The organism is Rhodococcus sp. OK302 (assembly GCF_002245895.1).
GTDB lineage: Bacteria > Actinomycetota > Actinomycetes > Mycobacteriales > Mycobacteriaceae > Rhodococcus_F.
Genome location: NZ_NPJZ01000001.1, coordinates 457920 through 572179, shown reverse-complemented (window position 1 = coordinate 572179; position 114260 = coordinate 457920). Strand labels below are relative to the sequence as shown.

At 60.6% G+C, this 114260-nt stretch carries 111 protein-coding genes, 5 pseudogenes and 1 riboswitch (2 of these 117 cut by a window edge); of the genes and pseudogenes, 59 read left to right on the top strand and 57 right to left on the bottom strand.

The features are described from left to right. Together BDB13_RS02570 and BDB13_RS02565 are read right to left on the bottom strand one after the other, a co-directional pair. Positions 1-17 carry the 5' portion of a FadR/GntR family transcriptional regulator gene (locus tag BDB13_RS02570; RefSeq protein WP_094270272.1) on the bottom strand. Its footprint begins 694 nt before the window's first position, so 17 of the gene's 711 nt are visible here — the first part of the coding sequence; it begins with the start codon at positions 15-17; the stop codon falls past the left edge of the window. Positions 18-39: 22 nt separating this feature from the next. Then, entirely contained in the window at positions 40-1707 is a 1668-nt protein-coding gene (locus BDB13_RS02565; protein WP_094270271.1) for an L-lactate permease, read from the bottom strand. Positions 1708-1908: 201 nt separating this feature from the next. Here BDB13_RS02565 and BDB13_RS02560 point away from each other — a divergent pair, with 201 nt between their 5' ends. The 3 genes from BDB13_RS02560 to BDB13_RS02550 are packed head-to-tail and all read left to right on the top strand — an operon-like array spanning position 1909 to position 4813. Then, positions 1909-2658, top strand: coding sequence for a (Fe-S)-binding protein (locus tag BDB13_RS02560; protein ID WP_094270270.1), 750 nt, complete (start codon positions 1909-1911; stop codon positions 2656-2658). Beyond that, positions 2655-4193 carry a LutB/LldF family L-lactate oxidation iron-sulfur protein gene (locus tag BDB13_RS02555; RefSeq protein WP_094270269.1) on the top strand — a complete coding sequence of 513 codons (1539 nt, stop codon included), beginning with the start codon at positions 2655-2657 and terminating at the stop codon, positions 4191-4193. Before BDB13_RS02560 ends, BDB13_RS02555 begins: the two co-directional genes overlap by 4 nt. Then, complete coding sequence (locus BDB13_RS02550; RefSeq protein ID WP_094270268.1) at positions 4190-4813, top strand: LutC/YkgG family protein; 624 nt, start codon at positions 4190-4192, stop codon at positions 4811-4813. The genes BDB13_RS02555 and BDB13_RS02550 overlap by 4 nt, the downstream gene beginning before the upstream one ends. 1 nt (position 4814) lies before the next feature. On the opposite strand, the gene BDB13_RS02545 is transcribed toward BDB13_RS02550, so the two are convergent. The 3 genes from BDB13_RS02545 to BDB13_RS02535 form a co-directional block, all read right to left on the bottom strand. After that, the gene (locus BDB13_RS02545; RefSeq protein WP_094270267.1) at positions 4815-5048 is read right to left on the bottom strand and encodes a hypothetical protein; all 234 of its coding nucleotides are present in this window, start codon (positions 5046-5048) and stop codon (positions 4815-4817) included. Further along, complete coding sequence (locus BDB13_RS02540; protein WP_094274620.1) at positions 5045-6184, bottom strand: Rieske 2Fe-2S domain-containing protein; 1140 nt, start codon at positions 6182-6184, stop codon at positions 5045-5047. Before BDB13_RS02540 ends, BDB13_RS02545 begins: the two co-directional genes overlap by 4 nt. 100 nt (positions 6185-6284) lie before the next feature. Further along, complete coding sequence (locus BDB13_RS02535; protein WP_094270266.1) at positions 6285-7040, bottom strand: IclR family transcriptional regulator; 756 nt, start codon at positions 7038-7040, stop codon at positions 6285-6287. 201 nt (positions 7041-7241) lie between these two features. On the opposite strand from BDB13_RS02535, the gene BDB13_RS02530 reads away from it, so the two are divergent. Both BDB13_RS02530 and BDB13_RS02525 read left to right on the top strand, forming a co-directional pair. After that, positions 7242-8765: an FAD-binding protein gene (locus tag BDB13_RS02530; protein WP_094270265.1), complete on the top strand. Its 1524-nt coding sequence runs from the start codon at positions 7242-7244 to the stop codon at positions 8763-8765. A 59-nt stretch (positions 8766-8824) separates the two neighbouring features. After that, entirely contained in the window at positions 8825-9640 is an 816-nt protein-coding gene (locus tag BDB13_RS02525) for a mycofactocin-coupled SDR family oxidoreductase (protein ID WP_094274619.1), read from the top strand. A gap of 27 nt (positions 9641-9667) precedes the next feature. Here the strand turns inward: BDB13_RS02525 and BDB13_RS02520 are convergent, their stop codons facing one another. Together BDB13_RS02520 and BDB13_RS02515 are read right to left on the bottom strand one after the other, a co-directional pair. After that, complete coding sequence (locus BDB13_RS02520; RefSeq protein ID WP_094270264.1) at positions 9668-10306, bottom strand: LON peptidase substrate-binding domain-containing protein; 639 nt, start codon at positions 10304-10306, stop codon at positions 9668-9670. Further along, the gene (locus BDB13_RS02515) at positions 10306-10782 is read right to left on the bottom strand and encodes a DUF309 domain-containing protein (RefSeq protein WP_094274618.1); all 477 of its coding nucleotides are present in this window, start codon (positions 10780-10782) and stop codon (positions 10306-10308) included. The genes BDB13_RS02520 and BDB13_RS02515 overlap by 1 nt, the downstream gene beginning before the upstream one ends. 128 nt (positions 10783-10910) lie before the next feature. Here BDB13_RS02515 and BDB13_RS02510 point away from each other — a divergent pair, with 128 nt between their 5' ends. Both BDB13_RS02510 and BDB13_RS02505 read left to right on the top strand, forming a co-directional pair. Next, a complete protein-coding gene (locus BDB13_RS02510) occupies positions 10911-11255 on the top strand; it encodes a YciI family protein (protein WP_094270263.1) in 345 nt (114 codons plus the stop codon). A 6-nt stretch (positions 11256-11261) separates the two neighbouring features. Continuing rightward, positions 11262-12512 carry an RNA polymerase sigma factor gene (locus BDB13_RS02505; RefSeq protein ID WP_094270262.1) on the top strand — a complete coding sequence of 417 codons (1251 nt, stop codon included), beginning with the start codon at positions 11262-11264 and terminating at the stop codon, positions 12510-12512. A 9-nt stretch (positions 12513-12521) separates the two neighbouring features. Here BDB13_RS02505 and BDB13_RS02500 read toward each other — a convergent pair whose 3' ends face one another. The 3 genes from BDB13_RS02500 to BDB13_RS02490 all read right to left on the bottom strand — a co-directional run bounded on the left by BDB13_RS02500 (position 12522) and on the right by BDB13_RS02490 (position 17550). After that, the gene (locus tag BDB13_RS02500; protein WP_094270261.1) at positions 12522-13418 is read right to left on the bottom strand and encodes a hypothetical protein; all 897 of its coding nucleotides are present in this window, start codon (positions 13416-13418) and stop codon (positions 12522-12524) included. Positions 13419-13454: 36 nt separating this feature from the next. Then, positions 13455-13567, bottom strand: a riboswitch (SAM riboswitch). A 385-nt stretch (positions 13568-13952) separates the two neighbouring features. Further along, positions 13953-15755 (bottom strand): DUF3293 domain-containing protein, encoded by a 1803-nt coding sequence (locus BDB13_RS02495; protein ID WP_141210604.1) that lies wholly within the window; start codon positions 15753-15755, stop codon positions 13953-13955. Positions 15756-16365: 610 nt separating this feature from the next. Beyond that, positions 16366-17550 (bottom strand): hypothetical protein, encoded by a 1185-nt coding sequence (locus tag BDB13_RS02490; RefSeq protein ID WP_094270259.1) that lies wholly within the window; start codon positions 17548-17550, stop codon positions 16366-16368. A gap of 23 nt (positions 17551-17573) precedes the next feature. Here BDB13_RS02490 and BDB13_RS32760 point away from each other — a divergent pair, with 23 nt between their 5' ends. Further along, positions 17574-17702 carry a hypothetical protein gene (locus BDB13_RS32760; RefSeq protein ID WP_254922678.1) on the top strand — a complete coding sequence of 43 codons (129 nt, stop codon included), beginning with the start codon at positions 17574-17576 and terminating at the stop codon, positions 17700-17702. Between the two features lie 272 nt (positions 17703-17974). On the opposite strand, the gene BDB13_RS02485 is transcribed toward BDB13_RS32760, so the two are convergent. Then, positions 17975-18679, bottom strand: coding sequence for a heme peroxidase (locus BDB13_RS02485; RefSeq protein ID WP_094270258.1), 705 nt, complete (start codon positions 18677-18679; stop codon positions 17975-17977). 189 nt (positions 18680-18868) lie between these two features. Between BDB13_RS02485 and BDB13_RS31605 the strand changes: the two genes are divergently transcribed. Then, on the top strand, positions 18869-19021 hold the full coding sequence (locus tag BDB13_RS31605; RefSeq protein WP_254922677.1) for a hypothetical protein: 153 nt from the start codon (positions 18869-18871) through the stop codon (positions 19019-19021). Positions 19022-19046: 25 nt separating this feature from the next. Then, entirely contained in the window at positions 19047-20084 is a 1038-nt protein-coding gene (locus tag BDB13_RS02480; RefSeq protein WP_094270257.1) for a hypothetical protein, read from the top strand. Positions 20085-20190: 106 nt separating this feature from the next. Here BDB13_RS02480 and BDB13_RS02475 read toward each other — a convergent pair whose 3' ends face one another. The 3 genes from BDB13_RS02475 to BDB13_RS02465 all read right to left on the bottom strand — a co-directional run bounded on the left by BDB13_RS02475 (position 20191) and on the right by BDB13_RS02465 (position 21787). Continuing rightward, positions 20191-20694: a hypothetical protein gene (locus BDB13_RS02475; RefSeq protein ID WP_094270256.1), complete on the bottom strand. Its 504-nt coding sequence runs from the start codon at positions 20692-20694 to the stop codon at positions 20191-20193. Between the two features lie 97 nt (positions 20695-20791). Continuing rightward, a complete protein-coding gene (locus BDB13_RS02470) occupies positions 20792-21124 on the bottom strand; it encodes a hypothetical protein (protein WP_141210603.1) in 333 nt (110 codons plus the stop codon). 63 nt (positions 21125-21187) lie between these two features. Further along, positions 21188-21787 (bottom strand): TetR/AcrR family transcriptional regulator, encoded by a 600-nt coding sequence (locus BDB13_RS02465; RefSeq protein WP_094274617.1) that lies wholly within the window; start codon positions 21785-21787, stop codon positions 21188-21190. A 138-nt stretch (positions 21788-21925) separates the two neighbouring features. On the opposite strand from BDB13_RS02465, the gene BDB13_RS02460 reads away from it, so the two are divergent. The 3 genes from BDB13_RS02460 to BDB13_RS02450 all read left to right on the top strand — a co-directional run bounded on the left by BDB13_RS02460 (position 21926) and on the right by BDB13_RS02450 (position 24626). Further along, complete coding sequence (locus BDB13_RS02460) at positions 21926-23071, top strand: acyl-CoA dehydrogenase family protein (RefSeq protein ID WP_094270254.1); 1146 nt, start codon at positions 21926-21928, stop codon at positions 23069-23071. Between the two features lie 51 nt (positions 23072-23122). Beyond that, a complete protein-coding gene (locus BDB13_RS02455; RefSeq protein ID WP_094270253.1) occupies positions 23123-23884 on the top strand; it encodes an SDR family NAD(P)-dependent oxidoreductase in 762 nt (253 codons plus the stop codon). Positions 23885-23981: 97 nt separating this feature from the next. After that, positions 23982-24626 (top strand): TetR/AcrR family transcriptional regulator, encoded by a 645-nt coding sequence (locus BDB13_RS02450; RefSeq protein WP_094274616.1) that lies wholly within the window; start codon positions 23982-23984, stop codon positions 24624-24626. Between the two features lie 4 nt (positions 24627-24630). Here the strand turns inward: BDB13_RS02450 and BDB13_RS02445 are convergent, their stop codons facing one another. Next, complete coding sequence (locus tag BDB13_RS02445) at positions 24631-25092, bottom strand: SRPBCC family protein (protein ID WP_094270252.1); 462 nt, start codon at positions 25090-25092, stop codon at positions 24631-24633. A gap of 88 nt (positions 25093-25180) precedes the next feature. Between BDB13_RS02445 and BDB13_RS02440 the strand changes: the two genes are divergently transcribed. The 4 genes from BDB13_RS02440 to BDB13_RS02425 all read left to right on the top strand — a co-directional run bounded on the left by BDB13_RS02440 (position 25181) and on the right by BDB13_RS02425 (position 28878). Then, complete coding sequence (locus BDB13_RS02440) at positions 25181-25807, top strand: TetR/AcrR family transcriptional regulator (RefSeq protein ID WP_094270251.1); 627 nt, start codon at positions 25181-25183, stop codon at positions 25805-25807. A 103-nt stretch (positions 25808-25910) separates the two neighbouring features. Next, complete coding sequence (locus BDB13_RS02435; RefSeq protein ID WP_094274615.1) at positions 25911-27122, top strand: acyl-CoA dehydrogenase family protein; 1212 nt, start codon at positions 25911-25913, stop codon at positions 27120-27122. Further along, a complete protein-coding gene (locus BDB13_RS02430; protein ID WP_094270250.1) occupies positions 27119-28144 on the top strand; it encodes a phosphotransferase family protein in 1026 nt (341 codons plus the stop codon). The genes BDB13_RS02435 and BDB13_RS02430 overlap by 4 nt, the downstream gene beginning before the upstream one ends. Continuing rightward, on the top strand, positions 28141-28878 hold the full coding sequence (locus BDB13_RS02425) for an SDR family NAD(P)-dependent oxidoreductase (RefSeq protein WP_094270249.1): 738 nt from the start codon (positions 28141-28143) through the stop codon (positions 28876-28878). The genes BDB13_RS02430 and BDB13_RS02425 overlap by 4 nt, the downstream gene beginning before the upstream one ends. 4 nt (positions 28879-28882) lie before the next feature. Here the strand turns inward: BDB13_RS02425 and BDB13_RS02420 are convergent, their stop codons facing one another. Further along, positions 28883-30181, bottom strand: coding sequence for a cutinase family protein (locus tag BDB13_RS02420; protein WP_254922676.1), 1299 nt, complete (start codon positions 30179-30181; stop codon positions 28883-28885). A 262-nt stretch (positions 30182-30443) separates the two neighbouring features. Beyond that, entirely contained in the window at positions 30444-30998 is a 555-nt protein-coding gene (locus BDB13_RS02415) for a ribulose 1,5-bisphosphate carboxylase large subunit (RefSeq protein WP_094270248.1), read from the bottom strand. A gap of 144 nt (positions 30999-31142) precedes the next feature. On the opposite strand from BDB13_RS02415, the gene BDB13_RS02410 reads away from it, so the two are divergent. Genes BDB13_RS02410 through BDB13_RS02395 form a run of 4 tightly spaced genes read left to right on the top strand, consistent with a single transcriptional unit; the run spans position 31143 to position 33634 of the window. Further along, positions 31143-31643: a methylated-DNA--[protein]-cysteine S-methyltransferase gene (locus tag BDB13_RS02410; RefSeq protein WP_094270247.1), complete on the top strand. Its 501-nt coding sequence runs from the start codon at positions 31143-31145 to the stop codon at positions 31641-31643. A gap of 43 nt (positions 31644-31686) precedes the next feature. After that, a complete protein-coding gene (locus BDB13_RS02405) occupies positions 31687-32184 on the top strand; it encodes an RNA polymerase sigma factor (RefSeq protein ID WP_176459510.1) in 498 nt (165 codons plus the stop codon). A gap of 50 nt (positions 32185-32234) precedes the next feature. Further along, the gene (locus tag BDB13_RS02400; RefSeq protein ID WP_441347223.1) at positions 32235-32792 is read left to right on the top strand and encodes a methylated-DNA--[protein]-cysteine S-methyltransferase; all 558 of its coding nucleotides are present in this window, start codon (positions 32235-32237) and stop codon (positions 32790-32792) included. Beyond that, complete coding sequence (locus BDB13_RS02395; protein ID WP_094270244.1) at positions 32789-33634, top strand: DNA-3-methyladenine glycosylase family protein; 846 nt, start codon at positions 32789-32791, stop codon at positions 33632-33634. The genes BDB13_RS02400 and BDB13_RS02395 overlap by 4 nt, the downstream gene beginning before the upstream one ends. On the opposite strand, the gene BDB13_RS02390 is transcribed toward BDB13_RS02395, so the two are convergent. Both BDB13_RS02390 and BDB13_RS02385 read right to left on the bottom strand, forming a co-directional pair. Further along, positions 33631-35856 (bottom strand): MMPL family transporter, encoded by a 2226-nt coding sequence (locus tag BDB13_RS02390; protein WP_094270243.1) that lies wholly within the window; start codon positions 35854-35856, stop codon positions 33631-33633. The two genes, BDB13_RS02395 and BDB13_RS02390, sit on opposite strands and share 4 nt — an antisense overlap. Before the next feature lie 49 nt (positions 35857-35905). Next, positions 35906-37462 (bottom strand): bifunctional 3'-5' exonuclease/DNA polymerase, encoded by a 1557-nt coding sequence (locus BDB13_RS02385; protein WP_094270242.1) that lies wholly within the window; start codon positions 37460-37462, stop codon positions 35906-35908. Positions 37463-37534: 72 nt separating this feature from the next. Between BDB13_RS02385 and BDB13_RS02380 the strand changes: the two genes are divergently transcribed. Beyond that, positions 37535-38482 carry an SMI1/KNR4 family protein gene (locus BDB13_RS02380; RefSeq protein ID WP_094270241.1) on the top strand — a complete coding sequence of 316 codons (948 nt, stop codon included), beginning with the start codon at positions 37535-37537 and terminating at the stop codon, positions 38480-38482. Here the strand turns inward: BDB13_RS02380 and BDB13_RS02375 are convergent. Genes BDB13_RS02375 through BDB13_RS02355 form a run of 5 tightly spaced genes read right to left on the bottom strand, consistent with a single transcriptional unit; the run spans position 38479 to position 42834 of the window. After that, on the bottom strand, positions 38479-39342 hold the full coding sequence (locus tag BDB13_RS02375) for a biotin-dependent carboxyltransferase family protein (protein ID WP_094270240.1): 864 nt from the start codon (positions 39340-39342) through the stop codon (positions 38479-38481). The genes BDB13_RS02380 and BDB13_RS02375 overlap by 4 nt on opposite strands. Then, the gene (locus BDB13_RS02370) at positions 39339-39977 is read right to left on the bottom strand and encodes a 5-oxoprolinase subunit B family protein (RefSeq protein ID WP_094270239.1); all 639 of its coding nucleotides are present in this window, start codon (positions 39975-39977) and stop codon (positions 39339-39341) included. The genes BDB13_RS02375 and BDB13_RS02370 overlap by 4 nt, the downstream gene beginning before the upstream one ends. After that, positions 39974-40729, bottom strand: coding sequence for a LamB/YcsF family protein (locus tag BDB13_RS02365; RefSeq protein ID WP_094270238.1), 756 nt, complete (start codon positions 40727-40729; stop codon positions 39974-39976). Before BDB13_RS02365 ends, BDB13_RS02370 begins: the two co-directional genes overlap by 4 nt. Continuing rightward, the gene (locus tag BDB13_RS02360; RefSeq protein ID WP_094270237.1) at positions 40726-41532 is read right to left on the bottom strand and encodes a putative hydro-lyase; all 807 of its coding nucleotides are present in this window, start codon (positions 41530-41532) and stop codon (positions 40726-40728) included. The genes BDB13_RS02365 and BDB13_RS02360 overlap by 4 nt, the downstream gene beginning before the upstream one ends. 33 nt (positions 41533-41565) lie before the next feature. Next, positions 41566-42834: an MFS transporter gene (locus tag BDB13_RS02355; protein WP_094270236.1), complete on the bottom strand. Its 1269-nt coding sequence runs from the start codon at positions 42832-42834 to the stop codon at positions 41566-41568. A gap of 178 nt (positions 42835-43012) precedes the next feature. On the opposite strand from BDB13_RS02355, the gene BDB13_RS02350 reads away from it, so the two are divergent. The 9 genes from BDB13_RS02350 (at position 43013) to BDB13_RS02310 (ending at position 51976) form a co-directional block, all read left to right on the top strand. Then, positions 43013-43744 (top strand): GntR family transcriptional regulator, encoded by a 732-nt coding sequence (locus tag BDB13_RS02350; protein WP_094270235.1) that lies wholly within the window; start codon positions 43013-43015, stop codon positions 43742-43744. 66 nt (positions 43745-43810) lie between these two features. Continuing rightward, positions 43811-44401, top strand: a complete 591-nt coding sequence (locus tag BDB13_RS02345; protein WP_094270234.1) for a DUF4178 domain-containing protein — start codon at positions 43811-43813, stop codon at positions 44399-44401. Further along, on the top strand, positions 44398-44898 hold the full coding sequence (locus BDB13_RS02340) for a DUF2617 family protein (protein WP_094270233.1): 501 nt from the start codon (positions 44398-44400) through the stop codon (positions 44896-44898). The genes BDB13_RS02345 and BDB13_RS02340 overlap by 4 nt, the downstream gene beginning before the upstream one ends. A gap of 29 nt (positions 44899-44927) precedes the next feature. Continuing rightward, positions 44928-45296: a DUF4247 domain-containing protein gene (locus BDB13_RS02335; protein ID WP_094274613.1), complete on the top strand. Its 369-nt coding sequence runs from the start codon at positions 44928-44930 to the stop codon at positions 45294-45296. Positions 45297-45327: 31 nt separating this feature from the next. After that, a complete protein-coding gene (locus BDB13_RS02330; RefSeq protein ID WP_094270232.1) occupies positions 45328-45798 on the top strand; it encodes a DUF350 domain-containing protein in 471 nt (156 codons plus the stop codon). Beyond that, the gene (locus BDB13_RS02325; RefSeq protein ID WP_094270231.1) at positions 45798-47360 is read left to right on the top strand and encodes a polyamine aminopropyltransferase; all 1563 of its coding nucleotides are present in this window, start codon (positions 45798-45800) and stop codon (positions 47358-47360) included. Before BDB13_RS02330 ends, BDB13_RS02325 begins: the two co-directional genes overlap by 1 nt. 18 nt (positions 47361-47378) lie before the next feature. Next, positions 47379-48044 (top strand): GAP family protein, encoded by a 666-nt coding sequence (locus tag BDB13_RS02320; RefSeq protein ID WP_094270230.1) that lies wholly within the window; start codon positions 47379-47381, stop codon positions 48042-48044. Positions 48045-48088: 44 nt separating this feature from the next. Continuing rightward, the gene (locus BDB13_RS02315; RefSeq protein WP_254922675.1) at positions 48089-49960 is read left to right on the top strand and encodes an SEC-C domain-containing protein; all 1872 of its coding nucleotides are present in this window, start codon (positions 48089-48091) and stop codon (positions 49958-49960) included. A gap of 102 nt (positions 49961-50062) precedes the next feature. Beyond that, positions 50063-51976 (top strand): SEC-C metal-binding domain-containing protein, encoded by a 1914-nt coding sequence (locus BDB13_RS02310; RefSeq protein WP_094270229.1) that lies wholly within the window; start codon positions 50063-50065, stop codon positions 51974-51976. A gap of 198 nt (positions 51977-52174) precedes the next feature. On the opposite strand, the pseudogene BDB13_RS32755 reads toward BDB13_RS02310, so the two are convergent. Further along, a pseudogene (locus tag BDB13_RS32755) lies at positions 52175-52427 on the bottom strand (ribbon-helix-helix protein, CopG family). On the opposite strand from BDB13_RS32755, the gene BDB13_RS32750 reads away from it, so the two are divergent. Further along, positions 52427-52555, top strand: a complete 129-nt coding sequence (locus BDB13_RS32750) for a hypothetical protein (RefSeq protein ID WP_254922674.1) — start codon at positions 52427-52429, stop codon at positions 52553-52555. The pseudogene BDB13_RS32755 and the gene BDB13_RS32750 overlap by 1 nt on opposite strands. 67 nt (positions 52556-52622) lie before the next feature. Here BDB13_RS32750 and BDB13_RS02295 read toward each other — a convergent pair whose 3' ends face one another. The 4 genes and pseudogenes from BDB13_RS02295 to BDB13_RS02280 all read right to left on the bottom strand — a co-directional run bounded on the left by BDB13_RS02295 (position 52623) and on the right by BDB13_RS02280 (position 56693). Beyond that, positions 52623-53405 (bottom strand): SDR family oxidoreductase, encoded by a 783-nt coding sequence (locus BDB13_RS02295; RefSeq protein WP_094270227.1) that lies wholly within the window; start codon positions 53403-53405, stop codon positions 52623-52625. A gap of 108 nt (positions 53406-53513) precedes the next feature. After that, positions 53514-53669, bottom strand: a pseudogene (locus BDB13_RS02290) (helix-turn-helix domain-containing protein); the annotation flags it as partial. Positions 53670-54189: 520 nt separating this feature from the next. Beyond that, positions 54190-55209, bottom strand: a complete 1020-nt coding sequence (locus BDB13_RS02285; RefSeq protein WP_094270226.1) for an ABC transporter permease — start codon at positions 55207-55209, stop codon at positions 54190-54192. Then, entirely contained in the window at positions 55209-56693 is a 1485-nt protein-coding gene (locus BDB13_RS02280; protein ID WP_094270225.1) for a sugar ABC transporter ATP-binding protein, read from the bottom strand. The genes BDB13_RS02285 and BDB13_RS02280 overlap by 1 nt, the downstream gene beginning before the upstream one ends. 9 nt (positions 56694-56702) lie before the next feature. Here BDB13_RS02280 and BDB13_RS32035 point away from each other — a divergent pair, with 9 nt between their 5' ends. Beyond that, positions 56703-56879, top strand: a complete 177-nt coding sequence (locus BDB13_RS32035) for a hypothetical protein (RefSeq protein ID WP_169635547.1) — start codon at positions 56703-56705, stop codon at positions 56877-56879. A 442-nt stretch (positions 56880-57321) separates the two neighbouring features. Here the strand turns inward: BDB13_RS32035 and BDB13_RS02275 are convergent, their stop codons facing one another. The 10 genes from BDB13_RS02275 to BDB13_RS02230 all read right to left on the bottom strand — a co-directional run bounded on the left by BDB13_RS02275 (position 57322) and on the right by BDB13_RS02230 (position 69060). After that, positions 57322-58878, bottom strand: coding sequence for an ABC transporter substrate-binding protein (locus BDB13_RS02275; protein WP_094270224.1), 1557 nt, complete (start codon positions 58876-58878; stop codon positions 57322-57324). 551 nt (positions 58879-59429) lie between these two features. Further along, positions 59430-60350: an ATP-binding cassette domain-containing protein gene (locus tag BDB13_RS02270; RefSeq protein WP_094270223.1), complete on the bottom strand. Its 921-nt coding sequence runs from the start codon at positions 60348-60350 to the stop codon at positions 59430-59432. Next, entirely contained in the window at positions 60343-61365 is a 1023-nt protein-coding gene (locus BDB13_RS02265) for an ABC transporter ATP-binding protein (RefSeq protein WP_094270222.1), read from the bottom strand. The genes BDB13_RS02270 and BDB13_RS02265 overlap by 8 nt, the downstream gene beginning before the upstream one ends. Beyond that, a complete protein-coding gene (locus BDB13_RS02260) occupies positions 61362-62252 on the bottom strand; it encodes an ABC transporter permease (protein WP_094270221.1) in 891 nt (296 codons plus the stop codon). The genes BDB13_RS02265 and BDB13_RS02260 overlap by 4 nt, the downstream gene beginning before the upstream one ends. Then, positions 62249-63184 carry an ABC transporter permease gene (locus BDB13_RS02255; RefSeq protein ID WP_176459509.1) on the bottom strand — a complete coding sequence of 312 codons (936 nt, stop codon included), beginning with the start codon at positions 63182-63184 and terminating at the stop codon, positions 62249-62251. Before BDB13_RS02255 ends, BDB13_RS02260 begins: the two co-directional genes overlap by 4 nt. A gap of 208 nt (positions 63185-63392) precedes the next feature. Beyond that, positions 63393-63998: a TetR/AcrR family transcriptional regulator gene (locus BDB13_RS02250; protein ID WP_094270219.1), complete on the bottom strand. Its 606-nt coding sequence runs from the start codon at positions 63996-63998 to the stop codon at positions 63393-63395. A gap of 64 nt (positions 63999-64062) precedes the next feature. Next, on the bottom strand, positions 64063-66168 hold the full coding sequence (locus tag BDB13_RS02245) for an acetate--CoA ligase family protein (RefSeq protein ID WP_094270218.1): 2106 nt from the start codon (positions 66166-66168) through the stop codon (positions 64063-64065). A gap of 51 nt (positions 66169-66219) precedes the next feature. Beyond that, positions 66220-66999, bottom strand: coding sequence for an enoyl-CoA hydratase-related protein (locus tag BDB13_RS02240; RefSeq protein WP_094270217.1), 780 nt, complete (start codon positions 66997-66999; stop codon positions 66220-66222). Further along, entirely contained in the window at positions 66989-67909 is a 921-nt protein-coding gene (locus BDB13_RS02235; protein ID WP_094270216.1) for an acyl-CoA dehydrogenase family protein, read from the bottom strand. Before BDB13_RS02235 ends, BDB13_RS02240 begins: the two co-directional genes overlap by 11 nt. Then, a complete protein-coding gene (locus BDB13_RS02230; protein WP_094270215.1) occupies positions 67906-69060 on the bottom strand; it encodes an acyl-CoA dehydrogenase family protein in 1155 nt (384 codons plus the stop codon). The genes BDB13_RS02235 and BDB13_RS02230 overlap by 4 nt, the downstream gene beginning before the upstream one ends. 171 nt (positions 69061-69231) lie before the next feature. Here BDB13_RS02230 and BDB13_RS02225 point away from each other — a divergent pair, with 171 nt between their 5' ends. The 6 genes from BDB13_RS02225 (at position 69232) to BDB13_RS02200 (ending at position 76878) form a co-directional block, all read left to right on the top strand. Beyond that, positions 69232-70446, top strand: a complete 1215-nt coding sequence (locus BDB13_RS02225) for an acyl-CoA dehydrogenase family protein (RefSeq protein ID WP_094270214.1) — start codon at positions 69232-69234, stop codon at positions 70444-70446. A gap of 1 nt (position 70447) precedes the next feature. Next, a complete protein-coding gene (locus BDB13_RS02220) occupies positions 70448-71530 on the top strand; it encodes an acyl-CoA dehydrogenase family protein (RefSeq protein ID WP_094270213.1) in 1083 nt (360 codons plus the stop codon). 10 nt (positions 71531-71540) lie between these two features. After that, positions 71541-72518, top strand: coding sequence for an NAD(P)H-dependent flavin oxidoreductase (locus BDB13_RS02215; RefSeq protein WP_094270212.1), 978 nt, complete (start codon positions 71541-71543; stop codon positions 72516-72518). Positions 72519-72638: 120 nt separating this feature from the next. Then, complete coding sequence (locus BDB13_RS02210) at positions 72639-74270, top strand: flavin-containing monooxygenase (RefSeq protein ID WP_206042511.1); 1632 nt, start codon at positions 72639-72641, stop codon at positions 74268-74270. A gap of 58 nt (positions 74271-74328) precedes the next feature. Continuing rightward, entirely contained in the window at positions 74329-75474 is a 1146-nt protein-coding gene (locus BDB13_RS02205; RefSeq protein ID WP_094270211.1) for an alpha/beta hydrolase fold domain-containing protein, read from the top strand. A 150-nt stretch (positions 75475-75624) separates the two neighbouring features. Further along, a complete protein-coding gene (locus tag BDB13_RS02200) occupies positions 75625-76878 on the top strand; it encodes a sugar ABC transporter substrate-binding protein (RefSeq protein ID WP_094270210.1) in 1254 nt (417 codons plus the stop codon). 365 nt (positions 76879-77243) lie between these two features. On the opposite strand, the gene BDB13_RS02195 is transcribed toward BDB13_RS02200, so the two are convergent. Further along, positions 77244-78704 carry an aldehyde dehydrogenase family protein gene (locus BDB13_RS02195; protein ID WP_254922987.1) on the bottom strand — a complete coding sequence of 487 codons (1461 nt, stop codon included), beginning with the start codon at positions 78702-78704 and terminating at the stop codon, positions 77244-77246. Positions 78705-78783: 79 nt separating this feature from the next. Between BDB13_RS02195 and BDB13_RS02190 the strand changes: the two genes are divergently transcribed. From BDB13_RS02190 to BDB13_RS32745, 6 genes and pseudogenes are all read left to right on the top strand, one after another. Then, entirely contained in the window at positions 78784-79581 is a 798-nt protein-coding gene (locus tag BDB13_RS02190; RefSeq protein WP_094270208.1) for an enoyl-CoA hydratase, read from the top strand. A gap of 56 nt (positions 79582-79637) precedes the next feature. After that, a complete protein-coding gene (locus tag BDB13_RS02185; protein ID WP_094270207.1) occupies positions 79638-81158 on the top strand; it encodes an acyl-CoA synthetase in 1521 nt (506 codons plus the stop codon). Positions 81159-81279: 121 nt separating this feature from the next. Continuing rightward, positions 81280-82446 (top strand): acyl-CoA dehydrogenase family protein, encoded by a 1167-nt coding sequence (locus BDB13_RS02180; protein WP_094274610.1) that lies wholly within the window; start codon positions 81280-81282, stop codon positions 82444-82446. 28 nt (positions 82447-82474) lie between these two features. Then, complete coding sequence (gene fabG / locus BDB13_RS02175) at positions 82475-83215, top strand: 3-oxoacyl-ACP reductase FabG (RefSeq protein ID WP_094270206.1); 741 nt, start codon at positions 82475-82477, stop codon at positions 83213-83215. Positions 83216-83252: 37 nt separating this feature from the next. After that, positions 83253-84449 (top strand): CaiB/BaiF CoA transferase family protein, encoded by a 1197-nt coding sequence (locus BDB13_RS02170; protein ID WP_094270205.1) that lies wholly within the window; start codon positions 83253-83255, stop codon positions 84447-84449. A 115-nt stretch (positions 84450-84564) separates the two neighbouring features. Beyond that, positions 84565-84810 (top strand): annotated as a pseudogene (locus tag BDB13_RS32745) (enoyl-CoA hydratase/isomerase family protein); the annotation flags it as partial. Between the two features lie 94 nt (positions 84811-84904). Here BDB13_RS32745 and BDB13_RS02160 read toward each other — a convergent pair. Further along, positions 84905-86125, bottom strand: a complete 1221-nt coding sequence (locus BDB13_RS02160) for an acetyl-CoA C-acetyltransferase (protein WP_094270204.1) — start codon at positions 86123-86125, stop codon at positions 84905-84907. 222 nt (positions 86126-86347) lie between these two features. On the opposite strand from BDB13_RS02160, the gene BDB13_RS02150 reads away from it, so the two are divergent. Next, positions 86348-87538: an acyl-CoA dehydrogenase family protein gene (locus tag BDB13_RS02150; protein WP_094270202.1), complete on the top strand. Its 1191-nt coding sequence runs from the start codon at positions 86348-86350 to the stop codon at positions 87536-87538. A 33-nt stretch (positions 87539-87571) separates the two neighbouring features. After that, positions 87572-88468, top strand: coding sequence for a LysR family transcriptional regulator (locus tag BDB13_RS02145; RefSeq protein WP_094270201.1), 897 nt, complete (start codon positions 87572-87574; stop codon positions 88466-88468). Here the strand turns inward: BDB13_RS02145 and BDB13_RS02140 are convergent. Beyond that, a complete protein-coding gene (locus BDB13_RS02140; RefSeq protein WP_141210601.1) occupies positions 88457-89335 on the bottom strand; it encodes a LysR family transcriptional regulator in 879 nt (292 codons plus the stop codon). The genes BDB13_RS02145 and BDB13_RS02140 overlap by 12 nt on opposite strands. Before the next feature lie 195 nt (positions 89336-89530). On the opposite strand from BDB13_RS02140, the gene BDB13_RS02135 reads away from it, so the two are divergent. The 5 genes from BDB13_RS02135 to BDB13_RS02115 all read left to right on the top strand — a co-directional run bounded on the left by BDB13_RS02135 (position 89531) and on the right by BDB13_RS02115 (position 94520). Next, a complete protein-coding gene (locus BDB13_RS02135; RefSeq protein ID WP_094274609.1) occupies positions 89531-91090 on the top strand; it encodes an AMP-binding protein in 1560 nt (519 codons plus the stop codon). Positions 91091-91181: 91 nt separating this feature from the next. After that, positions 91182-91943, top strand: a complete 762-nt coding sequence (locus tag BDB13_RS02130) for a crotonase/enoyl-CoA hydratase family protein (RefSeq protein WP_094270199.1) — start codon at positions 91182-91184, stop codon at positions 91941-91943. Then, positions 91940-92725, top strand: a complete 786-nt coding sequence (locus BDB13_RS02125; RefSeq protein ID WP_094270198.1) for an enoyl-CoA hydratase/isomerase family protein — start codon at positions 91940-91942, stop codon at positions 92723-92725. Before BDB13_RS02130 ends, BDB13_RS02125 begins: the two co-directional genes overlap by 4 nt. 7 nt (positions 92726-92732) lie before the next feature. Further along, complete coding sequence (locus BDB13_RS02120) at positions 92733-93635, top strand: LysR family transcriptional regulator (RefSeq protein ID WP_094270197.1); 903 nt, start codon at positions 92733-92735, stop codon at positions 93633-93635. 3 nt (positions 93636-93638) lie between these two features. Then, complete coding sequence (locus tag BDB13_RS02115; protein WP_094270196.1) at positions 93639-94520, top strand: LysR family transcriptional regulator; 882 nt, start codon at positions 93639-93641, stop codon at positions 94518-94520. On the opposite strand, the gene BDB13_RS02110 is transcribed toward BDB13_RS02115, so the two are convergent. The 6 genes and pseudogenes from BDB13_RS02110 to BDB13_RS33765 all read right to left on the bottom strand — a co-directional run. Then, positions 94517-95479 carry an NAD(P)H-dependent flavin oxidoreductase gene (locus BDB13_RS02110; RefSeq protein WP_094270195.1) on the bottom strand — a complete coding sequence of 321 codons (963 nt, stop codon included), beginning with the start codon at positions 95477-95479 and terminating at the stop codon, positions 94517-94519. The genes BDB13_RS02115 and BDB13_RS02110 overlap by 4 nt on opposite strands. Next, positions 95476-97179: a class I adenylate-forming enzyme family protein gene (locus tag BDB13_RS02105; protein WP_094270194.1), complete on the bottom strand. Its 1704-nt coding sequence runs from the start codon at positions 97177-97179 to the stop codon at positions 95476-95478. The genes BDB13_RS02110 and BDB13_RS02105 overlap by 4 nt, the downstream gene beginning before the upstream one ends. Beyond that, on the bottom strand, positions 97176-97940 hold the full coding sequence (locus tag BDB13_RS02100; RefSeq protein ID WP_094270193.1) for an SDR family NAD(P)-dependent oxidoreductase: 765 nt from the start codon (positions 97938-97940) through the stop codon (positions 97176-97178). Before BDB13_RS02100 ends, BDB13_RS02105 begins: the two co-directional genes overlap by 4 nt. A 52-nt stretch (positions 97941-97992) precedes the next feature. Then, complete coding sequence (locus tag BDB13_RS02095) at positions 97993-99123, bottom strand: thiolase family protein (protein WP_094270192.1); 1131 nt, start codon at positions 99121-99123, stop codon at positions 97993-97995. Between the two features lie 118 nt (positions 99124-99241). Beyond that, a pseudogene (locus BDB13_RS33770) lies at positions 99242-99379 on the bottom strand (MFS transporter); the annotation flags it as partial. Between the two features lie 5 nt (positions 99380-99384). Then, a pseudogene (locus BDB13_RS33765) lies at positions 99385-99576 on the bottom strand (MFS transporter); the annotation flags it as partial. A gap of 233 nt (positions 99577-99809) precedes the next feature. On the opposite strand from BDB13_RS33765, the gene BDB13_RS02085 reads away from it, so the two are divergent. Continuing rightward, positions 99810-100967 carry an acyl-CoA dehydrogenase family protein gene (locus BDB13_RS02085; protein WP_094270191.1) on the top strand — a complete coding sequence of 386 codons (1158 nt, stop codon included), beginning with the start codon at positions 99810-99812 and terminating at the stop codon, positions 100965-100967. A gap of 66 nt (positions 100968-101033) precedes the next feature. On the opposite strand, the gene BDB13_RS02080 is transcribed toward BDB13_RS02085, so the two are convergent. The 3 genes from BDB13_RS02080 to BDB13_RS02070 are packed head-to-tail and all read right to left on the bottom strand — an operon-like array spanning position 101034 to position 104148. Further along, positions 101034-102254 (bottom strand): CoA transferase, encoded by a 1221-nt coding sequence (locus BDB13_RS02080; protein ID WP_094270190.1) that lies wholly within the window; start codon positions 102252-102254, stop codon positions 101034-101036. 32 nt (positions 102255-102286) lie between these two features. After that, a complete protein-coding gene (locus tag BDB13_RS02075; RefSeq protein WP_094270189.1) occupies positions 102287-103285 on the bottom strand; it encodes a MaoC family dehydratase in 999 nt (332 codons plus the stop codon). After that, entirely contained in the window at positions 103282-104148 is an 867-nt protein-coding gene (locus BDB13_RS02070) for an HpcH/HpaI aldolase/citrate lyase family protein (RefSeq protein WP_094270188.1), read from the bottom strand. Before BDB13_RS02070 ends, BDB13_RS02075 begins: the two co-directional genes overlap by 4 nt. 200 nt (positions 104149-104348) lie before the next feature. Here BDB13_RS02070 and BDB13_RS02065 point away from each other — a divergent pair, with 200 nt between their 5' ends. The 4 genes from BDB13_RS02065 (at position 104349) to BDB13_RS02050 (ending at position 107999) form a co-directional block, all read left to right on the top strand. Next, positions 104349-105500 carry an acyl-CoA dehydrogenase family protein gene (locus tag BDB13_RS02065; protein WP_094270187.1) on the top strand — a complete coding sequence of 384 codons (1152 nt, stop codon included), beginning with the start codon at positions 104349-104351 and terminating at the stop codon, positions 105498-105500. 31 nt (positions 105501-105531) lie between these two features. Continuing rightward, positions 105532-106278 (top strand): GntR family transcriptional regulator, encoded by a 747-nt coding sequence (locus tag BDB13_RS02060; protein WP_094270186.1) that lies wholly within the window; start codon positions 105532-105534, stop codon positions 106276-106278. An 82-nt stretch (positions 106279-106360) separates the two neighbouring features. Continuing rightward, positions 106361-107557: an acetyl-CoA C-acetyltransferase gene (locus tag BDB13_RS02055; RefSeq protein ID WP_094270185.1), complete on the top strand. Its 1197-nt coding sequence runs from the start codon at positions 106361-106363 to the stop codon at positions 107555-107557. A 52-nt stretch (positions 107558-107609) separates the two neighbouring features. After that, positions 107610-107999, top strand: coding sequence for an ArsR/SmtB family transcription factor (locus BDB13_RS02050; RefSeq protein ID WP_176459507.1), 390 nt, complete (start codon positions 107610-107612; stop codon positions 107997-107999). A gap of 1 nt (position 108000) precedes the next feature. On the opposite strand, the gene BDB13_RS02045 is transcribed toward BDB13_RS02050, so the two are convergent. Both BDB13_RS02045 and BDB13_RS02040 read right to left on the bottom strand, forming a co-directional pair. Next, a complete protein-coding gene (locus BDB13_RS02045; protein ID WP_176459506.1) occupies positions 108001-108411 on the bottom strand; it encodes a hypothetical protein in 411 nt (136 codons plus the stop codon). 158 nt (positions 108412-108569) lie between these two features. Beyond that, positions 108570-109496, bottom strand: coding sequence for a DNA-3-methyladenine glycosylase family protein (locus BDB13_RS02040; RefSeq protein ID WP_094270182.1), 927 nt, complete (start codon positions 109494-109496; stop codon positions 108570-108572). 74 nt (positions 109497-109570) lie between these two features. On the opposite strand from BDB13_RS02040, the gene BDB13_RS02035 reads away from it, so the two are divergent. Beyond that, complete coding sequence (locus BDB13_RS02035; RefSeq protein WP_094274608.1) at positions 109571-110137, top strand: ribonuclease H family protein; 567 nt, start codon at positions 109571-109573, stop codon at positions 110135-110137. 4 nt (positions 110138-110141) lie between these two features. On the opposite strand, the gene BDB13_RS02030 is transcribed toward BDB13_RS02035, so the two are convergent. Both BDB13_RS02030 and BDB13_RS02025 read right to left on the bottom strand, forming a co-directional pair. Then, positions 110142-111275, bottom strand: a complete 1134-nt coding sequence (locus tag BDB13_RS02030; RefSeq protein ID WP_094274607.1) for an NADH:flavin oxidoreductase — start codon at positions 111273-111275, stop codon at positions 110142-110144. 5 nt (positions 111276-111280) lie between these two features. Next, positions 111281-111829: a nuclear transport factor 2 family protein gene (locus BDB13_RS02025; protein WP_094270181.1), complete on the bottom strand. Its 549-nt coding sequence runs from the start codon at positions 111827-111829 to the stop codon at positions 111281-111283. A gap of 127 nt (positions 111830-111956) precedes the next feature. Between BDB13_RS02025 and BDB13_RS02020 the strand changes: the two genes are divergently transcribed. Beyond that, on the top strand, positions 111957-112862 hold the full coding sequence (locus BDB13_RS02020) for an amidohydrolase family protein (protein ID WP_094274606.1): 906 nt from the start codon (positions 111957-111959) through the stop codon (positions 112860-112862). Positions 112863-112887: 25 nt separating this feature from the next. Here the strand turns inward: BDB13_RS02020 and BDB13_RS02015 are convergent, their stop codons facing one another. Both BDB13_RS02015 and BDB13_RS02010 read right to left on the bottom strand, forming a co-directional pair. Beyond that, a complete protein-coding gene (locus BDB13_RS02015; protein ID WP_094270180.1) occupies positions 112888-113631 on the bottom strand; it encodes an SDR family NAD(P)-dependent oxidoreductase in 744 nt (247 codons plus the stop codon). 42 nt (positions 113632-113673) lie between these two features. Further along, positions 113674-114260, bottom strand: the 3' portion of a protein-coding gene (locus tag BDB13_RS02010) for a 3-oxoacyl-ACP reductase (RefSeq protein ID WP_094274605.1). Its footprint extends 352 nt past the window's final position; 587 of the gene's 939 nt are visible here — the last part of the coding sequence; its start codon lies beyond the right edge, outside the window — the gene reads right to left on this strand; its stop codon occupies positions 113674-113676.

Below are 114260 nucleotides of genomic sequence, written 5' to 3'. Positions count from 1 at the left end.
CTCGAATCGGAGGGCATGAGCCAAGAGCCTAGGTGGCGCCTACGGGAGCATCCACGACAGGACGGGTGTGGACTGCAGATACACGAGCGTGCACAGGATGAGGAGCATGGCGAGGCTGTATCCGATGACCTTGCGCAAGAGGATGGGTTCGCTGCCGATCTGGCCGACGGCCGTGGCAGCGATCGTGAGGTTCTGGGGGCTCACGAGTTTGCCGACGACGCCGCCGGAGGTATTGGCAGCCACCAACAGGGTCGGGTCGATACCTGCCGTTTGGCCGGCGACCTGCTGCAGTTTGGCGAATAGTGCATTCGCGGACGTGTCCGAGCCGGTCACGGCGGTGCCCAGCCAACCCAGAATCGGGGAGAAGAACGCGAAGGCCGCGCCGGTGCCGGCCAGCCAGGTGCCGATCGACACTGTCTGTCCTGATTGGTTCATGACGTAACTCAGGCCGAGCACCGTGGCGACGGTAGCAATGGCAAGGCGCATCTTGACGACGGTGGCTCCGAAGGTCGCCACTGACTGTCTTGGAGTCAGCGGGAACCGGCCGTCGTGTGTCCAGAATCCGTACACGGCGGTGACGATGACACCGCAGATCAACAGCAGTGTGCCGGGATTCGAGAGCCAGGAGAACGTGTAGATCGCGCTCGACGAGGGATCGCCGGTGCCTGTCAGCAAGTTTCCGTACAGTCCCGGCCATTCGATCTTCCGGTCGGTCTTGCTCAACCAGCCGGCGAGGTCGAACCCTGCAGTCCAGAGCTTGGCGACGCCAAACACCACCACAACCAGGAGATACGGGAACAGTGCCATGAAGGTTCGCGGTGCGCCGAGGTGCTCGGGTTCGACCTTGGATCGCTGATCGTCAGGCGTCTTGGGATGCCAGAAACGAAGCATGGCGACGGCTGCTGCGAGGCCGGCAAGTGAAGCGACCACGTCGGTGAGTTCGTACGAGAAATGGCTGGAGCACCAGAACTGGGCGAAGGCGAATACCGCGCCGGTGACCAGGGCGATGGGCCAGACCTGCTTCAGGCCGCGTTTGCCGTCGACCAGGAACAGGAGCAAGAGGGGGACGAACAGCGCGAGGATGGGGGTTTGTCGTCCGACAACGGCGGCGATCTCGGTGGCCGGAATGCCGGTCAGGTTCCCGGCAGTGGTGATCGGAATTGCCATGGCGCCGAAGGCAACCGGTGCAGTGTTGGCAACCAGGACGGTCACAGCGGCACGAATCGGCGGCATCCCGAGTGCGATGAGCATCGCGCCGGTAATAGCTACCGGTGCGCCGAAACCGGCCAGGGCTTCGAGCATTCCGCCGAAACAGAACGCGATGAGCATGGCTTGCACTCGCATGTCGCCGCGTCCGACGGTATTGAATACACGTCGTAGATCCTCGAAACGTCCACTGACTACGGTCAATTCGTAGAACCAGATTGCGGTAACGACGATCCACATCACCGGGAAAAGTCCGAAGGTGATTCCTTGGAGCGCAGACAGTGCGGTCAGTGACGTGGGCATGTCGAAGCCGACGACAGCGACGACTGCTGCGACGGCCAATGCGCCGAGTCCGGAGTACCACGCCTTGAGTTTGAAGCCGGCGAGCAGGACGAAGAACGTCGCCAAGGGTAGAAGCCCGACGAGCGCAGACGCGGTCAACGACCCGCCGATCGCGGTGGTGGACGGCGTGAAACTCACCGCGAGTAATTCGGTAGCCACAAGTATCTCCTGACGACGGCACCGCCGAGGTCAGCGGTTGCAATGACGGTCTGTGTGGTCGGACCACAGGAACGTACACCATGACCCGGCTCACAATCGAGTGTTGTGCGAATTTTTCTATTTTTCGGGGTATTCCGGTTACCTAGGCCCCTGACCGTGCTTTACTGTGGTCTGACCACATCGACAGATTGCGGAGATCACATGCGCGTCGCACTGTTCGCCACCTGTATCGGGGACACGATGTTCCCCGACGCAGCCAAGGCCACGGCCCTCCTGCTCACCAGGCTCGGGCACGACGTCGTGTTTCCGTCCGGGCAGACATGCTGCGGGCAGATGCACGTCAACACCGGCTATCAGCCGGAAGCGTTGCCGTTGGTTACGAACTACGCCGACACATTCGGCGACATCTCGATCGATGCCGTCGTCGCTCCGTCCGGATCGTGTGTGGGCTCGGTTCGTCATCAGCACGAGATCGTTGCCGAGCGATACGGAACTGCATCTCTGTGCGGGCAAGTGAAGACGGTGAAGGCAAAGACGTACGAGCTCTCCGAGTTTCTGGTGGATGTCCTCGGCGTCACCGACGTCGGTGCGTACTTCCCCCATCGCGTCACCTATCACCCGACCTGTCACTCGCTACGCATGTTGAGAGTGGGAGACAAGCCGTTGCAGTTGCTGCGTAACGTGCGGGACATCGATCTGGTGGAACTCCCCGAAGCGGATTCCTGCTGCGGATTCGGCGGTACCTTCGCTATCAAGAATGCCGAAACTTCGACGGCGATGTTGGCGGACAAGATTCGCCACGTTGCCGACACCGGAGCAGAGTTTTGCAGCGCGGGAGACTCCTCGTGTCTGATGCATATCGGCGGTGGACTGTCGCGGTTGCAGATGGGCACCAAGACGATTCACCTGGCGGAGATCCTGGCTTCGGTGGAAAGCCGGGTGCACGCATGAGCGCCGTGACTCTGGGATTGCCCAGCTTCCCGCCGCGTTCGCCCGAAGGGGCGGGATTCCTCCGCGGCGCCGAAAAGTTTCCCGCCGCTGCGCATCACGAGTTGGCCAATGCTCAATTGCGTCGCAACATCGGCAAAGCCACCCACACCATCCGGGCCAAGCGGATTCACGTGACGGAAGAGCTACCCGACTGGGAAGAGTTGCGCGACGCGGGATCTGCGATCAAGACCGACGTCATGGCGCGGTTGCCGGAACTGCTCGAACAGTTCGAAGCTGCAGTCATTGCACGCGGCGGCACGGTTCACTGGGCGGCAGATGCCAACGAGGCCAATGCAATTGTGACCGAACTGGTCAAGACGACCGGCTCCGATGAAGTCATCAAGGTCAAGTCGATGGCAACGCAGGAGATCGGCCTCAACGAGCACCTCGAAACCCAGGGCATCACAGCCTACGAAACAGATCTCGCCGAACTGATCGTCCAACTCGGCCACGACAAACCGTCGCACATCCTGGTGCCGGCGATCCACCGCAATCGCTCGGAGATCCGGGAAATCTTCCTCCGCGAAATGCCCGACGTGGATCCGGAACTCGGCGACAACCCGGCGGAACTTGCTGCCGCAGCCCGAAAGTTCTTGCGCCACAAATTTATGACTACGCCGGTCGCGATTTCGGGTGCCAACTTCGGGATCGCCGACACCGGAACGCTCACGGTCGTCGAATCCGAGGGCAACGGCCGAATGTGCCTCACATTGCCGAAGACCCTGATCACGGTGATGGGGATCGAGAAGATCTTGCCGACGTATCGGGACCTCGAAGTCTTTCTTCAACTATTGCCGCGGTCCTCGACCGGCGAGCGCATGAATCCGTATACCTCGATGTGGACCGGCGTCACACCTGGCGACGGGCCGCAAGAGTTCCACCTCGTACTCCTCGATAACGGGCGCACGGCAGCACTGGCCGACAAGATCGGTCGCGAAGCACTCAACTGCATCCGATGCTCGGCATGCCTGAACGTGTGCCCCGTCTACGAGCGCACCGGCGGCCACGCATACGGATCGACCTATCCCGGTCCGATCGGTGCAGTGCTGACACCACAATTGGCGGGCATGCACGGCAAGGACGACCCGAACTCGACGCTTCCGTTCGCGTCGACGCTGTGCGGGGCTTGCTTCGACGCGTGTCCCGTCAAGATCGACATCCCGTCATTGCTGGTGGAACTGCGCCATCAGAAGGTTGAGCAATCAGGCGTCACCGCAGAGGCTTTGGCGATGAAGGCCGCGTCGTACGCGATGTCGTCGTCGACGCGGTGGACGGCCGCGCAGAAAGCTGCGGGGCTGGGCCGCATCGTGGCCGGTAAGAAGGGAAAGATCTCGACGCTCCCACCGCCGTTGAACGGTTGGACCGCAGCCCGGGATATTCCGGCACCGCCCAAACAAACATTTCGATCCTGGTGGGATTCCGACGAAGGCCGCGCGGCACTGGATCAGGCGCGTCGCGGAGCGCATCCAGACAGCGACGGGAAGGCAGAGAAGTGAATTCACGTGATCTGGTGCTCGGACGTATTCGGGACGCCATCACTCTGGCTCCGGCAGTCGATGCGGAAATTCCCCGGAATTATCGCACCGGCAGAACGCTTCCCGATGACGAACGCATCGACCTTTTTGTCGACCGACTGGTGGATTACAAGGCGTACGTCCACCAGTGCGCCGCGACAGGTATCGCGGAAACAATTGCCGACATTCTTGCTGCAAACGCTTTGAAGATCGTCGGGATCCCGGCCGGCCTGGATCGCACCTGGGTTGCAGATTTCTACGACGAGCTTGTCGTGGACAGTTCCGATGTGCCGGCGCCCGAACTCGAGAGGTTGGACGCCGTGATCACAGGATCGGCAGTGTCCTGCGCTGAAACCGGCACCATCTTTCTTGATGCCGGCCCGGATCAGGGACGCCGTGCGTTGACGCTCGTGCCGGATACGCACATCTGCGTGGTCTTCGGGGAGAGCGTGGAAGTCGGTGTGCCGGAAGCGATGGCAAAGCTGACTCCCGAGCGGCCCACCACCATGATCAGCGGGCCGTCGGCCACCTCCGACATCGAGTTGGAGCGAGTCGAAGGTGTCCACGGCCCGCGTAATCTGCACGTCGTGATCGTCAGCTAGCTCAGTCCAAGTCGCCGAATTCTCCGCCGATTACTGCACGTTTGATGGCTTCGCGGAGTCGAGGGCAATCCCGCATCCCGGCGATATTGTGGACGGCGGTGTCGGGGCCGCTCAATTCGGTGCAGTGGGCGAGAGTGTCCGCATCCCACTGCACCGTCGTGTGATGCCAACTGTTCTTCTCGACAGTGACGCTGCCGGAGCAAGTCCCGCACGTGATCTGGGCAGCGTTACTCACACTCGTGCCGCCATGTTCTCGGCAACCTCTTGGCGCCAGGCCTCGACCGGGCGGGTGGTGTCGAGTTCGAATTCGAAGCGGTCCACCATGTCCGGGGTGATGTCGGCGACGTCGACGTAGAACTGCTCGTACCACCGACGCAGCTGGTACACCGGTCCGTCTTCGTCGCACAGAAGCGGATTGTCGATGCGGGCCTTGTTCTTCCAGATTTCGACGTCCTGCTCGAAACCGGTGCTGATGAACCCGCTCATGCTCTCGGCCATATTGGTCGCCGCGGCACCGTCGAGATGCTCGGAGTTCTTGACGATGACGCCGTACGTCAACACAAACGAGTTCGCGTCGATCGGGTAGTGGCAGTTGAGCAGAACCGACTCGATATCGAAGTTCTCGTAGTGGTACGTCAACTCGTCGATCATGAAGGACGGACCGTAATACGCTGCCGACGAACTGTTTCCGGACAGCTTCGGTTCACCGGCCGCGGCGGGCCGACGGAAATCGTCGCGGCCCACTCCGTTCATGTACTGAGCGGCCACGTGGCCTTCGAACACATTCTTGAAGAACGTGGGAAATGACTTGTGGATGTAGAAGAAGTGGGCCATGTCGACGTTGTTGTCGATGAGTTCACGGCAGTTGGTGTTGACGACGATCTGCTTGAAGCCCTTCCAATCCGTCCAGCCGTCGGACAATGCACCGAGAATGCGCGGCGGCGCAACCTCGGGCGGCGGCGGGTTACCCTCCGGATCGTTGTAGACGAACAACATTCCGTCCTGATCGAGCGTCGGCCAGGCGCGGGTTTTCGCCAGTGGCGGTACGCGGCGGGCGTAGGGGATACCCGTACATTTGCCGTTGCCGCCCCAGCGCCAGTCGTGGAACGGACACGCAACCGAATCGCCCTTGATCTCGCCCTGGGACAAGTCTCCACCCATGTGACGGCAGTACGCGTCCAGGATTTTCAGCTCACCGCTTTCTCCCGCGAAAACGACGAGCTTGGTACCGAAAGCGTTGATCGAGTGGGGTTTTCCATCCTTGAACTCACGGGAAAGGCCCAAGCAATGCCAGCCTCGGGCAAATCGAGTGGGCGATTCTTTCGCGACAATCTCGCGAACATCTTCCTGATCGGTGGTCGAAGTCGTCATGGTCTTCTCCATCTCTGGTTCAACATCGGAAAATTGGGTTAAGTAAGCCAAAGTTGCATGGGTGGTTGATCGTTCGTCGCGATTGTCGAGATGAACGCGATCATATTGCGGCAGCAAGATCGTCGACGGCTTTTCGTGCAAGTGGCGCAACGCGATCGAGGCGAACCTTCTCGGCTTCGCCGGCAAGGCACAGTGAGAGAACTGTGCCGTCGGGAACTCTTATCGCACAACCCAAACTGGCGACGGTGCCTGATCCCAGGCCCGCAATTCTGGTCGGGGCGTCGTAGGCGATGCCGTGCGCGGTGCGGATGCGGGCCAAATCGGTGTGCAAAGCGTCCAATCCCTGGGCATCGCCGGCGGGAGTGAGGTTCTTGCCGATCAACGGATCGACTTCCTCTGGTTTGAGTAACGCGAGCATCGAGCGGCCGCCGGCACCTCGATGGGCCGGAACACGCATCCCGACTCGGGAGCGCAATACCCGAGCGAAGGTGCCACCGACTTTGTCCAGAAAGTACTCGTGGCCACCTTGCAGGACGCCGAGATGTATCACCATCCCGGTGCGGAGGTACAGCTCGTGAATGATGTCGGCTGCTGCCATACGGGCATGGGAATAGGTGGCGTCGGGACCGATGGCACCCAGCGCACGCGGGCCGAGGCGGTACTCGCGCCCGGAGCGGACCAGCCAATCGAGTTCCACCATTTCCACCAGTATCCGATGGGTAGTCGATCTCGGAATTCCCGTCCGGCGAGACAGTTCTTCGAGGCCCAGACGTTCCTGCGGAGTGCCGTAGGCGTCCACCAGAGCCGTTACTCGGGCGAGCATCGACTCTCGAGTGGGTGTGGCGGCAAGCTTCACGTCGGGACTCCCTACCTGCGTCGGAGGCGGGTATCGCCGCCGTTGGCTGACAGTGTGTCGGTGACGTGGAACACATTCCAAACGCAAGTCCTGCTGTGTGGAACGAGCAGGTCGTCATCTCGACTATCGGGAAAACCCGATGCGAGCCCGATCGCTGTGGCAAATATTGACCGAGAGCGATCAGCGAAAGGTTGTGTACCAATGGCGGATGAACATTTCGATGTAGTGGTTGTAGGTTCGGGCGGCGGCGGATTGTGTGCGGCGTACACCGCGGCCCGAGAAGGCCTGAACACGCTACTGATCGAGTCGGCGAGCGTGTTCGGCGGAACTACCGCGTATTCAGGCGGCGGCATGTGGTTCCCCTGCAACGCAGTATTGCGACGGTCCGGTGACGACGACACCCTTGACGACGCACGAACCTATTTCCAGGCCGTGGTCGGTGACAGAACTCCGAAAGACCTGCAGGAGAGCTATCTTCGGACCGGTTCGACCTTGGTTGACTATCTCGAACTTGACGACGCCCTTGCCTTCGAAGTGCTCCCGTGGCCCGACTATTTCGGCAACGCGCCGAAAGCCCGTGCGGGTGGGCGCCACATCATTCCGGCACCACTCGACGCCGAGGTATTGGGTGATCTGCGGCAGAGTCTGCGCCCACCTCTGGGCGCCGATCGGTTGGGCCTTCCACTTCCCGCCGCGATAACCGGCGGCCAAGCACTGATCGGCCGATTCCTGCTGGCTGCGCAGGCTGTTGGTGCCGAGTTGCGCGCCAATACCGAGTTTCAGGACTATCTCGTCGAAGAAGGCGCGGTGGTGGGCGTGGTGGTGTCGGTGGAGGGGGAGCGGCGAACTATTCGCGCCGAGCGCGGAGTGATCATCGCTGCCGGTGGTTTTGAGCAGAGTGCCGAGATGCGCACTCGATTCGGTATTCCCGGCGACGTCGAAGGCTCGATGGGCGCTCCTGCCAACACCGGAATACCGATCCGTGCGGGCATCGACATCGGTGCCGACGTCGATCTGATGGGGGAGGCCTGGTGGTCACCGGGACTGACGCATCCCGACGGTAGATCGGCATTCTCACTGTGTTTCACCGGCGGTATTTTTGTCGATGCGAACGGACACCGATTCGTCAACGAGTCGGCGCCCTACGACAGACTCGGCCGCGAAGTCATTGCGGCAATGGGCCACGGGACAGTGGGTCTGCCGTTCTGGATGATCTACGACGATCGTGAGGGACTGGTTCCTCCGGTGAAAGCAAGCACGCAGCCAATGGTCGATTCTGCTGCCTACGTCGACGCTGGGTTGTGGCATACCGCAGACACGTTGGAGGAACTTGCGCAGAAGATCGGCGTCGACGAGAAGGTGCTCCCGGGGACCATCGCACGTTTCAACATGTTTGCGGAGTCCGGAAACGATGAAGATTTCGATCGTGGAAATGAGCCTTACGATCGCGCGTTCACCGGAGGTAAGTCGCCGATGGCCCCGATCACAAAAGGCCCGTTCCATGCTGCGGCATTCGGCTTGTCCGACCTCGGGACCAAAGGTGGGCTTCGAACGGACTCGAATGCCCGTGTCCTCGACTCCGATTCTCGGGTGATTCCCGGACTGTATGCCGCCGGCAATTCGATGGCTGCGGTCAGTGGCACCGTCTATCCCGGTGGCGGAAATCCGATCGGGGCCAGCATGGTCTTCGGATTTCTTGCGGCCAAGGATGCGGCTTCGCGCTGACCTTCCGTTGGGCGGGAACAGATCACCGGCGTTCACGACGCGCCGCTAGCGTGCTGGTCATGACACAACTTTTGGCAGGCAAGGTCGTTTTCATCACCGGCGCAGCGCGTGGTCAGGGCCGCAATCATGCAGTGCGGGTGGCACGTGAGGGCGCACACGTCATAGCTGTCGACGTGTGCGCACCGGTGTCCGCGGACGTTGGATACGCGGCGTCGACGGAAGCGGATCTCGAAGAAACCGCCCGACTCGTACGAGCAGAAGGAAGCGAGATCTTCACCGCCGTTGCGGATGTGCGTGACCTCGAGGCGCTGCGCGCCGCGGTGGCTGCCGGCGTCGAAAAGTTCGGTCGCCTCGACGTCGTGATCGCGAATGCGGGCATCGCGACGTGGGGTCGCTTCTGGGAGATGCCGGAAGAGCAGTGGTCGACGCTGGTCGACATCAACCTCAATGGCGTCTGGCGCACCATGACGGCTGCGGTTCCCGCCATGATCGAAGCCGGGAACGGCGGGTCCATCGTGATCGTCAGCAGCGCTGCCGGTGTCGCGGCAGCGCCGGGTTGTGCGCACTACTCCGCTGCCAAGCACGGCCTGGTCGGACTGGCACGTACTGCAGCAACCGAGTTGGGCGCCTACGACATTCGTGTCAACAGCATCCACCCCGGCGCGGTAGAAACCGAGATGGGTAACGACCCCAACGTCGGAAAAATTCTCACCGAGCACCCCGAGTACATGAGCACCTACTCGTGGCCGCTCACCTCCGTGAAGCGCACCAACATCGAAGACATCTCGAACGCCGTGATGTACCTCGCGACGGATCTCTCGCGCGCCGTCACCGGAACGAAGATCGTCATCGACATGGGCCAGACGATGGCTTGAAGTCTGGACCAGACGATGGCTTAAGTCTCAGAGCAGATTGAACTGCGCCACCTCGATGGCGTTCTCCACTGCTTCGGACAATGCACGGATGCGTTCGTCGGCGCCTGGCGAGGTCAACATCGCCAGGCGATCGGCGTCGCCCATCGGGAGGCTGCGGGCCAGGGCGTAGAGCCGAGATCCCAGCGGATCCAAAGGTGAAGGTGGGACAGGCATTCGGGGAGATGGTTCTCCCGCTCGCAATGCGACCTTGCCCAGCATCCCGTACATGAAGTCGATGCGCTCGAGTAGAGAGTCGTATTCGTAAGCGGTGACCGGGGTTCCGTTGTTCTCGTCCGGCCACAGTTCTATCTCGGCCAGCGGATACGGATCGTCCGGCAGCCAGCGATTGACCCGAATACGGTCCTCGGTGCGGCAGAACAACTGGTACCGCCCCGCACCCATCGCGACGTGAGATTCGATACGCGCGAGAGTGCCGACGTCGTGGCGTGATTCACCGCCGCCCACCTCGTGTCCGCGGGCGATGAGCACAACTCCGAACAGTGGGCCGTCGGCGGCCTCGAGCACGTTTTCTACCAGTGCTCGGTAGCGCGGTTCGAAGATGTTGAGGGGCAGCACCTCTCCCGGCAACATTGCGGTACCGAGCGGGAACATGGGGAATCTGGGCATCAGGGGATTCTCAACCTCGGGATCGGAGGGGCGGGAAAATCGCCGGGGCGATCGATTTCTGCGAGCAGGTGCTCGGACCAGGCCAGGAGGCCAGGGATGTCCAGGCCGTGTGGGCTTTCTACCTCGTAGAGCCTGATGCGATTGTGTCCTTGGGCTAAGAGGGAAGCCGCGCCTTTGGAGTTCCCGCGCAGCAGGTGCGTCAGGCCGACGGCCAATTGAGCCAATCCCTGCCACAGGTTGCGCTCCTCGTCGGGTGCGCTCTTCCACGCGCCTTCGAGGATCTCATGTGCGTGAAACGGCATACCGTGGTCGAGGAGTCGTTGTGCTTCGGTGATCGCCTCGTCCGGTGGCAACCTCAGGTCGTCGGGAATCTGTGGAACACCGTTCGCCGAGTCGCGCGGCAATGGGCGGCCCAGACCGTCGCGCGGGCGCGCATTGAGAGGTTTTCCGGTGTCGTCCCGGTCCCGTTCGGACATAAACTTCACCCTAGCGGCAGCAGCCGTACAGACGCTCCAAAAGTTTTTCGGGTCGGCCTGTCGATTCGGGGCAGATCCGTTCGTCGTCATGTTGTAAGCAAGAGAACCAACAGACAAGGGAGCCAGCCATGAAGTACATGTTGCTCATTTACACCGCACCCGGCGGAGACACCGAACCTCAGTGCACCTTCGAGGACTGGCAGCTTTACGACAAAGAAATGAAGGACGCCGGCGTCTGGGTGTCCGGCGACGCCCTCGCTGATCTGAGCACCACGACGACGGTTCGGGTCTCGCAGTCCGGGGAAAAGACTGTCACCGATGGACCTTTTGCCGAAACCCGCGAGATCCTCGGCGGCTACGACGTCATCGACGTTCCCGATCTGGATGCGGCGCTTGCGTGGGCCGCGCGGTGCCCCGGCGCGCGCGACGGCGGAAGCGTCGAAGTGCGTCCGCTGGCCGGGTTCGGGGACTGATTCGACGTGGACGAGCAGGCCGGGACCTCTGTCGAGTCCGTGTTCCGGGAGGAACGCGGACGGCTGCTGGCCTCGCTCGTCCGCCGTTTCGGTGATCTTGATCTGGCCGAGGAGGTCACCTCGGACGCCATCGAAGCTGCGTTGGTCCACTGGCCGGTGGACGGAGTGCCCGCCAAACCGGGCGCGTGGTTGTTGACGACGGCTCGTCGCAAAGCCGTCGACCGACTTCGGCGCGATCAGGCCTATGCGGCACGTTTGGCGGTGTTGCAGGTGGATGTTGATCGAGCCGATCCGGCGCCACCTCATGCAGACGGTGAGCTGCCGGACGAGCGGCTGCAGCTGTTCTTCACGTGCTCGCACCCGGCGCTCGCCGAAGACGACCGCATCGCACTCACCCTGCGGTGCCTCGGCGGGCTGACGACGCCTGAGGTGGCGCGGGCGTTCCTCGTGCCTCCGGCAACGATGGCGCAGCGGATTGTTCGAGCGAAGAAGAAGATCCGCCAGGCCAGGATTCCGTTCCGAACTCCCAGCATCGACGAACTGCCCGAGCGTCTTCCGGGGGTTCTGCAGGTGATTTATTCAGTGTTCACGGAGGGCTATGCCGCCAGTTCCGGTCCGGACTTGCAGCGCGTCGACCTGGCGGTGGAGGCCATCCGGTTGGCGCGAATCTTGCGCGGGTTGCTTCCCGACCAGCGCGAGATTTCCGGACTCCTGGCGCTCATGCTGCTGGTGCATGCGAGACGGGATACGCGAACGGATTCGAGTGGCGGCATCGTGTTGCTCGAAGACCAGGACCGTGAGTGTTGGGATCGGTCGATGATCGAGGAGGGCAGCGATCTGGTTGTTGTCGCACTGACTGGGGGAGCGCCGGGGCCGTACGGAGTGCAAGCCGCGATCGCAGCACTGCACGATGAGGCAACGGACGTGGAGAGTACGGATTGGCCTCAGATCTGTGCGTTGTACGGAGTGCTGCTGACACTGACGCCCTCGCCGGTGGTGGCAGTGAATCGCGCTGTCGCAGTGGCGATGCGCGATGGTGCTGCAGTGGGTCTGGCAGCTTTGGACGCTTTGTCCGAGGAGCCGAAACTTGCCGACTACCACCCGTACCATCTCGCGCGCGGCGAATTGTTAGCTCGGTTGGGTCGAACCGACGCAGCCGTCTCGGCCTATCAACGGGCGTTGAATGTGGTTGGTAGTGAACCGGAACGGGCGTTCTTGGAGCGACGACTCGCTGAGACGACGCCGGACCGTGAGTAGTATTCAAAGTTAGACGGATGTGACTGCTCGAGCTCCTTCGGTAAGGGTGAGTCGGTGTAGATCGACGAGTGCGCTTTCGTCGAGCCTGGACCCGATGTAGCCGCCGGCAAGGACAAATGCGATGGGCAGGCCATGCTGACGGCACCAGTCGAAGACGATGCGCTCACGTTGCGCGAGCACTTCTTCAGTGATCCCTTCCAATCCGCCGATGTCGCATCCCTGATAGGGATCCATTCCCGCGTTGTACAAGCACAGATCAAAGCTGCCAATCCGATCAGCTTGTGCCACGGCTTGTTTGACGGTAGTCAGATACTCGTCGGCTTGGTCGACATCCCACAGTGCCGAGTTTGAATGACCTTCATAGTGATCGAACGAGTCCACCGAAACGTCCTCGTGCCAGATTCGAGGGTCACGGTCGATGAGTTGCGCGGTACCGCCGCCGCAATGGGCATCGAGATCAAGAATCAGGACCGACTTGACGACGCCCTCGTCGAGGAGAGTTTTTGCTGCAATCACCAGGCCGTTGAATGTGCAGAATCCGTCTCCGCGATCAGCTTTGGCGTGGTGCAACCCAGAGGACAGCGAGCCAGAGATGCCATCGGCGAGTGCGCTGCGTGCTGCAGCGAGCACGCCGCCGTTGGAGGCAAGCACCATCGGCCATAGGGCCGGATCCCAGTCGAACCCTTGAGATTCGGCCAGATACGACGGCTCGCCGGTCTGTACGGCCTCGATGTAGTCGGCATCGTGGACGAGTGCGAGATCGTGTGAAGTCAGTGACGGAGGGGCGAGGAGTTCGACGCCGTCGATCGGCCTGCTGGTCAGTGAATTCGCGACCCAGGCCGCCTTGCGGGTGGTGTCGAATCCGTAGGCGGCGCCGACGTATTCGGGACTGTAGTAGATCTTCACGCGGCGATTCTCCTGCGGTTAGGCCCGCCGCGGACGGGGGCGTTCTTGCCGCCACCGGGTGGTGGGGCCGCTTCGTCATCCGAACCACCCCGGAAACGCCTTGGGGTTGGTGTGCGGCAAGTCGGAGCTTGGCACCGCATCTCGTGAAGCTACTCAAGTGTATGACAAACCGCCGACATGTTTTGGCGTTTTCGCGAAATTCGTTTATGAGCAAGGTGATTGGAGTCGTCAGATGCTCGAGGGCTAGAGATCAAACCGGAAAGAGCGCAAGACATGAACAGTGGAGAAAACATCGTCTACGTGTACAAGGGTGCAAACGGGGGATGTAAATGGGTCAACAGCGTCCCAACATCCGGAGTCAACATTGTCGGTGACCCTTGTACTTCCGGTGACACAGCCTCGCAAAAACTGGGCACGCCACTGATACGTCGACAAGTTGACCTTGCGCTGTTGGTGGGATTGGAGTTGCTCCGGAGATTCAGGAGCCGCGGGGGGATTGTTGTTCTGTCCGTGGCCGAGCGCTGAATCGAGCGGTTACCGGGTGAGAGCGTAGCGACGAATCGTGGTGCGGCTGCTTGTGCAGGCCTGGAGAGTCAAATAGTGCCTGGTCAGGGTAAACAGTGCGACCTGTCCGAAATCGGCTCCGATCTGCATGGCCCCGATGTCGGAGAGTCCTGAGACGACGATGCTCGGCTCGCTGTACTCGAGGTCGGCACTGCCGCCGGTAGCATCCCAGATGGTGTATCCGCGTGCGTGCAGGTGTTCCCGTAGTTGCTGGTATCGGGCGATGGCAGTCGAACTTTCGGGATCCTCGCCGGGGTGGCACGCGGCCAAGATGTGTAGCGGTTCGTCCGGAAGGATGTCGCTACCGATGATTTTGTGTCCGGGATCGCCGTCCGTGACCGGGTCGGTCGGGGTGATACGTATGGTGCCGGTGGGGAGGTGAAGGTCGATAGCGGCCTGCGAATAGTCATTCCAGAGTTGGTCGTCGGCAGCGAGGACGGACAGTGATCGTGGACTTCTGTTGATAGTGAACGAGTCGACTGCAGTGATCACTCCGTCGGAGTCGACGACCGTGCCGACTGGGGTGATGATGTCGACGCCATGGTCGTACAGCAGCGCAGTCATGTCCACCGTGGGCGCTTCGGGTAGCAGGAGAGCTGTGTGTTGGTGCGGGACGTGCCGGGCGTAGTCAAGGATCTGTCCGAGTGCGGTGCGCAGGGTTTCACGCCGGACATCGACTTTGGCTTCGATCAAGGTCTCGGCGGTGTCGTCGAACACATCGATCGACAGAACTGTGGGCATTTCGGTTCGGTCATCGATCGTGATGCTGCGTGAGCTGACGACGCAACCCCTGGATTCGCGATACGCGACGTACAGGTTCTGCAGTGCCGCTTCGCGTCGCAGTGCTCGTCGTTCCTGCTCGGGGTCGGGCGCAGCAGTGGTGAATTCGGTGGCATCGTTGCGTTCGACCGACCGCCTTTGCACAGTCACCTTCACATGCTGGACAAGAGGATCGGACGGCTTCGGAGCGTAGTGCCGCTCGACGGCGGGAGTGGGGACGGGATTGAGGTTCAGACTGGAGCGCAGTTCGTCGATCGACCCTGGCGCGCCGGATTCGGTGATCAAGGTCGTGAGGAGCGCAACCGCTTCGCGTGTCCATTTCGGGTCGGTGTCGATACGTTCGGATACCGTTTGACTGAGTCCGCCGCGGAGGTCGTCGGCGATGCTGCGGCTGCGCAGTTGACGTCGAGGTGTATCGCGAAGGCTTTCGGGAATGTGGATTTCCCACCAGGAATGTCCGTCCAACGCGATCCACGGATATTCCGGTTGAGGGGTGGTGTCGGCGACCGCGAATGCCGCGAGGAGCGTGCCGAGTTCGGTGCGCACATCACGCAGTGCCGGGGCCGAGTCGAGACCGCGTTGACGGCGGGCGATGGCCCAGAGCAGCACGATGTACTTATACGGCGCCCGGACAACACCGTCGGTGTGCGTGTAGGTGTGGGTGGTGGCCAGATCCCACAGCAGTCCACCGGTAGCGCCGTCTTCGTCACGGTAGTCGACGACGAATCCGAGTGTATCCAAGTTTTTCACGACGGCAGCCTTGCCTCCTGTGAAGTCGCCGCTGCGAAGAAACAGGTCGCCGGCATGACCGTTGGCGACACCGACGATCGCTTTCGAGCTGTAAAAGCGCCCTTGGTGTACCAGTCTGAAGTTCTTGGATGGGCGGAATCCTGCGTCGGACAGGAATTGTTGTTGCCCTTTTCGGTCGTGATCGGCAATTGCCGTCAGGATCGATTCGGTTGTGATTGCTGCCCAGTTCACCTTTGTAGCCACGATGTGCACTGTAGGGGTGTGCACCGACGATCTTGTGTTCGCAGCAAATATGGATTCCGTCGTCGTGGTGTTGTAAGGCCCCGCACTCGTCAATTGCACCACGGTGCCCGCACACGTTTACGAATTTCGGCGTCTCACCAACGAACTCATCGCCTCCCGATTGATCTCGAAGACACACCGAGATGCTTCGTGCGAGGCCTTGCCTGCGCAAGCAATTCGAGCGCGCCCGGCACGTCGTCGGCGTGCCCCAGAAGTGATTCTGCTGCAGCGCTGTGGCGGTGCGCTTCCTCGGCATATTCCTGTACCTCGCGGGTTCATGCTTGAGCGCGTTGACATACATGTTCTTCGTCTTTCGACCTTGCGGCAGCGGCGGCCTCCGCCTTCGAATCTGTCTCGCCGGGCCTCTTTAGGGCACGCAGTTCGCGGTCGTGCGTGCGTTGCATATTCTGGGACCGCACCCAGGCGCTGGGTTCCGGGTCAGTCCCGGTCTCAGCGACGATCTTTGCCTGCGATCCTGCGACTGCTTGAAGCCCGGCGTGAAAGGCACTGTGCGACGTCAGGCTACTCCGTCAGGGTTCGGCCCTCGATGAAGAAATGGTCGGTGTGATCGTCAGTCATCGTTGCTGCCTTCCGATTCGAGCTGGGATTCGGTTCGAGTGAGCGTGAGTCGATCATTCGCTCGCGTTCGGCCGTCGCGCGCGGCGGTGTCAACCTGTTCTTGCGATGCCCCGAGGTGCAGGGCGTGTCGTGTCCAGCCTTCGAGTACGAGTCGCGAGATCAGGGTGTCTTTTGCTTGGTCCTGTTCGCTGTGTAGTTGTGCGGCATGCTTGGAGATGCGATCTATCGCGTACTCGGTCCACTTGGACCGCTCCGTGCTGTATGCCTGGGAGGCCGGGTTCACCCACACCTGGTCACGGAGTTCCTCACGGTCGAGACCCTGCTCGACGAGCCAGTCGGTGCCCTCCGCGCGACCGGAACCTCGTGGTAGCCAGGCAATGGCGGCCGTAAGTCGTTGTTGCACAGAGAAAGTGATGTTGCATGGCACCTCCACGGTTCGGGTACCGGTTCCGGACTTCCACCGTGCCCACGCCAGTGGTAGCCGCCGAGCGACGGTCAGTTCGAGTTCGTCGAACTGACCGTCGGCGATACCGAGCTCGTCGGCATGGACAAGTCGGACTAGATCTGCCGACCGATCATTGAGCCATACCCACTCGCCGTCCACTATGCCTTCTGGGCACAGGCTCTTTGGCATCTCCACGATCCGGCGCAGGGACACGAGAAGTCCGAGACGGCGTCGCGCCTCGACCCCGGCGATGCCGTCTGCGAGCGGTTGGACCTGCAGTACCGGCCCCCATATGCCGTCTGTGGGCAGATCGGCGTCGCCAGAACGCGAATCTCCAAGCACTTCAGGATCGAGGCCTGCGAATCGGGTGATCTTCACGTACAACCCGAATTCGGAAGTTGCGTCTGCAGATCGGAAACCGACCTGCTCATCGAACCTGGTGTAGACCTTGTCCGCGTGGGCCCGGTCTGTGCGTGAGAGCTGGAAGTGCGCGGCAATGAGCACAAACATTGGTACCTGCAGTTGACGGTGCCGGAACGACAACTGCAATGTGTGCGCCGCGCGGATCGAATCGTGTAGTTCCGGATGATCTGCCAGGTACTCGTCGAAATTTGTGTCTGAATGCAGCTCGATATTCTGGTGTTCGGCTCGCTGCCACAAATGAATTGCACGGCGCGCCGAAGTGACCTGCGCTGATGTCAACGGCGACTGTTCGTCGGATGTAACGGTCATTCGAGACCTCCTGGTGTAGATCGGTGCCGGTCGTACATGAGTATCGACAGGTCTATGGCTGCTGTGATGGTGGCGCGGGGGAGATCGACGTGCAGATTCTCGCCGAGGTGTGGACCGATGTAATCGCGGTCGAGGACGCGCTCGACGGATGACTCATTGTTCTTCTTTTCCAGATAGGCGCCGAAGCCGGGTGAAATTCATGAAGATGCTGTGACGGTTGCGCCGATGACAATCACTAGGAAAACGACTGCAACGATGAATTCCACGAATCCCTCGGCGGGTGAACTCATTTTCGCGGCACTCATCTGTATCTCACTCTTGTCGTTCTCCGTATGAAGCTCGGACAAGATCAACGCAGATGCGGCAAGCATCCTAATTGCTCAGTTGCCAGCAGTAGCGTGGCACAGCGTGCCGACATGTTTACTCAGCTCTGTTGGTTTACAGATCTGCCCGATTCGAATCGCCAGATCGCGTGATCGAGGTGGGTGACGTTGTGGCCGGATTTTTCGGCGACCGCTTTCACGAGCATCGCGGCATCGGTTGCGCTCACGTTCTCCGGAGTGGTGCCGATCGCGTCGGCGACGTAGCGGATGACCATGCGATCGGCTTTCACCCCGGGAATGCCGGCGAGCATCAGGAAGTAGTTCCAGGTGAGGCCGGAACGCTGGCCAGGTACGGTGGCCCAGGCTTTCTTCGCGTCGGCGAGGGCGTCGGCGTCGGCTGCGCGGAGGTCGTCGGTGCTGTCGATTCCCAGCTCGCGCAGCCGCCCGGCTGCCTCGTGAATGGCCGCAGCCTTGAGCGGGGCGCCTTTGGCGGTCGAGGTCGGTTTGCGATTGTTCGTCATCGCGGCCCACGCCTGTGGACCGCCGAGTTCGTCGAAGGTACCCAACAGGGCGCCGGCATTGTCGGTGTCGGCATTGCCGCCTTGCGCAATTCGGTAGTCGATGTAGTGCCGCAGAATGTTTTTGACGGAGTTGTAGTGCGCGCCGGTGGATGAGATCGAGTCGATGGTGCACAGGGCGAGACTGTGGGGGTAGCCGTCGGGGCGGAACCACAGGTCGGGGTCGCCGAGGTCGGTATCGCAGCGCTGTGTCAGGAGGGCAACGTGAACATCTGCTGTTGTGGGCATGCTTTGTCCTCTGGTCTGTGTGTGCATTCGGTTCCTTTTCCCCGCACTATGCCTGACCGCTCTGACATCGCTTAGTGAAATGGAAGATCGGGCGATGCAGTAGGAGCTTTCGCCGCATGGTGCAATATCAGGGAATCAATCATCCGGAAAACAGTTCCCGAATCTGCCAGTTGCGCTAAGGCAGGAAAAATGTCGACAACGCGCACCACCGCAGCCCTGATATCGGAACTTGTTACCGCATTCGCGTTGGTGGCGTGTGGGAGTGATCCGGTCGAAGTGCCGACGGCGGCAGGTATTCGACTCGATGACACCCACAATGTGCTCAAAGATCAGAATCGGTGAATTCGAACTAGTGGAGAGTAGTCAGATGGCAACTGATGCAGAGCATGGATTGTTGGTTCGGCGCGTGGGAACAGTTGGATCCTGGGATTCACCGGAAATGACTGCCTACGACAACGAGGATCACCTCCAGCGAATCCTCGCTTCCGATCCGCAGTACGTTCCCGGGGTCCCCGAGGGTTCGCTGACGGTGCGTGAACTGTCTACAACTGCAGGGCCCGCTGACGTGTGCATAGTGAGTCCGGACGGAGCGATCACGATTGTCGAGTGCAAATTGGCATCGAACTCCGAACGGCGCAGAATGGTGATCGGCCAGGTTCTCGACTACGCGTCGGCGATCTGGGTTGGTGGGGTGAAATCGTTTCGGGAACAATGGAATCGACAACACGGTGAGGATTTGAACCAGCTCAGTGAGGCTGCACTCGAACAGCTTGACAACAACATCACCGAAGGTCGAATAGACCTCTGCCTCGCTGTCGACAGGATCGACAACGATTTGAAACGGTTGGTGGAATTTCTCAACAGAATTACGCGTGACGAGATAGCAGTCACCGCACTCCAACTGACCTACTCCAGACATGGGGACATCGAATTTCTGATGCCGTCCACCTACGGCGGTGAGATTGCCGCTGCCAAAGCCCGGGCCTCGGGGCCTGCGACGTCCTGGACCGCCGAGTCGTTTCTCGATGCGCTCGGCTCCGAATCCGACCGTGCGCTCGCCGAAAAGCTCTTCGAACTGCTCGAAGGACTCGGCGACAGGCGCGGCACTCATGAAACCTTGTGGTTCGGAAACCGTCCGGGAGGAGGAATCTTCCTCTACCCCTACGGATTACGATTCGCACCGATTCAGCTGTGGATTAATAAGGCTGCCCAACTTATGGCTTACGGAACCTGGAATCAATACGAGATGGTGCGTCGCCATCCGGGATTTGCAGAACTCGCCGGGCTGATCGGACAGGACTATCAGTCCGTTGCAAAGGGTTTCGTGGTCGGCGACGTCGATCTCGACGAACTCTGGCAGGTGGTGCTGCGCTGCGCTGTCAGTATCAATAGTTCCGGCGGCTGATGTGGCGACGGTGCTTAGGACTATCGCCGGAGAATCTATGCCGCGGTGTGACTGTTGATTCGGCTTGCCACATCAGCGGAGGTCCTCGAGTCCGCATCGTGCCTATTCAGATCAGATCGACCTTGCTGAAGTAGTCGGAGTGCCCGGCGACTCGTGCGGTGACGTCGTGATCGACGATGTTCGCGTACGAGGTTCTGAACCCTTGTCGTCCTGCCGCAACGCTTCCGGCGGCTTGGTGCATCTGCAGGATCGCCTGGGAGTCGACGGCGTCGGACGACTCCAATGTGGCTTGCATTGCCCGAACATTTCCGACGATCGGGCGGGCATTCGGGGAGGCGTGCTCGCCGAGTTCGGCAATGCGATTTGCCGCGCTCCGCTGGTGAGGTTCTGGATCTCCGAGCTCGACGCACTCTCGGTGCGGAGCAGAATGGTGCGAAAGGGGCGGTGATGGGACTGGCCTCGACTTCGAATGAATGCGGGTGGTCGCTGCTTTCTCGTTCAGGGCCTGTAGCCCGGGGCTCAGTGAGATGGTGTGGTTCGCAATGAACGCCGGTGCCGCTGCGCGGTCGGAGCCGGTGGTGAGTCGGGGCTTGTTTTTATCCGATGCCACTTCGCGGCCATACCATTGGTTAATGGCTTATCCAATGGTATGAGTCCGTTTAGTCGCGGTTTGCAGTACGGCTGAGACCAAGTCGATTTCTCGAACCTCAGAATTTGCGCGGGTCTCGGAACGACGGTCGACCTTGACCGATCCAATGAATGCCGTCGGCGTCGGGTACATACGGTGAGGGCAAGTAGCGAGGATAGAATTCGCCTGTATACCAGGCGCCTGCAACGGATTCCGGACCGTCGGGGGTGAAGCCGGATCGGATCGTGGGTAGATGCTCCCGCCATCCCACGAGTTGCGACTGATCGCGTCCCCAGACCCGTACAACCAACGTCATGGTCGAATCGGCCCACTCCAGGCGTTCGACCTCGTACACGCCGGTATCCCAAGGGTGCGTCGTCAGCATTCGGATCAGGGCAGACAGAAATCTCATTTCCCAGTCGACCTGCTCGAAATTGCCGTGGCGCTCGGTTTGCTCGTCGGGATCCAATTGTGCTCAGCTCGCCCCGACCATCCGCAAAGCCAAGTCCCCGTACAGGTTTCCGATGTCTTTGGGGTCGGTGTAGTTGCCGGCCGGGAACCACCGGCACACGTCGACGCACAGTGACATCAAGGCCAGGGTCACGCCTTCGGCGTCGGGGATGGTGAACTCGCCGGAAGAAACGCCTGAGTCGACTGCGTTTCTGACCACCTGGGTCATATTGCGGCGCAAGGCAACTACGGTCCGGTAGTGATCCGGCGTGAGTGCGGTCAATTCGTATTGGACGACGCGGGCCAAGCAATGGTGGGACGCCTGCCAGCTGGCGAAAACGCTGATCAGTTCTCGAAGTCGTACGGACGGGCCCTCTCCGGGAAGATCAGCGTCCTCAACGACTTTCAAAGCTTCGGTGTGGCCTTCGTAGCTGATGGCAAAAAGAAGCTCTTCTTTCGAGCGGTAGTGCGGGTACATCGCGGCCGGGCTCATGTCGAGACGGGCGGCAATGTCGCGTGTCGTCGTTCCGCCGTATCCGGCGTCGGCGAAGGCGTCGACGGCGGCCGCGCGGATACGTGCTGCTGCTTTGGAGGTGCTGATCACCGCATCAGGTGAATCGCTCAAGGGTTCCTCCAGGTGTTGCGGATCGAATGTTGACAATATCGCGCCTTCGACACACTATAAGCGGGTGCTTAGATTCTAAGCATCCGCTTAGGCGGCGTCGAGACGCAGCTTGTACTGCGATGAAGGGAAGCAACGGTCATGCGTCGCACTCTGTACGGACCCGATCACGAGGCATTTCGCGAATCCGTTCGTGAATTCGTCAACCGGAACATCCTCCCGGTCGCAGAGAAGCTGATCGACCAGCGCTTCATCGATCGTGAGATTTGGCTCAAGGCCGGCCGCAACGGCTTCCTCGGCCTCGAGGTTCCCGAGGCATACGGTGGAAGCGAAGCTGGCGACTACCGTTTCAATGCTGTTTTCATAGAAGAGCTTTCGCGTGCCAGCGCCGCCGTCGCATCGAGTTTCAGTATCCACGCCGACATTGTTGCGCCCTACCTCGTCAAGCTCACCACCGAAGAGCAGAAGCAGCGTTGGCTTCCCAAGTTCTGTACCGGTGAAATGCTTACCGCGATCGGTATGACCGAACCTTCCGGTGGATCCGACCTCGCAGCCCTCAAGACCACCGCGGTCAAGGACGGCGACGACTGGATCATCAACGGCTCCAAGACTTTCATCACCAACGGCTACAACGCCGACCTCGTGGTCGTCGCCGCTCGCACCAGCCCGGAGAAGAAGTCCAAGGGCATCACACTCTTTGCCGTCGAAGCCGGCATGGAAGGTTTCGAGCGTGGCCGCAAGCTCGACAAGGTCGGCCAGCACGAGTCCGACACCGCCGAACTGTTCTTCGAGAACGTCCGCGTGCCGTCGAACAACATCATCGGTGAGCTCGACGGCGGCTTCATCCACATGATGCAGTTGCTGCCGCAGGAACGCATCGGAGCGGCTATCTCCAACATTGCGCATGCCGTCCCGATTCTCGAAGAGACAATCCAATATGCCAAGGACCGCAAGGCTTTCGGACAGCCCATCGGATCGTTGCAGTGGAACAAATTCCTGCTCGCAGATCTGGTGACGCGCGTCGACGTAACCCAGGCGTATGTCGACAACTGCGTCGCCGCCCACGGTGCCGGTGAGCTGACCGCTATCGACGCAGCCAAGGCCAAGTGGTGGACCGCGCAGGTCCAGAACGAGATCCTCGATCACTGCGTCCAGTTGCACGGTGGCTACGGCTACATGACCGAGTACCGCGCAGCGCGTGCGTGGATGGATGCCCGCGTCACCAAGATCTGGGCAGGATCCAATGAAATCATGAAGGAACTCATCGGCCGCGACCTCGGCCTGTAGTTTCGTTCGAAAGTCTCTCCGAGCCCGACGACCGAAGGAGCATCACCGCGTATGTCTGTTCTCGACAAGTTTTCCCTGACCGATCGAGTAGTCATCGTGACCGGTGCGTCGTCGGGTCTCGGTGTGGCGTTTGCGAAAGCCGCCGCAGAAGCCGGCGCCGACGTCGTGCTTGCCGCGCGTCGTATCGACAAGCTTGAAGACACCGCCAAGTTGGTTCGTGACGCCGGCCGCGAGGCACTGTGCGTAGCCACCGACATCGTCGATCCGGCCCAGGCTCAGAATATGGTCGACGCTGCGATGGAGAAGTTCGGCCGCGTGGACGTGCTCGTCAACAACGCCGGCGTGGGTGCTGCGGTTCCGGCGACCCGCGAGACGCCTGATCAATTCCGGGCAGTCATCGACATCAACCTCAACGGCTCCTACTGGGCTGCGCAGGCGTGCGGCCGCGTGATGCTGCCGGGCAGTTCGATCGTGAACATCTCGAGCATCCTCGGACTCACCACTGCCGGACTTCCGCAAGCGGCCTATGCCGCGAGTAAAGCGGGGATCGTCGGATTGACCCGGGATCTGGCTCAGCAGTGGGGCGCGCGCAAGGGGATCCGGGTCAATGCCATCGCGCCCGGATTCTTCAAGACGGAAATGACCGATCAATACAACGACGGCTACCTCGACGCGATGGCTCCCCGGCTGATTCTCGGTCGGATGGGCGATCCCGAAGAACTCGCTGCAACCATGGTGTGGCTTGCTTCCGAAGCCGGTGGATACGTCACCGGACAGACCATTGCCGTCGACGGTGGGATCACGATCACCTGACGGCGATGCCCGGGCGCCGTCGGCATTGCCGTATAAGTAGCGGGTGACCTCTCGCGTTGAAAATCAGGAGAACTGGGAAGACCGTCCGCCGCCGTCGATGGCTGCGACGGAGCTCCTACGTGATCTCCCGGTGACGGCGCGAGGCGTCCGGACTAGGGCATCTCTGGTGGCAGCTGCGCGCACGGTGTTCGAGCGTGCAGGCTATCTCGATGCGCGATTGACGGACATCACCAAGGAAGCGAACTGCTCGACCGGTTCCTTCTATACCTATTTCGACAACAAAGAGCAGATTTTTGCTGCCGTTCTCGCCGTGGCGCAGGAAGACATGCTTCATCCCGGCGTCGGTCGTGCGCATGATGCAGACAGTCCTTATGCCGTGCTCGAATCGAGCAACCGCGCATACTTGACGGCGTTCCGCCGCAACGCCAAGTTGATGGGTCTGCTCGAGCAGGTGTCGCACATCGACCCGGCATTCGCGAAGCTACGACGCGATCGTGGCGCAACATTCATCAATCGGAACGCGAGAGCCATCGAACGGTTGCAGGCGGCTGGGAAAGCGGACAGCTCACTGGACCCGCTTCTGGCTTCGCGAGCGCTCTCGTCCATGGTTAGCCGATTTGCGTACAGCGTGTTCGTGTCCGAAGAGCCTGGTGCGGACGGAAAGCCCGTGCCGTTCGAGGACGTGGTTCAGACAGCAACCCGGATTTGGGCGAACGCGTTGAAGCTGTCCGAACAGCCGTAACCAATCAGCTTTTCCCGCGTGCGGCGAACTCCGCCTCGAGGTGTCGACGCAACGTTTCTTCACTGTTCCGGACTGCATTCTCGACAAATGGTCCGACCAGCATGCCCAAGGCTTTGCCGGCCAGTCCGTCGGAAAGTTTGTAGGCAAAATCGACTGACAGTTCGGTGTTGGAATCGTCGACCGCAGTGAATTCCCAGGTAGACGAATTGGCGACGCCCCCAAGTGCTGAGAGCGTGATGATGCGGTCCTTCTCCCACTCCGTGACCTCGAGCTTGGAGCGCAACGTGCTGGGGCCGATTTGCATCGCAGCATCGAAGGTTGCGCCGAGGCCCTGATCGAACTCGCCGTTGGGAACGAACTCGGAAACGCCGAACATCCACGTCGGAACATTGCGGTAATCGTCGATATAGGCGAAGGCGACATCGACGGGTACGGCAGCAACCGCGGAATGGCGAACGTGGATCATGGTTGGTCCCTGTCTATCGATGGACATCGACTGTAGCTAACTGCTCCGACATATTCGTGTCAGCACAAGTGGATCTACGGTATCGGGTATGACGAACGAACCCGCGACGCGCGGATCCTGGCGGCAATACGAAGACCTGGGTCTGCCCAAGCCCCTCGCGGCAGCATTGGAAGCGTTTGTCGAACAGGGGTACCACGGTGCATCGATTCGAGACATCGCTGCACGAGCCGGGCTTTCCGTGCCAGGGCTCTACCACCATTACCCGTCGAAGCAGGCGTTGTTGATCGGCTTGACGACGGTTGTCATGGGGGAGTTGCTCGAACGAACCGGTGTTGCGGAGACGGAAGCAGGTACGGATCCTTCGGATCGTTTCGACGCCGTCATCGAATCCTTGTTGCGCTTCCACATGTTTCGACGTGAGCAGTCCTTCGTGGCGTCGTCGGAACTTCGGAGTATGGAACCGGAGGGTCGGGCGAAATACATCGCTCAACGTGATGCGCAGCAGAAGCAGGTTGATCGGATCGTGCGGGACGGGGTGGGGTCCGGCGTGTTCGATGCCGCTTATCCCGAGGATGCGAGTCGGGCTGTCGTGACGATGTGTGTGGCGGTGGCGCAGTGGTACCGGCCGGACGGCGAGTTGTCGCCGGATGAGTTGGTGGAGCGGTATTTGGGCATAGCGAGGTGCACGGTGGGTGCGAAGCGGGTGGGGATGTAGTTGTGGGTGCGAAGCGGATTTGAGTGGTTGACCGCTGAGGTGCCGGTATGCCACAGTGCATAGACCGAGCGATCGTTCGGTCGGTCTAACTTGGAGGTGGATGGTGGCAATCGATCTGACGTATGCACCGGAGGTGACGGCGCTGATCGAGAAGACGCGCGCCTTCACTCGCGACGTAGTTCTCCCGATCGAAGACAAGCACGGCGGCGACATCGCGGTTGCCGGCGGCGACGCTCTTCGTATCGAGATGCAGGATGCGGCCCGGACCGCCGGTGTCTTTGCTCCCCATGCGCCGATCGAATACGGCGGACACGGGCTGAACATGAGTGATCGGGCGCCGGTTTTCGAGGAAGCCGGATACTCGCTCTTCGGCCCCACCGCGCTGAATATTGCCGCGCCTGACGAGGGCAACGTCCACATGCTTGCTCACGTGGCGAGCGCCGCGCAGAAAGAACAGTTCCTCGCTCCTTTGGCTCGTGGCGACATGCGTTCCGCTTTTGCGATGACGGAACCCGCACCCGGTGCAGGGTCGGACCCCGCTGCATTGAATACCCGAGCAGAAAAGGCTCCGGGCGGCTGGAAGATCAACGGCAAGAAGTGGTTCATCACCGGCGCCGACGGTGCAGGGTTCTTCATCATCATGGCCCGGACTTCGGGTGAACCCGGTCAACGTGGCGGTGCCACAATGTTTCTCGCACCCGCAGGTACTCCCGGATTGATCGTGGGCCGTCACATCGGCACGCTCGACAAGTCCATGATCGGTGGACACTGCGAGGTCACATTCGAGGATCTCTTCGTTCCGGACGAGGCTGTTCTGGGTGAGGTCGACCAGGGTTTCGCCTACGCACAGGTGCGCCTCGGCCCCGCACGCATGACGCACGTCATGCGTTGGCTCGGCGCCGCACGTCGCGGTCACGACATCGCCGTCGCGCGTGTTGCGGAGCGTGAAGGCTTCGGATCCAAGCTCGGTGATCTCGGAATGATCCAGAAGATGATCGCGGACAACGAGATCGACATCGCCGCCAGCCGTGCTTTGCTGGTTCAGGCCTGCTGGGAGCTTGATCAGGGTGGGTATGCGAGCAACTCCACCTCGATCGCCAAGACGTTTGCCGCTGAGGCAATCTTCCGCATTGTCGACAACTCCGTTCAAATGTGCGGCGGCATGGGAGTTTCCGAGGATCTGCCATTGGCGCGACTCTCCCGCGAAGTTCGCCCGTTCCGTGTGTACGACGGACCGTCCGAAGTTCACCGCTGGGCAATTGCCAAGCGCACTGTCGGCGCAGCGCGTCGCGCCGCTCGTGACGGTGCGCGATGAGCGAGTTTCCCGGCCTGGATCTCCCAGCTCTGCAGAAGTATCTGATCGATTCCGACGTCGCGGTCGTCGGTGATCTGCGTGCGGAGTTGATCTCCGGCGGCAAATCCAACCTGACCTATGGGATTTACGACGACGCCTCGAGTTGGATTGTGCGTCGTCCGCCTACGGCAGGTTTGACGCCGTCCGCGCATGACGTTGCGCGCGAGTTCCGGATCACTTCCGCTCTACAGGGCACCGCAGTGCCGGTGGCTCCCACGGTGGCGCTGTGTGAGGACGCATCGGTGATGGGGGCGTCCTTTACTGTCGTCGAGTTTATCGAGGGGCAGGTGATTCGAACCAAGTCCGAGCTCGATGCCGTTCCCGCAGTTCAGATCGCGCAGTGCGCCGACGAATTGGTACGAGTGCTGGCTGCTCTCCATGACGTCGACTACAACGCCGTTGGCCTCGGCGAATTGGGCCGTCCACAGGGTTACGTGGCGCGTCAGGTGAAGCTGTGGTCGGGGCAGTGGGGTCGGGTGAAGACGCAAGATTCTGTTGATGTCGACCGGTTGGCGTCGAAGTTGTCGGAACTGATTCCGGCGCAATCGGAATCGTCGATCGTGCACGGCGATTTCCGGATCGACAACACAATTCTTGCCGCTGGCGACGTCACAAAGGTTGCAGCAGTTGTGGACTGGGAACTCGCCACGCTCGGCGATCCGCTGTCCGACATTGCCATGATGTGCGTCTACCGGCATCCCGCATTGGATCTGGTCCTGGGCGAGCCGGCAGCCTGGACCAGTCCGTCGTTGCCGTCCGTTGTCGATCTGGCCCAGCGGTATTCGACGGTCTCGGGCCGCGAGCTCACCGACTGGAACTTCTACATGGCTCTCGGCTTCTTCAAGCTGGCCGTGATTGCGCAAGGAATCGATCACCGGTTCCGTGCCGGAGCGACAGTAGGCGGAGGGTTTGATACCGCAGCATCTTCTGTGCCGGAACTTATCTCAGCTGGATTGAATGCGTTGAACGGAAAATTTGAATGAGTAGGTCAGCACTCGTCACCGGTGCATCCAAAGGTATCGGATTGGGAATTGCGACGCGTCTTGCGACGCTCGGCTACGGGCTGACGATCACGGCCCGGGACAGTGAAAAGCTCGAAGTGGTCGCCGAGGGACTGCGTAGCGCGGGATCTCCCGACGTCGTCGTAGTTGCCGGAGATATGGCGAATGAGGATTTCGCTGCGGAACTCGTTGCGGTTCACGGTGATCGGTTCGATTCCATGCGCGCTTTGATTCTCAATGCGGGCGTGGGAACAAGTGGGAGCGTTGCGGACTACCCCATGCGGCGCTTCGACAAAACCGTGGCGGTGAATCTTCGTACGCCGTTCGCGCTGCTCCAGGCAGCGTTGCCGTTGCTGCGGGCCGCAGCTGACAATGATCTCGACGCTGGGGCGAAAGTTATTACCCTGTCATCGATGGCCGGGGTGTACGCCGAAAGTGGGCTCGCTGTTTACGGTGCGACGAAGGCTGCGTTGATATCGATGGTCGAGGCGTTCAATGCCGAAGAATCCGGAAATGGCATCAGTGCCACCGCGATTGCTCCGGGATATGTCGACACCGACATGTCTGCCTGGACCCAGGATCGGATCCCTCCGGACACGATGATCAAGGTTGACGACATCGTCGAACTGGTGGACGGCCTCCTCCGGTTGTCGGCTCGCGCAGTTGTTCCGAAGGTTGTGATGACCCGGGCCGGAACCGACGGCTATCGGGCCTGAGCATTCAGTTTCCGGAGCGGTCGAGGACGTGCTGAGTTCTCGCTAGCGTGGTTATCCAATCGACGATCCGCTCACTCTCCCAGTACCACGGGTCGTTCGGATTGTTGTTCCAGTAGAAGATGTGCTGGATGAATCCGAGGAAGATGTACGGCTTGGTCACCACTTCGAAGATGCCACTGTTGTCTTCGATGAACCGGGGGCCGTCGGCGTGAATTTTTGCTTGCACCACGTCGGCCCCCGGTCCCATGGCCCACTTGAACGCGTCGACGATTTCGGCATCGGTCAATGGGATGTCATTGTTCGGTCCGTCGGGATCGAAGGTTTGATTCGAGGTTTTCAGTGCGACGTCGAGGAACGACTCGTCGGAGTCGAACCATCCGGGATGTGCGCTTATGTAGACGATGGATTTGGCTGCCATGGTCCTGACGGCATTGCCGAAGTCGACGAACGTCTGGCCGAGGTCGGCGACGGTGAAATGCAGTTGACCGAGCACTCCGAGAGTGAGTTGCAGTATCGCAATGTTTTTCGGTGCATCACACGCCATGTCGTAAGGCCGACAAGCAGATTGAACCTTGCCGGCGAGCGCACCGTAGTCGGCTGGTTCCTGTGACATGAAGCCGCCGCCGGCTGGCCCGGGTTGGCCCAACGTTGGCGTGCCGGTGGGCCGATACGGGTCGCCGACGAGCATGACGCCGGCGATGTCATCCGGACCGATTGGCGATGTCCCGTCACGATGACCGATGTCGCGCGCCACCCGTTCCACGACTTCGCCGCCGACGCTGTATCCGAGCAGAACATATTTTGTCGCGTCTCCGCATTTGATCTTGTTGTCCTCGAGAAGTCGGTTTGTCGACTCAACTCCGGCGGCCATCGAATCTTGGTATGTGGGAACAGGATCAAAGAGGCCTACCCCGTACGTCGACGGATATGGTACGTACATCCACCCGATAGTTCCAGGTTCGTCCTGGAGATGTGCACCGGTGGGCACCGTGACGTTTTTCAACCAGTTGGATCCCCCTTGTACCGCGGCGTCTGTCAACGGATTGCGATCGGCCGACGAATCAGATGCACCGGAGACTCCGACGATCAAGGTGCCGGGACACTCTGCGCCGTAGTTGTTGGGGTCGACCCCTTCATCGTCGCTCGGCCCGGTGACGGAGCTGGTGCTTCCCGTCGCAGTATCAGCGCCGCTGGACTCGGCGACTGCCGCCGTAGACGAGAACGTCGCACTCACCACGGCGAGAACCATCGCCACCAATGCGATTCGTTCGAGATGGAAGCGAAAAGCACCTGGTTGAGGCATCAATCCTCCGGTGGTCGGCGAACGAGACGGGTATGTTGGCTGGTCCATTCTTCGAACGAGCGGAAGTGACCTGCGTTCTGCGGCTGGACTTCTCGTCTCGCGCAGTCAGATTACGACACGAGAGTGCTCTGTGTACAACAGTTCGCCACATCGGAATTGTTACTCAAATGGGATGCGATGTGAGGTTTACGTTCGTTCTCGGCGATTGAACGAAAATGGCCTTCGAGGCGAGGGATTGATTGGCCCGGTCCGGGTTTGGATTCTATTGTGCTGGAACGTCTTTTGCTTCGCCCCGTCGCCGGAAGAAGCCGAATCCCGGCACCCCGACGATCGCCTGGCGGAGGTCTTTGACGACACTGAGAAGTTCGTGGATCTCGGGGGATACCGAGTCCAATGTCGCGAGAATCGGCAGGACTGCCGTTACTCGTTCGGTGAGTTCCGGGAGTTGGTCGATCAGTTTGATCGCGGCACTGACTTCGGCTTCGCTGATGTCGTTGGCAAACCTCGCAGCTAACGGTGCCAGTTGTACAGCGAGGGGTTCGTACAGTTCGAGGAGCTGTTGAGCAATGTCCGAAGTTTGTTCGACGGCTTCGACCAGAGTTTCAGCGCGGACAGTTACGGAGGCGACGCCGACAACGACGCGATCGGCGTTCTCGGCTATCTGGCCAATTCTGGCGACCAGTCGTTCGACGCTCACCAGTAGCGCGTCGAGGCGCGATGGGAGCGTGACCGCAAAAATTACTGCAGATGCGGACCAGTGCACGACGTCGCTGACGGATCGGACAACGCTCGAGCGTCCGGGCAAAACTAGAGCCATCCCTTGATCCTGCCTGATGATCAGCGGAAGTGCAGGTAAATCTCACATACTTGTAGCGCGAAACGTCTTCGAGTTATGAGCGATGCAAGCGATACGGGACACGCGTCCTGATCGTCGCCAATCGATACCTGGAAGGATCAAGACATGGCGGTTACCCGTACCCACACCGTGACCGAGTCTCCGATCGGCCCGTTGACGCTGGTCGCGAGTGCAAATGGCCTGTGCGGACTGTATATGGCAGAGCACCGGCACAAGCCTGACGAATCGACTTTCGGGGACAGCGCACCGGCGAATTTCGGTGAGGTAGAGGCCCAGCTCGCGGAGTATTTTTCGGGGGAACGTACCGAGTTCACGGTGCCGTTGGATCCGTCGGGAACCGAGTTTCAGCACCGAGTGTGGGCTGCGCTCCGGACCATTCCGTACGGGCAAACGTGGACCTATCTAGATCTTGCGCAAACTTTGGGCAATCCTCTTGCGGTGCGTGCCGTCGCAGCGGCAAACGGGAAGAATCCGATCAGCATCATCGTGCCGTGCCATCGTGTGGTCGGTAGCGACGGGAGTCTCACGGGATTTGCGGGAGGACTTGATCGCAAGCGGTACCTTCTCGAACGTGAATCCGGCGGAATCTCGGATGTGTTGTTCTGATGAGTCGAGCTCACATATCTATCGGCCCGAGCGTCTGCTGATCGTGTCGTTGAAACCGTTCGAAGAAGTCGTGACCGAGTACGGTTCTGTCGTGCTGCGGGTATGCCGTGCGGTAGTTGGACCCGTCGATGCCGAGGACGCCTGGTCCGAGACATTCATCGCGGCGATGCGTGCCTATCCGGAACTCGATCCGGGCGCGAATGTCGAAGCGTGGCTGGTGACTATTGCGCACCGCAAAGCCATTGACATCGTTCGCGTTCGGGGCCGTGTCGCGATTCCCACCGACGAGGTTCCGGAACTGCCCACCCGCATCGGTCTGCCAGGGTCTTGGGACCACGAACTGTGGGATGCGCTGGAGCAGTTACCGTTCAAGCAACGTGCCGCTGTGGCTTATCACTTTCTGGGCGGGTTGCCTTACGCCGACATCGCGGAAATTTTGGGCAACACACCGACAGCTGCCCGGAAGGCCGGCTCCGACGGCATTGCCGCCCTTCGAAAGACTTACTTGCCCAAAACTGTTCCGGAAGGGAGCCACGCATGAGTATCGATTCCGAACTGTTCGATGCACTCCCCGCGGTAGATAAGGGCGCGATGGCGAGGTTGCGCTCGAGGCTCGCTGACGAGGCGTCGGCTGCGCAGTTGATCGATGTGGCCTACCGGACCGTCGACTCGCCGATCGGTAAACTGCTGCTCGCCGCAACGGATGCGGGCCTGGTTCGAGTTGCTTTTGCGATCGAGGGCCATGATCTGGTGTTGGAGCGATTGGCCGATACGGTGAGCCCTCGTGTCCTGCATTTTCCGCGCAGGCTCGACACTGTCGCGCGGGAGTTGGACGAGTACTTTGCCGGAGCGCGAACACAATTCGATCTGCCTTTGGATTTTCAGCTGGCCAAGGGTTTTCGACGCGAAGTTCTGCGTCATCTTCCCGAGATTGAATATGGCCATACCGCAAGCTATTCGGTGGTTGCTGCTGCTGCCGGAAGTCCGCGGGCCGTCCGCGCTGTGGGAACGGCGTGTGCAAAAAACCCACTGCCACTAGTTGTGCCGTGCCACCGAGTGGTCCGTAGCGACGGAAGCCTTGGGCAGTATGCGGGTGGTCCGGAACTGAAGGCAATCCTCTTGGATCTCGAATCCGGTAACCGAACATGACTGTCGTGCTGCAGCTTCCGTTCATTGCGCCGTACTCGACGGATCCGATGGTCGGTGCGCTGCGTGCTCACTGTGTGGCGGGATTGGAGCGCCACGACGGCGGAGTGCATGCACGCGTTATTTCACTGCCCGCTGGTCCCTCGATCGTGTCGGTATCGTGGCACGACGATCATGTGTCGGCCAGTGCCACCGCGGGTACGGATCCTGTTGTCCTCGAGTCGGTGGTACGTAGGTGGTTGGATCTGGATGCCGATCACTCGATGATCGATCCGTATTTCGATTCGGATGACATCATTGCTCCGTTGATTGCGGCGCGACCGGGTCTACGGGTGCTCGGCAGTGTCGACGGGTTTGAAACCGCTGTCCTCACCGTCCTGGGACAACAGGTTTCGTTGGCCGCGGCGCGAACATTCGGTGGACGAATTGTCAGTGCTTTCGGTGACGTTGTGGACGGGGATTTTGTTGCCTTTCCCGCGCCGGAGACGCTGGCTGCGCAATCCCCGGAGGCGATCGGGGAGGCTGTCGGATTAACCAAGGCTCGGTCAAAAACCGTGCACACCTTGGCGATTGCCGCTGCCGGAGGGCTTGATCTCGGCTGGGATGCGGAACCGGTTCGGTTCCGTCGCGAACTCCTCGCTTTGCCGGGCATCGGCCCGTGGACCGCGGACTATCTGACCGTGCGGATCTTGGGTGACCGCGACGCATTTGTTCCCGACGATCTCGTTCTCAAGCGGGCGCTCGGCGTTTCGTCAAGCAAGGAGGCTGCTGCCTTGGCGGAGAGCTGGAGGCCCTGGCGCGCCTACGCACTCTTCCATCTGTGGACGAAGGAAGCGTTTCTCTAATCTTTTGCCTGTGCCAGCGCAGACGGCCACCAGATCCGCTTGCCGATATCGTGGGAGAGAGCGGGCACCAGGATGCTGCGCACAATGATCGTGTCGAGGAGAACGCCGAAGGCCACGACAAACCCGATCTGGGCAAGAAACACGAGTGGCAGAACTCCGAGTACGGCAAACGTTGCAGCCAAAACAATTCCGGCGGACGTAATGACACCGCCGGTAACTGCTAGCCCGCGCAATACACCTGCACGAGTGCCGAATTCACTCGTTTCCTCGCGGACACGGGTCATCAGGAAGATGTTGTAGTCGATGCCCAAGGCTACGAGGAAGACAAACGCGTAGAGGGGGAACGACTGATCGCTGCCGGCAAATCCGAAGACATGCGTGAAGAAGAATCCGCTCACGCCCAGGGTCGCAGCAAACGAAAGAACCACGGTTGCAATCAGAATCACGGGAATGAGTAAGGCACGGAGCAGTGCGGCGAGAACAAGGAAGATGACAACCAGCACGATAGGGATGATCAGATTGCGGTCGTGCACCGACGCCGCTTGAACGTCGAGGGTTGTCGCGGTGCTGCCGCCGACCAGGGCGTCAGCGCCGGGAACTGCATGCACTGCGGTGCGGAGTCGTGTGATCGTTTCCAAGGCTTGCGGCGAATCATAAGAGTCGGTGAGCGTTGCGTTGATCATGGTGCGTCCGTCGATCGGAGCAACGGTGAAACCTGCCGGGGCACAACCCGCTGCAGCGGCCTGGGCAACGGCAGCGGGGTTGGTCTTGATCAAAGCACTGACTTTGGCCACATCGACTTGCGTGCAGACAGCGCCGGGATCCTGTGAGATTCCCGAGGTGGCGCTTGCCGCTTTGATGACCGCGTCGGACTGGGCGGCATTGGCCGTGATGACGGCCGGCGCGCCGGTTCCCGGATTGAACTGGGAATCGTAGAGTTCCTGCCCCACAACAGCGTCGGGAGTGTTGGTGAAATTTTGAGCTGCGGTCAGGCCGTCGGTCTTGAGGCTTCCGATGCCGACCGCGAACAGAACGATCAGCAGCACGCTAGAACCGATCCACAAACTGCGGTCTTTCTTGCCGACGGTTGTCGCGATCTTGCCCCACAGGCCGTGCGTCGCCAGGTCTGCGGCGTGATCGACTTGTGGTGTGCGGGGCCAGAATACCCAGCGACCGGCCGCTGCCAGCGTGACGGGCATGAAGGTCATCATCACCAGATAGGTGCAGGCAATTCCGATGGCCGCGACTGGGCCCAGACTCTTGTTGGAGTTGAGTTGGGAAAACGTCAGGCACAGCAGACCGAGAATGACAGTGGCAGCCGAAGCCGTGATTGCCGGCACGGATTCGCGCCACGCTCGGATCATCGCGTCGAATCGATTGGGATAGTTGTGCAGTTCTTCGCGATATCGAGAAATTATCAACAGTGCGTAGTCGGTGCCCGCACCGATGACCAGTACGAACAAGATGCCCTGTGATTGGCCGGTCAACGTCAAGATATCGGCTTTCGCCAGGTAGTAGATCACCATCGATGACAAACCGATTGCCAGGACCGCAGAGAACAGCGGGAAAAACCACAGGACGGGTGAGCGATAGACCACCAGGAGAATCAGAATGACAACAAGCAGAGCCGCGCCCAGGAGGGCGCCCTCCAGTCCCGAAAAGGCGTCGATGAGGGCAACGAGCAGACCACCCGGTCCGGCGGGTAGCACTTGCATGTCTCCGGCGGCGTGTTCGGCTGCATCGATGACGTTCTGTTCGGTTGCTGCCAGCACATCGCCCGCCACAGCGGTGTCACCGTCTTGTGCGACAAGGGGCACGAAGATGGATGCAGTGGTGCCGTCCGCCGAGAACTGCGTCGGTTGCATTCCGTTTGCGTCGACGCCGGAGATGCTCGAAATAGACTGGCGCGCAGTGTCGATCGCAGACTTGTCCGCATCTGTCAGGGCTGAATCTCGATGGAAGAGAACAAATCCGGGAATGGTTTCCACCGAGAGGAATTCCGCAGACTGATTACTGACGACAGTCGACTCGGCAGAACTCGGTAGGTACGAGGAATTGTCGTTCTTCTGAACCTCAGCAAGTTTTCCCTGGAACGCGCCACCGAATCCGCCCGCGATAAAGGCGAAGATCGCCAGTGCGATCACCGTGAATATCGGCAGACGGTGGCGTTTCACCGCTGGGCTGCCATTCTGTTCCGAGTCGGTTGTATCCAGCTTGGTCATGGTTCTCCTCGAGCGCACTCGACCAGCACCAACATGAGCGGAACCCGCTTTACTCAGGAGGAACAGGTTTGCCGTAAATCTCGCGGATACCCACATCCATCGGAAACCTAACCACTGTGTCGCCGAACAACAATCGGGTTGCCGACGCCGCAGCGGCCAGCACATGGGCGGTGCCGGACTCTGGATTTCGAGTGTGCACGACTACCTCGTCGTGTTGAAAGAACACCAATTCCCCGTCGGGGTCGTCGGCCAGGCGGCGACGCAGGTCCGCGAGTAGGCACAACGCCCATTCCGACGCCGTTGCCTGCACGACAAAGTTTCGGGTGAACCGTCCACGCGCATGGGCGTCGCCGTGTGAATAGAAATCGGGAGACGGTGGGGGACAGGCTCGACCGAGAAGTGAATGGACCACCTCGCCCCGTTCGCCGGCCTTGGCTGCTTTTTCGACGTAGTCGACCGCTACCGGGAACCGCTTCCGTAGCAGGATGAGAAGTGCCTTGGCTTCACCGGCGGTGGCCCCGTACAGCACACCGAGGATGGCAATTTTGGCTTTGGCCCGGTCTCCACCGAAGGCCTCGGCTCCGACTAGCGCGTACAGGTCGTCGTCACCCGCTGCCTCCATCATGCGGTGATCGCGTGACATTGCCGCGAGAATGCGAGGCTCGAGTTGGCCGGCGTCGGCAACCACGAATGTGTGCCCGGGGTCGGCGACGACGCTCGAGCGCATGGTCTTGGGAATCTGCAGAGCGCCGCCGCCGCGGCTGGCCCACCGGCCGGACACCACACCGCCGGGGACGTAGATGGGCCGGAAGCGGTCGCCGCGCACCCAACTGTCCATCCACTGCCAACCGTTGGTGCTGTACAGCTTGGCGAGTTCGCGGTGACGCAGCAGCAATGGCACTGCCGGGTGGTCGATTTCCTGCAGAAACCACTTACGGGTCGACGGCAACTCGATGCCTTGGCGGCCGAAAGCCTCGGTGATCTCGACGGATGACGACGGATTGACGGTGCGTCCGAAGACCTCGCTGATCTGGGCCGCGAGTTCTTGCATCCGGACGGGGAGGTCGTATCCCGTCGGTTTGGGGCCGAGTCGCTCTTCGAGGAGTTTGCGGTGCTTCTGCGTCGAAAACGGTAGGCCGGTGTGGGTCATTTCGGCGGCGCTGAGGGCTCCGGCGGATTCGGCGGCGATCAATAAATCGAGGCGCGAGTCCGATCCGATGGTGGCTCGTTGCGCGGCAAACTCGGCAACAACACCCTGGGGATCGAGAACGGGTGCGGTGTCGAAAAGGCCGAGACGGTCGTCGTCGAACTCCTCGTCCGGAGGTGACGGTTTGCCGGCCCGCATGCCCAGAATGGCGCGAGTCAGTGAGATGTCGTGGCAACGTTGAACTCGCACGCCCGCCCGCAGCAACGTCGGATACACCGATGAAGTGCTGGGCCAGACCCACCGGGGATGCTCGGCAGCCTCGATGGTTTGGACTGCGGAGACCAGATCAGGATGTTCGACGGCATCGCTGACGAGAGTCCCGTCGGGATCGGTGCGAACGACCGTTGCCGTCACAGCTCCCGTGGACGTCGTACTACCGGGAACCACGACAACTCTCACGGGACCAGTGTGCCCGTAGGGTCCGACAGGCATGATGTTCGTGGTCCCTGACCTGCCGGATACATTCAGGCGATGACCCTCACCGACGCATGGCTCAGGTATATGGAGGTTCTTCGCCAGAAGGCGCCGATCACGGCAGGTGCAGTGCATTCGCCGCGGACACTCTCTGAGCGAGAAGACGCCGAACAGGCTACGGCGCCCTGGACTGCGGAGATTCGCGAGTTCTTCTCCCTTCACGACGGAGAGAAACGGCCGACCGGCGGAGAAGACTTTGTCGGCAGTGTGTTCCCGGGCTTTGATCTGCTCTGTCTCGACGAGGTCGTCGCACGGCATCGGGACTCCCGAGAACACCTCCATGACACCGAAGATTTCGGTGAGGATTGGGGGAGTATCGCGCGGCAGCAGCCGGCCGGGGAAATCGCGCACATGTTTCTGAGTGAATACATTCCGTTCGCGGAGCACGGATGCGGTGATCTGTTGTGCGTCGACACCCGCGGTGGGCAGCGGCAAGGTTGCGTCCGCGAATTCGGTGCGGAGGGCGCGGATGAATGCGATCCGGAGTCGGGGTCGTTAGCGGAGTACGTCGATTCGGTACGTATCAGTGTCGAGTCGGGTATCGAACATTCCGGACTGCTCCCGACTATCGAGGATGGCGCCCTCGTCTGGGACATCGACTTCAGTGACAACCCGGTGCAGGTTCCCGAACCCGAGCCGATAGTGATCCGTTTACCGTTCGCTGTGACGAGTTTTCAGCCGTCACAGATCGGACCGGACGATGACCTGATCGACCTCGATGTCGTGCGGCGAACGGTGATCGACACAGCCCGCTCGTTGCATCCGGGATCGGTTATCGAAGGGGGCGAATCGGTCTTCCGTCGAGTACCCCGTCAGCAGGGTGTCGCGATCAGTTGGTTCCTCGGGATCGACAGGCAGGCTGTCACGTTCGTGGCCGTCGTGACGGGTATAGGCGATGAGGTGATCGTTCACGAGCTGCCGGAAGGGGGGCGGCGTGGTTTTTAGCTGCTGACGAATCGGATCTTCTGACCGGGACGGGCTTGGCCGAGTCGGTCGATATCTGCATCCGTCACTACCGCGACTACGGGATAGCCGCCGGTGATGGGGTGATCTGCCAGGAAGACGACGGGTTGGCCGCTGGGCGGGACCTGGATCGAGCCGAGAGCCACGCCTTCCGTCGGCAATTCGAGTCCGTCAGTTCGCTGGAGGAGCGCATCGGTGCCGACGCGATCGAGACGCGCGCCGATGCGGTCGGAGTCCGTCGAGACTGCCCATCGCCCGGCCTTCAAGGCTTCCGGATTGACGAATCGGTCTGCGCGAGGACCGAATACAACCCGAATATCGAGGGTTCCGCCTGAAACCTGATGGACCGGTGCCACGTCTACCAACGGAAATGCAGCCGGAGTCGGTCCGATCGGGAGTATGTCATTTGGCTTGAGGGGCGCCGGGCCGATCCCGGAAAGCGTGTCGGTGCTGCGCGATCCGAGAATCTCGGGCACTGCAATTCCGCCCCGAACAGTCAGGTACGTCCGCAGTCCGCTGGGCGCGTAGTCCAGCCGAACAACCTGCCCCGGATTGACGACGATGATGCTCGAATGACCGACAGGAATGCCGTCGCGGTACGCCTGCGCGGGGGCGCCGGTGAATGCGAGTGTCATCAACTGATGTGCACGGAGGCTGAACCCGCCCATCAGGATTTCGATCCCCGCAGCGTCTTCGGCATTGCCGACGAGCCGATTGCCAAGCCGGAGTGATCGCCTGTCGGCAGCACCGGAAACTCCGACGCCGGAGCGTAAGTGGCCGGTCCGGCCGAGATCCTGGATCAGGCTCAGCGGACCGGTTTCGAGAATCTCCAGACTGTTCATCGTTCTTCCTTGTTTACGAACCGCACACGTCGTCCGGGTTGCACGGCTGCGGGCGGTGCGGAATTCAAGTCCCACATCACGGCGTCGGTGCTGCCGATGATCTGCCAGCCGCCCGGGGAGGCGCGTGGATACACCGCGCTGTATCCACCGGCCAGCGCGACGGAACCGGCGGGCACCGCAGTGCGCGATTGGGGTCGACGCGGGATGTCGAAGCGAGTGTCGCTTGATGTCAGGTAAGCAAAACCTGGCGCAAATCCGATGAAGGCGCAGCGCCACACCGCCGACGTATGAGCTGAAATGACTTCCGCACGGCTCATTTTCAGAGTCTTTGCGACGTCGTCGAGGTCCGGTCCGTCGTAGCGGACTTCGATGACGAACGGGGCCTCGTCCGAACCGTTGTCCGTGACCGCGTCGGACATGGTGTGCGCCAACTCGTTCAGATCGTGACGAACGTGCGTCAGATCTGCCGTCGGTGTGCAGGTGACCAGGACTGTGCGGGCGGCGGGAAGGAAATCCTCCACACCGGCGGGGGTATTTCGTGTAAGGGCATGGATGAACGCAAGAACTTCGGCCTCGGACTCGAGGTCCACCAGAAGTGCGTGTTCACCGGCGGGCAGGATTGTCAGGCGGTTCATGCGAACGCCTCCACACGAATGCGGGCGTTGATCAGTCCGGCCTTGATGGACTTGGCCATCACAACCGCGCCGGGTGAATCGCCGTGGACACAAATACTTTTCACCGGCATCGAGATGGTGATTCCGTCGGCGGTGATCACCGTTCCCGTGCTGGCCAAATCGATTGCCTGCGCCGTCGCGGATTCAGGATCGGCGAGGACCGCGCCGGGTTCGCTTCGCGGAGTGAGTTTCCCGAATCGGGTGTACGAGCGATCAGCGAAACCCTCGGAGACGAACTCGATTCCGTGGATCTCGGCAGCTTTCTGCAGGTGAGAGAGTGGTGGACCGAGCAGCGCCAGGGAATTCGAGGATTCGGTCATGGCAGAGACGATAGCGTCGGCGAGCTCGGCACTCTGCGATGCGGAGTGGTAGAGCGCGCCATGAGGTTTGACGTAGGTGACGGCCGAGCCGGCAGCGTGAGCGAATCCTGTCAGAGCACTGATCTGGTACAGGGTTTCGTCTTTCAGATCACCGGGCGTGATGTCGATGTTTCGACGGCCGAATCCCACCAGGTCACGAAAGCCGATGTGCGCTCCGATGGATACCGAATGTTCGACGGCCATTTCGCAGGTACGACGCATCGTCGCCGGATCGCCGGCATGGAATCCACAGGCGATGTTGGCGCTCGACACTATGTCGAGGAGCGCCGCGTCTTCGCCCATCCGCCAGTCTCCGAAGCCTTCTCCGAGATCACAATTGAGGTCGATGTTCATGGCAGATCCAAGGTGTATTCGGTGTCCGGGACGTCGGTGATCAGCATGTGGCCGGGTGCGTGCGTGATGGCGAACGGGAGTTTCGATGCCATCACTGCCGCTTGCGGTGTCACGCCGCAGGCCCAGAACATCGGAACGTCGCCGGGCTGGAATTCGACGGCGTCGCCGAAGTCGGGACGGCCGAGATCGGCGATACCGAGTTCGGCTGGGTCGCCGATGTGGATGGGTGCACCGTGAACCGCGGGCATGCGGGCGGTGATTGCGCGTGCCCGTTCGACCTGTTCGGCGGGGATCGGACGCATCGAGACCACGGTCGGGCCGCTGACGCGTCCGGCGGGTCGGCATTCCCGATCGGTGATGTACATCGGGACGTTTCGCTTCTGCTCGACATGGCGAAGGGGGATCCCCGCCGCGACAAGAGGGTGCTCGAAAGTGAAGCTGCAGCCGATGTGGAACGCCACCAGATCGTCGCGCCAGTACTGCGTCGCATCCTCGATTTCGGCGGTCAGTTCACCGTCGACCCAGACGCGATACAACGGAAAGTCGGTCCGGATATCGGCGTCGGGAGCCAGGATCGTCGTGAATTCGCCGGCGTCGCTGACGTCGAGGACGGGGCAGGGCTTGGGGTTTCGCTGCGTGAACAGCAGAACCTCGTACGCCCAGTCCTTGGGAACGGCAATCAGATTGGTCTGCGCGAAACCCGGGGCAATTCCCGATGTGGGAAACACTGCTCCGGCTCTGAATCCCTGCCGAGCTGAGCTCGGATCCGGGTTGGTGCGATTGTCGATCACGGTGGTGTCCATTCCTCGAAGCAGTCGATTCCTAGCGACAAGCGATCAGTTGAGCTCGCGTCCCAAGGTTTCGGGTAGGCCGAAGAGTGCGATTACGGCGATGCCGTAACCGATGGCACCGAAGATCATGGCGCCGCCGATGCCCAGGCTGCTGGCTGCGAGGAAACCGACGATGGCGGGGAACACGGCGCCGACAGCGCGACCGAAGTTGTACGTGAATCCCTGTCCGGTGCCGCGGTGGGCGGTCGGGTACAGCTCGGAGAGGAACGAACCGAAGCCACTGAAAATGGCTGATGTGCAGAAGCCGAGGGGGAATCCGAGAACCATGATGAGAGTGTTCGCGCCGTCGGGAACCTGGGTGTACAGCACCATGAACACGGCAGAGAGGGTCGCGAACAACTGCATGGTTCGCTTGCGTCCGAGCTTGTCGGTGAGGATGCCGCCGCTGACGTAGCCGAGGAATGCTCCGCCGATGAGGATGGCGAGATACCCGCCGGTGCCCACGACGTCGAGACCGCGCGAGTTCTTCAGGTACGTCGGCAACCAGGACGCGAGGGTGTAGTAGCCGCCTTGGACGCCGGTGGCGAGAAGGGACGCGAAGATCGTGGTCCGGAGCATCGGGCCCCGGAAAATGGCTAGGAAGGAACCTTTTTCAGCTTTTGCCGACTCTCGCTTTTCCGTGATGACTTCCGGATCCTTGAGGTTGCGTCGGACCCAGATGATGAGGAAGGCGGGGAGGACGCCGGTCCAGAACAGCACGCGCCACGCGACGTCCGGATCGAAGAGTTGGAAGACGACGGTGTAGATGACAACCGACAGGCCCCAGCCCACCGCCCAAGCGCTCTGGACGAATGCAACTGCGCGGCCGCGGTACTCAGGCTTTGCGTACTCGGCAACCAGGATTGCGCCGGCCGCCCACTCTCCGCCGAAGCCCAGTCCCTGGAAAGCGCGGAAGATCAGCAGCGTCTCGAAGTTGGGTGCAAAACCGCACAGAACCGTGAAGATCGTGTACGTCGCGACCGTCACCTGCAATGTGCGGACGCGGCCGATGCGGTCCACCAGGATGCCGGCCAGGATGCCGCCGAGTGCGGAGACCACCAGTGTGACGGTGGTGAGGAGGCCGGCCTGCCCCGTCGTGAGCCCGAAGTACGCGGCGATCGCGGCCAACCCGAGGGGCAGTACCTGGAAGTCGTACGAGTCGAGACCGTAGCCGCCGAAAGCGCCGACAAATGCCTTCTTGCCCTTCGGTCCAAGTGTGCGGAACCAGTCGAATGGGCGCGGCGGGGCACCTGCGGTTTGTAGCGGAGCGGTCATCGGTACCTCGCGTGAAGAAAGGAAAGTCAGGACCTTCAAGGTACAAATCGTTCAACGATCCTGCAATACCCTGAAGGGATAATTAATTTATCGGAAACTTTTGGGTGGGCTGTCGCGAGCAGACTGGACGGACCGCTCTCACTATGATGAGTGCAGCGACAAACGACTAGGAGCACACTTGACCAGCTTGAATCCTCCGAAAGAGGATGCGCACGCCGCGTTGGCCGCCCATCGAGGACAACTCGAGCGGACGAGTCGAACAGTGCGCGTTGCAGGAATTCTGCGCGAGTTGATCATCGACGGAAGCTTCCGTCCGGGCGCCAGATTGTCCGAACCTGACATCTGCACCGCCTTGGATGTCTCCCGAAACACCGTCCGCGAAGCCTTCCAGATCCTGATCGAGGACCGGTTGGTTTCACACGAACTCAACCGTGGCGTGTTCGTTCGGGTCCCGTCCATCGAGGACGTTGCCGAGCTGTACATCTGCCGCCGGGTGGTCGAGTCGGCCGGCGTTCGAGACTTCGATCCTGCGACGGGCGACCTCACCGCGCTCGCCGACGCGCTCGAGCTCGCCGAGGAACGACTGGCAGCCCAGGACTGGACTGCCGTCGGCACGGCAGATATCCATTTTCATCGTGCAATCGCGGGATTGAACAACAGCAGTCGCATCGATCAGTTGATGGGTGGGGTGTGGAACGAACTCCGCTTGGTCTTTCACGTCATGGACGACCCACATCGATTCCACTCGCCGTACCTGGCCCGAAATCACGAGATATACGGCGCGTTGAAGTCCGGCGAAAATGCGCTGGCCGTCGAACTGCTCCAGAAGTATCTCGATGATGCTCGTATTCAGATACTTGCGGCGTACCCGACATTGTCTCGGTCCGCTGGGTCGACGGTCGCCACCTAACTCGGAGAACGGTCGGTAGGGTATTGCCCGCGGCAACCCTGCCGGACGACCGTTTCGGAGTGACCGTTGACGAATGTACTGATCGTTGTACTGATACTTGTCGTGATCGCGGCAGTGGCCTTCGTGGTCCTACGTGGACGCAAGAGTGCCCCAGCACGGCGTGTAGATCCGCTCGCCGACTATCCGGAGGTCTACGACCCCCACAAGATCGGCGTCGGCGACATCATCACCTACGCGGGGATCGATCACGTCGTCCGCGGAACCATCACTCTCGACGAAGAGGGATACATCTGGCGTGAGCACCTGATCGACGGCTCGACCGGCCGACGCTGGCTCACAGTCGAGGACGACGAGGGCGAACTCGAGATGACGCTCTGGATGCGCCGTGAGGGCACGAATCTCGAACCGAGCGGCGACGTCATCCTCGACGACAAGGTTCATCGCAAGATCGAAAGCGGAACAGCCAGGTTCACCGCAGAAGGAACGACGGGGACAGCGCCGTCGGGGTTGATGGACTACGCAGACTATGCGACGGCCGACAAGACCGGCCTCATCGGTTTCGAGCGGTGGGCCCGCGGACAGTCGTGGGAGGTTTCCACTGGACGCGCTGTGACCCGCGGTGAGTTGACCGTGATTCATTCAGGCCCGCCGCAGTGAGTGTGCATTTCCTCGAGGTGGAGTCCACCGACGTGGATGCGTCGGCGCTCGGTCTGCTCCTCGACGCGCCCGCCCCACCGGTTCTGGCTCAACTTGTCATCGAAACCGTTGATGGCGCTTTAACTTTGGGGGTGCTCGGGGCGTCGCATGTGGTGACTGCTCGTTCGCAGGGGGAGGTGCTGACAGAGCAGGTGTCCTGCGATGCCGTCGCCGCGGGCGGGGATCCTCTGCCGCGAGTCGAAGTAGTCGGACCTTATGAATTCGAATCCACCACCGAGACCGTTGATCGAGCTGAGTTCGACACCGCCGCAATTCGGTTGAAGGGTAGAGCCTCGGAGGAAGGCTGGATCTGCGGAGCGTTTCCCGGCGATGAATCAGCACTCACGGTGTTGTCCGGCAGTAGCGCCGGGCAGGGATGGGCTTGGCAGAGTTGGCATTTGTACCCCGGGGAGGGGACAGGAGTGATCGTGAAAACATCGAGTAGGTGGAATCCGTGAAGGCATGGCTTGTTCCCGGATTGATCGTCATGGCTTTCGTGCTGTCGTCCTGTGGCGGAGGCGCCAAGGACTTCATCGCGGACAACTATTCCAAGAGTTCGCAAGTCGGTGATGTTGCTTTGTACTCGTCGAAAGATCCTGTCGGAAAAACGGTATCGAAGATCGTCGACGCCGACGAACCTGCCGCGCGTAGTGCCGACGGAGGCAATGAATACCTGCGCTACGACGACGACATCGTCACTGTGAGTGCCGGCTCCGGTGGCGGCAGCACTATCAAGGTCGAAGACATCGACGGCACCTATCGCAGCGGCGGATACGCCTACCTGGGGCCGGGATTCAACCCAGGATCACCCGCGAGTGGCAGTAGTGGCAGCGGCGGATCGGGTAGCGCGAAATGAGCACCTCGAACACTATCAACGGGAGAAATACGTGACCTTCATCCTTGCGTCCGCAACCACCGAAATCGGAACCGTCGACGGCCTCGAACTGGTCGGTGGTGTTCTCGGAACTTTGGCCTACTTCGCTGTCGGTGTCGCAGTTCTGGTCACCGGGTTTCTGGTCCTCGATCTCATGACGCCGGGCAATCTCCGCCATCAGGTGTACGTGGACAAGAATCCGAATGCCGCAATTCTGTTGGCGTCCAATCACCTTGCGCTCGCGATCATCGTGGTGACCGCAATCTTGACCAGCTCTGACGGCTTTGCGCAGGGGCTTGCAGACTCGGCAGTGTACGGACTGTTCGCAATAGTCTTGCAGGCAATCGCCCTACGGTTGATGAACGTAGTCCTGCCCGGAAAGTTGGTTGCGCTGGTACAGGATCCGAAGATGTGCGGCGCAGCCTGGGCGGTGGGCGTGAGCTTGCTGTCCATCGGTTTGGTGAACGCCGCCGCGCTTACCTGATGAGTGTCGCTGATGTGAAAGCCTCGTCTTCGATGCTTGGTGCCCGGGCTCGGGTCCTGTTGCTCGCGGCCGTCGCGGCGTGCGCTGCCTGCGGGCTGATCTACGAATTGGCTCTGCTCACCTTGTCGGTCAGCCTCACCGGCGGTGGGATAACCCAGACCTCGCTGATCGTGGCCGGCTTTGTCGCTGCCTTGGGCGTCGGCGCCCTCGCGGCAAAACCGCTCTTGGGGCACGCGGCCATTTCCTTTGTGACAGTGGAGATTCTGCTCGGCATCATCGGCGGGTTCAGCGCCGTCACGTTGTACGTCACCTTCACGTTCTTCGGTTCCAGCGCGGCCGTCCTGGTGGCGGCGACAGCATTGATCGGCACTCTGGTGGGGGCCGAAGTGCCTTTGCTGATGACATTGCTGCAATCCGGACGCGATGACAACGACGCACAAAGTACCGGCAAAGTTCTTGCCAATCTCAATGCAGCCGACTACTTGGGCGCCCTGGTCGGCGGACTACTGTGGCCGTTCGTTCTACTGCCCTGGACTGGAATGATCCGCGGCGCTGCTATCACCGGAATGATCAATCTTGTTGCCGCAGCCGTAGTTGCGTTGATCTTGCTGCGCTGGCAACTGAGCCTGCGTGCCCGGTTGATCGCGGTGGTGGCAATGCTGTTGGCGGCGAGCCTCATCGGATGGTTGTTGATCGCGGCATCCGATATCGAAACCACGGCCCGTCAGCGCCTGTACACCGATCCTGTAGTCGCGGCCGAGCGCTCCGTGTACCAAGAAATTATTGTCACCGAGCGCAACAACGACACCCGACTGTTTCTCGACGGCGACCTGCAATTTTCCAGCGTCGACGAACATCGGTACACCGAATCGCTGGTCTATCCGGCTCTCTCGAACAATCCGCAGCGGGTACTGATACTCGGCGGCGGCGACGGTCTTGCCGCGCGCGAAGTATTGCGACTGGCCGGCGTCCAGGAAATCGTGCAGGTCGAACTGGATCCTGCCGTCATCGAATTGGCCAACACCCGCCTACGATCGTTGAACGGTGGTGCGCTCGAAGACCCACGCGTGCACGTCGTTGTCGACGACGCTTTCCGGTGGTTGCGTGAAAAACCCCAACCCGGCTTCGACGCCGTCATCATCGATCTTCCCGATCCCGACACACCAGCCTTGGGCAGGCTCTACTCGATGGAGTTCTACGGACTGGCCGCTGCCGCACTCAATCCCGGTGGCTTGATGGTCGTCCAATCCGGCAGTCCCTATTCGACTCCCGATGCGTACTGGCGAACCGTATCTACGGTCTCGGCCGTCGGACTGGGAGTGTCGCCGTACCACGTGTACGTGCCCAGTTTCGGGGACTGGGGGTACGTTCTTGCTCAGGTAGGCGGTATTCCGCCGGAACTTCGACTGCCCGCTGATGCTCCGGAACTGCGCTTCCTCGACGAGCCGACATTGGCGTCGGCCTCGGTCTTTCCACGGGATCGCCCCCGCCGCGAGATGGAACCGTCGACGCTCGATCGACCTCGGATAGTTGATGACATGAGAAAAGGCTATGAACGCTAATCTGCTGGAAGGACTTTCATGCTGAGTGCGCTCGGTCAATCACTACCGATTGCGGTCGGCTTGGCTGTTGTCTCCATCCCGATGGCCGTTGTGGTGCTGATGATGGTTACTGCCGGTGCGCGAGCTTCCGTTGCAGCTTTCATTCTGGGCTGGATCGTAGGTATCGGTGGTGTTGTGGCACTGACCATCACGATTGTCGACACTGCGGTGCCCGAGACCGAGGCTTCGCGGTGGGCCAGTATCGTGCGAATAGTGCTCGGGTTGGTCCTGTTCGGACTTTCGTTCAAGCAGTGGCGATCCCGGCCTCGAGATGGAGCGCAGCCCACGCAGCCCAAGTGGATGTCGAGCGCTGGTTCGCTCAGTCCACTGAAATCTCTGGGGCTTGCCTTGCTCTCGGTGGCTAACCCGAAGAACTCTGCTCTCGCAGTCTCGGGTGCTGCGGCGATCGCAGCCGGAACCTACGTTGTGGCGGAGCAAGCCGTCGCCGCTGTTGTTTTCACTGTCATTGCAAGTGTCGGCGTCGCTGCCCCGGTTGTGGTCAATGTGGCTCTCGGTGATCGCGCCGCGTCGGTGCTCGACTCAGTCAAAGCCTGGATGACCGCGAACAACGCAGTCATGATGACCGCGATCTTGGCACTGCTCGGGGTGATTGTGCTCGGTGAAGGTTTGAGTGGTCTCAGCTAGTCGATGCGGGTAGATCGACAGCCGTGGTCGCCTACCATTGAGCAGTGACCGTTTCCTCTGTTGATTCCCCTGAAGATGCTGCCGATGCTGCCTTCGCAACTGCTGCCATGGCAGCTTTGCGTGAGTCGGGCCCGCTGAGTCTGGAACAGTGGGCGCTCGCGCTCGGAGAATTCGGATCGGTAGACGAGATTGCCGAAGTTCTCGAGCTCCTCGACGATCCCATGGTGGGGTTTCTCCCCGGAGACAAGTACGTCGCTCTGGATGCTCTTCTTGAAGGTCTGGTGTTCACACACCGCCTGAGTGATATCGAAATCTCCGCGAATGTGCTCGAAGCCAGCCCCGATCTGGATCCGATCCTAGGATTTGTCAACGTCACCGACGGATTGCGCGTCGTGGAAGTCGAATACGAGACTGAACTGCTGAACGAGCGCGGTTTTGAATCGGCGGGCAGTCGCCGCGTCGTAATTCTGCCGCCAAGCTCACTCGCTGATTACTCGGCTGGTGATCTGGTTGGACTTGCCGTCGAGGACGGACAGTTGACGTTGCGCGCCGCCGAGGTCGAGGACGAGCCGGATCTTGCGCCGGTTCTCGGAAAGATATTTGCTGCTAATGGTGTGGAAGCACTGGATTCAGCGTCCTGGCAACTTCTGATCGAAGATCCTGAACTGTTCACGGTTCCGAGCCCGCCGCTCGGTGAACTGTTCGAAGCGGCCGGGTACGAGCATCAGCGAGAGCTGCTTGCCGAGCGCGGGTTCGACTTCATTGCATACGATGTGCAACTCCGCACCGCTTCGGTGGCATCGAGGTACAGCCTTGGTCACGACGAAGCAGCAACCGTCGTGGCATTCGTGGATCTTGCTGATCGCGGCTATACCGATGCGGCAATTGACAACTTCGATGTGCAGGACTGGGCTCGTCGGCACATTGCCGCAGTGCCCGATTCGTTTGCATCCCTTGCTGATCCAGGGGTTGCGGTGGCGGTCTTCGATCTGGGGTTCCGCAATCAAGATCTGGTGACCGACACGATTCTCGAGGCTCTTGGCCTCGAATTGACCAGGCAGGGACAGCGTGCGCTGAAGCCGGCGGCCCATTGGCTGGCCGGCAAAGCGGCAGATCGACTCGGACGGGTTCTTGAAGCCGAGACGCACTACGAGAAGTCGCTGGAGTGGGAAGCTGATTGGGGCCCAGCACTTTTCGAGTTGGCACAGTTCGCATCCGATCGCGGAGATGTGAATCGGGCATTGTCACTGCTGGGTAGAATTGACGGAGGGACCCAAGAAGTCCTCCATGAGGTTCTGCAGGCATTCTTGCCAGTCGAGCACCTCGAACTGGGACGGAACGACAAGTGCTGGTGCGGATCCGGCCGAAAATACAAGGTTTGCCACCTGGGCAAGATCGACGAGTCGATACTCGAAGACGGCCGCTGGTTGTACAAGAAGGCATGCATGTTCGCCTTTGCCTCCGAATTTGCCGACAGGTTGGTCGAACTCGACAACCTGGCGAGCGTGAACCTGAGCGAAGATGCCCTGCGGAGCAGAACGATCTTCGAGGGACCGGCACTGGACGTCGCCCTCTTCGAAGATGGGCTTTTTGCCGAATTCCTTACCCGACGCGGTGAACTGCTTTCGGAGAAGGATCTCGCTACTGCTACCGAGTGGCTGGGAACGCGGCGCTCCGTGTACGACGTGAACTCCGAGGGAACGGCATTGGTCGATCGCCGAACCGGAGAGACCGTGAAGGTGGGAGCTGCAGGTCAGGCCGGCGATGTTCTCAGTGCTCGAATCTTGGTAGCCGGATCGACGACTCAGGCCGTCGGTGGCGTCGTACTCACCTCTGATCAGCAGGTTGCGGATGTGCTCCGGGTTCTGGCCGCGGATGTTATCGATCCTGTCGAGTTGGTGACGGTGCTGAGTTAGAGACGCTTTGGTCGCCACTGTTCGACACAACCTTCACCTCCGACTGATGCTGTCTGACCTAGGAAGTGTCAACCCGTTAAAGTTATATAGGTGACCGAACCGATGGATCCTAATGACTTGATCGCCGAAGCTGCGATGGAGTTGTTGCGTCAGCATGGCCCTCAGACCGCGGCGGACTGGGGAAACTTGCTGGCCGAGGCCGGGCATGGCACGGCCGACGACATGACGGAGTTTGTGGAGTATGTCGAAGATCCACTGCTCGGGTATTTGAGTGGGGAGCGTTACGCAGCTCTCGACACACTCTTCGAGCACCGTGTGCTCACTCATCGGCTTACCGACGCTGAGATCAGCTCAGGCGTACTCGACGCCAATCCTGATCTGATGGTCCTGCGCGTCTTCCTCGACAGCTTCGAGGAAGACGAGGACCGGGAGATGCGCGTCGTACATCGCGGTCTTGACGACGACATCCTTGCCGAACGCGGAATCGACGATCCGAAGTTTCCGGCTGATGAAGGTTTCCTGCTGGCCTCCGACGCACTCTCCGAATGCGCGGCCGGCGATTTGATCGGGCTTTTTGTCGCGGACCGTGAGTTGACGCTGTGCACGATCGCCGAAGTGCTTGATCCTGCCCCCAGCTTCGGGGACGCACTCGGGAGCATCCTCAGCGAGACCGGTGCCGAAACCCTCGACGCGATTGTCTGGCAGTTGATGCTCGAGGATCCGTCACTGTTCCGCCAGCCGGCCGCCCCTTTGGGTGAACTGCTCGACTCGGCCGGCTACGTCCGCGACGGTGATTACGTCGCGATCGAAGGTTTCGATTTCGAGGCATACCATTTGGCTAACCGCGCTCGGATGCTCGAGATCCGCGACAATCTGCATGCCGACGAGGCATCAGCGGTCATCGCGCTCGTTGATCTGGTGTCGGCTGCGCATCTCGAGTTCCCCGAAGACACGTCGGGCATCGGTGATTGGGCACGCAAACAGATCACGGAAAACCCTCAGATTTATGTGGGTATTGCCGAGCCTCCGGCAGCGGCCGCGGCCCTCGAATTGCTGTCCGAGCTCGACGATCATGACGAGGTATTGCACGCAGTAGCCACGGCACTGGCAGACAAGGGGCCGCGTCGTGTGAAGCCCGCGGCGTACTGGCTTGCCGGCAAGGCAGCAGACAGCCTCGGCAAGATCATCGTCGCCGAGGCGTACTACGAAAGCGCGCTCGACCGCGATCCCGATTGGGTCCCAGCAATTTTCGATCTCGCACTTCTGGTTGCCGATCGCAGTGACGCTACGCGCGCGCTCGCTTTGCTGGGCCGGATCGAGGGCGGCGAATCGGAAATCTTGCACGACGTGCTAGCCCGATATGCCCCGGCCGATCATCCGGAATTGGGTCGTAATGACAAGTGCTGGTGTGGATCTGGTCGAAAGTTCAAGGTCTGCCATCTGGGTAAGGCGGAAGTTACGTTCGACGACCGGGCGAACTGGCTGTACGTGAAGGCGCAACTGTTCTCGCGCACGCCGGAGTACTTCGACGAGGTATTCGACCTCGCCGAGGTTCGTGCTCAGCATTGGGATGACGAGGATGCGCTGACCCGAGCACTCGAAGGCGGATTGGCAGTCGACGCAGCACTATTCGACGGAAACATCTTCGAAGCATTCATAGGGCGTCGCGGTGAACTACTGCCTGCCGACGAGTTGGAACTGGCGCAGCGATGGTTGGAGGTGCCGCGGTCGGTGTACGAGGTTGTCTCGACGGTTCCGGGTACGTCGCTGACGTTGAGTGACGTCCGTACCGGAGATGTTCATGACGTCGCCGACGAGTGGGGGAGTCTGAACCTTGAAGCCGGCGCACTAGTGTGCACCCGGGTGCTGCCCGCCGGCGCCACGATGCGGACTTTTGGTGGAATCGAGCCGATTGCAGTGGAAGACAAGGATGCGTTGATCGCGTTGATCGACTCGCCGGATACCCAGCCGTGGCAGTTGGTTGAGTTCCTGAGTGCTCGATTTGCGATGCGCTAGAAGATGTTTGAGGCTACCCTCTCTTTGATTGGCTCGTGGACTGCGTCGTCTCGATCCACGTCATGATCGCCAACCGTAACTCGTCGCATGTCGATCAGATGTATGGACAATCGGGATTCGACCGTCGTTCACCGTCTCAGTCTTGCGTAGATACCGGCGTCTTCGTGATTCCGTGTTTGAGGGTGGATTTATGTGCTTTTACGAGGCCTGAGTCCAGGCGTGCACCGCTTCTCGGATCGCCTCGGATCGGGAGACAAATTCCCTCTCCACGCGTGTTCAACGCCTCCATCGATGGCGCGTCCCGCACAGGCACTCCAGCCCCAGGGCCGGCACCGAGGGCGGGTCGCACGCGCTTGCGCAACTTTTCGACGTAGTAACCCGTTTCGGCCTCGTCTGCCCATTCCTGGATCGCCGGGGCCGCACTGCAGATTCTCCAAGTCAGAAGGCCCATTGGGCGAGGACGCACGCGCGGGGGCGCTGGAGGATGTTGGATTCGGTGACTCCGACGAAGTGCTCGAGCTTCTCGAGTACCAGCTTCTCGGCCAGTTGAAGGACCGCTCCCGCTGCCGGGTCGGCTGATGACTGTTTTCGGCGCTGTTGTTCACATACCGCGAACTGCGATGCCGTCTTTGGTGCCAGAGTTGCATCAGTCGAACACGCGCGCACCCCGGATAACCGCGTCGGCGCCGCTATCGATGAACATGACCTGACCTGTCAAGTTTGTGTTCTCCTCGCTCACCAGCCATGCGAGGAGGTAGGCAACCGAGACCGGCTGACCCGGTCGACCGGTGAGCGGCATCGGAACCGCCTTCAAGAGCTGCTCCCACTGTCGTTTGTCTTCCATCATCGGCGTAGTCATCGGCGAGAAGATCACACCTGGGCCCACGGCATTGAGCGGAATACCCTCACCGGCCCACTCGGCCGAGATCGAAGCTGAGCGAACCCATTCGGCAATTGCTCGCTTCGTCGACGCGTAAATCGTCGCTGCGCGTTTGGTACGGGCGATACGATCGGCGATCGCCGATGCGGTCGCCTCGTCGCCAGTGGAAAGCGCATCTAGCAGATCGATGTCGTACGCCATCAGAGCCGCGAATGACGCCACGACGACTGCCCGGGGAGCCTCAGAGGAAAGGAGCAGTGGACGCAATGACTCGAGTGTTGAGATCGCACCGAAATAGTTCACTTTGACCGATTGGGAGGTCCGATGCGCCACTCCAGCCGCGGCAACGACGGCGTCGATGCGACCCTCTGTGAGATCAGAGACCTTCTGACACAGTGAATCTCGTCCGACGGTGGTAGAGAGATCGACCTCTACGTCAGCGTTGTGGATGTCGACACCTACAACGCGGTGACCCCGGTTTTCCAAGATGGATTTTGTTGCATGACCGATACCGGATGCGGATCCGGTCACAACGTAGGTCCTGCTCATGTGAATCACGTGTCCGTTCTAATTAGGGAAGGGGGTGACTGGCTTCATTTGCACGAGGTACTGCGTCGCTCGTCGAGGCGCTGGGACGGAAGGCGATCTTGAAGCAGGGGCCAACAATTCGGCCTTCCGCTGAGCGCCGCCGGCTCGGCAATCGAGCTTCCGGTCGCGAGTGGCCGCATTGCGTCGCAGTTCCCGCGAGATCGTCGACGGATCCCGCCCCAGCCGTTGGGCTGTCTCACACACGCCGACGCCTTGCGCCTTCAGCGGCGTGTACTCCTAGTCCAGGAAAGCAGGAACCTCCTCGTCCGGGTATGGAGGACGCCCGCGACACCCGGACGAGTCGAGTACGCGAAGCTGCGGGCTGCGGGAGTTGCTCGTAGGAAAGCCGCAGCTCAGATCAAGATGAACATACGCACAGCTGGAGACTGGGACAGCTGCACACCAAACAACTTGACAATTCCGTATTTCGGACGACACTCGCCCAGATCGCTTGAATACCTAGAGTATTCGTTCGCGCCCAGGCAGTCGTCGCGAATGGGAATTGCTGCTGTCCCCGATCTTGTTTAATCTTTTCTCGATCTCGGCCCACTGTTCTGTCCACGAGATACTTCGCGTACATGCGCATCCTGCATTCAACCGGGTCAGTGAGGTCGAACCTGTCGAAGACTGTTTCCCCCGGCGTCGTCACCGAGCCGGAACCGTCAACCGCGTCACCGCCCAGACATTAGGTTCAACATCATTGCACTGCAACATCTTCTGTCCCTTACTGAGGTCACCTGTAGAGTCAGTGTCCACGGTCGGCGTGCGCTGAACGCAGAGCCAAGGCGGCCAGCAGAACTGAACCGGTGAACACCGATGAGGCCCAAACCGGAGCGCTCACCAGACCGAGCCCGACCTGTCCCGTGCCCAACAGGACCACCGCCAACAGGGTGCCGAAGGCATTGAAGCGGCCCCCACGCAGCTGGGACGATCCTAGAAACGCTGCCGCGAAGGCAGTCAGCAGGTACGGCGGCCCGAGGTCGGGCGATGCCGAACTTACCTGCGCGACCAGAGTGATACCGGCGATGCCCGCGATGACGGCAGAGATCATCAAGGCAAAGAATCTCAAGCGCCTCGTTCGTACACCTGCAAGACGGGCAGCCGGCTCGTTGAATCCCGTTGCATAAATCCTTCGACCCGTCGCGGTGTGTTCCATCAACCACCAGATCAGCAACGCCAAGGTGATCGCGATCAGTACGGGTGCAGTGACACCGAAAACCGATGCTGTGGCCAATTCTCCGAAGGAACCGAAAAGTCGACCCCCGGTTACGACCTGTTCGTCGGTGATCATGACGACGAGCGCTTCGATCAATGCCGCCGACGCGAGAGTAGCGATCAGAGACTCGACTTTCAGCGTGACGACAAAGAACGCATTCGCAAACCCCACCATCGCACCAACGCAGAGCGCGATTGCGACGATGAGAACCACCGGCAGCGACGTCGTAGTCATGAGCGTTGCGACAATCGCCGCAGAAAGTCCGAGCATCGCTCCGACCGAAAGGTCGAAGACGTGGGCCGACAGCGGTACGACAAGGCTTAGCGCCAGAATTGCCGCTACAGCGTTCTGATTGACGATCTGTAGCGCAGTGTCCATGGTCAGAAAGGTGTCGGGGGCCAGGACACTGAAGACCACAACAATGGCGATAAGGACGTAAACGGCACTGATATTTCCAAAGCCGAGCCAGTTCCGAATTCCAGCGAAAGTCCTGGGCCGTAACTGAGGGGTATCGAGATCGGTACGTTTTTCTTTGGCGACAATCGACATCAGTTGTCAACTCCTTCCATGAGTGCTACCAGATTCGTGGCAGAGATTTCTGCTCCGACGGATTCGTCCACTATCGTTCCGGATCTGAGCGTGATGACGCGATCGCACAATTCGACGAGATCATCGAAGTCGGATGACGCAACCAAAACTGCCAATCCGGTCGCTGCTTGGGCACGAATCATTTCGTACAGCGCGTGGCGAGTGCCGACGTCAACACCAGCGGTCGGCTCGGCAAGGATTATCAACCGAGGTCGAACCCATAGCCAGCGGGTCAGGAGAACCTTCTGCTGATTTCCTCCACTGAGGGTGACAACCGAACGGTCCTGCGCGCCGATCGGAATCTTCAGCTTCTCCGCATAATGTTTGAACTGCTCGCGCTCGACCCCCCTTGCCAGCCAACCCCGGGTGCCGAGTTTGGAAAGTACTGACAGAGAGGCATTTTCGAGAACGCTGAACGAGGCGATCACACCTTCTCGAAGTCGTTCGCCAGGGACGAAAGCAATTCCCCTCTCGATACATTCGCCGATACTTCGCGGTGACCACTCAGTGCCGTTGAGTTTCCAGCGGGCTGAGGTTCCGTCGCGACTCTCGCCGACCGCTGCGTAGGGGAGTTCATCGCGACCGGAACCCAAAAGTCCGGCAATTCCAACTATTTCACCACTTCGAACCGTCAAGCCCACATTGTGGAGAGTGGGCCCGGACAGCCCGAAGACCTCGAACGTATCGTGACCAGTTGCGGTAAACGCGGTTTGATTCTCATTTGATCGATCCCGCGCCGAGATCGACTCGCCGGCGATCAGGTCAACAAGGATTTGCGCATTGGTATCTGCTACCTGGCCCTGCCCGACAACTGAACCATTCCTGAGAACTGTGTAGCTGTCTGCTATTTCGAAGATCTCATCCATTCGATGCGAGACGTAGAGTATGGCAGTCCCCGTCGCACGAACCTCGCGAAGGGTTGTCAGGAGCTCCTGCACTTCGACGTTCGAGAGCGACGCAGTGGGTTCGTCGAGTACCAGAACGCTTCCCACGCCATCCACATCTGCCAGCGCTCGTGCGATTGCAACAGTTGTGCGCTGTACCTGCGTCAGCCTGGAGAGGGGTACCGTCACGTCGAGATCGGTGACGAACTTCCGAACAAGCCGTTCGGCGCGTCTACGCTCTCTCAGCCAGTCGATCCGACCCGAGCGTGTCCGCTGATAGCCAAGGGTGAGAGCAAAGTTGTCTATTGTGTCGAGCTCGTCCACCAGACCGAGGTCCTGGTGGACGAAACGTAGACTCTCGGCACGGTGTGCCGTACCCCACGGTTCGTACCGGGCTCCGCCAAACGTGAGTACCGTCGATTTTGCAGGTTCATGGAATCCTGCGAGAACCTTGATCAACGTTGACTTCCCACAGCCGTTCGGACCTAGAAGTGCATGCACTTGGCCTGACCGGAGTTCGAGGTTTACACCCCGCAGTGCCTTCACGCCGGCGAACTCCATCCGCGCATCGTGAATCGACAGTACTGGAACAGTTCCTGCCGCTACTTGAGATTGATCGACCACCGTAACCCTTTCGGTTCGTTGGTAACTATCTGCATCCGGAAAGCAGTCCACGGCATCATCTTCCACGTCGTCGGCTACAACAACATCGAGAAGGCCACTGCAAATATCAACCGATTCGATTGATATTTAAACCATAGCTCCCCCAGTTAAGTAAGGCAATACTCGTGTTCTATTTAAATTCACTGCGATGCAATCGATTTCGACAAAATGACGCAAATTTTCGATCTCTATCGCAATTCGCAAACCTTGATGCCGGCCAGTCAGTTGCGAACGGACGGTGCGACTAGGGCATCAACAGATGAGCCGCCGGTGCCCGTCGCTTGTCGGGAGTCGTCCACGCTCAACCTTGTCGGCTGTAAATTTGAAAACAGTTGTACGCCAATTGGATTAATGCATTCGGTGAATGAACTCACTACCCACGCATTATTTCGCCATGGATCTGGCCGGTGAACTGCGAGTGGCGCTCCACGGAGTCGCCGTCCAGGCCGACAATGCGTTGCTTCCTGTTGGACGGATCCGCACCGCTTACCCTCATCGGTAGGTGGTGCGGATCCGTGCTTGTCTGTTACTTGGTAATTGTCAGGTACCTCATATCGACCGGACCCCACGTTGTGGCGTAATCGAGTTCCGCACTGAAGTTTCCGACCTTGTCGCTCATCACCCACGAGTACGTGGTCCACTCGATCGGTATACCCCAGGCCTCTTGAGTCAGGTAGGTGTTGAGTTTCACCTTGCTAGCCGTGCGTTCTTCTTCGGTGCGTCGGGAGTCCGTGACTGCGGCGATCAACGTCTCGTACTCCGGGGTTAATCCCGCGGGATTCTGATTTGGTCCGCTCCGTAGATTGAGGCCGGCCGCGAAACTGATACCGTAAGAAGAGAACCCGACCATCAACGGATACCGTCCGGATGCGAATTGCGAGTACACCTCGAGGCTTTCGAGCACCCGCGGCTCGAAGCGGATGCCCGATTCCGCAAATTGCTTCTGCACGACGTCGGCTAGACCAGGTGTCGTTGACGAGGACACCGCCACCTCGCCCAGATCGATACCGTTCGGATAGCCTGCCTCCGCAAGGAGCGCCTTGGCCTTCTTCGGATCGTACGGGAAGATTTCCTCGAGGTTTTTATCGAACCCTGGAAGTCCTTCGGGTACGAATTGCCAGCGGACACGCGATCCCGGATACAGGGCCTCGGTGATCGTGTTTCGGTCAATTGCGTGGTTAAGTGCCTGACGTACCCGAAGATCGTCGAGTGGTTTCACGTTCCGATTGATCGAGATCTCCATGCCCACACCGGAATCCACGGGAACGGTGACAAGACCAGGACGACCTTTGACTGCTGCGACGTTCCCGGGCTGAAACTGGCCGATGTCGATCTGGCCACCGGCAACCGCGTTGGTGAACGCTTGGAAGTCGGGGATGCCGGCGTATTCAATGCGAGCAGGCTTAGCGGCAGCGGCGTCCCAGTAGTCGTTGCGGTCGCGGACCAGCGTGAGCTTCTCGCCGGGCACCCATGATTCGATGCTGTATGCACCCGAGCCGTCGGCGGAGTTTCCCGGATCGCCGTTCTCGAACAGTGTCGGGTTCATCATGACGCCTGCGACACCGGCGAGGATGTAGGGGAGTTGGTCAGTAGGAGTTGTCAGATTGACGGTCACCTCGTATGGTTCGGACGCCGTCACGTCCGAGATGGCCGACAAAGATCGTTTGACGATCGGGGACTCGAGGGTGCGCGCGCGATCCAGATTCGACTTGACCACCCTGGCGTCGAGTGGCGTGCCGTCGCGGAACGATGCGTCCTCGCGCAAGGTGAGCACCAATTGGGTGCCCGCGTCACTGTATGTCCAGTCGGTGGCCAGCATTCCATGGGCCTTGCCTTCGTAGTCGACCGAGAATAGTCGGTCGTAAATGTTGTTGAGTCCGAAGCGAAATGATGCAAGTTCCGTTGTCGCCATATGCGGGTCGAGCGTACTCACCGCCACGGTCCAACCCACCGACAAGGTTGTGTTGGTATCGACTTCCCCCTGCCCCGCAGCGACGGATGAATCGGAGCTACCGCACGAGGAAACCAATGCGGCGACAGTTACGCACGCAACAGCGGCGACCGCCCAGCGACTTCTGAACATGAGATGCCCTTTCGAGGAGCGAGGGGAGTGCGAGCGCGGATTATATTCCAGTGGAAGGGATTACAGTCCCAGTGGAAGCGGGACGCGGATTACAGTCCGATGGAAGCAATTGGGAACGTGTGCACTGCGACTATCGAGTGGATGTGATTGGCGCCACCCGCTCAATGTTAAGTGAGGTGCACCACAATGCTCTCAGATGCAACGTATCTGGAACCTTCCTCCGAGTCAATGCCATTCGACTCGCCTGCGATTGTCCGGACGGTGCATTTCAAGGGATGATGTGCACCACAGAGTATTTCGTTTCCACGGAGCCTCCGATTCGGGTAACCGGCAGAGTCCTTTATCCGTCCCTCACTCGGGCAACAGGAGGCCGCGAATACCCAGTGTCACTCCTCCTCGCGTACTCGATGTGGGTCGGGTAGGTCGGAAACTCGCCGGGTTGTCCCAGATCGCCACGGCGGAAAGGAAAGTCGACGACCCAGCACTGCTGGGTCGTCGAGATACTCGGGACGAACTGCTCCCGCTACGACGGCATGCTCATGCACCTTTTCTCACTCGATCGGCATGACTGCGACGGTCGACTTCGCTCTCGCGTTTCGTGCGATTGGTGGGGGACGGAACGTACGTTGGTTCGGATGCGACGCCGGGATAGCAGACAGGAGCGTGCGGGTGTATTCGTTCGCAGGATCGGCGAACAATGTTGCAGCGTCGTTGCACTCGACAATCTCACCGCGCTTCATGACCGCGATGCGGTCGGCGATGACCCGCACGAGCGACATGTCGTGCGAAATGAACAGGTACGCGAGATTACGTTCGGCCTGCAGTTCGCGCAGCAGGTTGATGACGTGCGATCGGATGGACATGTCCAACGCCGCGACCGGTTCGTCGCACACGACGATCTCGGGATCAGTCACGAGCGCACGTGCAATGGCGACACGTTGGAGTTGACCGCCGGACATCTCGTAGGGATAGCGATCGAGATGGTGCGCGGTCAGACCGACACGATCGAGCAGCGCGGCGACGCGTTTGTCGCGGTCGGATGCGCTGTAACCACCCTGGGACAGCATCGGTTCGGTGATCGAATACCTGATCTGCGCACGCGGATTGAGCGATTTGAATGGATCCTGGAAAATCATCGTCGCCCGACCTCGGACCTTACGCAGATCGGACCGTCCCATCGCGGTGATGTCATCGCCAAGCACCTTGATCGACCCGGAGTCCGGCTCGATCAACCGTAGGGCCAGTCGTCCGACGGTCGACTTGCCGGCTCCTGACTCGCCGACGAGCGCGAGAGTCTCACCCCGTCGCACCGCGATGCTCGCTCCGCGCACCGCATCGACGGTGTCGGTGACCCGGCCGAGCAGATTACGCTTGGCCGGGTACGACTTCATCAGTCCCTCGATAACGAGGGCTGCGTCGTCAGTGTCCGTCCGGATATCGGTGTGCGTACCAGTCGTGGTCGTGTCAGTCATAGAAAGCGTCCTTCAGCGAGATCTCGTCGGTGCGAACGCAACTCACGAGATGGTCGGTTCCGATGGTCGACAAGGGGACGAAGTCCTCGGTGCACTCGTTCCGGGAGTAGGGGCATCGCGGCGAGAACCGGCATGAATCGACGAACTCGTGCGCCGGTGGCACACTGCCGGGGATCACACCCATCTTGTCCGCGTGCCGGACCGGATCCGGCATGGCATGGAGAAGACCCGCGGTATAGGGATGGCGTGGGTTGTCGAAAAGCTCGAGGATGGGCGCGTCCTCGATGATTCTGCCCGCGTACATGACTGCGGCTCTGTCGCATACCTCTGCGACGACGCTGAGGTCGTGAGTGATGAGCAGGACACCGAGTCCGAACTCGAGTTGCAATTCGTGGATCAGGCCGAGCACCTGCCGCTGCACGGTGACATCCAACGCTGTGGTGGGCTCATCTGCGATGAGAACGTCGGGATCGCATGAGAGCGCCATCGCGAGCATGACTCGCTGGCACATGCCACCGCTGAACTCGTGCGGATAGGCGTGCGCTCGCTTCTCCGGCTGGGGGATGCCGACGCGATCGAACAGTTCGATCGTGCGGGCCCATGCCTCTTTCCGCGAACACTTGCGGTGTCGGCGGACTGCCTCGGCGACTTGGTCACCGACGGTGAACGCGGGGTTGAGGCTGCGCCGCGGTTCTTGGAAGATCATCGCGGCCTCCGTGCCGCGAACCTCGTCGAGTTCCTTCTCCGACAGTGTGTTCAAGTCGCGATCGTTGACGACAACGGAACCGGAGACGCGTGCGTTGCGTGCCAGCAGGTGCATAATCGCGAGCGATGTGACCGTCTTGCCGGAACCGGATTCGCCGACCAGACCGACGGTTTCGCCTTTGTTGACGCTGAATCCGACATTGTCGACGATTCGGGTCCAGCCGTGATCGGGGGTCTTGAAGTCGACGCACAGGTCTTCCACTCGTAGGACGGTGTCCTGCTCGAGTGCTTTCTCGGTAGTTACAGTCACGCTTTGCTACCTCCTTGGCTGCCGACTGCGTCTCGTAGGCTGTCGCCGAACAGAGACAGAAGTAGAATCGAGGCAACGATCGTGACGCTGGCCGGAATAATGGTCCAGCCGTTGATCGCGAGGTTGTCGAACCCTTCCTTGACCATCGAGCCCCAGCTCGCTGTCGGCGGTTGCACGCCAAGGCCGAGGAAGCTCAGGCCGGATTCCGCAACGATCGCAACGGATGCGCCGAAGGATATCTGGATGAGCAAGGGCGAGACGATGTTCGGTGCCACGTGGCGCGCCATGATCCTGATTGGGCCGGCGCCGCTGGAGCGGGCGGCCTCGACGTAGTCCTCGTTGATGATTTCCTGCGTGCTGACTCGAACCAGCCGGAAGAACCTCGGGGCGAGAAGCACACCGACTGCGATCATCGCGTTGGTCAGACTGGGGCCTAGAGCGCCGACGATCGCGACCGCGAACAGTAGCGGCGGAAGTGACATCAGTACGTCGGAGACACGACTGATGGACGAGTCCAAGGCGCCACCGAGGTACCCGGCGATCAAGCCGAGACTGGCGCCGACCGCCAGTCCGATAGTGACCGCGAGGCTGGCTGCGGCCAGGTCAACACCGGTGGCGATCATGAGCCGGCTGAGAATGTCCCGGCCGACGGCGTCGGTGCCGAGCCAGTATTCGCTGCTGGGGCTCTGGAGCCGGTTCAACAGGTCCTGGGCTGTCGGGTCCTTCGGTGTCCAGAACTGCGCGAGAACACCGATGAATACGAGGAACACCAGGCCGCCGAGGCAAACCATACCGACCCGGTCCTGCAGGAGTCGCCTCGTCGTCCGGCCAGGCGTATATGAGAAGAACGTCTTGGCGCTGTTCGTGTTTGTCGCTGTAGTGGTCATGTGTTACGTATCCTCGGATTCAGGTAGCCGTAGGAGATGTCGACGAGCAGGGTGACGAGCAGAACGATCACGCCACTGACCAGGACGACTCCCTGCATGGTCGGGATGTCACGGTTGATGACGGCGGTGACGCCGAGCTGACCGAATCCCTGAATGTTGAAGATCGCTTCGACGATCACGGCGGCACCTACGACACGTCCGACGTTCAGACCGAGCACGGTGACATACGGAATCGCAGCGTTCTTGGCGGCGTGCTTGCATACGAGCATCATTTTGCTCAAGCCCTTGGCGCGGGCTGTGCGGATGTAGTCCTGCTCGAGCGCGTCGATCATGGCGCCGCGTGCCTGACGTGTCAGCTCGGCAAGGCTGATGGAGGCCACCGCGATCGCCGGAAGTGTCGCGTACAGCAGCCACTCGCCCAGTCCCTCGCTCATCGGTGCGTATCCGGTGGGGGGGAAAATCTGAAAGCCGTCGAGGGCGAACCACTTCACGAGAATCGCGGCTAACACGAATGGTGGAACGGCGAGCAGGAACACCGAGGTGCCGGTGAGCAGTCGGTCGTACACGCTGTTGCGTTTGACGGCGGCGAGGATGCCCAGCGGGATGCTCAGAATAACGACCATCAGCATTGCGAACAGGCCGATGGACAGTGTTCTCGGCAGCCGACGGGCAATGACCTCTGTCACGGGCTCATTGGTGGCGAACGACGTACCGAGGTCGCCATGTAGCACGTTCCATACGTAAGACAGATATTGCTGCCACACGGGCTGGTCGAGTCCGAGTCGCTGACGAACCGCTTCGATCGCTTCGGGCGATGCGTCGGCGCCGGCGATGATCGCGGCGGGATCGCCCGGTGAGATTTCAACGAGTAGGAACACGATGACAGTCAGGATCAGAAGCATCGGCACGACCGTCAATAGTCGTGATGCCATGAACCGCAACATGAAAAACCCTCCGTTCGGCTGGGTGTGCAGTGTGAACGCGACACACGAATTCGAGTGCGAGCGAGAAACATTCGATTGAAAGATGCTGCGTCTCAAGGCTTTCAATCGATCAGGCAACAGGCCAGGCGCGATGGGAGAAGCAATCAATCACCCCCCACGATCGGGGAGTGCACAGCAGGAGGCCGCGACGGGTTCGCTAAGCAGGAAGAGCGTCGTGCCCCAAGCCTCCGCAGATGAATACCCAGTACACATCCGCGAGTTCGTCGAGTGAAAGATCGCCGTCCGGGTTGTACCAATCCCTGACCAGACCGATGAAGCGGAGGATCCCGAACACCACGACCTTCAGGTGTTCTTGGGTGCGGAAGATCCCTGCGTCGATGCCGCTCTCGATGATGCCGATGAACAGCGACTGGTAGTCATGTCTGACGGCCTCGAGTTCGGCAGCGTGTTCCGGCTGGAGATGATGGCTGTCACGGCTGATCGCAAACAGTGGGCCGGCAGAGGGGTCGACGCGTCGAACGCTGTCGCGAATCGCCTCCCGCAGCTGAATTTCAGGAGGATTGCCGGAATTGGTGATCTGTCGGAGCTGGTGAGTGAACTCCCGCATTCCTTCCATCTGGACACGGAAGAACACCTCCTCCTTCGTGCCTATGTGGTAAAAAACGCTGCCCTTGGGTACCCCCAGCTCTCTTGCGACGGAGTCCACGCTCGTTCCCCGAAAGCCGTTGGCGAGGAAGCTACGTGCGAATGCAGCTTCGATTTCGCTGGCTTCAATTTTGGGGCGTTTCTCTTTCGGTGTCATTTCGTTGTGACCGTGCGCATTTGATGTTCTCCGTACTCTGGACGTTCTGCCGAGATTGACAAGATTATCGGTCTAGCACAGTATCGAAGTCCGCGACGCGAATCAGGGCATCTACTGCGACAAGCCCGGTAGCCTGGACGATCAGCGGATTGACGTCTACCTCGATGACGTCGCGACGCTCGACCATCAGCGCACTCACCGAGGCCACGACCTCGCCCAGCGTTCGAATCATTGCGGGAGCAAGACCCCGCGCGCTGGTCGTGAGTCGGCCGCCGCAGAGTCGACGTATCATCCGCTCGGCGTCAGCTGTGTTCACCGGCACCAAGGCCATCTGAATCTCGTCGAGGATCTCCACGGTCACCCCACCCAGTCCGACAAGCACGGCGGGTCCTAGGGTGTCGTCACGGATTGCTCCGACGGTCAACTCGAGCCCGGGTTCGACCATGCGCTGGATAACGAAGGGAACGTCACCATCTGCCCCGAGATTCGACTGGATGTCGACGACGGCGCGGCGCACATCCTCGGGGTTACCCAAGTTCAGCCGGATACCGCCGACTTCCGTCTTATGCGCTGAGACACTGGGATCCAGTTTCACTGCGACGGGAAAGCCCATGGTCTCGGCGATCTCGGCGGCGTTATCGGGTCCACACGCGCCGTATTCGGGTACGAACGGTACGCCATAGCTCGCCAACAAGGCGCGTGTCTCGTTCCCGTCAAGGGTGCGGGTTCGGGAGGCTTGCGAGCGCCCCGCACCCAGCAGTGGTGGTTCGCCGGGCGGTGTTGAACGCAATGTCCGGTAGAGATTCAACGCTCCCAGAGCCTTGGCTGCCTGTACCGAGTCCGAAATACACGGCACGCCAAGTTCATTGATCGCCACAGCGCCCGGACCGGACATCGAAACGATCATCGGCTTGGAGCTTTCGCTGTGCAGTCGCTGAATCGCCGCGACGTTCTCGTCGAAAGTCGCCATCGACAGGCCGTTGATGACGACCATGTCGAAGTCGTCGTCGGTGATCACGGCCTCGAGAATCTCGGCGAAGCCCGCCGCGTTGTTCACGGCATTCGCGGTGTAGTCGATCGGGTTCCGCGTAGAACCGTACGGCGGGATGAGACGTTGAATCTTCTGCGCGGTCGACTCTCCGGTCTGGGGAAGCGTCAGACCCCACTGGTCGAGTTCGTCCGCGATCATGATCCCGACTCCGCCGCTGAGCGTCATCACTGCGACGCGATCTCCCGCAGGAACACGCCCGCCGGCGAGAGCGGCAGTCATGTTGAGCAGTTCGATGGGAGACTCTGCCCGGATAATGCCAGATCTCTCCAACAGTGATTCGGCGAATCGATCTGGCGCAGCAAGTGAACCGCTGTGACTGGCCGCCGCCATAGCCCCTGTCTCGGAAACGCCCACCTTCATCGCCACAATAGGCTTGCCTAGTTCGAGCGCGCGGCGTCCAGCCGCGTACAGCGTTTCGGGATCGCGCAGTGCCTCGAGGAATACCATCAGCGCATTAACGTCGGGGCGCTCCACCAACGCCGAAATCGCCTCAGCTGCACTGACATCGGCTTCATTTCCGGTGGTGCACACGTAATTCACGTGTAGACCCAACGCGTCGGCGGCCTGGAAGAACACTGCACCGAGAGCGCCGCTCTGACTGACGATCCCAATCCCTGGGCGATCGTCACTCTGCAACTCGCGCATCCGCAGGTCGGCAAAGGTAGCCAATACGCCGGAGGGAATACTCATCGACCCCACGCAATTTGGGCCGATGATCCGCATGCCGGTCCGGTCGGCGACGTCGCGTAGCTGCTCCTGGTGACGCCTGCCTTCGTCCCCGAGTTCGGCAAATCCCGATGACAATACGATTGCGACCTGGCACCCGATCTTGGCAAGTTCTTCGACAGCCGTAAGAACCTGCTCGGCAGGAATCGCCAGCACCGCCAGATCCGGCGCCTGGGGAAGGTCGGTGATCGTGCGCGAACACGGGTGCCCCTGCACTATGTCTCGGTTGGCATTGACCGCGTAGATCGGCCCGGAGAAGTGTTCGGCGAAGCGCGCCAGCACCCTTCCGCCGATCCGTCCGGGGTTGTCCGATGCTCCGATCACCGCGACGCTGGCTGGTGTGAACAGGGCATCGAGACCGTGCGTCGTCCGTGTATGTGTCTGAGGATTCATGTTCTTTTCCGTTGCTCTCAGTGGCTTTGGCCGTAGTCGGGTCGTTGAACGTCAGAAAGTGACTTCGCGCTTCTCGATCGCTGCGGCGACGGCGCGGTGGAAGTCGGCGCGGTCCAGGCTTTCCAAGGCTCGTCTGCTTCCATCGGCATACGCCTCTTCCCAGCCGCGCGTTGCGTCGAGATGTATTTGCTCGCGGATGTTTTGGATCGAGAACGGGGAGTTCCGTGCGATCCGACTTGCAATCCGGTTTGCCACAGGCAGGACGTCGTCCGGCTTTTCGAGATGTTGGACGATCCCCAGGCGGTAGGCGTCTTCGCTACTGAAAGGCTCAGCGGTCAGGAGGATTTCGAGCGCGGCACCCCAACCGACGTGCCGCTGTAGCAGCCAGGACAGGCCCGCTTCGGCAACCAGTCCGAGCCCGGCGAACGGCGCTGCCCATTTGGCTCCCGATGCGGCGACGCGAATGTCGGCTTGTAGGACGAATGAAAGTCCTACACCGGCGACCGCGCCGTTGATCGCCACGACGATAGGTGTTTTCATGGCCATCGGGAGATCGTAGGTCAACGGTTCCGACCTGTCCGCGATAATGCCGCCGTTGATCTTCGCGAGCTCGTCGCGGTCTTCGCCCGGCCAGAATCCCCGACCCGTCCCGGTGACCACGATGCACCGCACATCCGGGTCGTCGTCCGCTTCCTTGAGGAGGGTGAACAATCGTTGGCGCATCGGCGGCGTGGTCGCGTTGAGCCGCTCCGGCCGGTTGAGGGTCAGCGTGAGAACGTGCCCCGACCGGCCGGAGAGAATCAGGTGCTCGACTGGAGAATCAGGCGACATTGTCCTGCAGACCTGCTGGCGTCATGTCAGCGAGGCGAGCGGCGGTGACCAGCCGGGCGTGCGCGTTGAGTCCGCCGAGCTCGCGTTGCAGCCCCACCAGTCGGAGAGTGTGTTTCGCAAGCCCATGCTCGGTGGTCACCCCGGCGGCGCCGGTCACCTGGTGGGTATTCTCGTATACTTGGACCGCCGCCAGGCATGCATATGTCGCACAGGCTGCCGACAGATACTCGTCGTCTCCAGCCCACGCAGCGTGGCGAGCCAGCCAACTGGTTCCCTGGGCAAAGACTTCGGCACGTGCAAGTCGGTGTTGAACAGCCTGGAACGATCCCAACTGCCGGCCGAAAGCAATTCGCTGAGACACGTGCGGCACGGTCAGCGCGATCGCCGCCGCCATCGCGCCGGCGGCCTCGGCCGCCATTGCAATGCGCCAGCGCCGCTGCACCGCTGCTGACTGTGCTGCCGACAAGTGTGTGCAACTGTCCACCACGACACGGGCGACCGGTGTGCCGATGCCCTGTTGCGCACACGAGACAGTCACTTGATCGCGGTGTGCGACAAACGCCGTGTCACCGTCGACGCCGATGAAGACGTCGGCGTCGGCGCCATAGCGCACAAGCGAGTTTCGTCCCTCGATCAGGCCGACGACCAGTCCGTCGGTCAATCCGCATGCCGGCGCGACCAATAGGCGAGCACCCACGGGCGCCAGCACACCCTCCCGTGAGATCGCTTCCGTGACGAGAGCGGCCTCGAGTGGGCCCGCCTGTGTGGCAAGGTCCAAGAATCCGCCATCGCGGAGCGCTTCGAGTGCAGCACGGGATTCGTTTTCGCCGCCGACGGCGGTGGCCCGTCGAACGGCACCAACTGCGGCAGCAACGATATCCGCTTGGTCCTGGGTCGGTGTCAGTTTCATGCCCGGGTTCCTTCCTTCGGTAGCCCCAAGGTCTGTTTGGCTATCAAGTTGAATTGGATCTCCAGTGCCCCGGCCGCGATGGGGCCGGCGGTCATGCTCACCAGCGACTGCCCGGCGATGGAGTCGGGGTCCAGCGCTTCGTTTCCCGAGATCTCGTGAAGGGCCCAGCCCACGGCCGGTTCGAGTAGTCCGAGGGCAGCTTGTGCGACAGGCGCGATGGCGCGGCGTTTGCCCGGCGTATCGTTCTCCCGTTCGTCGATTGCGAGAAAGTTGAGCATCCTGGTTGCTTCGGCCATCGCGTAGGCGCGACCGGCGGCCGCGGACGTGTCCGGATCATCGGTATCGACCAGCGGTCTGCTCAACAGCTTGTCCAGTCGGCGTAGAGCGTTCTCATGCGTGACCCAGCCGGCCCGCTCGTTGGCGAGGACCTCGGTGATGATTGACCAGCCTTCGTTCTCCGGGCCGAGTCGACAATCAGCAGAGACGCGCGCATCGGTCAGGAACACCTCGTGCACGAGGTGTTCGGCGTACGGGGACATGATCTCCCGCACTTCGATACCGGGTGTGTCCATGGGGACCAGAAAGATCGAGATGCCCGAATGGCGTTCGGCGTCAGGGTCGGTTCGGCACAGCAGGAAGCAGAACTCTGCTTCGTGGCCGTACGACGTCCAGCATTTCTGGCCGTTGATCACGTACTCATCGCCGTCGCGGACCGCGGCCGTGCGGAGTGAGGCGAGGTCTGAACCGGCATCGGGTTCGGAGAATCCTTGGCACCACAGCACATTTCCTTGTCCGATGCGCGAAAGGTGGTACTCCTTTTGCTCTTTGGTACCGGCGTAGATGATTGCCGGGCCGATCCAGTTCACGTTCATGTATTGCGGGCCGCGTGGTTCGCCGGCACCCCAAGCTACTTCCCCTAGGATGGCCTGCTCCCACCCAGAAGCGGACCGGCCACCGTATTCTTCGGGCCACTGGGGAGTGAGTAACTGCTCGCCGGCGAGAGCCTGGCAAAACGCGATCGCATCATCTCGATCCTGCGGCGTGGGCATGTCCCGGTCGTGATGGGTCCACCCAGGCCGGGCGTACTTGGCAAAGGCGCGCTGAACTTGCTCGCGGAATTGCTCTTCCTCGTCAGTCCATCCGAATTCCATGGATAACTCCTCCGAAACGTGGGACTTTCGTCCAGTTGTGGCAACGCGCGGCTGTCGATCGGTTGGCAGGCGTTTCGTCGAATCTCTAGCCAACCAGCCCGGGCGGTGGTACTTTGACCATAGTCGACCGGTTGACTAGTCGTCAAGATCGGCGGAAAGGTAAGGCACACTGTGACATTCGATGAATCTACTGACGAGTTCCGTGCCTTCGTCAGGGGATGGTTACACGAGCATGCGGAGCCCTATCGACACGATGTCGTCGTAGGCCGGGGGCCATCCGATTTGCCTGCAGCGCGGGAGTTCATGGCACTAATGCACGCGGCCGGCCTCAATGGATTGACGTGGCCGCTCGATGCCGGAGGAGCCGGTCGTGGCGACGTGGACGCGCAGACCTTTCGCGATGAAACTGCGCAGTACACGCTGCCACTCGATCCCTTCCGTATCGGCATGGGAACGGTAGGTCCGACCATCGTGGATATGGGGACCGAGGCGCAGCGCCGACTCCTGTGCCCAGCGATATTGAGTGGCGACTCGATCTGGTGTCAGCTGTTCTCCGAGCCTGACGCTGGTACCGACCTCGCAGGATTGCGTACCTCGGCAGTGCGGGATGACGGGGGATTCCGGATCACCGGACGCAAGGTTTGGAACACCAACGCACACCGTGCCGACTACGGAGTTGCGCTCGTGCGTACCGAACCTGACGCACCCAAGCATCAGGGGATCACGATGATGCTCGTCGACATGCACGCCGAGGGTGTCACCGTCTCGCCGCTTCGCGACATGACCGGCAATGCCGTGTTCAACGAAGTCGTACTCGATCAGGCATTTGTTCCCGATGGCATGGTGCTCGGCGAGATCAACGATGGCTGGAGAATCGCCGGCCGGATGCTCACCCACGAACGGGGGGCTGTCTCGAGCGGCGTTGGCACCGATGGCAAAGCGACTGAGGCGGTGTCGTACCCGAATGTCGCGGCTCTGTGGCACAAACACGGTGATCCTGCGGACGATGCCGCCATCACTGCGCTGGTCGACTACTACGTCGAGCATGAGGCGCTGTCGCTACTGCGGGCGCGGTATGCCCAGCTTGCGCACGACGGTCTCAGCGGACCCGTGGATCATTCGGTGTCCAAGCTGCTCATCGGGCGGGCCAACGTCGACGCAGCGGAGCGGGCGACCCGAATCCTCGGATCTGTTGCAGTGTACGAAGATCCGGCGGTCGAGAAGGCAATTTTGTCCGCGCCGGCCCTGTCGATCGCCGGCGGTACCGAAGAGATTCAGAAGAACATCATCGCGGAGCGGGGACTCGGGTTACCGCGTGAGTCGGATCCGTCAAAGACGATGACTTTCCGGGAGATTATCGCGCATAACCGACAGCAGGGGAGCTGACGTGTCACTCTCGACGAAGACCGAGCATGATCAGTTGCGTGACGCCGTGCGCAGGTGGGTGGCCATCACTTGCCCCTCCGACGCCGTCCGGGCTGCTGAAGGTACTGCTGCAGCTCCCTACGACCGCGCCAGCTGGGTACGGGGCTGTCGTGAGATCGGGCTGTCAGGTCTGTTGGCGCCCAGCGAGATCGGTGGTGCGGAAACGGGGCTTGCCGAGGTCGCAGTCGCAATTGAGGAACTAGCGGCAGGATTGTCCGGAGCACCTCTGTTGTCAACTGTTCTGGCAATGGATGCAATGCTCCTTGCCGAGGATGCCCCGTGGCATACCCTTGGGGTGAACCTTCTCGAGGGTAACGCGATCATCGGATTCGACCTGGGAACGCACCATGCCGATATCGTGCTCTCCGATGGCGGCGCCACAGGGATGCTGTCAACAGTGCTGGATGGACCAGGCGCCACCATGATTGTGGCGTTGACCGACGCGGGATTGATCATCGTGCCCGCCGACGCCAGGGGCGTCGATATCACGCAGATCGACGGGCTCGATCTGACCCGTCGGACAGCATGTGTTCGACTCACCAATGCGCCCTACGATTTTCACCCATTGCCGGCTGACGGGCTGCAACGTCTGGCGGACCACCGCCGGGTACTGCTCGCGGCTGATGCGTTGGGCCTGATGAGAGGCGCGCTGGCGATGGTGGCCGACTACGCCAAGATTCGAGTTGCCTTCGGCCGCCTGATGGGATCGTTCCAGGGCGTGAAACATCAGTTGGCAGATATCTATTGCACGGTGGAACTTTGCGAAGCCGTCGTCCGTGCGGCGATCGCCGAACAAGACGAGCACGGACCCGACGGACACAAACTTGCACTGGTAGCGCAGCGACTCGTGATCCCGTCAGCCGTCCGTGTGACCACGGAATGCCTTCGATTGCTGGGTGGAATCGGATACACATGGGAACACGACGCGCACCTGTACGTGCGGCGGGCGCATGCCAACGTCGCGCTTGCCGGGCCGCAAGGAGTCGCCCGCGATCAGCTCGCCGACATATTGGAACTTAAGTGCCAGAACCTAACCGAGAAATGAAGGGCAACGCATGACCATAAGCCAGCGCATTCGCGATCGGCTGTCAGTGCCGGTTTTCTGTTCACCGATGTTCCTCGTCACCGGCCCGGATCTGGTGCGAGAGGCCTGCCTCAGCGGAGTCGTGGGCGGATTGCCCCGGCACAACGCTCGTTCGCTCGACGAGTTCGAGTCGTGGCTACGCGACATCCGTGAGGCCATCGACAACCGGCTCGCCGAGGACCCCACGGCTCGCATCGGCCCGATTGCTGTCAATCTCGCGACCCGGATGGACGATGACGAGCTTAAACTGAACCTCGATGTGTGCCGGCGCTATGGGGTGGACATCATCGTCAGTGCAGCCGGAAATCCATCGAGACTTATTGAACGAGTGCATGACTGGGGCGGTGTCGTGTTCCACGACGTCACCAGCTTCCACTTCGCGGAGAAGGCGATTGCGGCCGGCGCCGACGGACTGATAGCGATCGGCGCGGGTGGTGGCGGGCACTCGGGAACCATCAGTCATCTCGTTCTCATCCCACGACTGCGTCAGATGTTCGACGGTGTGATCGTCATGGCGGGAGCGGTCGGCCACGGTGCCGCCGTTCGGGCCGCTGAGGTTCTCGGAGCGGATCTCGCGTACGTCGGCACCCGCTTCATCGGCTCGCGTGAGTCCCTGGCCCCCGATCGTTACAAGCAACTTCTGGTCTCCGAGTCCTCCAGCGGCCTGCGGTACACGGGAGGTGTGTCGGGAGTGCCGGCGAACTGGATCGAAGCGTCGCTTTTGTCTGCGGGGATCGATCCCGACTCACTACCCCAAGCGAGCGGTAAGTTGGGCAGCGATCACCTTCCCGCCGGTGTCACTCCTTGGCGAAATATCTGGAGTGCAGGACAGAGCATCGACTTCATCGATGAGATTCCCATGGTGGCCGAGATCGTCGCGCAGTTGCAGAACGAGTACGCCGCAGCATGTCGGGTGCCGGCAATCGCGCCGCTCGTATCCGAAGTATAGGTCCGTCGTACGAAAAAGACTGTTGTACAAGGTAATCCAAGGAATTTAACGAATAGAAACGATCTTGACCTCTAGTCGACTGGACGACTAGGTTTGTCGAATCCGAGATAAGGAGCGGTCATGAACCGACCGAAAGCGCAGACCATGCAAACTATTTCCCGCGAGCAAGGAATACTCGACGCACTAATCATCGGATGCGGTCTGTCCGGAATCGAGATCCTGCACAAGCTCCGCACAGCGGGCTTCGACGCTCTCGCTGTCGATGCAGCAGATGGCGTCGGGGGAACCTGGTACTGGAACCGCTATCCCGGGGCCAGAGTCGATTCGGAGAGTTACAGTTACGGATACTTCTTCTCCGACGAACTGCGAAACGGATGGAACTGGTCCGAGCACTTCAGCGGTCAACCCGAGAACGAGCGCTATTTCAACTATGCCGCCGATTTTCTCCAGCTGCGCCCCCACATGAAGTTGGAAACGAGGATCGAGACCGCACATTTCGATCCCGCAGACTCCACGTGGCTCGTCACGACTACGGAGGGCGAACAGTACCGGACGCGATTCCTCATTACCGCCGTCGGAATCCTTTCCGATCCGCGCTATCCCGGAGTGCAGGGACGCGAACGTTTCCAAGGACAGTCGGTGCACACTGCACGATGGCCCAAGGAGGGAGTCGATTTCGAAGGCAAGCGGGTGGCGGTTATCGGCACCGGATCGAGCGGCGTGCAAACAATTGCCGCCATCGGGCCGATCGTGAAGTCTCTGACGGTCTTTCAGCGCAGCCCCAACTGGTGCCCACCGCTCAACAACGAGCCCATCACACCGCTGGAAATGGCGGAGATCAAAGGTGAATACGACGCGATCTGGAAGAAGGCCAAATCCACCCGCGGCGGGTTCGTGCACGGACCAATCATGGCTTCCGCCAAGGATTTCAACGTCGAAGAGCGGCACGCCTGGTACGAGACTTTGTATCGTCGCCGCGGTTTCGCGAGACTGTATACGAACTTCACTGAAGTGGTCCGTACCAAGGAATACAATGCTGAGTTCTCCGAGTTCCTCGCGAACAAAATTCGTGAGCGAGTGACGGACCCGGCCGTAGCCAAGAAGCTGATCCCGACCGATCACGGCTTCGGCCAGCGCCGTCCGCCTTACGAGACCCGATACTACGAGGTCTACAACCAGGCGAATGTCGAGCTCGTCGACACCAGCGAGACGCCGATGGAGGAGATTACGGAACACGGTGTGCGGACATCGGATCGAGAGTTCGAGTTCGACATCATCATTTATGCGACGGGGTTCAACGCGATTACCGGCGCCTTCGACCAGATCGACATAAGGGGCCGCGATGGCATCACCTTGAAGGATTCATGGAAGCGCGGTCCGTCGACCTTCGCAGGGATAGGTACGAACGGGTTTCCGAACCTGTTGATGCTGGGCGGTCCGCAAGCCCTGGGCGGGAACATACCGCGCTGCATCGAACATCAGACGGCATTCGTCGATTCGTTGGTTAATCACTTGCGGGACAAGGATTTCGCCGAGGTTGAGGCGACACAGGAGGCCTGCGATGCGTGGGCCGAGCACGTTGCCGAGTTGGTTGGCATGACGCTGTACGGCGAGACGAAGTCGTCGTGGTTCTGGACCGAGACCGAAGGAGAGGCTCACAGCTTCGGTATCTATCCGGGTGGCGTGGTCGAGTACGGCAAGCGACTCAAAGAGATTGAGTCGAGTGACTACAAAGGATTTCAATTGTCCTGACGTACTCGGGTATGTAATCACTCGAGGCCCGCGTAGCCGATATCGGAAGGTGAGAAGAATGACAACAGAATCAGTCAACGAGGCGCAAGTGCGGCCGGCTGCTCGACAAGTTGGAAGGCTGGCGGACCCGGATTCCAACTTGTCGACCGATCCGCGAATGAACCCGACCTTGCTTGCCACATTGTCCGCGTTCGGGTTCGCCGAAAACAGCACGCCGTCCCCGATCGGTCGCGACGCCTCCGAAGCAGATCGGCTAGCGCTGGTGGCTCAGACCGAGCAGGGGTTCGAGGCGTTTTATGGGGCGTTGAACGAGGACCTTGTCGATGACAGGCCCGCGGTCGTCCGAGAGAGCCACAATGTGACCGGTACCGCGGGCAACGACATCGCACTGCACATCTACCGGCCGGTGAACGCCGCCAACGCGATTCCGGGTGTCGTGTACCTGCACGGCGGCGGCATGACCATGCTGGCCGTCGACAACCCAGTGCACCAGCAGTGGTGCGAGGATCTCGTTTCCGCAGGGATGGTGGTAATCGCAGTCGATTTCCGAAACGCGGGAGGAGTTCGTGGCCCGCATCCGTTCCCGGCGGGACTGAACGACTGTATGAGTGCCCTCGAATGGATTCACGTACATCGTGGATCGCTGGGAATCTCATCGGTTGTTGTGCAGGGTGAGTCGGGCGGTGGCAACCTTGCGCTCGCCGTCGCGTTGACGGCGAAGCGGAACGGCGTACTCGAGTCGATCGACGGGGTGTACGCGATGGTGCCGTTCATCAGCGGCGGCTACGGCTGGCCGGATGAGCGTAAACTGCGGGAGCTGCCGTCGATGATCGAGAATGACGGATACTTCGCCTCGTGCTCGCGTTTGGATGTCCTTGCCGCGACGTATGATCCGAATGGCCAGAATGCTGAGAATCCTTTGTGCTGGCCATATTTTGCCTCTATTGACGATATGATCGGCCTGCCGCCGCACGTGGTTTCGGTCAACGAGCTCGATCCGTTGCGTGATGAGGGCGAAGCCTACTACCGACAGTTGATGAAGGCTGGTGTGCCGACCTACGGCCGGGTCAATCTCGGTCTGACGCATGCCGCGGAGAGCATATTTCGAAAATCGGTGCGGGAGGCGAATCTTGCCACCATTGCCGACATCAAGCGATTCGCACTCGCGTGCGCCAGTCCCAGCCGGGCACAGTCGCGTTGTTGAAATCCGTGGTCTCGGAACGATCCGGTGGTGTCGTCTACGTACAAGGGCTGATCGAAGCGGGATGAAAAAACGTGGCCTGGTTCGTCCGGATTCCGGGTTGGAGTCAAGCCACCGCCGACTGCCTTCCGACGTCTGAATTTGTTCCGTGGGATGCCGGCTAGCGGTGGAAACAGCTACACAGCAGACAATTTGATAATTCTGGATGGACACCAAGGAGAACATAAACATATGAGACATCAGCGCCAGTCACTTGCTGGGAGCTCACCACGCTCAACTCGGCTGACACGTCGCGTTCTAACCGCGGCCACCGTTCTCTCGATAGGCATCCTCGGAACCGCGTGCGGCTCCGATTCAGTGGAAGACAATACCGAACTCGGTTCATCATCGTCGTCGTCCGGGGGTGTTGCCGATGCTACGGCCGCTGTATCCAAGGCCACTGTGGTACCCGCATCGATCGCAGTGACCGAACCGATTACCAGCCCGATCCCAACTGGCAAACGAATCGCATACGTCAGTTGCGGTGTGCCGGCGTGTAACGCCCAAGCGGAAATCGCGACGGAAGCGGGCGCGGTGCTCGGTTGGCAGGTGACGACGATTCAGGCAACGTCCGCACCGGCTGACATCCAGGCGGCTATGCAACAGGTAGTCCGCGACGGGTATGACGGTGTCATGTACGCAGGTTTCGCGCAGGAGTCGTTCCGACGCGAGCTGGCTGAATTGCAGGCGAAAAATGTTCCAGTGGTTGCTGTATCGACCGACGACAAGGTAGGTGACGGAATCACAGCCATCGTCCGACCCTCATCAGATGGTGTCGCAAGCGGTACGCTCGGCGCGCAATACATCATTGCCGACAGTGACGGTAAAGCCAATATTGGACTGATCAATCTTCCTGCCTACAAATCGGTTGGCATCTTGACTGATGCCTTCAAAGGCACTGTGGAAACGCAATGCCCTGACTGCTCTTACAGTCAAGAGGACTTCCCGAACACAGTCTTCAGTAAGGGTGACGGACCTGCGCGCATTGTGGCGTTCCTCCGGGCGAATCCGAAAATCGATTGGCTATTCCTGTCCAATGATGCACTCGCGGTTGGGCTGCCAGCTGCACTCAAGTCAGCTGGGCTCGCCGACAAGGTACAGATCGGAGGGGCAATCGGAGGCACCACCAATCTGGCGATGATCAAGGAAGGCCAGCAAGCCTTCACGGTTCCCACGCCGCTCGTCGATGTCGTCTGGCAGCAAACTGACGCGATGGCCCGAGCCTTCGCCAATCAGCCGGTCGAACAGTCGATGAAACCGACGCCGCTGATCGTCTGGAATCAGAAGACCATTCCAGCGGACATCTCGTCCTTCCCGCCGGCCGTTCCGACAGTCAGGGAAGACTTCACGACCTTGTGGGGTAAGTAGTTTCCGAGCAGAAGAGGGGCGTACCAGGCCAACAGCCTGGTACGCCCCTCCTTTGCTCGGAGATGACCAACGAGTGTTGGCGATGGTTGAAAACTAGTTCAGAAATGACGGTCTAAAGCTAGATCACTCAACCACGGTTTGAAGGGTGATCTTCATCCGGCATATCGGTGCAAACCTGGCCCTTCAGGACGCTGAACGAGCGACGTTTCGAGTCGATGCCTCGAGGTAATGCGTGAAATTTCTCCCACGTCGAGAAAACTGGAAGTGGTTTTTGCGTCGGTGGAGGTCAAGCTGCGGACGCGCAAATTAGTTGTGCGCCTTTATTGCCCGCCCCAGGTCAATAAAGGCGCACAGGGGCTATGCCCCTAAGGCGTTACCTGAGCCGTCATCATCTGTGCGAATCCGTCGCCGTAGGGCGGCAGCATTCCCCACTCGCCGCGCGGATCATGCTCTGCTGCTTCGAATACCGAACGAGCGTGGCTGAACTCGAGAAAGCCCTCACGGCCGTGGTAGTGGCCGATGCCGGAAGCGCCGACGCCGCCGAAAGGTGCGTCGTTGAGGCCGGGATGTGACATCGCGTCGTTAATCGTGACACCGCCGGAATTGGTGCGATCGAGTACCGATTCCTTCTCGTCGAGGTCGGTGCCGAAGTAGTACAGCGCCAACGGCTTCGGACGCGAATTGATATCTGCGACAACCGCATCCATCTCGTCGTACGGCAGAACTACGACAGCCGGTCCGAAGATTTCTTCCTTCATGATCTCGGCGTCGGCCGGGGGATCGACGACGATCCGCAAGGGGCGACGACGTGTCTCGGACGAAAGCTCTTCGTTGGGAACGGTGATGATGCGCGCGCCGCGATCGGCTGCGTCGGCGATGTATCCCTCGATGCGGGCGAGGTGTCGATCGCTGACGATGGACACCATGTCGGTGTTGTCGGCAACGGTCGGGAAGAGTCCGGTAAACGAGTTGGTGAACGCGTTGATGAAGCGTTCGGTGCTTGCGCGGGGAACGTAGATGAGGTCGGGGGAGACGCACAGTTGGCCGGAGTTGGTGGACTTCGCAATGGCCAATCTGTATGCGGCCTCGTCGAAGTCGGCGCTCTTGCCCAGAACGCTCGGCGACTTTCCGCCGAGTTCGAGGGTGACCGGCACCAGGTTCTTGGCGGCATTTGCCATGACCAATTTGCCTACGGTGGTGCTTCCGGTGAAGACCAAGTGGTCGAAGGGGAGCGACGTGAGGTGGTCGGCTACGTCGGGTCCGCCGGTGACTACGGCGATTTCGAGCGGATCAAGGTGGCGTGCGGCGGCCTCGGCCAATACCGCAGCGGTGTTCGGAACGATTTCCGAGGGCTTGAGGATGGCACGGTTACCGGCTCCGAGTGCGCATGCCAGCGGGCTGAGGAGAGTAAAGAGTGGAGCGTTCCAGGTGCCGATGATGCCGATGGAACCCTTCGGCTGGTACGTGACGTACGCAGTGGCGCCCAGTTGGTCCTGAAGTTCACCGGTGGTTCGGGGTGAACGAATCATCCACTCTTCGAGGGAATCTCGCACATGCTTGAGTGAAACCATCGATCCGAGAACATCATTCATCACCGAGTACGCCGGCAGTCGTCCGCCGAAGTCCTCGTTCATGGCTTCGGTCAGATCCTTATGGTTTGCCACGAGCAGGTCGATCACCTGTTGGATGCGTTCGCGACGCTGCTCTGCCGTCGGCGCTCCGGCTGCGCGCGTTGCAGCTTGTTGCGCTTGCAGGATTTGCGCAAGATCGGTGGTAATTGCGGCAACGGTGCTCATGGGCACTCCTCGTAGTGGCGAAGTATTGATTGGAACGGTATCGAGGCTTCGGCGGCAGTGCCTGATACATCTCGTTGACCGGGACGTATCGACTTGGTAGAGAGGACATATGTCGCGAGCACAGGTAAACCAGAGCGCTGTACGCCTAACCGTCGACGAGTCGGACGGGTTGGGTTTTCTGACGCTCGATCAGCCGGCGAGGCGCAATCCACTCTCGGCGGAGACCATGCGTGAAGTGACCGCGGGACTTCGTAAGTTGTCTGCGGACGAACAGGTGCGTGTTGTGATTGTTCGTGCCGAAGATCCGGTGTTCTCGGCCGGCCACGATCTGACCGAGATGATCGGCCGCACTCTCGACGAGGAGCGCGCAATTTTCGACGGGTGTACCGAGATGATGGAGACGGTTCAGTCGATCCCGCAGCCGGTCATCGCGGCAGTTCAGGGGCCGGCGATCGCCGCGGGGTGCCAGCTGGCGGCGTCGTGCGACCTCGTTGTTGCGGCGTCGAGCGCAGTCTTCGGAACACCGGGAGTGAAGATCGGCCTGTTCTGCTCCACTCCGATGGTGGCCCTGAGCCGGGCGGTGGGCCGTAAACGAGCGATGCAGATGCTGCTGACGGGTCAGGTCATCGACGCCGATACTGCGGCGGACTGGGGGCTGGTCAACTTTGTCGTCGACGCAGCGGAACTCGATCGGGAGGTTCGAGACCTGGCCGCGAAGATTACGACGGCCAGCCCGTTGACGGTCAGGATCGGCAAGCAAGCGTTCTATCGCCAGATCGATCTGCCGCAGGCTCAGGCGTACGAGGCGATGGCCGAAACAATGGCTACGAATGCGGTGACCTGTGATGCTCAGGAAGGTATGCAGGCCTTTGTGGAGAAGCGGACCCCTCGGTGGCAAAACAAATGAGCGGACGAATGGTCGGGGGCCTTCCTCAATACTTGGACGTCCTATAACCTGTGCCCATGAGCCTGGATCCGCGTACCAATACCGTCGACGGAGTGCTGCGGCGCTCGGCAGCCAAGTACCCCGATCGTGTGGCCGTGATATTTGAGGACCGCACTCGCACGTATCGCGAACTGGACGACGCCGTCACTCGGGTCGCCGCCTATCTGCTGGGCTTGGGACTCGAGCACGGTGATCGTGTGGCCGCATACGGAACCAACTCCGACGCCTACGTCATCGGGTTCCTGGCCTGTGGGCGAGCAGGTCTGGTGCACGTCCCCATCAACTACGCACTCAAGGGCGACGAATTGCGCTACCTCGTAGCGCAGTCCGGCGCCCGAGCAGTTCTGGTGGATCCAACTCTTGCCCCGACCCTCGACTCGGTGCGCGCAGACCTGGACCTCGATCACGTGCTGGCGCTGCGAGACGCCGAACTGTCGGTGGTCACCATCGCCGCGGCCGGGGAGGTGCCGGACTTCGAGTCGCGCGCATCGTCGACCGACCTTGCCCAGCTGCTCTATACCTCGGGAACAACGTCGAAGCCCAAGGGCGCGATGATGACTCACGGCGCACTGGTCCACGAATACGTGTCTTCGGTGATCGCGCTCGCACTCGACCAGGCTGACAATCCGTTGATCTGCATGCCGATGTACCACTCGGCGGGAATGCACGTATTCATGCTTCCGTACCTGTCTGTCGGTGCCACGGTCAATGTGATGGCAGCACCGGATATTCCGGAGATCCTGCGCCGCATCGAATCCGAGAAGATCGGCTCACTCTTCCTGGCACCGACGGTATGGGTGCCGTTGGCCAATCATCCCGATCTCGAAACGCGGGATCTCTCGTCTCTGAAGAAGGCTCAGTACGGGGCGTCGATCATGCCGGTGACCGTGCTGAACCGCCTGCGCGAGCGTTACCCCGACATCGGCTTCTACAACTGCTTCGGTCAATCCGAAATCGGTCCGCTGGCAACGGTTCTGCAGCCCGAGGAGCACGCCGAGCGACCGTCCGCCTGTGGTCGCGCCGTGTTCTTCGTCGAGACCCGCGTCGTCGACGCCGACGGCAACGACGTGCCGGACGGTGAGTCGGGTGAGGTCCTCTACCGTTCGCCGCAACTCTGCAATGGCTACTGGGAGAATCCCGAAGCAACCGCAGAAGCGTTCCGCGACGGCTGGTTCCACTCCGGAGATCTTGTCGTGCGAGACGCGGAGGGGTTCATTACCGTCGTCGACCGGATCAAGGACGTCATCAATACCGGCGGCATCTTGGTGGCATCGCGCGAGGTCGAAGACGTGATCTACACCCATCCTGATGTTGCCGAGGTTGCGGTGATCGGGACGCCGGACGAGAAGTGGATCGAAGCGATTACCGCGATCGTCGTGCTCAAGGACGGTCAGGATTCGCTGACTCCGGCGGCGTTGATCGCCTATGTGAAGGAGAAGATCGCTCCGTTCAAGGTGCCCAAGCACGTTCGATTCGTGTCTGAACTCCCACGAAATCAGAGCGGGAAACTACTGAAGCGCGAGCTTCGTACGGTCTGAAAACCACTATAGGTTCTGCCTTACCCTTGGTTCGTTTCGAGGTCTTTGACTCCGATTGCTCGACGGTATTGACTTCGAAAGACGGTGCGAACTTCTTTTACGAGCAAGGTGAGTGGTGGGTATGCAGGTCGATGCGGACGACTTCGCCGATATCTTGGCGACGGCACGGGAATTCATCCGAAAGGAAGTAGTCCCGCGCGAGCAGGAGATTGCGGATACCGACGCGATCCCGGAGGATATCCGCAAGAAAGCCGCGGCGATCGGCTTGTTCGGGTATGCGATTCCCCAGGAATGGGGCGGCCTGGGGCTCGATCTCACCCAGGATGTCGAACTCGCGATGGAGTTCGGATATACATCGCTGGCTCTGCGCTCGATGTTCGGCACCAACAACGGAATTGCCGGACAGGTGTTGGTGGGCTTCGGTACCGATGAGCAGAAATCTCAGTGGCTCGAACGTATTGCTTCGGGTGACGTGGTTGCATCCTTCGCGCTGACGGAGTCCGGAGCAGGATCGAACCCGGCAGGGTTGCGGACAAAAGCAGTGCTCGACGGTGCCGACTGGGTGATCGACGGCAACAAGCGATTCATCACGAATGCGCCACTGGCACAACTCTTTGTGGTGTTTGCTCGCACGAGGCCCGCTGATTCCGACGGTCCCGGCATTGCTGTCTTCCTGGTGCCGGCCGACACACCGGGCGTAACAGTTGGTCCGAAAGACAAGAAGATGGGCCAAGAAGGCGCCTGGACATCCGAGGTCAGCTTCGACAACGTTCGTGTTCCCGCCTCGGCCTTGGTCGGCGGTGATCAGGACACCGGATACCGCGCTGCCATGACGTCTTTGGCACGCGGACGCGTTCACATCGCAGCTCTGTCGGTGGGCGCAGCTCAGCGGGCGCTCGACGAATCCGTTGCCTTCGCGACCGTCACCGAACAGGGAGGGACGCCCATCGGCGACTTCCAATTGGTGCAGGCAATGCTCGCTGACCAGCAGGTGGGCGTCATGGCCGGCCGGGCCATGGTCCGTGAAGTAGCGGCTCGTTATGTCAGCGGCGAAGATCGACGCCTCGGACCTTCTGCCGCAAAGCTGTTCTGCACCGAGATGGTGGGCAAGGTCGCGGACCTCGCCGTGCAAATACACGGCGGCAACGGATACATGCGGGGAGTTCCCGTCGAACGAATTTATCGTGAAGTGCGGCTGCTGCGTCTCTACGAGGGAACCAGCGAAATTCAACGGCTGATTCTGGGCGGTGGCCTTGTGTCGCAAGCGAAGAAGCAAGCACAGCGCTGATCATCTTTAACTGACGAATGGAGTAGACATGGGACTGTTGGACGGCAAGGTTGCAGTGGTAACCGGCGGCGCACAGGGAATCGGATTCGAAATTGCCCGCACCTTCATCAAAGAAGGCGCCACTGTTGTGATCGGCGATATCAACGAGAGCGTAGGCACCGCAGCGGTTGTCGAACTCGGCGGAGATTCGGTAGCACGTTTCGCGTCGTGCGACGTCAGGGAATTCGATCAGGTCGAGGCAATGATCGATCTGGCCGAATCCGCTTTCGGGCCGATCGACATCATGGTGAACAACGCCGGTATGACGCGGGACGCGACCATGCGCAAGATGACCGAGCAGGACTTCGACGACGTCGTTGCCGTCCATCTCAAGGGTGCGTGGAACGGAACTCGGGCCGCCGCAGCACGCATGCGCGAGCGCGAAACCGGTGCCATCGTCAACGTCTCGTCCATCTCCGGCAAGGTCGGATTGTTGGGCCAGACCAACTATTCCGCAGCCAAGGCCGGCATTGTCGGCCTGACAAAGGCAGCCGCGAAAGAGGTTGCCTTCAAGAATGTTCGGATCAATGCGATCCAGCCGGGGCTTGTTCGCACCGCGATGACCGAGGCGATGCCGGAACGTATCTGGAACGAGAAGCTGTCCGAGATTCCGATGGGCCGCGCCGCGGAACCGTCGGAGGTTGCCTCGGTAGTGCTCTTTCTGTCGAGTGACATGTCCAGCTACATGACCGGCACCGTTTTGGAGATCACGGGCGGCCGCCACATCTGATCTGTTCAGGTGCTTGAATGCGAGGGTGGACTCTGACATGGGACAGTCGAACTCGGATCTCCCGCTTGACGGGGTGACAGTAGTTGCACTCGAACAGGCGGTGGCGGCACCGCTCGCCACGCGGCATCTTGCGGATATGGGTGCCCGCGTGATCAAGATCGAACGGGTGGGTGAGGGCGACTTCGCTCGCCACTACGACGATGCGGTGCGCGGGCAGGCCTCACACTTCGTGTGGCTCAACCGTTCCAAGGAATCGATTGCTGTCGACGTGAAGTCGGAATCCGGCCGCCGTATCGTACTTGACTTGATCGCGAATGCCGATGTGTTTCTGCAGAATCTGGCGCCCGACGCGGCAGAACGGTTGGGTTTCGGTGCGGAGCAACTCAGTGCGGAGTTTCCTGCGCTCATCGTGATCAACATGTCGGGTTACGGCAGCGCGGGCCCCCGTCGTGAGCGCAAGGCGTACGACATGCTGGTGCAAGCCGAGACCGGGATGATCTCCGTTACGGGAACGCCGGAGACAGCCACCAAAACCGGTGTCCCGGTGTCGGATATTGCGGCGGGGATGTATGCGCTGACATCGATCCTGGGGGCGCTTTTTCGCCGGGAACGAACCGGCAAGGGCGCCGTAGTCGAGGTCTCCATGTTCGACTCCACCGTCGAATGGCTCGGCCACCCCATGTACATGAAAATGTATGCGGACAAACAGATCCCACGCGTCGGACTCGGGCATGCCGCGATAGTTCCCTATGATTCGTTTCCGACGTCGGACGGCGAGATCCTCATCGGTGTGCAGAATGATCGCGGTTGGCGGGCGCTGATGGTCGATGCCTTCGGTCGAGAAGATCTGGTTGATCATCCGCGATACGCCACCAATATCGAGCGAGTCCGCAATCGCGTCGAGGTTGACGAGTTGATCGCGTCGCTCAGTCGTGGGTACTCCACGGCTGAGTTGGATAAGCGACTGGCCGCTGCGGGTGTACCGGCCGCGGCGTTGAACGACATGGGTGAACTGCTGAAACATCCTCAGTTGGAGGAACGTTCGCGATGGCGGTCCGTCGGAACGGAAGGCGGGCCGATCGACGCGATCTTGCCGCCGATGACGTTCTCCGACGTGGAGATGCAGATGGGGGACGTGCCGGCGCTGGGTCAGCAGACGGAGTCACTTCTGGCGGAATTGGGTCGCACCGAAGCGGAGATCTCGGAACTTCGCAGAGACGGTTCGGTGGGTTAGGGCGCCACGTCAGTGGACTCGCGTGCCATTGATGACGGTCGCAATTGGTTCGTGGCCTCGGGAGACAACGACGAGGTCTGCCGGTGCACCCGTCGCAACCCGGCGTGCCGGGCCGCCGGTATTGATCGATCGTCGTGATGAACTGCAGCACATCACACTTACGTCCGGAACGGCGCAATGCCTATGGGGCACCGGTGCGTGACGGATTGGTGGCAGCACTGCAACTTGCATTGATGGATTCCAGTATCGAGAAGTCTTGCTCGACGGGGCGGGCCCGTCGTTCTCCGCCGGTGGTGATCTGGACGAATTCGGCACTACTCCGGATCTGGCTATCGCACACCTGATTCGGGCCCGTGCTGGCGTGCCTGTCACCTCTTTGTTTCCAGCACGGCGATCAATGCCGATCGGGCGCTCGAATGGGGATTGATCGATCAGATCGAGATCGGATAGTTTCTCTACCGTCGAAGGTTCTCGAACACTGCCGCAATTCCCTGACCGCCACCGATGCACATCGTTTCGATTCCGTAGCGACCTTGGCGTCGATCAAGTTCGCGAAGAAGATTGGCCAGGATTCTTCCGCCGGTAGCACCTACTGGATGGCCGAGCGAGATTCCGGAACCGTTGACGTTGAACCGTTCTCGCAGGTCTGCCTCGCTGAGGTCCCAGGCCTTTGCGCACGCCAGGACCTGTGCCGCAAACGCTTCGTTGACCTCGATCAGATCGATATCGGAGAGTTGCAGATCGACCCGCGAGAGGGCTTTGGCGACAGCCGGGACGGGACCGATGCCCATTCGATTGGGCTCGATGCCGGCCACGCCCCAACTGACCAGTTTGGCGAACGGCCGCAATCCAAGTCGCGCGGCGTTGGCCGGTGTGGTGACGATTGCCGCAGCGCCGGCATCGTTCTGGCCGCAGGCATTGCCGGCTGTCACAGTTGCTTCGGAGTCGACTCGGCCACGGATCGGACGAAGTGCAGCGAGGTCGGAGAGAGCTATGTCGCGGCGCGGGTGTTCATCGTGAGTAACAACTTTCGCGTCACCTCGTCGAGAGGCCACGGTGACGGGGATGATCTCGTCGTCGAAGAATCCGTTGTCCTGAGCAGCGATCGCTCGCTCGTGGGAACGCACCGCATACCGGTCCTGCTCGTCGCGGGTGATGGAGTACTCGCGACGCAGGTTCTCCGCTGTCTCGATCATGCCACCCTCAACGGGGAAGTTGACACCGCCGGAGTTGACTCTGGGTTTTGCGAGTCGGTCATGGAACTCGACGGAGGATTTCTTTGTGCCCCAACGGATATCGTTGGAGTAGAACTCGACATTGCTCATACTTTCGGCGCCGCCCGCGATCACCAGATCGCTCATTCCGGTCTGAACCTGCATGGCCGCGTAGATCACGGCCTGCAGTCCGGAACCGCAGCGGCGGTCGAGTTGGATGCCGGGGACCGATACGTCGAGGCCGGCATCGAGTGCGGCGATTCGGCCGATGGCCGCGGCTTCTCCACTGGCATACCCCTGACCGAAGATGACGTCGTCGATATCGGCGGATTGCAATCCAGTCCGCTCGATCAGTCCTCGCATCACGGTGGCCGCGAGGGATGCCACGGGGACGTCTTTGAAGACGCCGCCGAATCCGCCAACTGGGGTACGAACGGGTTCACAGATGACTGCGTCGTGCATGGATTGCGCCTGTCTCGAGAGGAGGACGGGAAAATTGCGTCACAGAAAGTGCGAACGCGCCGAGTCGAATATTCAACACCCACACAGCGGTTGTCAACAGTTGCAGAAACCCTACTCGGGCATAGTTTTTCCCATACAGATCGTATGGGTGTCGTTCTTTGACAGCCCAATCGTTCAGGGATTGAATGATCGGAAGATTTCTCTCGACGGACAGGTGAAGCAGTGACGCGTTTGGCGCAGACCACAGGATTGACCGAGAATCAGCGCGACATCATCGGAGCCGTCCGGGAATTCGTCGATCGTGTAGTGATTCCGGCAGCACAAGAACTCGAGCACACGGATACCTATCCCACCGAGATCGTGAAACAGATGAAGGACATGGGTCTGTTCGGGTTGACGATCGACCCCGAGTACGGCGGTATCGGAGAATCACTCCTCACCTACGCGCTGTGTGTCGAAGAGTTGGCACGCGGCTGGATGAGCGTGTCCGGCGTCATCAACACACATTTCATAGTGGCGCACATGATTTCCGCTCACGGAACTTCGGAGCAGAAGGCGAAGTATCTTCCGCGCCTCGCCACCGGAGAACTCACCGGCGCGTTCTCGATGTCCGAGCCGGCGTTGGGCTCGGATGTCGCTGCAATTACTACCAGGGCTCGTCGTAGCGAATCCGGTGATTACGTGGTAAACGGTCAAAAGATGTGGCTGACCAACGGGGGTTCGTCGACGCTGGTAGCAGTGCTTGTGAAGACGGATGAAGGTGCAGAGAAGGCGCACGACAATCTGACGACGCTGTTGATCGAGAAGCCTGCCGGTTTCGGTGAAGTCCTTCCGGGCCTGACGATTCCGGGCAAGCTCGAGAAGATGGGCTACAAGGGAATCGATACTACCGAGATGATCTTCGACGGCTTCGACATCGGCGCCGACGCGGTCCTCGGTGGCACACCTGGACGAGGATTTCGGCACATGATGGACGGTGTGGAGGTCGGACGCGTCAACGTCGCCGCCCGCGCGTGTGGCATCGCTCAGCGTGCGTTCGAACTTGCAGTCACTTATGCAAAGCAGCGTGAGACTTTCGGCAAACCGATTGCCGAGCATCAGGCGATTGCATTCCGTATCGCCGAGATGGGTACCAAAGTCGAAGCCGCGCATCTGATGATGGTCAACGCTGCCCGACTGAAGGATTCGGGTGAGCGAAATGACGTCGCGGCCGGTATGGCGAAGTATCTGGCCAGTGAGTTCTGCTCGGAAGTCACGCAGGACAGCTTCCGCATCCATGGTGGCTACGGATATTCGAAGGAATACGAGATCGAGCGTTTGATGCGTGAGGCGCCGTTCCTACTGATCGGTGAAGGCACCAGCGATATTCAGAAGCAGATCATCAGCAAGGGATTGTTGCGTAGCTACAACTGAATGGCGCTAATAGCGCCGACGTATGGTCTAGGGGTGGACCTACGTCAGATCGAGTACTTCCTCGCCGTTGCCGGCGGGGAGTCCTTGTCGACGGTTGCACAGTCCATGTCAGTTACGAAGCCGTCGTTGTCGCAGGGAATTCGCAGCCTCGAACGTGAACTGGGCGTGGACCTCTTCCATCGCGTTGGTCGGGGGTTGGTGCTTACATCGGCGGGGCGGGCCTTGATCGGACCCGCGCGAGCGATGCTGCGCAGTAGTGCCGCCGCGTCCAATGCCGCAATTGGCGTGGACGCGGAACCGAAAGGCCGCCTTGACATCTGTTCCGCAGCGCCCGGATTGGAAGGGCCCGTCGCACGTATTGTGGCTGATTTCCGTAGGCGCTGCCCGGGAATAACGGTCAGGGTCAGTGATCTTCCGAGGGGTGCGACCGCGGAACACGCGCTTGCCGACGGTGCCTGCGAATTGGTATTCAGCTATTGGCCACCCGAGTTGTCGTCACTCTCCACTCAGGTGATCGGAGTTAACGAGTACTGGCTCGCGGTGCCCTCGCAGGCAGCCTCCGATTTGTGGCCCGGCGGTGTGAAACCGGCGTCCGAGCAACCTGTACCGCTTTCTGCATTGCCAAACCTTCCGGTTGTCGGTGTGCAGAAACATTCGCGTGCACGCCTTGTCATCGAGTCTGCGCTGCACGACGCCGGTGCACGAACAAGGATGTCCACCGAACTGGCGCAACGCGAGACCGTCGGAGCGTTTGTGCTCGAGGGTTTGGGGATGGCATTGCTGGAACGTTCGCTGGCAGAACGGATGGCTGCATCGGGCACCGATATCTTTCCGGTTGAACCGCCGATCTCGTTGACCTACGGAATCGAGTTCGATCCCCAACGGCTTTCCCCTCTGGGGCGCCTGTTCGTACAGGGCCTACCCGGCTGACGTCACTCGGTCGACGAACGCCGCAGCGGCCGGTGACAATGCGCTACTGCGGTGGACCAGAATAGTTTCGCGGGTGATCGGGGGATGGAGGGACCGAACGATGGACGCGGGCGCGTCTTGCTCCGCGATAGACCGTGGCAGCAAGGCAATCCCGACGCCCTGCGCGACCATCTCACGGACTGCGAGGCGATCGGTGACCTCGACGACGATATTCTCGAGGTTCACCCCTCGATCGATCAGATAGATATGTCCGCTCGTCGTGGTTTCCACGACCATCGGTAGGCGCTTGACCGATTCGAGGGGAACAGGATCCGCCAGTGTGGAGGCGAGTGGTGCAGGAATCGAAAGTACAGTCTCCTGTACTTCCAGCATGATCTCGCTCAGCGCGTCTGTCGAACCTCTTGTCCGCTCGGCGAATCCCAACTCGCAGGAGCCGTCTCGCACAAGTGCACGTACTTCTTGTGGAGTCGGAGCAGCAGTTGTCGTAAACGTGATCCCGGGAGATGCCGCGTGAAGTAAGCCGGTCAATCTGGCTATGGGATCGATGGCCAGGTCCGATTGAACCGCCAGTGAGAGTTCACCTTTGCGGAGTTTGGTAACCGCAGCGACGGCGTCCTCGGCCCGCCTGACGTCGGCAAGAAGTTTGCGGGCAGCCGCGACGACAGCAAGCCCTGACGGAGTAGGCGTAACGCCACGCGTCGTACGTTCCAGCAATGTCGTGGCGAGGGTGCGCTCGAGGCTGCGTATCGCCTGCGACAGCGAGGGCTGGGAGATGTGCAGGACGTCGGCGGCGGCCGTCACGCTGCCTTGCTCGACGACAGCAACGAGGTACTGCGCGCTGCGAATGTCCATTCCGGTGGCTTGCACCCCTGGATTCTCTCAGACTCCAGGCATATTCCGTCTGGTCCATACTGACTCCAGCTTTGACCTGTATGCATAGGTATCGGCTATGGCTCTGTGCAACGGCTCGACTTTGTGTTGCGTGCCATATCGATGATCGACTGTCGTGGTACCGCCAGTGGATTCATATTCGGCGGATACCTGGACTACAGGAGCGTGGATGTGAACGAACTTCACCTGCCCAGCCGAATTCGCCATTGGGCGCGAACGCGACCCGCCGATCTCGCTGTAACCTGCGGAGACCGGACGTTGAGCTTCCTGGAACTCGATGCGGAAACCAACCTGGTGGCGAGTGCGTTGGCGGATATGGCAGTGCAGGGAGCTCGCATCGGCGTCGTGCTGAGAATGGGAATCGAAGGTGCAGAGACGTTTGTCGCTTGTGCGAAGGCCGGGATGGTCTTCACCCCGTTGAACTGGCGTCTCAATCCTCACGAACTAGTGAAAGTCGCTCAGGACGCAGAACTCGGCGTGTTGATCGTGGGCGAAGAATTTGCGCCGGCCGCCGAGGCAGTCGCCGCTGCCATGCCGCAGGTTCCGGTAATCGTGGTGGGAGTGACTGGCGGCATTGATAATTCGCGTACCTGGCCGGAGTTCCTGAAATCCGGAAGCGGAGTCGATCCGGGACTCGGTGACGATCCGGACGCGGCGGTATTGCAGTTGTACACGTCGGGAACAACCGGCCGTCCCAAAGGCGTTGTCGCGGTTCACCGCAACCTGTACAACGTGCCGGAGGGTCTCGACGTCTACGAGTTCGGACCGAATGCTGTTGCGCTCGACGCACTGCCGCTCTTCCACATTGCGGGAGCCGGATGGATGAGTACGTGCCTATCTGCGGGCGTTCATCTTGTTCTTCTGGGCGACTTGACTGCTGGTCGAGTCGCCGAAGCAATTGCCACGCATAGCGTCACCCACGTCTTCTTGGTCCCCTCAGCAATTCAGACGCTTGTCGACCTGTCTTCGGGGGAGGACGTTGATCTGTCTACTCTGCAGTTGGTCGCCTACGGGTCGTCCCCGATTACACCGGCACTACTTGCTCACGCCATGGACGTCTTGCAATGCAAATTCGTGCAGCGCTACGGATTGACGGAAACGACCGGCTCTGTCAGTGTCCTGCGCGCTGACGACCATCACCCGACAGGCCCGAAGTCGAGGCTGCTGTGCTCTGCCGGGAAGCCGATGATCGGAGTGGAAATCTCGATCCGCGACGTCACGACAGGTGCGGAACTGCCGCCGAACGAATCCGGGGAGATCGTCGCGCGGTCCCGCAACAACACATGCGGATATTGGAGGCGTGAGCGCGAAACAGCTGAACTGTTCACCGCGGACGGGTTTTTGCGAACCGGCGATGCCGGCCACATCGACGACGAGGGCTACCTGTTCGTCACCGACCGACTCAAGGACATGATCATCACAGGCGGCGAGAACGTCTATCCGATCGAAGTGGAATCCGTCTTGGCTGAGCATCCTTCGGTGGCGGAAGTTGCCGTGGTGGGTGTACCGGATCGGAGATGGGGCGAATCGGTCACGGCTGTGATCAGGTTGGTGGACGGCGCCGACGTTCCGAGTGTCGCCGAGCTGATCGACTTCAGTACAGCAAGATTGGCGTCGTACAAGAAGCCCCGTGAAATCCATTTCGTGGAGTCTTTGCCGCGCAATGCAAGTGGAAAACTCGTCAAAGCGAGTCTGCGGACCATGCTGAGCGTGAACGGAGAAGCCTCGTGATCGTGTCCGCATCCATCGACAGGCCCACGCGATGGAGTATTCGCACACCGTGAACATCTGACGTTATTCACTACTGGAGAGGCAATTGATAATGAGCGTTGTGCTGACCGAATTCTCCGACGGCATTGCTGTCATCACACTCAACCGTCCGGAAGCCAAGAATGCGGTTAATCTCGAACTTGCCATGGCCTTGGCTGCGGCGATCGACGAGTTCGAGGAACGGCCGGACCTCACCATAGGAATTCTCACCGGCGCGGGTGGAACATTCTGTGCCGGAATGGACCTCAAAGGATTTGCTCGCGGTGAAAAGCCATCTCTGCCGGGGAGAGGGTTCGCCGGGTTGACCGAGGCGCCGCCGTCGAAGCCGCTGATTGCGGCTGTGGAGGGATGGGCGCTGGCTGGTGGTTGCGAATTGGCGTTGGCTGCAGACTTGATTGTTGCATCGACGGACGCGAAATTCGGTCTACCCGAGGTGAAGCGGGGCCTGGCTGCTGCAGCCGGCGGACTCCTTCGTCTGCCGAAGATCTTGCCGTATCCCCTCGCCATGGAAATCGCGATCACCGGAGATCCACTGACTGCTCAAGTTGCACATCACCACGGACTGGTCAATCGACTGGCCGAACCAGGCCAAGCCTTGACCGTCGCACGTGAGTTGGCTGCGCGGGTCGCGGCCAACGGCCCGCTCGCTGTACGCGCAACCAAGCAGGTTTTGGCAATGTCTGCGCGATACACGGACCCGGACGCTTTTGCCGCACAGCGAGAGTTCATCGACCCGGTGTTCGCGTCCCGAGATGCCAAAGAGGGAGCAACAGCTTTCGCGGAGAAGCGCGCACCGATCTGGAGCGGTTCATGAGTGCAGTTGAGATCGAGCGTAACGGCGCAGTCGCTACGATTGTTCTCGATCGGCCGGATCGGCGCAACGCACTGGATCTGGATTCGTGGGTGACCTTGCGGAAGGCGGTACTCGAACTCCAGGACGATCCGCTGATCCGAGCGGTGATCCTGACCGGGGCCGGCGGAACATTCTGCGCGGGAGCCGATCTTGGAAGTCGTGGTGCCCTACATCCGCTGGACCGCATGAGAATTATCAACGCCACCGCGATTGCATGTGCGGAATTTTCCAAGCCACTGATCGCGAAAGTCGAGGGTTTTGCCGTCGGCGCGGGATGGAACTTGGCGTTGCTCTGTGACTTCGTGGTTGCCTCGAAGGATGCGAAGTTCAGTCAAATCTTTTCGAAGCGTGGGTTATCCGTGGATTTCGGTGGATCGTGGCTGCTACCCCGATTAGTCGGACTTCAGCAAGCTAAGAGATTGGTGATGCTGGCTGAGACGATCGACGCCCGAGAAGCGTTCGAACTGGGACTCGTCACCTACCTGGTCGATGCGGAGGAACTCGACGTCCGTACCCGGGCGCTGGCCGAGCGACTCGCTGACGGCCCGCCTGCTGCGTTGAGTCAGTCGGCCGCGATGCTCGAACATCACACGTCGCTCACCCTGCGTGAAGCACTCGACAATGAGGCGCGGGCCCAAGCCGTCAACTTCGCGACGGATGCGACCGATGCGGTTCGGGCCTTTGTGGAGAAGCGTGAGCCGGTGTTTACAGGTGGGTGGGCGGTTCCGGGTGTGACCGTATGATGGTGCGGTGGATCTACATTTTGTTGCCTACTTCGTGGCCGTTGTCGACCACGGTGGGATAACGAAGGCCGCTCAGGCACTGTATATCTCGCAGCCTTCGCTCTCTCAGGCCATTCGCACTCTCGAACGTCGGCTGGGGGTGACGCTTTTTGATCGGACCGGGCGGCGCCTGGTTCTCACGGAAGCCGGTCGGACGTTCGACCTCTCGGCACGCCGAATCCTGGCGGATGTAGAGCGCGCAAAAGCGAAGGTGGCGGCGGTTCGTGAACTGGAGTTCGGCCGCGTGGACGTGGTGTCTTACTCTGCATTTTCGATCGACCCGCTGGTTGAGCTGGTGCGGCGATTCCGTGCGAATTTCCCACGTATCGTCGTTCGAGTTTTCGACACGTACGGCCCTGCCGGAGTGGACACTGCGCTCAGGCGCGGATCTGCGGAAGTCGGTGTATCCGATCTCGGTGTCGCATACGAGGGCTTGGAGACTTCGCCACTTTCCGCTCAGGAACTGGTGCTTGCCGCACATTCCTCGTTGTCGGAACGGGTGGTCGAGTCCCTGTCCGATCCGGTTCCGCGGGCACTGCTCGACACTCTGCCACTCGTGGTTGATTTGGGTGACCCGTCGAGCCAGTTCCGTGGACTGCTCAGTGACGGCGCCCAGAATGTTGTTGTGGATTGTGTTCATCCGGTGACGACGTGGGAGCTGGTGCGTCGAGGGATCGGAGCCACCGTTGTACCGAAAAAGGTTGCACAACAACAGATGGCGGATGTTCGTACTTTCTCGTTCGATCCGCCGATGAAGCGTGACGTCTGCCTCGTGTATCGCTCCGGCGAGCAATCACCGGCCGCAGCTGCATTCATTGCAACCGCAGTCGAGATGGCCTCCGGCACTGCTCTTCTCTCAGAGAAGGATTGAGCCGTGGAATTTCGGCAGATGGAGTATTTTCTCGCGGTTGTGGAGAACAAGGGCATCAGCGGTGCTGCGGCCGCACTCGGTGTGGCTCAGCCGACCGTGTCGCAGGCGCTCCGTGGACTGGAACGCGAACTGGGAGTGCGACTCTTCCATCGGATCGGCCGTGGAATGGTGCTCAGTGCGGCCGGGCGCAGCCTGGTGGGACCGAGTCGTCAGGTGCTCAGGGATGTCGCTGCCGCCGAGGAGCAGTTGACGGCGTCCGACGGCGCGATAGTGGGGCGCCTCGACATCATGGCGTTTCCTGCTCTTACCCTGGGAACGATCGTCGATTTGATTGCAGAGTTCTGTCGGCGGTATCCGAAAGCGCGAGTGAGGTTTTCGGAGCTGACACGTGAAGACAATGTGGATGCCGTCATTCGTGACGGTCATTGTGAATTCGTGGTTGCTCACCTGCCGCTCGAGGCAGGGGAGGGGCTCGAGATCGTGGAACTCGGTGAGCAGGAGTATCTCTTGGTCTATCCGATAGGAACCGAACTGCCTGAGGGGCCGGTGATGCTCGCCGAGATGCCGGACATTCCGATGGTCTTCGTTCCGCGGGGCGCAGCGATGGGTGATGCGATCGAGGATTCGATCCGGAAGGCCGGAACCAGTCCGGAACTTGCGGTGGTCACCGAACAGAGGGAGTCGAGATTGCCGATGGTGATTGCGGGACTTGGTGGTTCGCTGGTCGAGCGAGCGGTAGCCGAGTCGATGCCCGACATGATTGTCAGGCGGGAATGTGAACCGCGCCTCCTTCGCATGTACGGTCTTGCTTTCGATCCGTCGGCGCTTTCCCCTGTGGGGCAGGCGTTCGTCGATTTGGTTCGCGAGCGCCTGCCCGAGGACTAGCGTCGGCAGATCCGTTCGCGGGCTGCGTCGAATTCTGTTGTCAGTCGCTCGACGAGTGTGCGGGTCGGAACCACGGAATTGACTGTCCCGATTCCTTGCCCGGCACCCCAGATGTCCCGCCAGGCCTTGGTATTCGAATCCGTTGTCGCGAAACTCATTGCGGAAGGATCGGATTCGGCGAGGTTCTCCGGGTCCAGGCCCGCGGCCTCGATGCTGCCGCGGAGGTAGTTGCCGTGCACTCCGGTGAACAGGTTGGAGTAGACGATGTCCGAGGCTCGGGACTCGACGATCATCTGTTTGTACGAGGGATCGGCATTTGCCTCCTCGGTCGCGATGAACGCGGACCCCACATAGGCAAGATCGGCACCTGCTGCGAGGGCTGCGAGTATCGAGTTTCCGTGAGCGATAGCACCCGAAAGCAACAGTGGCCCGGTGAACCACCCGCGGATCTCCTGAATCAGCGCGAACGGTGACTGCCGGCCGGCGTGGCCGCCTGCGCCGGTAGCTACCGCAACGAGTCCGTCAGCACCTTTCTCGACGGCCTTGCGCGCAAAGTGATTGTCGATGACGTCATGCAAGACGATTCCACCGTAGGCATGGACGGCGTCGTTGATGTCGGTGCGGGCGCCGAGCGATGTGATGACAATCGGTACCTCGAACTCCACGATGGTCGCCAGATCCTCTTTCAAACGATCGTTCGACCGATGGACGATCAGGTTGACGGCAAACGGGGCGGAGGGGCTTTCCGGGTGTTCACGGTCATGTTCTTCGCGGGCCGTAGTGATAACTTTCAGCCAGTCGTGCAGTGCTGATTGTGGACGAGCATTCAGTGCGGGAAACGAGCCGATGATGCCGGCGGTGCATTGCGCGATCACGAGGTCGGGCGTCGAGACGATGAACATCGGTGACGCGAGAACTGGAACGCGCAGTTGTGAGGTCAGGTCGGCGAAGGTGGTCATCGGGAACCATCCGTCCTATGGGTAGCTTCGAGGAGTCTCGACCGGAGATCGGTTTTCAGGACTTTGCCGGTAGCCGAGGTGGGGAGGAGTTCCACTTCGATGACGTCGCGAATCTTCTTGTACGGCAGCACCTGTTCGGCAACGAACGTCTTGATCTGCTCGGCGTCGAATTCGAATCCGGGGATTGTCACAACGAAGGCCACGGGTTCCTGCCCATTGCTGCCTACCGCGCGCCCGACGACGGCAGCCGTCGAGATAGCTGGATGCGATACCAGGATCTCTTCGAGTTCGCGGGGATAGACGTTGTACCCCTTGTAGATCAGCATGTCCTTGGCTCGATCACAGATGAAGATGTAGCCGTCCGAGTCTCGGTAGGCGATATCTCCCGTGTCCAGCCATCCGTCGGAGAACTGCTCTGCAGTGGCGAGTGGGTGGCCGAGATAGCCGTCGGTGACCTGGGGGCCGCGCACCCACAGTTCGCCGCGTTCGTTCTGGCCGAGGACGGTGCGCCGATCAGTCTGGTCGCGGATCTGAACTTCAGTGTCGAATATCGGTAAACCTACACTGCCTTGCCGATATTCGGCGCCGTTGACCAACGGCGCTGCCGTGACCACGCAGGTAGCCTCGGTGAGGCCGTAGCCCTCGACGACGAGAGCCTTGGGAAAAACGAGACGGAGCGCAGCGAGCGTGACGCTGTCGATCGGGGCAGCACCGGAGGACACGACGCAGACGCTGTCGGTGTTGCGAACCGTGGCGTCTGGGTGGATCGACAGTGCATTCCACATGGTGGGGGAGCCGGTGAGGTAAGTTGCCTTGTGCGATTCGATCAGCTCGAGCATTCGACCGGGTTCGAACCGGCCGGCGAACACTTGAGTGAGCCCGGAGATCAACAGAAATGACGTGTTGAGCAACGAATGTGCGTGGAAGAGCGGTGAGACCACGATGGTCGCCCCGGTTCCCGGCGTCGGTCCGAGTACATCGAGGTCGTCGATCGGACGCGGCGTTACGAGTCCGTCGACGCCTACTTCCAACTCGTGTCCGGTTCGCCACCCGCACATCTGAGTTATGTTGCCGACGACGTTGCGGTGAAGAACGCGAACACCTTTGGAGACTCCGGTGGTGCCGCCGGTGAACGCGATGTGCGCGATACCTTCTCCGCCAACAGAAACGGGCGTGAACTGGGTGGGGAGACCCGCCAGGAATGCATCGAACGTGACGATGCGTGGATCCTGCTCGTGAGTACTACTTTCCGAATCTCGAACTGTCACGATGGCGCGTATCGACGTTCCTGACGAGGCGCGGAGAAGTGTGGGCAATTGAGCGTCCTGAGTGACTGCTGCGACAGCGGACGTCTCGTCGATCTGCTTACGGAGACCAGGCTCAGGTTGGAGCGGATTGACGAGGGTGACCGTGGTACCGGCCTGCAGCGAACCATAGTAGGCCTCGAGGAATTCGATGCAGTTCCCGAGGTGAAGCAATACGACGTCGCCGGGGACGATTCCAGCGCGGCGCAACCCACCGGCGAATTGTGCACTGCGCTTACCGAGTTCGCGGAACGTGCACGTACGCTCCCCGTCCACGACAGCAATGCGATCACCGTAGAGGGCCACCATGCTCGGCGCCCAGTAGGCCATGGTGGTGTCCGGGTACCGCATGCTGTGGCGTAGTTGTGGGTTGGCAGTCATGGTCGTACCCGTCATCGGGGCGCCATCCGGATAGCGCCGTCAAGACGAATGGTTTCACCGTTGAGGTAGCCGTTTTCGAGTATCGAGACTGCCAATTGGCCGAACTCGTCGGGGCGGCCCAATCGTGAAGGATTGGGAACCGATGCTTCGAGTGCGGTGCGCACGTCTTCACGCAGGCGAGCCAGCAACGGGGTATCCATGATTCCGGGTGCAATGGTGTTGACGCGGATTCCTCGGCTTGCAAGGTCACGTGCAGCGGTGACGGTCATACCGACGATTCCGGCTTTGGAGGCGGTGTAGTTGATCTGGCCGATCTGACCTTCGAATGCAGCTGCCGATGCTGTCATGACGATGACTCCACGTTCACCGTCGAGATCGTCGAGCTGTGCCATCCGTTCTGCGCCGAGGCGAAGGGCATTGAATGTTCCGACGAGATTGAGCTTGACGACGAATTCGAAATCCTCGACGGAGCCGGGTTTTCCGTCCTTGTCGAGGATCCTCATACGACGACCGGCGCCCGCACAATGGACGACAGCACGCAGGCCGCCACGCTCGTGGGCGGAATCCAGCGCTTCCGCGAACTGTTCGCTGTCGGTGACGTCGGCCTCGGCGAACTGTGCGTCCGGTCCAAGTTCGGCAGCTACTTTCTTACCATCGGAAGACGGCAGATCGATCAGCGTAACCTGCGCCCCGACATCGAGCAGTCTGCGAGCAGTCGCCAGGCCCAGACCTGATGCGCCACCGGTGATTGCGGTTGAGAGTCCCTCGAGTTTCATGTATCGGTTCTTCTTCCTGTGAGATTACGGATTGTCGGAAAGCAACGTCGGTTCAGATCAATTCGAGAATGGTGGCATTCGCCATTCCGCCGGCTTCGCACATCGACTGAAGGCCGTAACGGATTCCCTGGTCGCGCATGTGATGGGCGAGTCGAGTCATCAGGATTGCGCCGGATCCGCCTAGCGGATGACCGACAGCAATGGCACCGCCGAGTGGATTCAATCGGTTGAGATCGGCTCCGGTTTCTGCCTGCCAGGCAAGTGGAACGGGCGCAAACGCCTCGTTGATCTCGAAGGCGCCGATGTCGTCGATGGACAGCCCGGATCTATTCAAAGCCTTTGCGGTGGCGGCGATCGGGCCGGTAAGCATGATGACTGGATCGTCTGCTGCAACGACGGCGGTGTGAATCCGTACCAGGGGCTTCCATCCGCGGGAACGCGCGTACTCGCTGGTCGTTACGAGGGTCGCACCGGCACCGTCCGAGATCTGGGAAGAGTTTCCGGCATGGATTACGCCTTCGGTATCGAATGCCGGAGCAAGCTTTCCCAACGATTCAAGGGTTCCTCCTCGGCGGATGCCCTCGTCCTGGTGCAGCCCTCCAATGGGGGTGATCTGGCCGGTGAACGCTCCGGCATCGGTTGCTGCCGCCGCTAACTCGTGCGAGCGGAGTGAGTATTCGTCCACCGCGGTGCGGGTAAGTGCCCATTTCCGTGCCATCATCTCGGCGCCGGTTCCCTGACTGAATCCGTCCACGCCGTAGCGCTCGAGCACCGCGGCTGGAAAATGCTCACCGTTCTTGCTGGCCGATCCCATTGGGACTCGTGACATCGATTCCACTCCGCCGGCAACGACGACGTCGTTTTGCCCGGAAATGACGGTTGCAGCGGCAAAGGACACAGCTTGCTGGCTGGAACCGCAGGCGCGGGTGAGGGTTACGCCGGGAACACTGTCTGGCCAGCCTGCGGCGAGTGCTGCAGTGCGCGCGCCGTTTCCGGCTTGTTCACCGACTTGTCCGACGCATCCCCAGATCACGTCGTCGACGGTAGCTGGGTCGAGTCCGGTTCGTTCGGCCAAAGCACGCAGCACGTGTGCGGACAGTTCTGCCGGATGAATCTCCGAGAGGGATCGACCGCGTCGACCGATCGGTGTACGTACGGCGTCGACTATGACGGCATCTCGCATGTGTGTCTCCTACTGTCTGTTCTCGGTACGGCGTGTTTCGAGTCGATCATGGGTGGATGCGACTCGGCAATGTCTTTCAGTGAATAGCTTTGTTAGGGAATAGCTATGAGTGACCTACTTATCCTCGGATGAGCTTGCGATCCCGATCGGGGTTTGCGAACACAAACACGAGAACTGCTGCGACGTCACCGCTCATCCCGAGGGCCTGGAATGACTGGGCGTAGCCGTCGGCCGGTGTCGCGACGTTGTCCACAATGTCGCCTGTTGCGGTGGGCGCAACTCGGAGATCGTCGCGTTGACGAGCGGAAGGTGGTGGCCGAGAATCCGTATCCGACGGACACCATCGCGACAGCGACGACGGGAGTGGAGATCTGCGACAGGAAGAACAAGGATCGCACCGCAGATCAGGACGCCGACCGAGGTAACTATGACGCGAACGGTGTGAGAGGAGAACCGGCGGTGCTTTCGGTGTGGTCGGTTCGGACTGCACTACTCGTATAAGGACTTTCGGACCACCCGGCGATCCAGAAGATTATCCACACGATTGCCTATGTGTTGCAGGTCAGGCTGTATTGGTACGTCCTAACCGAGGCATAGGTGATTGGTTGTGGATCACGTCCAGAGCTTGGGGCAGAGTGGGATCAGCGCCATCGTGCTTCCCCCCATCGACTGACTGGAGTCCATACATGCAGCGCACCGTGTTCAACGAAGACCACGAGGCATTTCGGGCAACCATTCGAGATTTCATCGCGAAGGAAGTTGTACCGGTCCACGAGGAGTGGGAAGAAGACGGGCATCCTCCGCGCGACTTCTATCGTCGACTGGGCGAGTTGGGCGTACTCGGGATTCAGGTGCCGGAAGAATACGGCGGCGGCGGCGAGAAGTCACTCAAATTCAACGTCGTAGTTGCCGAAGAGGTGGCTGCCGCCGGGGCGTCATTCGGATCGCAGTCGGTGCATACCAATCTGATCTTGCCGTATCTCGTCGAGTATGCGAACGACGACCAGAAGGCGCGTTGGCTCCCCGGCTTCGCTTCAGGCGACCTGATGTTTGCCATCGCGATGACCGAACCTGGTACCGGATCGGATCTCGCAAACATTGCGACCACCGCCAAGCTGTCCGAAGACGGCACGCATTACGTGGTCAATGGAGCCAAGACGTTCATCACCGGTGGTGTTCTTGCCGATCGTGTCCTCGTGGTGTGCCGGACCTCGGCCAGCACTGCGGAGAACCGTCGCAGTGGATTGTCGATACTAGTGGTCGATACGTCCTCACCCGGATTCTCTGTTGGTCGCAAGATCAACAAGATTGGCCTGAAAACCTCGGATACCGCGGAACTTTCGTTTGTAGACGTTCACGTTCCGGTGGAAGATCGGCTGGGTGAGGAGGGTTACGGATTCTCCTACTTGACCCACAACCTGGCTCAAGAACGATTGACCATCGCATACGGTGCTGCCGCGACAGCCAATGCTGCGCTTCGCTTCGCGATCGACTACGTCAAGGAACGCAAGGTTTTCGGCAAGCCCGTCGCGGCGTTCCAGAACACCAAATTTGTTCTGGCGGAATGTGCTACCGAGGTCGACGCCATTCAGTTGATGGTGGACAACGCCCTGGAATGCCACGATCGTGGCACGCTGACAATTCCGGACGCTGCCAAAGCGAAGCTGTTCTGCACCGAGGCGGCGGGGAGAGTCATCGACAAGTGCCTTCAGTTGCATGGCGGGTACGGGTACATCACCGAGTATCCCATCGCGCGCCTGTACGCCGATACACGCGTAACTCGAATTTATGGTGGCACAAGTGAAGTCATGAAGACCATCATTGCGAAGGATCTCGGCCTCTGAGAGCTTCTCCCGACATGCCTTCGGCCTCGGGAACTGTTCCCGAGGCCGAAAGGATTTGCGGTATGTCTACTGCGATGGAACTCCGATGATGCCCTGAGCAACCAATTCGGCTGTCTGTTCGCCGGTGGTGCCGAGGATGTCCGCCAGAATCGACGTCGAATCTTCCCCGACTTCCGAGGCCGGCCCGGTGGCGAAGTGGGAACCGTTGAACGACGCGGGATTGGCGGCAGCGAGGTAGGAGCCGATTCGAGGCTGCTCGAGAGGCGAGAACATCGGGTTGTTCTCGAGTTCACCGGATTTTACGACGTCTGCGAAACTTCGGTAGCGCTCAAACAGGACCGATGTCTTATCCAGTGCTGCAATAACTTCGGATCCCGAATGCTCACGGAACCATCGTGAGAACAGGGCAGTGAGAACTTCGCGGTGCCGGTACCGGTCTGCTTCCGTACTGAAATCTGCACCCAACGCAGATTCGACGGCATCCACGGCGACCGCTGTGCCGGTAACCGCAGTGAGGTCGCGAAAATGTCGGGTGGTGAGAGCGACGAGCATGAAGCGTTCGTTGTCGCTGGTGACAAAGTCGATTCCGTACGTGCCGTAGACGGCGTTGCCACCGTATTCACGACACTGTCCATTGATCTGGACTTCGGTGAGGTATCCGAGAGTGCCGGCGGTAGCCAGGGCGACGTCTTCGAGCGGAAGCGTGATCTGCGACCCGGTTCCAGTTGAATCACGCTTGCGTACCGCGGCCGTGATGGCAAGTGCCGCATACAGTCCGCAGGCCATATCCCAAGCCGGTAGTACGTGATTGACGACGCCGGCATAGTCAGCGGGCCCGGTCATCATCGGAAATCCCAACGCGGCATTGACGGTGTAGTCGACTCCGGGACTGCCGTCGCGGCGGCCGAGAATTTCGAGGGTGATGACATCGTGTCGCAGTGCTGAGAGGGCGTCGTGGCTCATCCATCCGCGCCCGCCCGCATTGGTCACCAAGATGCCGTTGCCCACGCCCGGCGCGGTGACGAGTTGTTGCACCAAGGCCTGGCCCTCGTCGGATCGCATGTTTACTGCAAGAGATTTCTTGCCCTTGTTGAGTCCGGTCCAGTAGATACTCTCGCCCTGATCGGTGACGGGCCAGCGGTGGTAATCAGAAGCGCCGCCGATCGGGTCGATCCGGATTACCTCGGCGCCCAATTGGGAGAGCGTGAGTCCACACAGTGGAGCGGCGACAAAGCTGGAGACCTCGATGATGCGAAGGCCGGACAACGGGGCTGCGGGTTGGGTCATCGGTGATCCTTCAGCGGTAGGCGAGTGTGCGATCATGCCATCAGCGCTGTGAAACGCCAGTCCAGGACGGGGGCATCCGCGGCAGAAGCATTGTGGGCGAATACAAGCGAACGCAATTCGAGCGCAGTACCTTGCTCCAGTGGCGTCGAGCTTTCGACGTGCAGTTCGCTCGTGAGCGTGTCGCCTTCGTGGACCGGTCCGGTGTGATCGCAGGAATGCCATCCGAGAACGGTCACCATGTTGGGTAGAGCGCGTGTGGCTTGAGCCAGCGCAATTCCGATGGTGTGACCACCGTAGACGAGGCGGCCTTGCGCGCCGGCGCGTTCGTCATGATGTGTCGCCGCGATATTGAGGCTCAGGCGTGCGAGTTCGGGTGCGCTGGAGACAACGTCGCCGCTGCTTCGGAAGATGGAACCGACAAGTTCTTGCTCGAAGTGCTTGCCGGGAACCTTGTTTCGGTAGACATCGAGATTCCATCCGTCTGGTGAGACGTACGGAGCGACAACAGCGGGCCCGATGGCGGAGAGATCATCGTTGTGTCGAACTCGCGAGTCGTTGGGGCTACTGCTGAGCGGCAGCATCGCACAGCGATAGAAGTCGAGGACGGTGTTGCCGTTCTGATCGGCTGACGTCATGCGCAGTGCTGCAAGACCGGTGGGCGCACGGCCGGGCTTCGATGAGTTCTCTCGGAGTCCGACAACCTCGGTGCGCGTATACAAGGTATCGCCGAGGACGGGAAAACGATGAAAGCGCAGTCCGCGGTAGAACAGGTTGGCCTTCACGTGGTGGGTGACCACAGTGGACTGGCCGATCGCTATGTCTGTGACCAGACCTGGATTAGCGACTGGTGCAGTGGATCCGGTGATCGCAGCGGAGAGATGCGCATCCAGCGAGAGTCGCATCCGGTCGCCGAGGATGGCCTGGTGAGTGGCAGCGAGACCGCTGGTGAGCGTGACAGCGGGTGCCTCGTCGAAGATTTGTCCGTGACTGAGTTCGTCGAAGTACGGTCCGCCGACATAGTTTTCGCTCATGCGCTGATTCCTTCGGCTTTGGCGAGAGTCCGGCGTGCCGCGACAGCGACGGCTTCGTCGAGCATCTGACCGTCGAGTTGGGCTGCGCCGGCGCCCAAGTTTTCTGCTTCCTCCAGTGCAGCGAGGACCCGTCGTGCGTCAGTGACGGCGTCATCGGAAGGAGTGAATGCCGCAGTAGCAGAATCGATCTGAGCGGGGTGTATGACCCATTTTCCGTCGAATCCCAGTGCGCTTGTCCAGGCCGCCGAGCGCCGGAAATCGTCGTTGTCGGCGATGCCGAGGAAGGGGCCGTCGATCGCAGCGATACCGGCCGCGCGGCACGCGATCAGGATCCTGTCCTGAATCGCCAACCAGTGCTCCGGAAGGGCTCTACGTGAGCGTCCCAGTGCCGCACCGAGATCCGCGTAGCCGATGACGGCGGCGTGCAGTCGTGGCGTTGCCGCGCAGATGGTGTCGACATTCTGGACTCCGAGGGGTGTCTCGATCAGAGCTTGAAGGGATGTGCCGGTGGCCCCGAGGATGCTCTCGGCCTCGAGAAGCTCTGCGGGCGTCTCGACTTTGGGGACGATTACGCTGGTGAGGGACTCTCCGAGCGCGCCGCAGGCTGTGAGGTCGTCGCGCGCCCACGGTGTTGTCAGCCCGTTGATTCGGACCGACACGGTGCGAGTCGTGCCGAATTCCTGCACCAGTTGTACGACAAGATTTCGTGCGATTTCTTTGTTCGCGGAGGTGACGGCGTCCTCGAGATCGAGGATCACTTCGTCGGCGGTGGACGCCAGAGCCTTGCGTGCCTTGCGCTCGTCGGAACCGGGCGCGACCAGGGAGGTGCGTCGCCGGACAGGTCGGTATTCGTTGTTGTCCACGTGTGTCGATTACCTCGATCAGGGGCCAAATGTACGGCCAGTTGAATATGTAGTGAGCTGCCGCGAATCGTCCGGAAGTGCTTCGAACTTCCCACGATGCTGGCAGTCGCTACGGGTGACTGTCAAGGTCGGGTGTTGACATTGGGCGAACAATGACTAAATATGGCCGTACAAACTTTGAACAAAGTCGAGGCGGATTCATGCTCAAGCTCAACGACGAAGAGACCTTCCTGATCGAGACTGTGCGGACTTTCATTGACCGCGAGGTCAAGCCGTCCGTGCAGCAGGTGGAACACGCAAACGAATATCCCGAAAAGTGGATCGACCAGATGAAGCAGATCGGGATCTACGGACTGGCGATCCCCGAGGAATACGGCGGATCTCCCGTGTCGATGCCGTGCTACGCGCAGGTGACCCAGGAACTGTCCCGGGGCTGGATGACCCTCGCCGGTGCCATGGGTGGGCATACGGTGGTTGCCAAGCTGATCACTCTCTACGGCACCGAAGAGCAGAAGCGGAAGTACCTCCCGCGGATGGCGACCGGCGAGATCCGGGCGACCATGGCGCTGACCGAGCCCGGTGGTGGCTCCGATCTGCAGGCCATGACTACCAACGCCAAGAGCGACGGCACCGACCTGGTCATCAACGGCGCCAAAACGTGGATCACCAATGCGCGTCGGTCCGGTGTGATCGCGCTGCTGTGCAAGACGGACCCCGCTGCCAGTCCGCGTCACGCCGGTATCTCCATCGTCCTGGTTGAGCAGGGCGATGGACTCAACGTTTCGCGTGACTTGCCGAAACTCGGGTACAAGGGCGTCGAGAGTTGCGAGTTGTCCTTCGACAACTACCGCATCTCTGAAACCGCGATCTTGGGTGGGACTCCGGGCAAGGGTTTCGGTCAGATGATGAAGGGGCTCGAAACCGGCCGCATCCAGGTGGCGTGCCGAGCGCTCGGCGTGGCCACCGCAGCACTCGAGGATTCACTTGCTTACGCCCAGCAGCGTGAGAGCTTCGGGAAGCCGATCTGGAAGCATCAGTCGATCGGAAACTACCTGGCGGACATGGCAACCAAGCTTACTGCTGCACGCCAGCTGACCTGGCATGCTGCGCAGATGTACGACAGCGGCGAGCGTTGCGATATGGAAGCGGGAATGGCCAAGCTGTATGCCTCCGAGGTTGCGATGGAAATTGCGTTGTCCGCGGTGCGTATTCACGGTGGCTACGGCTACTCGACGGAATACGACGTCGAACGGTACTTCCGCGACGCGCCACTCATGATCGTCGGCGAGGGCACCAACGAGATTCAGCGCAATGTGATCGTTGCGCAACTGGTCGCACGCGGCGGACTGTGACCGCCCGGTGAGCAAGTAGAATCTGATCGCTATGAGCGGTAAGGAAAGAGAGACGGAGCCGGCGTACCAACGCCTCTCCCGTGAGCTTCGTGCGCAGATATCCGCTGGAACTTACCGCGACGGACTTCAATTGCCGACGGAATCCGAACTGGCACAGCAATATGGTGTGAGCAGGCAAACCGTGCGTCGCGCCTTCCACGACCTGGTTTCCGAAGGCATTGTGTACCGGGTTCCGGGGCGCGGAACGTTTGTCTCCGAGAACAGCGGCCGCTACCTGCGTCACCACGGATCCATCGAGGATCTCATGAACCTCTCGCGTGACACCACGATGGAAGTGGTGTCACCGTTGCAACGACGGATGGACATCGAGGCTGCCAGCAGGCTCCGTCTCGACACCGATGTGGTGTACACGGTGGTGTTCCGTAGATTCCACGAAGGTGTTCCGTTTGTGCAGACTACGGCGCATTTGCCTGAGGCGATTGCCCGTCACATCGTCGACGCGCCTGAGATGGCGGCTGGTGCCGTCAGTGCCTACACCGTGATCGGGCTGCTGGAACCTTTGCTGGAAAGTCCAATAATCGAAGCGGCGCAGTCGATTACAGTGGCACCTGCTACTGATTCGGTGGCGAGGGATGTGCATTGCGAGCCGGGGCATCCGATGTTGCGAGTAGACCGTCTCTATTCGAACGCTGCGGGCCTGGCCAACGAATTGTCGGTGAGCTACTTCTTGCCCGAGCAGTACACCTATCGTGTGACGCTACGTCGAGGCGCGCACTAGCGTTCGGTGTATCTCTCTGTCACCCATGATCTTTCAGTGGATAGCCATGTAAATTTACAATAGACACGATTCGAGGATAGCCATGAAACGAGCAGCTCTGGTTGCGCCGGTCCGCACTGCGGTGGGTCGCTTCGGTGGTGGCCTGCGTGATGTGCCGGCGGAGACACTCGCGTCCGCCGTCATCAAGGAAGCTGTGCGACGGAGCGGGATCGACCCAGCGCGCATCGACGATGTTGCGATGGGCCAGTCGTACGCTAATTCCGAGGCGCCGTGCATCGGCCGGTGGGCTGCACTCGATGCCGGACTGCCGATTTCGGTGGCCGGATTCCAAACAGATCGCCGCTGCGGAACAGGGTTACAGGCCATCGTCACGGCCGCGATGATGGTGCAGACCGGTGCCGCCGACGTCGTTGTTGCCGGTGGTGTCGAGTCGATGAGCGGGATCGAGCACTACACGACGGGTGCGCGCTGGGGAACGAAATCCGGTGGGCTGCAACTGTTCGACCGACTCGATCGGGGTCGCGAGCGGTCTCAGCCCGAGTGGCGTTTCGGCAAGATCAGCGGGATGATCGAAACTGCCGAGAACGTCGCGCAGCGCTGCGGCATCAGTCGAGAGCAGTCCGATCAGTTTGCGGTCGACAGTCACCGAAAGGCAGCTTCGGCAAGGGATTCCGGACGGTTCGAGGGTGAGATCGTCTCGGTGGAACTGACCGATCGTAAGGGTAATGTCACGGCGTTTCGTACCGACGAGGGTATCCGCGACGATACGTCGATCGAGGCGCTCTCACGGTTGCGGGCCGTAACCCCGGGTGGTGTTGTCACCGCTGGAAATGCAAGTCAGCAAAACGATGCCGCGTCGGCGATGTTGGTGGTTGCCGAGGATCGCTTGGACGAGTTGGGTCTCGAACCGATCGGGTTTCTGGACAGCTGGGCTGCCGCGGGTTGTGAACCGTCGTTGATGGGCCTCGGCCCGGTCGCGGCGGTCTCGAAGCTCTTTGCTCGGGGTGGCGGTAGTTTCTCGGACTTCGAGTTGGTGGAGTTGAACGAGGCGTTTGCCTGCCAGGTTCTGGGTGTCGTGAAGGAATGGGGCTTCGAGGATCTGGATCGACTCAACGTCAACGGATCCGGAATTTCCCTCGGGCATCCCGTCGGCGCGACGGGTGCCAGAATGGCGACCACGGCCTTGCATGAACTCAGCCGTCGTGGCGGCGGAAAAGCGCTGCTGACGATGTGTATCGGTGGTGGGCAGGGCCTGGCCGCTGTGGTGGAGTCCGCCTGAATCTCGCGCTGGGTAGACTCCGGAGTAACAGCACAACGGAGGCGGTCGGCTGATGAGTTCAAGCGCAGAGGATTCCAGCGGAGCCCTGAACATCGAAGATGTTCGGCGCGCACAGGCTGCCCTCGACGGTTTGGACGTAATTACGTGGGCCAACCGCTTCGAATTGCTGTCCGACGCGAATCGACTTCGGCTTCTCCTCTGTTTGCATCACGCACCGGGGATCTGTGTCACGGACCTGTCCGTGGCACTGGGAATGAGCGGAACGGCTGTCTCGCACGCACTTCGGCTCTTACGTAGCCAAGGGTGGGTGACTGCGACGCGAGACGGCCGCTCCATGCGTTACCAACTGGCCGAAGACACCGTTCACCAGTTGCTTCACTCCATCGGCGCAACGCATTTCGGCGACACGCAGTTCGACGACACAGGTCACTCCCACCGCTGAGTCAAGGTGTGGCGAAAAACTGCTGCACTGCCGGCGCCGCATTCGGATTGCCGTTCATGATGCCCTGACCGGCGCCCACCACCGTTCCGATTGCCCCACCGACGATGCATCCGGCGATGAAGTTGGGGAAGATCGACACACATCCGATCCCGAGGCCCATGGCGGCGCCGCCGAGAGTTGACTGCAGCCCGCCGTTGTTCCAGCCGGCGTTGACTTCATTTGTCATGGTGTCGAACGCGATTTGCTTCGGGTTGTTGCCGGGAAAGAGCGTCGCGGCAACTTGACTGTTTGTGCTCACCGGCGGGTTCAAAGGATCGAAGGCTGCGTTCGGAGCTGCAACCGCAGTTCCGGCGCCAGCACCTACAGTCGCGACAACAAGCACGGTCATGGTCAGAGTTCGGGACAGTTTCATGGGGACGGCCAATCTGTCTGTGTGGAACCTTCAGTATGAAAATTTCTGTTCGGGCACAAGCGGACCCGTCGTCTAGCGCGCGACGGGTCGTGAGAAATGGCTACCCGACTCTGCAGCTACTGAAACCGTCCATCCTCATTCGTCTCCTGGCGGCATTTTCAGTGCCAACGGTGATCCGCGATTGCGGTGCGGGGACCGAATTTCGGTTTGACGGCTTGCCCACTCGCTTGCAGGAGGCGGACGGCCCGATACCGGTGTGGTTGTAGGGGAGCGAGGTACTCCACCATCCGTGCGTCGTCGATCGGCTCACCGAGCAACGACCAACCGATGACGGACGCCAGATGGTAGTCACCGACCGACAATGCGTCGGAATCGCCGAAGGCGCGTTGGGCGACCTCGGCGGCAGTCCAGATTCCGACGCCGGGGACGGCGCGCAAACGCTGTGTTGCTTCCGCTCGCGTGAATGTCGATGCTTCTTCGAGACGATTGGCGACGCGAGCACATTGAACAATCGTCCGGGATCGTGCCGGATCCACATTTGCGCGATGAAACTCCCACGACGGCATCAAGCGCCACTGATCCGCGGTGAGTGGCACCCGCATTCCGTCGGGGGCCGGACCCGGTGGACGTTCGCCGAATTTGGTGGACAACCGGCGCCACGCCGCGAACGCGTCGATGCCGTGCACACGCTGCTCCAGGATCGCCGGCACAAGAGCTTCCAGGACGCGGCCGGTGCGGCCGATCCGAAGATGCGGAAAGCGGCGGTGAGCTTCGACGAGCTTGGGATGCTCGGGTGCAAAATCGTCCGTGTTGTCGTCGACACCGAGAAGCGCGTCGACGCTCCCGAGGAATTCCGTAGCGCCGAGGCCCCAGGCCTGAGCGCGGACGGTGTGCCGGTCGGATTGGGTGATGCGATAGGTCACAGGGCCCGAAGGTTGGCGGGAAGTTCGCCAGATCGCGCCGTCCGCAGTGCGCCGGTGGGTGGGGTCGGCGGGTCCGCGCTGATGCGGACCGAGCGTCAGCGCTGCATCGAGTGGTCGCGCCGAAGTTACGGTGACTTCGTCGGCGACGGGTGACTGCGTCATTTCATAGCAAGCGTATAGACCCTGGTCGACGCGCGTTCAGGCATATGTCGGTGGGGCAACGTATTGTCCGAGCCATGATCATCGTGAGCACCGACGGATCCTGTCTACGAAACCCCGGTGGGGCTATCGGCTGGGCTTGGGTCAATCACGAGGGTCCCACCATGTCGGGTGGTGAATCATCCGGAACAAATCAGATCGCAGAATTGCGAGCTTTGTTCGAGGCTGTTGTCGCACACCCCGGCGACGAGCCCCTGCTCATCGAATCCGACTCGCAGTACGCCATCAAATGCGCCTCCGAGTGGCTGCCGAGTTGGAAGCGCAAGGGCTGGAAAACCGCAAGCGGCGGTGCCGTCAAGAACCTGGAACTCGTGCAGGGAATCGACCGGGTCATCACCGACCGCGTCGGCCCGGTGCGTTTTCGTTGGGTTCGCGGACACGTCGGCAACCACTACAACGAGGTAGCCGACAAATTGGCCGGCGAGGCCGCACGCGCCATTGTCTCCGGGGATATTGCGTCGGTGCCGCTTGCTGTCCCGGCTGCTGAACTTTCGGTGAAAAAGGAAATGACCGTCGTGAACCCCTCCTACAAGGAGAAGTCCACGACGGTCATCGAACCGGAAGATCTGTTCACACTCTTCTGAGCGTCTAGGTCAAGCTGCCCTCATGGACCGCACGGTCGAATGCGGGAAGCGGGTCACCGGCACGCAGGGTGGTGGCCAACGCCGGATCCGCAAGGTGCAGGCGGCCGATTGCAATCAGATCGAACTCACCGGAACCGATGCGCTTCTCCAGTTCGGGGATATTGTCCACGACGGGAGAAGAGCCCTCGATGCGGCTGTCGCGCAGAGACTTTCCGAGACCGACGCTGCCGACGGCCATCGTGACCGCGCCGGTCAGCTTCTTGGCCCAGCCTGCCAGCGAGAGTTCGCTGCCTTCGAAAGCGGGGACGTCGAAGCGGCGGATGCTGGCATCCAGAACGTCCACTCCGGCGTCGACCAGGGCGCCCAGAATGACACCCAACTCTTCCGGGGTCTCGGCGATCTTGGCGGTGAAGTCCTGCTGCTTGTGCTGCGAGAAACGGTAGATGATCGGCACATCAGGGCCGACGGCTTCGCGGATCGCAGCGATCACAGCGACGGGGAACTTGGTACGACGCTCGAGGTCGCCGCCCCAGGCGTCGTCGCGCTTGTTGGTGCCTTCCCACAGGAAGGAGTCGAGCAGGTAACCGTGGCCACCGTGCAGGGCGATACCGTCGAAACCGACCTCGAGTGCATTGACTGCAGAACGAGCGTAGGCGGCAATGACATCCGCGATGTCCTGCTCGGTCATCGCTTCGGTGACGGCCTGGGCGCGCTCGACATATTCGGCCGTGTACGAAGTGACACCCAGCGGGCCCCACTCGCCGGACGGACGCATCGGCTTGAGCTCGGGATCGAGCTGCATCATCGCGCCCCACAGCGGGCCGACGTGCCAGAGCTGCGGAACGATCTTGCCGCCGGCTGCGTGGACGTCGTCGACAACCTTGCGCCAGCCCGCCAGTGCCTCGGGGGTGTGCAGGTTGGGAACGTTGACGTGATCGACGGCGGTGACGTGATCGATGGCCACTCCCTCGGTGACGATGAGGCCGGTGCCGCCCGAAGCGCGTCGGCTGTAGTAGTCGGCTACGTCCTGGCCGGGAACTCCGTCGGTGGAACGTGAGCGGGTCATGGGGGACATGACGATGCGGTTGGCAAGCTCGAGCGAACGGATACGCAGCGGCTGGAACAGGGGGTTGGTCATGTCAATCACAGTGCTTTCATGAATCGGAAGAATCCGGGGTCCTGGTCGACTCGCAACCTGGTGAGGGTGCGGTAGCTGATCAGCCACTTGCCGTCCTCTTTGCGGTATTCCTCGTGGTAGTGGCCGTAGCCGTGTAGGTGGAGTTCTTTCTCGCCGTCGTTCCACCACAGCATGTCTTCCATCGCCCAGATGCCCGTGGCTGTCGTGGGGGAGGTCAACACGATTTCGGGCATGTGCGCGTGGTGCGCCGTGGTGAGGGGGATTTCGCCGTCGAGCATGTTGCGAATGGCATTGGTGAGCTTTTCGATGCCGACAACCTGGTTGGACGTGTCGCCGGTCTTGGGCTGCTTGTCTGCGGGCAGGCCACCCCAGGTCTCGCTGACGACGTCCGCGGTGTGCAGTGTCGGGTAGATGTGCCACTGCTTGGTGTCCATGCAGCGCAGGCGAGCTGAGAAGACCCTCTTGATTTCCTCGATCGCAAGCAGTTCCTCGACGGGACTGAGTGGTTCCTCGGCGGGGTGGGGTGACGCGACGTCGGAATCGGACTGAGACATGCAACCTCCAGCAATGATCGGCAAGATGCCTTCACACTCGGGTGCCGGGGCGCTGCCGTCAATCACCGGTCTCAGTGAGCGCGACGACGCTCGGTATGGTCGAGCGAAACAGAAGGAGCGTTCTTTTATGTGCACGGAAGCAGATTCAGTTCCAGGCTCGCAGGAAATTGCCGAGGTCCGCGCGTTCTGGCAGGAACTGGGGTTGCCTGGACTCATCGACATACACACCCACTTCATGCCCAAGAGTGTGATGGACAAGGTGTGGGGCTATTTCGATTCGGCTGGCCCGATGATCGGTCGGCCGTGGCCCATCACCTATCGGATGGCAGAAGAGGAACGAGTACATCGCCTTCGCGAGTTCGGTGTCCGCGCCTTCACATCGATGGTCTACCCGCACAAGTCCGGGATGGCTGAGTGGCTCAATTCGTGGGCCGTCGAATTTGCTGCACAGACGCCCGATTGCCTGCATACAGCCACGTTCTATCCGGAGGAATCGGCCGGGACGTACGTCGGAAAGGCATTGGAGTCGGGGGCTCGAATCTTCAAGTCCCACATCCAAGTCGGCAATTACGAGCCCAACGATCCGCTGCTCGATCAGGTGTGGGGACAGCTCGAAGACGCCGAAACGCCCATCGTCATCCACTGTGGTTCGGGACCCGCGCCGGGAACGTACACCGGACCGGATCGGATCGCGTCGTTGCTGGCGCGCTACCCGAGATTGTCGTTGATCATCGCTCACATGGGCATGCCGGAGTACAGCGAATTCCTCGATCTTGCCGAGGGATACGGAAATGTGCGTCTGGATACGACCATGGCGTTCACCGACTTCACCGAAGAACAGGGCGCTTTCCCGAAGGCGGACATTCCGCGACTGGTCGCTATGCAGGACCGAATCATGTTCGGAAGCGATTTCCCGAACATTCCGTACCCGTACCTGAAATCACTCGAGGCACTTACGCGTTTCGATCTGGGTGACGAGTGGCTGCGGGCCGTGGCGCACGACAACGCTGCCAAGCTCTTCTCGGTGGGCTGATCGCACCCACCGAGAAGAGACGGTGTCAGCGGAGTTTGATGCTGCCGCCGTCGGCCATCAACGTCTGGCCGGTCATGTACTTGGAATCGTCACTCGCGAGGAACACTGCGACAGGCGCGATGTCGGTCTCGGGATCGCCGATGCGGCCCAGCGGAACCTTGGCGACGGACGCAGCAGCGCGATCCGGGAATGCTTCTGCCCAGGCGACAACACCCTCGGTAGCGGCGAACGGGCAGATCACGTTGACCCGAATGCCTTCCGGCGCCCATTCATTGGCGACGACGCGAGTGAGGCCGCGGACTGCTTCCTTGGCTGCTGCGTACGACGTCTGGGTGGGCATGCCATCCAGGCCGGAGCCCGAAGCGAAGTTGATGACCGAGCCCTTGGACTTGGCCAACTCGTCGTGGCAGGCCTGCATCAGGTGGACAACCGGGTAGAAGCCCGTGTTGAAGGACAGGTCGAACATGTCCTGGGTGGTCTCCAACAACGGAGCCTGACGAGACGCGTGAGCGTTGTTGACCAGGACGTCGACGCTGCCGAAAGCCTCGACTGCGGCGTCGCGGATCTGCTCGGCAGAACCTGCTGCGGAGAGGTCGACGTTCAGGAACTTGCCGGCGCCGGCAAGTTCCTTCTCGAGTGCCTGACCCTGCTCGTCGTTGATGTCGACGAACAGAACCTTCGCGCCTTCACGGGCGAAGACTCGGGTGATTGCGCGACCGATTCCGCCGGCGCCGCCGGTGACGATTGCTACCTTGCCGTTCAACCTCATGAAATGCGCTCCTCTTTTGTGAAACTGCGTAGGTGGTGCTGATTAGACGGTTGCGGTCTCGTCGACTGCGAGAGCAATCTTTTCGAGGCCGGCGATGCTGTAGGCAGCGTAGTTCTCGTACGGTCCACGGCCCGAGAAGTAGGACGTGAGCTGTCCGCCGAGCTCCTCGACGGTGAAGGCGGATCCGGCTGCGTCGAAACGGTTCTCGACCTTCGGTGCCTCCATGAGTGCAACCATCTTGCCGTAGACGACAAAGACCTGTCCGTTGATCTCGTCGGAATCAGGCGAAGCGAGGTAGCTGACGAGCGTTGCGACGCGCTCGGGTGCCAACGGATCGAGACCCTGGACTCCGGTGTTGTTCTCGCCGAAGGCCTGTGCCGTCATCGCGGTCCGGGCGCGGGGGCAGATGGCGTTGGTGCGAACACCGTAGCGGGAGAGTCCCTGGGCGCTCGAGAGCGTCAGCGCGGTGATGCCGGCCTTGGCTGCGGAGTAGTTGGGCTGTCCGGCGGAGCCGAAGAGGAATGCCTCGGAGGAGGTGTTGATGATGCGGCCGTAGACGGGAGCGTCGGCTGCCTTGCTGGCTGCGCGCCAGTGGACGGCTGCGGCATGCGAGGTGGCGGCGTGGCCCT

Coding starts and splice junctions, on each gene's coding strand:
- BDB13_RS02560 (WP_094270270.1), top strand. CDS start 1,909: ATGCGCGTCGCACTGTTCGCCACCTGTATCGGGGACACGATGTTCCCC.
- BDB13_RS02555 (WP_094270269.1), top strand. CDS start 2,655: ATGAGCGCCGTGACTCTGGGATTGCCCAGCTTCCCGCCGCGTTCGCCC.
- BDB13_RS02540 (WP_094274620.1), bottom strand. CDS start 6,184: ATGACGACTTCGACCACCGATCAGGAAGATGTTCGCGAGATTGTCGCG.
- BDB13_RS02530 (WP_094270265.1), top strand. CDS start 7,242: ATGGCGGATGAACATTTCGATGTAGTGGTTGTAGGTTCGGGCGGCGGC.
- BDB13_RS02525 (WP_094274619.1), top strand. CDS start 8,825: ATGACACAACTTTTGGCAGGCAAGGTCGTTTTCATCACCGGCGCAGCG.
- BDB13_RS02520 (WP_094270264.1), bottom strand. CDS start 10,306: ATGCCCAGATTCCCCATGTTCCCGCTCGGTACCGCAATGTTGCCGGGA.
- BDB13_RS02515 (WP_094274618.1), bottom strand. CDS start 10,782: ATGTCCGAACGGGACCGGGACGACACCGGAAAACCTCTCAATGCGCGC.
- BDB13_RS02510 (WP_094270263.1), top strand. CDS start 10,911: ATGAAGTACATGTTGCTCATTTACACCGCACCCGGCGGAGACACCGAA.
- BDB13_RS02490 (WP_094270259.1), bottom strand. CDS start 17,550: ATGACCGTTACATCCGACGAACAGTCGCCGTTGACATCAGCGCAGGTC.
- BDB13_RS02485 (WP_094270258.1), bottom strand. CDS start 18,679: ATGCCCACAACAGCAGATGTTCACGTTGCCCTCCTGACACAGCGCTGC.
- BDB13_RS31605 (WP_254922677.1), top strand. CDS start 18,869: ATGTCGACAACGCGCACCACCGCAGCCCTGATATCGGAACTTGTTACC.
- BDB13_RS02480 (WP_094270257.1), top strand. CDS start 19,047: ATGGCAACTGATGCAGAGCATGGATTGTTGGTTCGGCGCGTGGGAACA.
- BDB13_RS02470 (WP_141210603.1), bottom strand. CDS start 21,124: ATGAGATTTCTGTCTGCCCTGATCCGAATGCTGACGACGCACCCTTGG.
- BDB13_RS02460 (WP_094270254.1), top strand. CDS start 21,926: ATGCGTCGCACTCTGTACGGACCCGATCACGAGGCATTTCGCGAATCC.
- BDB13_RS02455 (WP_094270253.1), top strand. CDS start 23,123: ATGTCTGTTCTCGACAAGTTTTCCCTGACCGATCGAGTAGTCATCGTG.
- BDB13_RS02450 (WP_094274616.1), top strand. CDS start 23,982: ATGGCTGCGACGGAGCTCCTACGTGATCTCCCGGTGACGGCGCGAGGC.
- BDB13_RS02445 (WP_094270252.1), bottom strand. CDS start 25,092: ATGATCCACGTTCGCCATTCCGCGGTTGCTGCCGTACCCGTCGATGTC.
- BDB13_RS02440 (WP_094270251.1), top strand. CDS start 25,181: ATGACGAACGAACCCGCGACGCGCGGATCCTGGCGGCAATACGAAGAC.
- BDB13_RS02430 (WP_094270250.1), top strand. CDS start 27,119: ATGAGCGAGTTTCCCGGCCTGGATCTCCCAGCTCTGCAGAAGTATCTG.
- BDB13_RS02425 (WP_094270249.1), top strand. CDS start 28,141: ATGAGTAGGTCAGCACTCGTCACCGGTGCATCCAAAGGTATCGGATTG.
- BDB13_RS02420 (WP_254922676.1), bottom strand. CDS start 30,181: ATGCCTCAACCAGGTGCTTTTCGCTTCCATCTCGAACGAATCGCATTG.
- BDB13_RS02415 (WP_094270248.1), bottom strand. CDS start 30,998: ATGGCTCTAGTTTTGCCCGGACGCTCGAGCGTTGTCCGATCCGTCAGC.
- BDB13_RS02410 (WP_094270247.1), top strand. CDS start 31,143: ATGGCGGTTACCCGTACCCACACCGTGACCGAGTCTCCGATCGGCCCG.
- BDB13_RS02400 (WP_441347223.1), top strand. CDS start 32,235: ATGGCGAGGTTGCGCTCGAGGCTCGCTGACGAGGCGTCGGCTGCGCAG.
- BDB13_RS02395 (WP_094270244.1), top strand. CDS start 32,789: ATGACTGTCGTGCTGCAGCTTCCGTTCATTGCGCCGTACTCGACGGAT.
- BDB13_RS02390 (WP_094270243.1), bottom strand. CDS start 35,856: ATGACCAAGCTGGATACAACCGACTCGGAACAGAATGGCAGCCCAGCG.
- BDB13_RS02380 (WP_094270241.1), top strand. CDS start 37,535: ATGACCCTCACCGACGCATGGCTCAGGTATATGGAGGTTCTTCGCCAG.
- BDB13_RS02375 (WP_094270240.1), bottom strand. CDS start 39,342: ATGAACAGTCTGGAGATTCTCGAAACCGGTCCGCTGAGCCTGATCCAG.
- BDB13_RS02370 (WP_094270239.1), bottom strand. CDS start 39,977: ATGAACCGCCTGACAATCCTGCCCGCCGGTGAACACGCACTTCTGGTG.
- BDB13_RS02365 (WP_094270238.1), bottom strand. CDS start 40,729: ATGAACATCGACCTCAATTGTGATCTCGGAGAAGGCTTCGGAGACTGG.
- BDB13_RS02360 (WP_094270237.1), bottom strand. CDS start 41,532: ATGGACACCACCGTGATCGACAATCGCACCAACCCGGATCCGAGCTCA.
- BDB13_RS02355 (WP_094270236.1), bottom strand. CDS start 42,834: ATGACCGCTCCGCTACAAACCGCAGGTGCCCCGCCGCGCCCATTCGAC.
- BDB13_RS02335 (WP_094274613.1), top strand. CDS start 44,928: ATGGCTTTCGTGCTGTCGTCCTGTGGCGGAGGCGCCAAGGACTTCATC.
- BDB13_RS02325 (WP_094270231.1), top strand. CDS start 45,798: ATGAGTGTCGCTGATGTGAAAGCCTCGTCTTCGATGCTTGGTGCCCGG.
- BDB13_RS02320 (WP_094270230.1), top strand. CDS start 47,379: ATGCTGAGTGCGCTCGGTCAATCACTACCGATTGCGGTCGGCTTGGCT.
- BDB13_RS02310 (WP_094270229.1), top strand. CDS start 50,063: ATGGATCCTAATGACTTGATCGCCGAAGCTGCGATGGAGTTGTTGCGT.
- BDB13_RS02295 (WP_094270227.1), bottom strand. CDS start 53,405: ATGAGCAGGACCTACGTTGTGACCGGATCCGCATCCGGTATCGGTCAT.
- BDB13_RS02285 (WP_094270226.1), bottom strand. CDS start 55,209: ATGTCGATTGTCGCCAAAGAAAAACGTACCGATCTCGATACCCCTCAG.
- BDB13_RS02280 (WP_094270225.1), bottom strand. CDS start 56,693: ATGGAGTTCGCCGGCGTGAAGGCACTGCGGGGTGTAAACCTCGAACTC.
- BDB13_RS02275 (WP_094270224.1), bottom strand. CDS start 58,878: ATGTTCAGAAGTCGCTGGGCGGTCGCCGCTGTTGCGTGCGTAACTGTC.
- BDB13_RS02270 (WP_094270223.1), bottom strand. CDS start 60,350: ATGACTGACACGACCACGACTGGTACGCACACCGATATCCGGACGGAC.
- BDB13_RS02260 (WP_094270221.1), bottom strand. CDS start 62,252: ATGACCACTACAGCGACAAACACGAACAGCGCCAAGACGTTCTTCTCA.
- BDB13_RS02255 (WP_176459509.1), bottom strand. CDS start 63,184: ATGGCATCACGACTATTGACGGTCGTGCCGATGCTTCTGATCCTGACT.
- BDB13_RS02250 (WP_094270219.1), bottom strand. CDS start 63,998: ATGACACCGAAAGAGAAACGCCCCAAAATTGAAGCCAGCGAAATCGAA.
- BDB13_RS02245 (WP_094270218.1), bottom strand. CDS start 66,168: ATGAATCCTCAGACACATACACGGACGACGCACGGTCTCGATGCCCTG.
- BDB13_RS02240 (WP_094270217.1), bottom strand. CDS start 66,999: ATGTCGCCTGATTCTCCAGTCGAGCACCTGATTCTCTCCGGCCGGTCG.
- BDB13_RS02235 (WP_094270216.1), bottom strand. CDS start 67,909: ATGAAACTGACACCGACCCAGGACCAAGCGGATATCGTTGCTGCCGCA.
- BDB13_RS02230 (WP_094270215.1), bottom strand. CDS start 69,060: ATGGAATTCGGATGGACTGACGAGGAAGAGCAATTCCGCGAGCAAGTT.
- BDB13_RS02215 (WP_094270212.1), top strand. CDS start 71,541: ATGACCATAAGCCAGCGCATTCGCGATCGGCTGTCAGTGCCGGTTTTC.
- BDB13_RS02210 (WP_206042511.1), top strand. CDS start 72,639: ATGAACCGACCGAAAGCGCAGACCATGCAAACTATTTCCCGCGAGCAA.
- BDB13_RS02205 (WP_094270211.1), top strand. CDS start 74,329: ATGACAACAGAATCAGTCAACGAGGCGCAAGTGCGGCCGGCTGCTCGA.
- BDB13_RS02200 (WP_094270210.1), top strand. CDS start 75,625: ATGCCGGCTAGCGGTGGAAACAGCTACACAGCAGACAATTTGATAATT.
- BDB13_RS02190 (WP_094270208.1), top strand. CDS start 78,784: ATGTCGCGAGCACAGGTAAACCAGAGCGCTGTACGCCTAACCGTCGAC.
- BDB13_RS02185 (WP_094270207.1), top strand. CDS start 79,638: ATGAGCCTGGATCCGCGTACCAATACCGTCGACGGAGTGCTGCGGCGC.
- BDB13_RS02180 (WP_094274610.1), top strand. CDS start 81,280: ATGCAGGTCGATGCGGACGACTTCGCCGATATCTTGGCGACGGCACGG.
- fabG (WP_094270206.1), top strand. CDS start 82,475: ATGGGACTGTTGGACGGCAAGGTTGCAGTGGTAACCGGCGGCGCACAG.
- BDB13_RS02170 (WP_094270205.1), top strand. CDS start 83,253: ATGGGACAGTCGAACTCGGATCTCCCGCTTGACGGGGTGACAGTAGTT.
- BDB13_RS02160 (WP_094270204.1), bottom strand. CDS start 86,125: ATGCACGACGCAGTCATCTGTGAACCCGTTCGTACCCCAGTTGGCGGA.
- BDB13_RS02130 (WP_094270199.1), top strand. CDS start 91,182: ATGAGCGTTGTGCTGACCGAATTCTCCGACGGCATTGCTGTCATCACA.
- BDB13_RS02125 (WP_094270198.1), top strand. CDS start 91,940: ATGAGTGCAGTTGAGATCGAGCGTAACGGCGCAGTCGCTACGATTGTT.
- BDB13_RS02110 (WP_094270195.1), bottom strand. CDS start 95,479: ATGACCACCTTCGCCGACCTGACCTCACAACTGCGCGTTCCAGTTCTC.
- BDB13_RS02105 (WP_094270194.1), bottom strand. CDS start 97,179: ATGACGGGTACGACCATGACTGCCAACCCACAACTACGCCACAGCATG.
- BDB13_RS02100 (WP_094270193.1), bottom strand. CDS start 97,940: ATGAAACTCGAGGGACTCTCAACCGCAATCACCGGTGGCGCATCAGGT.
- BDB13_RS02095 (WP_094270192.1), bottom strand. CDS start 99,123: ATGCGAGATGCCGTCATAGTCGACGCCGTACGTACACCGATCGGTCGA.
- BDB13_RS02085 (WP_094270191.1), top strand. CDS start 99,810: ATGCAGCGCACCGTGTTCAACGAAGACCACGAGGCATTTCGGGCAACC.
- BDB13_RS02080 (WP_094270190.1), bottom strand. CDS start 102,254: ATGACCCAACCCGCAGCCCCGTTGTCCGGCCTTCGCATCATCGAGGTC.
- BDB13_RS02075 (WP_094270189.1), bottom strand. CDS start 103,285: ATGAGCGAAAACTATGTCGGCGGACCGTACTTCGACGAACTCAGTCAC.
- BDB13_RS02065 (WP_094270187.1), top strand. CDS start 104,349: ATGCTCAAGCTCAACGACGAAGAGACCTTCCTGATCGAGACTGTGCGG.
- BDB13_RS02060 (WP_094270186.1), top strand. CDS start 105,532: ATGAGCGGTAAGGAAAGAGAGACGGAGCCGGCGTACCAACGCCTCTCC.
- BDB13_RS02055 (WP_094270185.1), top strand. CDS start 106,361: ATGAAACGAGCAGCTCTGGTTGCGCCGGTCCGCACTGCGGTGGGTCGC.
- BDB13_RS02050 (WP_176459507.1), top strand. CDS start 107,610: ATGAGTTCAAGCGCAGAGGATTCCAGCGGAGCCCTGAACATCGAAGAT.
- BDB13_RS02045 (WP_176459506.1), bottom strand. CDS start 108,411: ATGAAACTGTCCCGAACTCTGACCATGACCGTGCTTGTTGTCGCGACT.
- BDB13_RS02040 (WP_094270182.1), bottom strand. CDS start 109,496: ATGACGCAGTCACCCGTCGCCGACGAAGTCACCGTAACTTCGGCGCGA.
- BDB13_RS02035 (WP_094274608.1), top strand. CDS start 109,571: ATGATCATCGTGAGCACCGACGGATCCTGTCTACGAAACCCCGGTGGG.
- BDB13_RS02030 (WP_094274607.1), bottom strand. CDS start 111,275: ATGACCAACCCCCTGTTCCAGCCGCTGCGTATCCGTTCGCTCGAGCTT.
- BDB13_RS02025 (WP_094270181.1), bottom strand. CDS start 111,829: ATGTCTCAGTCCGATTCCGACGTCGCGTCACCCCACCCCGCCGAGGAA.
- BDB13_RS02020 (WP_094274606.1), top strand. CDS start 111,957: ATGTGCACGGAAGCAGATTCAGTTCCAGGCTCGCAGGAAATTGCCGAG.
- BDB13_RS02015 (WP_094270180.1), bottom strand. CDS start 113,631: ATGAGGTTGAACGGCAAGGTAGCAATCGTCACCGGCGGCGCCGGCGGA.